Origin of the sequence: Mesobacillus sp. S13 (assembly GCF_020422885.1) — a bacterium.
Taxonomy (GTDB): Bacteria; Bacillota; Bacilli; order Bacillales; family Cytobacillaceae; genus Mesobacillus; species Mesobacillus selenatarsenatis_A.
Genome location: NZ_CP084622.1, coordinates 3,841,685 through 3,955,258, shown reverse-complemented (window position 1 = coordinate 3,955,258; position 113,574 = coordinate 3,841,685). Strand labels below are relative to the sequence as shown.

131 protein-coding genes and 4 riboswitches are annotated in these 113,574 nt (G+C 43.1%); of the genes, 113 read left to right on the top strand and 18 right to left on the bottom strand.

Annotation, left to right across the window (positions count from 1 at the left end):
* Positions 1-305: 305 nt before the first annotated feature.
* The 6 genes from LGO15_RS20270 (at position 306) to LGO15_RS20245 (ending at position 6,345) form a co-directional block, all read left to right on the top strand.
* Positions 306-785, top strand: coding sequence for a DsrE/DsrF/DrsH-like family protein (locus LGO15_RS20270; protein ID WP_167833954.1), 480 nt, complete (start codon positions 306-308; stop codon positions 783-785).
* A 27-nt stretch (positions 786-812) separates the two neighbouring features.
* On the top strand, positions 813-1,391 hold the full coding sequence (locus tag LGO15_RS20265; RefSeq protein ID WP_167833953.1) for a sulfurtransferase TusA family protein: 579 nt from the start codon (positions 813-815) through the stop codon (positions 1,389-1,391).
* A gap of 40 nt (positions 1,392-1,431) precedes the next feature.
* Entirely contained in the window at positions 1,432-2,553 is a 1,122-nt protein-coding gene (locus tag LGO15_RS20260; RefSeq protein WP_226085712.1) for an MBL fold metallo-hydrolase, read from the top strand.
* An 88-nt stretch (positions 2,554-2,641) separates the two neighbouring features.
* Positions 2,642-2,869 carry a sulfurtransferase TusA family protein gene (locus tag LGO15_RS20255; RefSeq protein WP_023626705.1) on the top strand — a complete coding sequence of 76 codons (228 nt, stop codon included), beginning with the start codon at positions 2,642-2,644 and terminating at the stop codon, positions 2,867-2,869.
* 101 nt (positions 2,870-2,970) lie between these two features.
* Entirely contained in the window at positions 2,971-3,747 is a 777-nt protein-coding gene (locus tag LGO15_RS20250) for a sulfite exporter TauE/SafE family protein (protein WP_167833951.1), read from the top strand.
* 771 nt (positions 3,748-4,518) lie between these two features.
* On the top strand, positions 4,519-6,345 hold the full coding sequence (locus LGO15_RS20245) for a M6 family metalloprotease domain-containing protein (RefSeq protein WP_226085711.1): 1,827 nt from the start codon (positions 4,519-4,521) through the stop codon (positions 6,343-6,345).
* Between the two features lie 30 nt (positions 6,346-6,375).
* Here LGO15_RS20245 and LGO15_RS20240 read toward each other — a convergent pair whose 3' ends face one another.
* On the bottom strand, positions 6,376-7,272 hold the full coding sequence (locus LGO15_RS20240) for a diacylglycerol/lipid kinase family protein (RefSeq protein ID WP_167833949.1): 897 nt from the start codon (positions 7,270-7,272) through the stop codon (positions 6,376-6,378).
* 305 nt (positions 7,273-7,577) lie between these two features.
* Positions 7,578-7,719: riboswitch (cyclic di-AMP (ydaO/yuaA leader) on the top strand.
* Between the two features lie 179 nt (positions 7,720-7,898).
* Between LGO15_RS20240 and LGO15_RS20235 the strand changes: the two genes are divergently transcribed.
* The 13 genes from LGO15_RS20235 to LGO15_RS20175 all read left to right on the top strand — a co-directional run bounded on the left by LGO15_RS20235 (position 7,899) and on the right by LGO15_RS20175 (position 19,695).
* Positions 7,899-9,239, top strand: a complete 1,341-nt coding sequence (locus LGO15_RS20235) for a TrkH family potassium uptake protein (RefSeq protein WP_226085710.1) — start codon at positions 7,899-7,901, stop codon at positions 9,237-9,239.
* Between the two features lie 12 nt (positions 9,240-9,251).
* Positions 9,252-9,908 carry a potassium channel family protein gene (locus LGO15_RS20230; protein ID WP_167833947.1) on the top strand — a complete coding sequence of 219 codons (657 nt, stop codon included), beginning with the start codon at positions 9,252-9,254 and terminating at the stop codon, positions 9,906-9,908.
* A 419-nt stretch (positions 9,909-10,327) separates the two neighbouring features.
* Positions 10,328-11,308: a BMP family lipoprotein gene (locus LGO15_RS20225; protein WP_167833946.1), complete on the top strand. Its 981-nt coding sequence runs from the start codon at positions 10,328-10,330 to the stop codon at positions 11,306-11,308.
* Positions 11,309-11,331: 23 nt separating this feature from the next.
* Positions 11,332-12,987, top strand: a complete 1,656-nt coding sequence (locus LGO15_RS20220; RefSeq protein WP_226085709.1) for a methyl-accepting chemotaxis protein — start codon at positions 11,332-11,334, stop codon at positions 12,985-12,987.
* Positions 12,988-13,056: 69 nt separating this feature from the next.
* The gene (locus LGO15_RS20215) at positions 13,057-13,242 is read left to right on the top strand and encodes a hypothetical protein (protein ID WP_226085708.1); all 186 of its coding nucleotides are present in this window, start codon (positions 13,057-13,059) and stop codon (positions 13,240-13,242) included.
* Between the two features lie 220 nt (positions 13,243-13,462).
* Positions 13,463-14,038, top strand: coding sequence for a chromate transporter (locus LGO15_RS20210; protein WP_226085707.1), 576 nt, complete (start codon positions 13,463-13,465; stop codon positions 14,036-14,038).
* Positions 14,035-14,565 carry a chromate transporter gene (locus tag LGO15_RS20205; protein ID WP_226085706.1) on the top strand — a complete coding sequence of 177 codons (531 nt, stop codon included), beginning with the start codon at positions 14,035-14,037 and terminating at the stop codon, positions 14,563-14,565. Before LGO15_RS20210 ends, LGO15_RS20205 begins: the two co-directional genes overlap by 4 nt.
* A 143-nt stretch (positions 14,566-14,708) precedes the next feature.
* Positions 14,709-14,813, top strand: a riboswitch (SAM riboswitch).
* A gap of 74 nt (positions 14,814-14,887) precedes the next feature.
* Positions 14,888-15,901 carry a methionine ABC transporter ATP-binding protein gene (locus LGO15_RS20200; RefSeq protein WP_226087947.1) on the top strand — a complete coding sequence of 338 codons (1,014 nt, stop codon included), beginning with the start codon at positions 14,888-14,890 and terminating at the stop codon, positions 15,899-15,901.
* Positions 15,891-16,556, top strand: coding sequence for a methionine ABC transporter permease (locus tag LGO15_RS20195; RefSeq protein ID WP_167833992.1), 666 nt, complete (start codon positions 15,891-15,893; stop codon positions 16,554-16,556). Before LGO15_RS20200 ends, LGO15_RS20195 begins: the two co-directional genes overlap by 11 nt.
* A gap of 21 nt (positions 16,557-16,577) precedes the next feature.
* On the top strand, positions 16,578-17,405 hold the full coding sequence (locus tag LGO15_RS20190; protein ID WP_226085705.1) for a MetQ/NlpA family ABC transporter substrate-binding protein: 828 nt from the start codon (positions 16,578-16,580) through the stop codon (positions 17,403-17,405).
* 206 nt (positions 17,406-17,611) lie between these two features.
* Positions 17,612-18,871, top strand: a complete 1,260-nt coding sequence (locus LGO15_RS20185; RefSeq protein ID WP_226085704.1) for a DUF445 domain-containing protein — start codon at positions 17,612-17,614, stop codon at positions 18,869-18,871.
* A gap of 81 nt (positions 18,872-18,952) precedes the next feature.
* Complete coding sequence (locus LGO15_RS20180; protein WP_226085703.1) at positions 18,953-19,321, top strand: hypothetical protein; 369 nt, start codon at positions 18,953-18,955, stop codon at positions 19,319-19,321.
* Positions 19,322-19,335: 14 nt separating this feature from the next.
* Entirely contained in the window at positions 19,336-19,695 is a 360-nt protein-coding gene (locus LGO15_RS20175; RefSeq protein WP_226085702.1) for a cupin domain-containing protein, read from the top strand.
* 137 nt (positions 19,696-19,832) lie between these two features.
* Here the strand turns inward: LGO15_RS20175 and LGO15_RS20170 are convergent, their stop codons facing one another.
* Together LGO15_RS20170 and LGO15_RS20165 are read right to left on the bottom strand one after the other, a co-directional pair.
* On the bottom strand, positions 19,833-20,336 hold the full coding sequence (locus LGO15_RS20170) for a DoxX family protein (protein ID WP_226085701.1): 504 nt from the start codon (positions 20,334-20,336) through the stop codon (positions 19,833-19,835).
* A 327-nt stretch (positions 20,337-20,663) separates the two neighbouring features.
* Positions 20,664-21,179: a DoxX family membrane protein gene (locus tag LGO15_RS20165; RefSeq protein ID WP_226085700.1), complete on the bottom strand. Its 516-nt coding sequence runs from the start codon at positions 21,177-21,179 to the stop codon at positions 20,664-20,666.
* A 201-nt stretch (positions 21,180-21,380) separates the two neighbouring features.
* On the opposite strand from LGO15_RS20165, the gene LGO15_RS20160 reads away from it, so the two are divergent.
* From LGO15_RS20160 to LGO15_RS20140, 5 genes are all read left to right on the top strand, one after another.
* Positions 21,381-22,568, top strand: a complete 1,188-nt coding sequence (locus tag LGO15_RS20160) for an MFS transporter (protein WP_226085699.1) — start codon at positions 21,381-21,383, stop codon at positions 22,566-22,568.
* 192 nt (positions 22,569-22,760) lie between these two features.
* Complete coding sequence (locus LGO15_RS20155) at positions 22,761-24,146, top strand: MBL fold metallo-hydrolase (protein WP_226085698.1); 1,386 nt, start codon at positions 22,761-22,763, stop codon at positions 24,144-24,146.
* An 861-nt stretch (positions 24,147-25,007) separates the two neighbouring features.
* Positions 25,008-25,700, top strand: a complete 693-nt coding sequence (locus tag LGO15_RS20150; RefSeq protein WP_226085697.1) for a response regulator transcription factor — start codon at positions 25,008-25,010, stop codon at positions 25,698-25,700.
* Complete coding sequence (locus LGO15_RS20145; RefSeq protein WP_226085696.1) at positions 25,697-27,118, top strand: sensor histidine kinase; 1,422 nt, start codon at positions 25,697-25,699, stop codon at positions 27,116-27,118. The genes LGO15_RS20150 and LGO15_RS20145 overlap by 4 nt, the downstream gene beginning before the upstream one ends.
* A gap of 79 nt (positions 27,119-27,197) precedes the next feature.
* Complete coding sequence (locus tag LGO15_RS20140) at positions 27,198-28,181, top strand: Gfo/Idh/MocA family protein (RefSeq protein ID WP_226085695.1); 984 nt, start codon at positions 27,198-27,200, stop codon at positions 28,179-28,181.
* A gap of 86 nt (positions 28,182-28,267) precedes the next feature.
* Here the strand turns inward: LGO15_RS20140 and LGO15_RS20135 are convergent, their stop codons facing one another.
* On the bottom strand, positions 28,268-29,323 hold the full coding sequence (locus LGO15_RS20135; RefSeq protein ID WP_226085694.1) for a lactonase family protein: 1,056 nt from the start codon (positions 29,321-29,323) through the stop codon (positions 28,268-28,270).
* 275 nt (positions 29,324-29,598) lie between these two features.
* On the opposite strand from LGO15_RS20135, the gene nadE reads away from it, so the two are divergent.
* Positions 29,599-30,420: an NAD(+) synthase gene (gene nadE, locus LGO15_RS20130; RefSeq protein ID WP_226085693.1), complete on the top strand. Its 822-nt coding sequence runs from the start codon at positions 29,599-29,601 to the stop codon at positions 30,418-30,420.
* Between the two features lie 51 nt (positions 30,421-30,471).
* Here the strand turns inward: nadE and LGO15_RS20125 are convergent, their stop codons facing one another.
* Positions 30,472-30,816, bottom strand: coding sequence for a hypothetical protein (locus LGO15_RS20125; protein WP_226085692.1), 345 nt, complete (start codon positions 30,814-30,816; stop codon positions 30,472-30,474).
* Positions 30,817-31,025: 209 nt separating this feature from the next.
* Positions 31,026-31,110: riboswitch (cyclic di-GMP riboswitch) on the top strand.
* Between the two features lie 268 nt (positions 31,111-31,378).
* On the opposite strand from LGO15_RS20125, the gene LGO15_RS20120 reads away from it, so the two are divergent.
* A complete protein-coding gene (locus LGO15_RS20120; RefSeq protein ID WP_226085691.1) occupies positions 31,379-31,603 on the top strand; it encodes a hypothetical protein in 225 nt (74 codons plus the stop codon).
* Positions 31,604-31,755: 152 nt separating this feature from the next.
* Complete coding sequence (locus LGO15_RS20115) at positions 31,756-32,091, top strand: nucleoside triphosphate pyrophosphohydrolase (RefSeq protein ID WP_167833928.1); 336 nt, start codon at positions 31,756-31,758, stop codon at positions 32,089-32,091.
* 43 nt (positions 32,092-32,134) lie between these two features.
* Here the strand turns inward: LGO15_RS20115 and LGO15_RS20110 are convergent, their stop codons facing one another.
* Positions 32,135-32,650, bottom strand: coding sequence for a DoxX family protein (locus LGO15_RS20110; protein ID WP_226085690.1), 516 nt, complete (start codon positions 32,648-32,650; stop codon positions 32,135-32,137).
* 255 nt (positions 32,651-32,905) lie between these two features.
* Here LGO15_RS20110 and LGO15_RS20105 point away from each other — a divergent pair, with 255 nt between their 5' ends.
* From LGO15_RS20105 to LGO15_RS20080, 6 genes are all read left to right on the top strand, one after another.
* Positions 32,906-33,355 carry a DinB family protein gene (locus LGO15_RS20105; RefSeq protein ID WP_226087946.1) on the top strand — a complete coding sequence of 150 codons (450 nt, stop codon included), beginning with the start codon at positions 32,906-32,908 and terminating at the stop codon, positions 33,353-33,355.
* A gap of 94 nt (positions 33,356-33,449) precedes the next feature.
* Positions 33,450-33,668 carry a hypothetical protein gene (locus LGO15_RS20100; protein ID WP_167833927.1) on the top strand — a complete coding sequence of 73 codons (219 nt, stop codon included), beginning with the start codon at positions 33,450-33,452 and terminating at the stop codon, positions 33,666-33,668.
* Between the two features lie 566 nt (positions 33,669-34,234).
* Positions 34,235-34,630, top strand: a complete 396-nt coding sequence (locus tag LGO15_RS20095) for an HIT family protein (RefSeq protein ID WP_167833926.1) — start codon at positions 34,235-34,237, stop codon at positions 34,628-34,630.
* 232 nt (positions 34,631-34,862) lie between these two features.
* The gene (locus LGO15_RS20090; RefSeq protein ID WP_226085689.1) at positions 34,863-36,557 is read left to right on the top strand and encodes a serine hydrolase domain-containing protein; all 1,695 of its coding nucleotides are present in this window, start codon (positions 34,863-34,865) and stop codon (positions 36,555-36,557) included.
* 52 nt (positions 36,558-36,609) lie between these two features.
* A complete protein-coding gene (locus tag LGO15_RS20085) occupies positions 36,610-38,730 on the top strand; it encodes a glycoside hydrolase family 3 protein (protein ID WP_413231357.1) in 2,121 nt (706 codons plus the stop codon).
* A 108-nt stretch (positions 38,731-38,838) separates the two neighbouring features.
* Positions 38,839-40,101, top strand: coding sequence for an exo-beta-N-acetylmuramidase NamZ family protein (locus tag LGO15_RS20080; protein ID WP_226085688.1), 1,263 nt, complete (start codon positions 38,839-38,841; stop codon positions 40,099-40,101).
* On the opposite strand, the gene LGO15_RS20075 is transcribed toward LGO15_RS20080, so the two are convergent.
* A complete protein-coding gene (locus tag LGO15_RS20075) occupies positions 40,098-40,250 on the bottom strand; it encodes a hypothetical protein (RefSeq protein WP_226085687.1) in 153 nt (50 codons plus the stop codon). The two genes, LGO15_RS20080 and LGO15_RS20075, sit on opposite strands and share 4 nt — an antisense overlap.
* Before the next feature lie 317 nt (positions 40,251-40,567).
* Here LGO15_RS20075 and LGO15_RS20070 point away from each other — a divergent pair, with 317 nt between their 5' ends.
* Complete coding sequence (locus LGO15_RS20070; RefSeq protein ID WP_226087944.1) at positions 40,568-41,008, top strand: Dps family protein; 441 nt, start codon at positions 40,568-40,570, stop codon at positions 41,006-41,008.
* Positions 41,009-41,132: 124 nt separating this feature from the next.
* Here LGO15_RS20070 and LGO15_RS20065 read toward each other — a convergent pair whose 3' ends face one another.
* On the bottom strand, positions 41,133-41,441 hold the full coding sequence (locus LGO15_RS20065) for a winged helix-turn-helix transcriptional regulator (protein ID WP_167833922.1): 309 nt from the start codon (positions 41,439-41,441) through the stop codon (positions 41,133-41,135).
* A gap of 155 nt (positions 41,442-41,596) precedes the next feature.
* Between LGO15_RS20065 and LGO15_RS20060 the strand changes: the two genes are divergently transcribed.
* From LGO15_RS20060 to LGO15_RS20045, 4 genes are all read left to right on the top strand, one after another.
* On the top strand, positions 41,597-42,004 hold the full coding sequence (locus tag LGO15_RS20060; RefSeq protein WP_167833921.1) for a DoxX family protein: 408 nt from the start codon (positions 41,597-41,599) through the stop codon (positions 42,002-42,004).
* Positions 42,005-42,018: 14 nt separating this feature from the next.
* A complete protein-coding gene (locus LGO15_RS20055; RefSeq protein ID WP_226085686.1) occupies positions 42,019-42,876 on the top strand; it encodes a VOC family protein in 858 nt (285 codons plus the stop codon).
* Positions 42,877-42,900: 24 nt separating this feature from the next.
* Complete coding sequence (locus LGO15_RS20050; protein ID WP_226085685.1) at positions 42,901-43,497, top strand: NADPH-dependent FMN reductase; 597 nt, start codon at positions 42,901-42,903, stop codon at positions 43,495-43,497.
* Positions 43,498-43,617: 120 nt separating this feature from the next.
* Positions 43,618-44,253: an FMN-dependent NADH-azoreductase gene (locus LGO15_RS20045; protein ID WP_226085684.1), complete on the top strand. Its 636-nt coding sequence runs from the start codon at positions 43,618-43,620 to the stop codon at positions 44,251-44,253.
* Between the two features lie 626 nt (positions 44,254-44,879).
* Here the strand turns inward: LGO15_RS20045 and katA are convergent.
* A complete protein-coding gene (gene katA, locus LGO15_RS20040; protein ID WP_226087943.1) occupies positions 44,880-46,340 on the bottom strand; it encodes a catalase KatA in 1,461 nt (486 codons plus the stop codon).
* A 381-nt stretch (positions 46,341-46,721) separates the two neighbouring features.
* Here katA and LGO15_RS20035 point away from each other — a divergent pair, with 381 nt between their 5' ends.
* Both LGO15_RS20035 and LGO15_RS20030 read left to right on the top strand, forming a co-directional pair.
* A complete protein-coding gene (locus tag LGO15_RS20035) occupies positions 46,722-47,312 on the top strand; it encodes a cell wall hydrolase (protein ID WP_226087942.1) in 591 nt (196 codons plus the stop codon).
* 228 nt (positions 47,313-47,540) lie between these two features.
* Positions 47,541-48,455 (top strand): nuclease-related domain-containing protein, encoded by a 915-nt coding sequence (locus LGO15_RS20030; protein WP_226085683.1) that lies wholly within the window; start codon positions 47,541-47,543, stop codon positions 48,453-48,455.
* Between the two features lie 339 nt (positions 48,456-48,794).
* On the opposite strand, the gene LGO15_RS20025 is transcribed toward LGO15_RS20030, so the two are convergent.
* Positions 48,795-49,970 (bottom strand): IS256 family transposase, encoded by a 1,176-nt coding sequence (locus LGO15_RS20025; protein ID WP_226085015.1) that lies wholly within the window; start codon positions 49,968-49,970, stop codon positions 48,795-48,797.
* A 288-nt stretch (positions 49,971-50,258) separates the two neighbouring features.
* Positions 50,259-51,749 (bottom strand): D-alanyl-D-alanine carboxypeptidase/D-alanyl-D-alanine endopeptidase, encoded by a 1,491-nt coding sequence (gene dacB / locus LGO15_RS20020; RefSeq protein WP_413231356.1) that lies wholly within the window; start codon positions 51,747-51,749, stop codon positions 50,259-50,261.
* A gap of 102 nt (positions 51,750-51,851) precedes the next feature.
* On the opposite strand from dacB, the gene LGO15_RS20015 reads away from it, so the two are divergent.
* Together LGO15_RS20015 and LGO15_RS20010 are read left to right on the top strand one after the other, a co-directional pair.
* Positions 51,852-52,046, top strand: coding sequence for a hypothetical protein (locus LGO15_RS20015; RefSeq protein WP_167834632.1), 195 nt, complete (start codon positions 51,852-51,854; stop codon positions 52,044-52,046).
* 126 nt (positions 52,047-52,172) lie between these two features.
* Positions 52,173-52,514: a metal-sensitive transcriptional regulator gene (locus LGO15_RS20010; protein ID WP_167834633.1), complete on the top strand. Its 342-nt coding sequence runs from the start codon at positions 52,173-52,175 to the stop codon at positions 52,512-52,514.
* 128 nt (positions 52,515-52,642) lie between these two features.
* On the opposite strand, the gene LGO15_RS20005 is transcribed toward LGO15_RS20010, so the two are convergent.
* Together LGO15_RS20005 and LGO15_RS20000 are read right to left on the bottom strand one after the other, a co-directional pair.
* On the bottom strand, positions 52,643-54,061 hold the full coding sequence (locus LGO15_RS20005; protein ID WP_226085681.1) for a recombinase family protein: 1,419 nt from the start codon (positions 54,059-54,061) through the stop codon (positions 52,643-52,645).
* A gap of 377 nt (positions 54,062-54,438) precedes the next feature.
* A complete protein-coding gene (locus LGO15_RS20000; RefSeq protein ID WP_226085680.1) occupies positions 54,439-54,768 on the bottom strand; it encodes a helix-turn-helix domain-containing protein in 330 nt (109 codons plus the stop codon).
* A 172-nt stretch (positions 54,769-54,940) separates the two neighbouring features.
* Between LGO15_RS20000 and LGO15_RS19995 the strand changes: the two genes are divergently transcribed.
* The 49 genes from LGO15_RS19995 (at position 54,941) to LGO15_RS19760 (ending at position 87,033) form a co-directional block, all read left to right on the top strand.
* Positions 54,941-55,141: a helix-turn-helix transcriptional regulator gene (locus tag LGO15_RS19995; RefSeq protein WP_226085679.1), complete on the top strand. Its 201-nt coding sequence runs from the start codon at positions 54,941-54,943 to the stop codon at positions 55,139-55,141.
* Between the two features lie 442 nt (positions 55,142-55,583).
* Entirely contained in the window at positions 55,584-55,745 is a 162-nt protein-coding gene (locus tag LGO15_RS19990) for a hypothetical protein (RefSeq protein ID WP_226085678.1), read from the top strand.
* Positions 55,746-55,754: 9 nt separating this feature from the next.
* Entirely contained in the window at positions 55,755-55,973 is a 219-nt protein-coding gene (locus tag LGO15_RS19985) for a YqaI family protein (RefSeq protein WP_318999798.1), read from the top strand.
* A gap of 86 nt (positions 55,974-56,059) precedes the next feature.
* On the top strand, positions 56,060-56,338 hold the full coding sequence (locus LGO15_RS19980) for a hypothetical protein (RefSeq protein WP_226085677.1): 279 nt from the start codon (positions 56,060-56,062) through the stop codon (positions 56,336-56,338).
* Entirely contained in the window at positions 56,335-56,517 is a 183-nt protein-coding gene (locus tag LGO15_RS19975) for a hypothetical protein (RefSeq protein WP_226085676.1), read from the top strand. Before LGO15_RS19980 ends, LGO15_RS19975 begins: the two co-directional genes overlap by 4 nt.
* 23 nt (positions 56,518-56,540) lie before the next feature.
* Positions 56,541-56,960, top strand: a complete 420-nt coding sequence (locus LGO15_RS19970; RefSeq protein WP_226085675.1) for an ERF family protein — start codon at positions 56,541-56,543, stop codon at positions 56,958-56,960.
* A gap of 15 nt (positions 56,961-56,975) precedes the next feature.
* Positions 56,976-57,401, top strand: a complete 426-nt coding sequence (locus tag LGO15_RS19965) for a DUF669 domain-containing protein (RefSeq protein ID WP_226085674.1) — start codon at positions 56,976-56,978, stop codon at positions 57,399-57,401.
* 67 nt (positions 57,402-57,468) lie between these two features.
* Complete coding sequence (locus LGO15_RS19960; RefSeq protein ID WP_226085673.1) at positions 57,469-59,865, top strand: phage/plasmid primase, P4 family; 2,397 nt, start codon at positions 57,469-57,471, stop codon at positions 59,863-59,865.
* Between the two features lie 269 nt (positions 59,866-60,134).
* Complete coding sequence (locus LGO15_RS19955; protein WP_226085672.1) at positions 60,135-60,572, top strand: hypothetical protein; 438 nt, start codon at positions 60,135-60,137, stop codon at positions 60,570-60,572.
* A gap of 32 nt (positions 60,573-60,604) precedes the next feature.
* Positions 60,605-61,099 (top strand): ERCC4 domain-containing protein, encoded by a 495-nt coding sequence (locus tag LGO15_RS19950; protein ID WP_413231412.1) that lies wholly within the window; start codon positions 60,605-60,607, stop codon positions 61,097-61,099.
* A 12-nt stretch (positions 61,100-61,111) separates the two neighbouring features.
* Positions 61,112-62,374 (top strand): DNA cytosine methyltransferase, encoded by a 1,263-nt coding sequence (locus LGO15_RS19945; RefSeq protein WP_226085670.1) that lies wholly within the window; start codon positions 61,112-61,114, stop codon positions 62,372-62,374.
* 11 nt (positions 62,375-62,385) lie between these two features.
* A complete protein-coding gene (locus tag LGO15_RS19940; protein WP_226085669.1) occupies positions 62,386-62,598 on the top strand; it encodes a hypothetical protein in 213 nt (70 codons plus the stop codon).
* Positions 62,599-62,731: 133 nt separating this feature from the next.
* Entirely contained in the window at positions 62,732-62,932 is a 201-nt protein-coding gene (locus LGO15_RS19935; protein ID WP_226085668.1) for a hypothetical protein, read from the top strand.
* Positions 62,933-63,064: 132 nt separating this feature from the next.
* Complete coding sequence (locus tag LGO15_RS19930; protein WP_226085667.1) at positions 63,065-63,259, top strand: hypothetical protein; 195 nt, start codon at positions 63,065-63,067, stop codon at positions 63,257-63,259.
* 12 nt (positions 63,260-63,271) lie between these two features.
* On the top strand, positions 63,272-63,466 hold the full coding sequence (locus LGO15_RS19925; protein WP_226085666.1) for a hypothetical protein: 195 nt from the start codon (positions 63,272-63,274) through the stop codon (positions 63,464-63,466).
* 11 nt (positions 63,467-63,477) lie between these two features.
* Positions 63,478-63,900: a hypothetical protein gene (locus LGO15_RS19920; protein ID WP_226085665.1), complete on the top strand. Its 423-nt coding sequence runs from the start codon at positions 63,478-63,480 to the stop codon at positions 63,898-63,900.
* Positions 63,897-64,139 carry a hypothetical protein gene (locus LGO15_RS19915; RefSeq protein ID WP_226085664.1) on the top strand — a complete coding sequence of 81 codons (243 nt, stop codon included), beginning with the start codon at positions 63,897-63,899 and terminating at the stop codon, positions 64,137-64,139. The genes LGO15_RS19920 and LGO15_RS19915 overlap by 4 nt, the downstream gene beginning before the upstream one ends.
* A gap of 2 nt (positions 64,140-64,141) precedes the next feature.
* Entirely contained in the window at positions 64,142-64,411 is a 270-nt protein-coding gene (locus tag LGO15_RS19910) for a nucleoside triphosphate pyrophosphohydrolase family protein (protein WP_226085663.1), read from the top strand.
* A gap of 3 nt (positions 64,412-64,414) precedes the next feature.
* Positions 64,415-65,236, top strand: a complete 822-nt coding sequence (locus LGO15_RS19905; RefSeq protein ID WP_226085662.1) for a hypothetical protein — start codon at positions 64,415-64,417, stop codon at positions 65,234-65,236.
* Positions 65,233-65,367, top strand: coding sequence for a hypothetical protein (locus tag LGO15_RS24245; protein ID WP_264163788.1), 135 nt, complete (start codon positions 65,233-65,235; stop codon positions 65,365-65,367). Before LGO15_RS19905 ends, LGO15_RS24245 begins: the two co-directional genes overlap by 4 nt.
* Before the next feature lie 42 nt (positions 65,368-65,409).
* Complete coding sequence (locus LGO15_RS19900) at positions 65,410-65,580, top strand: hypothetical protein (RefSeq protein ID WP_226085661.1); 171 nt, start codon at positions 65,410-65,412, stop codon at positions 65,578-65,580.
* Positions 65,581-65,624: 44 nt separating this feature from the next.
* Entirely contained in the window at positions 65,625-65,771 is a 147-nt protein-coding gene (locus LGO15_RS19895) for a hypothetical protein (RefSeq protein WP_226085660.1), read from the top strand.
* A 17-nt stretch (positions 65,772-65,788) separates the two neighbouring features.
* Complete coding sequence (locus LGO15_RS19890) at positions 65,789-65,965, top strand: hypothetical protein (protein WP_226085659.1); 177 nt, start codon at positions 65,789-65,791, stop codon at positions 65,963-65,965.
* Positions 65,966-66,029: 64 nt separating this feature from the next.
* Positions 66,030-66,212 (top strand): hypothetical protein, encoded by a 183-nt coding sequence (locus tag LGO15_RS19885; protein ID WP_226085658.1) that lies wholly within the window; start codon positions 66,030-66,032, stop codon positions 66,210-66,212.
* Positions 66,213-66,236: 24 nt separating this feature from the next.
* Entirely contained in the window at positions 66,237-66,740 is a 504-nt protein-coding gene (locus tag LGO15_RS19880) for a sigma factor-like helix-turn-helix DNA-binding protein (protein WP_226085657.1), read from the top strand.
* A 200-nt stretch (positions 66,741-66,940) separates the two neighbouring features.
* Positions 66,941-67,243, top strand: coding sequence for an HNH endonuclease (locus LGO15_RS19875; protein WP_226085656.1), 303 nt, complete (start codon positions 66,941-66,943; stop codon positions 67,241-67,243).
* A 78-nt stretch (positions 67,244-67,321) separates the two neighbouring features.
* Positions 67,322-67,702 (top strand): P27 family phage terminase small subunit, encoded by a 381-nt coding sequence (locus LGO15_RS19870; RefSeq protein WP_226085655.1) that lies wholly within the window; start codon positions 67,322-67,324, stop codon positions 67,700-67,702.
* 34 nt (positions 67,703-67,736) lie between these two features.
* A complete protein-coding gene (locus LGO15_RS19865; protein ID WP_226087940.1) occupies positions 67,737-69,434 on the top strand; it encodes a terminase large subunit in 1,698 nt (565 codons plus the stop codon).
* Positions 69,435-70,634, top strand: a complete 1,200-nt coding sequence (locus tag LGO15_RS19860; protein WP_226085654.1) for a phage portal protein — start codon at positions 69,435-69,437, stop codon at positions 70,632-70,634. It abuts the gene before it with no gap.
* Complete coding sequence (locus tag LGO15_RS19855) at positions 70,627-71,229, top strand: HK97 family phage prohead protease (RefSeq protein WP_226085653.1); 603 nt, start codon at positions 70,627-70,629, stop codon at positions 71,227-71,229. Before LGO15_RS19860 ends, LGO15_RS19855 begins: the two co-directional genes overlap by 8 nt.
* Positions 71,201-72,478: a phage major capsid protein gene (locus LGO15_RS19850; RefSeq protein ID WP_226085652.1), complete on the top strand. Its 1,278-nt coding sequence runs from the start codon at positions 71,201-71,203 to the stop codon at positions 72,476-72,478. Before LGO15_RS19855 ends, LGO15_RS19850 begins: the two co-directional genes overlap by 29 nt.
* A gap of 26 nt (positions 72,479-72,504) precedes the next feature.
* Positions 72,505-72,699 (top strand): hypothetical protein, encoded by a 195-nt coding sequence (locus LGO15_RS19845; RefSeq protein WP_226085651.1) that lies wholly within the window; start codon positions 72,505-72,507, stop codon positions 72,697-72,699.
* Complete coding sequence (locus LGO15_RS19840; RefSeq protein WP_226085650.1) at positions 72,699-72,998, top strand: hypothetical protein; 300 nt, start codon at positions 72,699-72,701, stop codon at positions 72,996-72,998. Before LGO15_RS19845 ends, LGO15_RS19840 begins: the two co-directional genes overlap by 1 nt.
* Positions 72,995-73,315, top strand: a complete 321-nt coding sequence (locus tag LGO15_RS19835; protein ID WP_226085649.1) for a phage head-tail adapter protein — start codon at positions 72,995-72,997, stop codon at positions 73,313-73,315. The genes LGO15_RS19840 and LGO15_RS19835 overlap by 4 nt, the downstream gene beginning before the upstream one ends.
* On the top strand, positions 73,315-73,764 hold the full coding sequence (locus tag LGO15_RS19830) for an HK97-gp10 family putative phage morphogenesis protein (RefSeq protein ID WP_226085648.1): 450 nt from the start codon (positions 73,315-73,317) through the stop codon (positions 73,762-73,764). Before LGO15_RS19835 ends, LGO15_RS19830 begins: the two co-directional genes overlap by 1 nt.
* Positions 73,751-74,110 carry a hypothetical protein gene (locus LGO15_RS19825; protein ID WP_226085647.1) on the top strand — a complete coding sequence of 120 codons (360 nt, stop codon included), beginning with the start codon at positions 73,751-73,753 and terminating at the stop codon, positions 74,108-74,110. The genes LGO15_RS19830 and LGO15_RS19825 overlap by 14 nt, the downstream gene beginning before the upstream one ends.
* A gap of 9 nt (positions 74,111-74,119) precedes the next feature.
* Positions 74,120-74,698, top strand: coding sequence for a hypothetical protein (locus tag LGO15_RS19820; protein WP_226085646.1), 579 nt, complete (start codon positions 74,120-74,122; stop codon positions 74,696-74,698).
* Positions 74,698-75,033 (top strand): hypothetical protein, encoded by a 336-nt coding sequence (locus LGO15_RS19815; RefSeq protein WP_226085645.1) that lies wholly within the window; start codon positions 74,698-74,700, stop codon positions 75,031-75,033. Before LGO15_RS19820 ends, LGO15_RS19815 begins: the two co-directional genes overlap by 1 nt.
* A 2-nt stretch (positions 75,034-75,035) precedes the next feature.
* Positions 75,036-75,323 carry a hypothetical protein gene (locus LGO15_RS19810; protein ID WP_226085644.1) on the top strand — a complete coding sequence of 96 codons (288 nt, stop codon included), beginning with the start codon at positions 75,036-75,038 and terminating at the stop codon, positions 75,321-75,323.
* Positions 75,324-75,363: 40 nt separating this feature from the next.
* Positions 75,364-77,505: a phage tail tape measure protein gene (locus LGO15_RS19805; protein WP_226085643.1), complete on the top strand. Its 2,142-nt coding sequence runs from the start codon at positions 75,364-75,366 to the stop codon at positions 77,503-77,505.
* A complete protein-coding gene (locus LGO15_RS19800) occupies positions 77,505-78,923 on the top strand; it encodes a distal tail protein Dit (protein ID WP_226085642.1) in 1,419 nt (472 codons plus the stop codon). The genes LGO15_RS19805 and LGO15_RS19800 overlap by 1 nt, the downstream gene beginning before the upstream one ends.
* The gene (locus tag LGO15_RS19795) at positions 78,914-81,652 is read left to right on the top strand and encodes a M14 family metallopeptidase (RefSeq protein ID WP_226085641.1); all 2,739 of its coding nucleotides are present in this window, start codon (positions 78,914-78,916) and stop codon (positions 81,650-81,652) included. The genes LGO15_RS19800 and LGO15_RS19795 overlap by 10 nt, the downstream gene beginning before the upstream one ends.
* Before the next feature lie 94 nt (positions 81,653-81,746).
* Positions 81,747-82,316, top strand: coding sequence for a serine acetyltransferase (locus tag LGO15_RS19790; RefSeq protein WP_226085640.1), 570 nt, complete (start codon positions 81,747-81,749; stop codon positions 82,314-82,316).
* Between the two features lie 108 nt (positions 82,317-82,424).
* On the top strand, positions 82,425-85,046 hold the full coding sequence (locus LGO15_RS19785) for a phage tail spike protein (protein ID WP_226085639.1): 2,622 nt from the start codon (positions 82,425-82,427) through the stop codon (positions 85,044-85,046).
* A gap of 10 nt (positions 85,047-85,056) precedes the next feature.
* Positions 85,057-85,356 (top strand): hypothetical protein, encoded by a 300-nt coding sequence (locus LGO15_RS19780; protein WP_226085638.1) that lies wholly within the window; start codon positions 85,057-85,059, stop codon positions 85,354-85,356.
* Positions 85,357-85,368: 12 nt separating this feature from the next.
* Positions 85,369-85,512 (top strand): hypothetical protein, encoded by a 144-nt coding sequence (locus LGO15_RS19775; RefSeq protein ID WP_226085637.1) that lies wholly within the window; start codon positions 85,369-85,371, stop codon positions 85,510-85,512.
* A 48-nt stretch (positions 85,513-85,560) separates the two neighbouring features.
* On the top strand, positions 85,561-85,860 hold the full coding sequence (locus tag LGO15_RS19770) for a hypothetical protein (RefSeq protein ID WP_226085636.1): 300 nt from the start codon (positions 85,561-85,563) through the stop codon (positions 85,858-85,860).
* 13 nt (positions 85,861-85,873) lie between these two features.
* Positions 85,874-86,140 (top strand): phage holin, encoded by a 267-nt coding sequence (locus tag LGO15_RS19765; RefSeq protein WP_226085635.1) that lies wholly within the window; start codon positions 85,874-85,876, stop codon positions 86,138-86,140.
* A gap of 11 nt (positions 86,141-86,151) precedes the next feature.
* A complete protein-coding gene (locus tag LGO15_RS19760) occupies positions 86,152-87,033 on the top strand; it encodes an N-acetylmuramoyl-L-alanine amidase family protein (protein WP_226085634.1) in 882 nt (293 codons plus the stop codon).
* A 15-nt stretch (positions 87,034-87,048) separates the two neighbouring features.
* Here LGO15_RS19760 and LGO15_RS19755 read toward each other — a convergent pair whose 3' ends face one another.
* From LGO15_RS19755 to LGO15_RS19745, 3 genes are all read right to left on the bottom strand, one after another.
* On the bottom strand, positions 87,049-87,267 hold the full coding sequence (locus LGO15_RS19755) for a hypothetical protein (RefSeq protein WP_226085633.1): 219 nt from the start codon (positions 87,265-87,267) through the stop codon (positions 87,049-87,051).
* On the bottom strand, positions 87,264-87,470 hold the full coding sequence (locus LGO15_RS19750; protein ID WP_226085632.1) for a YqaE/Pmp3 family membrane protein: 207 nt from the start codon (positions 87,468-87,470) through the stop codon (positions 87,264-87,266). The genes LGO15_RS19755 and LGO15_RS19750 overlap by 4 nt, the downstream gene beginning before the upstream one ends.
* An 83-nt stretch (positions 87,471-87,553) precedes the next feature.
* Complete coding sequence (locus tag LGO15_RS19745) at positions 87,554-87,742, bottom strand: helix-turn-helix transcriptional regulator (RefSeq protein WP_226085631.1); 189 nt, start codon at positions 87,740-87,742, stop codon at positions 87,554-87,556.
* Positions 87,743-88,043: 301 nt separating this feature from the next.
* Here LGO15_RS19745 and LGO15_RS19740 point away from each other — a divergent pair, with 301 nt between their 5' ends.
* The 12 genes from LGO15_RS19740 (at position 88,044) to LGO15_RS19685 (ending at position 99,960) form a co-directional block, all read left to right on the top strand.
* Positions 88,044-89,339, top strand: a complete 1,296-nt coding sequence (locus LGO15_RS19740; protein ID WP_226085630.1) for an FtsK/SpoIIIE domain-containing protein — start codon at positions 88,044-88,046, stop codon at positions 89,337-89,339.
* Positions 89,311-89,856 carry a replication-relaxation family protein gene (locus LGO15_RS19735; RefSeq protein WP_226085629.1) on the top strand — a complete coding sequence of 182 codons (546 nt, stop codon included), beginning with the start codon at positions 89,311-89,313 and terminating at the stop codon, positions 89,854-89,856. Before LGO15_RS19740 ends, LGO15_RS19735 begins: the two co-directional genes overlap by 29 nt.
* A 12-nt stretch (positions 89,857-89,868) precedes the next feature.
* A complete protein-coding gene (locus LGO15_RS19730; RefSeq protein WP_226085628.1) occupies positions 89,869-90,312 on the top strand; it encodes a hypothetical protein in 444 nt (147 codons plus the stop codon).
* A gap of 3 nt (positions 90,313-90,315) precedes the next feature.
* Positions 90,316-90,924 (top strand): M23 family metallopeptidase, encoded by a 609-nt coding sequence (locus LGO15_RS19725; protein ID WP_226085627.1) that lies wholly within the window; start codon positions 90,316-90,318, stop codon positions 90,922-90,924.
* Between the two features lie 248 nt (positions 90,925-91,172).
* A riboswitch (FMN riboswitch) is annotated at positions 91,173-91,317 on the top strand.
* 142 nt (positions 91,318-91,459) lie between these two features.
* On the top strand, positions 91,460-92,542 hold the full coding sequence (gene ribD, locus LGO15_RS19720) for a bifunctional diaminohydroxyphosphoribosylaminopyrimidine deaminase/5-amino-6-(5-phosphoribosylamino)uracil reductase RibD (RefSeq protein WP_226085626.1): 1,083 nt from the start codon (positions 91,460-91,462) through the stop codon (positions 92,540-92,542).
* Positions 92,543-92,554: 12 nt separating this feature from the next.
* Complete coding sequence (gene ribE / locus LGO15_RS19715; RefSeq protein ID WP_226085625.1) at positions 92,555-93,211, top strand: riboflavin synthase; 657 nt, start codon at positions 92,555-92,557, stop codon at positions 93,209-93,211.
* Between the two features lie 11 nt (positions 93,212-93,222).
* Positions 93,223-94,416 carry a bifunctional 3,4-dihydroxy-2-butanone-4-phosphate synthase/GTP cyclohydrolase II gene (locus LGO15_RS19710; protein ID WP_167834636.1) on the top strand — a complete coding sequence of 398 codons (1,194 nt, stop codon included), beginning with the start codon at positions 93,223-93,225 and terminating at the stop codon, positions 94,414-94,416.
* Between the two features lie 106 nt (positions 94,417-94,522).
* Positions 94,523-94,993, top strand: coding sequence for a 6,7-dimethyl-8-ribityllumazine synthase (ribE, locus tag LGO15_RS19705; protein WP_226085624.1), 471 nt, complete (start codon positions 94,523-94,525; stop codon positions 94,991-94,993).
* Positions 94,994-95,174: 181 nt separating this feature from the next.
* Positions 95,175-96,377 (top strand): S1C family serine protease, encoded by a 1,203-nt coding sequence (locus tag LGO15_RS19700; RefSeq protein WP_226085623.1) that lies wholly within the window; start codon positions 95,175-95,177, stop codon positions 96,375-96,377.
* Between the two features lie 9 nt (positions 96,378-96,386).
* Positions 96,387-97,268: a peptidylprolyl isomerase gene (locus LGO15_RS19695; protein ID WP_226085622.1), complete on the top strand. Its 882-nt coding sequence runs from the start codon at positions 96,387-96,389 to the stop codon at positions 97,266-97,268.
* Between the two features lie 380 nt (positions 97,269-97,648).
* The gene (gene zupT / locus LGO15_RS19690) at positions 97,649-98,458 is read left to right on the top strand and encodes a zinc transporter ZupT (RefSeq protein ID WP_226085621.1); all 810 of its coding nucleotides are present in this window, start codon (positions 97,649-97,651) and stop codon (positions 98,456-98,458) included.
* Between the two features lie 260 nt (positions 98,459-98,718).
* Entirely contained in the window at positions 98,719-99,960 is a 1,242-nt protein-coding gene (locus LGO15_RS19685; RefSeq protein WP_226085620.1) for a S8 family peptidase, read from the top strand.
* A gap of 549 nt (positions 99,961-100,509) precedes the next feature.
* Here the strand turns inward: LGO15_RS19685 and LGO15_RS19680 are convergent.
* On the bottom strand, positions 100,510-101,634 hold the full coding sequence (locus LGO15_RS19680; protein WP_226085619.1) for a CAP domain-containing protein: 1,125 nt from the start codon (positions 101,632-101,634) through the stop codon (positions 100,510-100,512).
* 227 nt (positions 101,635-101,861) lie between these two features.
* Between LGO15_RS19680 and LGO15_RS19675 the strand changes: the two genes are divergently transcribed.
* From LGO15_RS19675 to LGO15_RS19630, 10 genes are all read left to right on the top strand, one after another.
* A complete protein-coding gene (locus tag LGO15_RS19675; protein WP_167834641.1) occupies positions 101,862-102,857 on the top strand; it encodes a hypothetical protein in 996 nt (331 codons plus the stop codon).
* Between the two features lie 126 nt (positions 102,858-102,983).
* A complete protein-coding gene (kynU, locus tag LGO15_RS19670; RefSeq protein ID WP_226087939.1) occupies positions 102,984-104,270 on the top strand; it encodes a kynureninase in 1,287 nt (428 codons plus the stop codon).
* Between the two features lie 14 nt (positions 104,271-104,284).
* Positions 104,285-105,118 (top strand): tryptophan 2,3-dioxygenase, encoded by an 834-nt coding sequence (gene kynA / locus LGO15_RS19665; RefSeq protein WP_226085618.1) that lies wholly within the window; start codon positions 104,285-104,287, stop codon positions 105,116-105,118.
* A 164-nt stretch (positions 105,119-105,282) separates the two neighbouring features.
* The gene (kynB, locus tag LGO15_RS19660; protein WP_226085617.1) at positions 105,283-105,909 is read left to right on the top strand and encodes an arylformamidase; all 627 of its coding nucleotides are present in this window, start codon (positions 105,283-105,285) and stop codon (positions 105,907-105,909) included.
* Between the two features lie 398 nt (positions 105,910-106,307).
* Entirely contained in the window at positions 106,308-106,937 is a 630-nt protein-coding gene (locus LGO15_RS19655; RefSeq protein WP_167834644.1) for a TetR/AcrR family transcriptional regulator, read from the top strand.
* Between the two features lie 78 nt (positions 106,938-107,015).
* Complete coding sequence (locus tag LGO15_RS19650) at positions 107,016-107,900, top strand: ABC transporter ATP-binding protein (protein ID WP_167834645.1); 885 nt, start codon at positions 107,016-107,018, stop codon at positions 107,898-107,900.
* Between the two features lie 3 nt (positions 107,901-107,903).
* Entirely contained in the window at positions 107,904-108,701 is a 798-nt protein-coding gene (locus LGO15_RS19645) for an ABC transporter permease subunit (protein ID WP_167834646.1), read from the top strand.
* 15 nt (positions 108,702-108,716) lie between these two features.
* Entirely contained in the window at positions 108,717-109,514 is a 798-nt protein-coding gene (locus LGO15_RS19640) for a DUF2705 family protein (protein WP_167834647.1), read from the top strand.
* A gap of 444 nt (positions 109,515-109,958) precedes the next feature.
* Positions 109,959-111,368, top strand: a complete 1,410-nt coding sequence (hemY, locus tag LGO15_RS19635) for a protoporphyrinogen oxidase (protein ID WP_167834418.1) — start codon at positions 109,959-109,961, stop codon at positions 111,366-111,368.
* A 134-nt stretch (positions 111,369-111,502) separates the two neighbouring features.
* The gene (locus LGO15_RS19630) at positions 111,503-112,966 is read left to right on the top strand and encodes a PAS domain-containing sensor histidine kinase (RefSeq protein ID WP_167834417.1); all 1,464 of its coding nucleotides are present in this window, start codon (positions 111,503-111,505) and stop codon (positions 112,964-112,966) included.
* A 221-nt stretch (positions 112,967-113,187) separates the two neighbouring features.
* Here LGO15_RS19630 and LGO15_RS19625 read toward each other — a convergent pair whose 3' ends face one another.
* A complete protein-coding gene (locus LGO15_RS19625) occupies positions 113,188-113,571 on the bottom strand; it encodes an SET domain-containing protein (protein WP_167834416.1) in 384 nt (127 codons plus the stop codon).
* Positions 113,572-113,574 lie beyond the last annotated feature (3 nt).

The following is a 113,574-nucleotide window of genomic DNA, read 5'->3' as shown; positions in this document are numbered from 1 at the left end:
TCTTCAGCTAGATCTATTTATTGTCCAATAATAATTTCCTTCCAACTTAAATACCAATCAACAATACATCAAGGGCAACATATGATAATAATATCCGCGCGTTCAGAATGCGAATTTCCAAGGGGAAAATTCGTATTGAATAATAAAGTCATAAAAAATTCATAATTACGGTTGACAAAGTGGTTAATCTTTTATAATATATACCCTGTGAGGTATTTAATAACGTAATCACGTTAGAAAAGATATTATATTTTTTTGCAGTCATAAATACCCGTTACCGTAATTAAAGAGGGGGAAAAAAGATAATGGGAGAACAGAAAAAAACAACCATCATTTTATTCAGTGGGGATTATGATAAAGTCATGGCTGCATATATCATTGCTAATGGTGCTGCTGCCTATGATCATGAAGTGACAATTTTCCATACGTTCTGGGGTTTGAATGCTCTAAGAAAAGATGAGCCGATCCAGGCAGATAAAGGCTTCATTGAAAAGATGTTTGCCAAGATGATGCCAAGAGGCGCGAATAAATTAGGGTTGTCAAAAATGAACTATGCAGGATTTGGCCCTAAAATGATCAAGGATGTCATGAAGAAGCACAATGCAATGCCGCTTCCAGACTTGATTGAAATGGCTAAAGAACAGGATGTAAAACTTGTTGCCTGCCAGATGACAGTAGACTTATTTGGTCTTACTCAAGAAGAAATCATGGATGGCGTTGAGTTTGCCGGTGTAGCAGCTTACCTTGCTGATGCAGAAGACGGAAACGTCAACCTGTTCATCTAATAGATACTATTAATTGGAGGTCGACAAATGGAAACTGTTAAGACAAATGCTACAGTCGACGCAAAAGGGCTTGCATGCCCAATGCCGATTGTCAGAACGAAGAAAGCAATCAACAATTTAAATCCCGGCGAGGTTTTAGAGGTGCTTGCAACGGATAAAGGTTCTAGAGCAGATATCCAGGCGTGGTCAAAAAGCTCTGGCAACCAGTACCTTGGAACCATTGAAGAAGGAGATGTTCTAAAACACTATATCCGCAAAGGCGGCGCTGGTGAAGAACAAGAAGAAACAAAATATCCGAATGTTGTTTCAAACGACGATGTTGTCAAAAAGCTTGAAGCAAACGAGGATGTTGTTGTCCTTGATGTAAGGGAACCGGCTGAATATGCCTTTGGCCATATTCCAAATGCCGTTTCTATCCCATTTGGGGACCTTGAAAACAGACTCGAAGAACTTGATAAGTCCAAGACAATCCTGGTTGTTTGCCGCACAGGCAACAGAAGTGATATGGCTTCCCAGACACTTGCAGGCAAAGGCTTTGACAAGGTTTGGAACGTCGTACCAGGCATGTCTGAATGGAATGGCCCAACTGAAACGAAAGTTCAGTAATTATTTTTAGGAAAAAACATACCCAGGGAGGTAAAGTGTAATGAAAGCAATGACGTCTAAAGAAGTAACAAAAAAAGTATTCAATAAAGCACCACTATTCATCCTTGATGTCCGTAACGAGAGCGACTTTAATGATTGGAAAATCGAAGGCGAAAATTTCGAGTACTTTAACATCCCTTACTTCGATCTTCTTGATGGAGTAGAAGAAATCCTTGATAAAGTACCTACTGATAAAGAAGTTCTTGTTGTATGTGCAAAAGAAGGTTCTTCAGTAATGGTTGCAGAAATGCTGGAAGAAGCAGGCCGTGAAGTATCTTATCTTCAAGGTGGAATGAAAGCGTGGAGCGAACACCTTGAGCCAGTCAAGGTTGGCGACCTTAAGGATGGCGGAGCAATGTACCAGTTCGTACGTATCGGTAAAGGCTGCCTTTCTTACGCAGTCGTTTCAAACGGTGAAGCTGCTTTGATCGACGCGACAAGAATGACTGACGTTTATCTTGATTTCGCTAAAGAACTTGGCGTTGAAATCAAACATGTATTTGATACACACCTGCACGCAGACCACATTTCTGGCGGCAGAAAAATTGCTGAAGCAACAGGTGCAACTTACTGGCTGCCTCCGAAAGATGCTGATGAAGTTACATTCAACTACCAGCCTCTTGAAGATGGCAACCTTGTAAAAATCGGTGAGACAAACATCGACATCAATGCACTATACACGCCAGGACATACAATCGGTTCCACTTCATTTGTAGTAGATGAAAAGTATCTTCTATCTGGGGATATACTATTCATTGACTCAATTGGACGCCCTGATCTGGCTGGAAAAGCTGAAGACTGGGTAACGGACCTAAGAAACTCTCTATACAATCGCTACAAGCAGCTTTCTGATGAGCTTGTCGTTCTGCCTGCACACTTCATGATCATTGAAGAGTTGAACGAAAACGGCAGCGTTTCTGAAAAATTAGGTACTCTTTTTGCGAAGAACCACGGTTTGAATATCGAAGATGAGGCTGAATTCCGCAGACTTGTAACGGAGAACCTGCCTCCACAGCCAAATGCATATCAGGAAATCCGTGAAACAAACATGGGGAAAATCAACCCAGACGATGAGAAGCAAAGAGAAATGGAAATTGGACCAAACCGCTGTGCGGTAAGATAAATCTCTTATGAGGGGGCTTTGCTCCCCGGAGAATACTACTTTAAAAACAACCCTAAAAACTTTTTAAACAACCAAGGAGGATTTTTACATGAACGTAGCAAAAGTATTAGACGCAAAAGGACTAGCTTGTCCAATGCCAATCGTAAAAACAAAGAAGGCGATCACTGACCTTCAATCTGGAGAAGTACTAGAAATCCACACAACTGATAAAGGCGCTGTAAAAGATCTAGCAGCTTGGGCACAATCCACTGGAAACGAACTTCTGAAGCACGAAGAAGAGAACGGTGTGTTCAAGTTCTGGATGAAGAAGGCGTAATTGAACGAAAGGGGAGCTCGTCTCCTTTTTTGTTTTTTGAAAAAGGAGTGGCTTCACAGCTTTTTTAAGAAAGTAGCTTTGTAAAAAAAGGAGGAAGCCCGATGGATTTCACGTTTCTTATTGTCATCTTTCTAATTGGTTTTATCGGTTCTTATATTTCCGGAATGGTTGGAATTGGCGGTTCAATCATTAAATACCCTATGCTATTATACATTCCGCCATTGTTCGGCATTGCGGCATTCAGTGCCCACGAGGTTTCCGGAATCAGTGCGGTCCAGGTTTTCTTCGCTACAATTGGTGGCGTCTGGGCCTACCGTAAGGGTGGATACTTAAATAAGACATTGATCATTTATATGGGTTCGGCGATTCTTGTCGGTTCCTTGATCGGAAGCTATGGCTCTGGGTTCTTGTCCGAAGGCGGCATTAATCTCGTTTATGGTATCCTGGCATTAATTGCGGCAATCATGATGTTTGTACCGAAAAAAGGAGTAGATGATATCCCGCTTGACCAGGTTAGCTTCAATAAATGGCTGGCAGCATTCTTCGCATTTATCGTAGGGATTGGAGCAGGTATCGTAGGCGCAGCCGGAGCATTCTTGTTGGTTCCGATCATGCTGGTTGTGTTGAAGATTCCAACCAGAATGACAATTGCCACTTCATTGGCAATCACATTCATCTCTTCCATTGGATCTACAGTAGGTAAAATTGCCACGGGTCAGGTAGAATTTTGGCCAGCATTGATCATGGTTATCGCAAGTCTGATCGCATCACCACTTGGTGCAAACGCAGGTAAGAAAGTAAATACGAAAATCCTGCAATACATTCTTGCAGTGTTGATTTTAGGAACAGCCATCAAGATTTGGATGGATATCCTGTAACAGTCAGTTTGGAAAAAAGCTTCGCTTCGTGCGAGGCTTTTTTCTGTTTTAGGAAACATTCGTTATTATGACAGGATTCAGGTGGAGAGACTCAAAGCTGTCAAGAAAGCGTCGGTATTATGACAGGTTTCAGGTGGAGAGGGACGAAGCTGTCAAAAGATGATCTAACTTAAGACAGGTTTGAAGGAAAAGCGCGAAAAGCTGTCAGAAGATGATCCAACTTAAGACAGGTTTGAAGGAAAAGCGTGAAAAGCTGTCAGAAGATGATCCAACTTAAGACAGGTTTGAAGGAAAAGCGTGGAAAGCTGTCAAAAGATGATCCAACTTAAGACGGGTTTGAAGGAAAAGCGTGAAAAGCTGTCAGAAGATGATCCAACTTAAGACAGGTTTGAAGGAAAAGCGTGGAAAGCTGTCAAAAGATGATCCAACTTAAGACAGGTTTGAAGGAAAAGCGTGAAAAGCTGTCAGAAGATGATCCAACTTAAGACAGGTTTGAAGGAAAAGCATGTAAAGCTGTCAAAAGATGATCCAACTTAAGACAGGTTTGAAGGAGAAACGGGGAAAGTTGTCCGAACCTTACTAACAATTCTCATAAATAAAATACTATTTGGTTTATTATGGCAAAATAGTAAATATTTATAGCTGCTGTTGAAAGTTAAGTCTTTCGACTCACGAGAAATACTATCAAACGATACTTTTTCCCTATTTAGAATATACTGAATATTTTATACTATTTAGTTAATAGAAATATTCTAATAGGGAGTGGATAATGTGTTAAAAGTTCTTTCTACATCAGCACTTTCTCTAGCTTTGGCAGGAAGTGCGGTATTTGCTGGAGTCAGCTCAACTGATTCTGCTGTCAAACCGCAAAGTAAATATGAACTAAGCCTTGCTCACCATGTAGGTGCAGCTCCGGAGCTAGTTGATAGAGCAAAGGAATTAGGGATTGATCTTTCCAAAGCCGATCCTGCTGAGAAAATGGCTAAAACAGGTGCGAAGTTCCAGCAGCCAGGAGATAATCATGTCGATTATAAGAAAGCAACGGGCGATGTTCCTGTGCTTGTATTGTTAGCTAAATATCCTGATGGTGATGAGCCGGTTGGCGACATGCCAGGACAAGTACCTGCCAAGTATTATGAGGACCTGATTTTTGGCACTGAGTACAATCCGTATGAGCTAGAGCAATTCGAGCAATATGATGGTGCAGACGTTCCAAAGAACCGTACGATGCAAAATGCTTACAAGGAATCAAGTTATGGAAAGGTAAACCTTGTTCGTAAAGAAAATACCGATTTCGCCTGGGTAGAGATGCCTAGAGGTGCTTCATATTACCTTGACCAGGAAGGTACTTATGCAGAAGGTGGAGTATATAAGCTTGGTAACGTAAATGGAGATGCCCATACAGGCGAGTTCATTCGTGATCTGTTAAAAGCAGCGGATGACCAAGTTGACTTCTCACAGTATGCCATTGATGGTGAAGTTCCAAATATTTTCGTAATCCATGAAGGCACAGGCGCTGAATTCAGCCGTGATCCAGCTCAGTTCTGGTCACATAAGTGGAGTTTGCTAAGCGCGCTTTATTATGGGAAATACTATGAAACTGGCAAACCAGCTGACGCTCATGCTGGCATGTCCCAGGGTGAATGGATTAACAAAACAGTTGCAGAGGACATGACATACGATGAAGTAGTCGTAAACAACTACAACATCCAGCCGGGTATCGGCGGTAACGTATCTGGTTTTGATACAGCAACTAACTCATATAAAGAAGAGTTAAAAACGGGTCCTTTCCCTGCTCAAACAGGCGTTTACGCGCACGAGTTTGGACATGCACTTGGACTTCCTGATTTCTATGATACTGTTTACTCATCTGAAGGTGTTGGTAACTACTCGATGATGGCCGGCGGTTCTTGGATGCGCTATCCTAATAAATCGGCTTATTCCGGAAACTCTCCAACTCACTTCGATCCGTTCTCTAAGATTTTCTTAGGCTGGGCAGAGCCAATCGAAGTAACACCTGAGAGCGGCGTTCAGGAAATCACTCTACCGGCAGCTAATGCGGCCGATGCTGATAATGGCATCGTTAAAATGGAAGTTCCAGGTTCAAACGGAACTGAATACTTCCTGTTCGAAAATATGCAGCAAGAGGGCTTCAATAAAGGGATGGTACGCCAGGGTGAAGACGCTCATGGATTAGTGGCATGGCATGTTGATGAAAATGTCATCAATATTTACCAGACTGCTGGATTCCGTCCGAATAACGTCGAAAACTGGATGAACAAGCGCTTCCAGTTCAATCAGTCACAAACTGCTAGCAATGGTGAAGTGGTAACACACTATGGTCTATCTGTCCTTCAAGCGGATGGCAAGTATGATCTTGAAAGAAACCTAAACCGCGGTGACGCAACTGACTTCTTCAAGACTGGAAGCAAGCTGACTCCGGTAAGCGGTAAAGTCCACACTGGTTCTTACTACTTCTGGAAGGGCTATGGTGCTACACCAGCTGACTCCGGAATTCACGTAACGGATATCAAGGAAAATGAAGATGGCTCGATCTCAGCTAAGTTCTTCTATAACTTTAATTCTAGTGTGAAGTAAAAACAAAAACTGAGCGGGACTCGTTCTCGCTCAGTTTTTGTTATTTAAAAAAGGAACAAAAATATCCAAGTGTCCTGGAAGGACCTTCGCCTTAAATGGCAATGGCTCGCCTTCTTCACCGTCGATATTCACGACGTGCTCCTTGTCAGATGTAATATTGAGATAAGAAGTCCGTATATATTCGACATCTTCACTTTCTTCCAATTCTCCTTTTAGAAGCGAAGGAACAAGCGAAGCGATTTTCGGAACGGAAACCTTCTTGATAATAAAAGTATGAAATTTCCCATCATTCAACCTTGCTTCGGGCGCAAGGGATTCGAAGCCGCCAACAGAATTCGTCAGTGCAGCAAGCAGCAGGAAAGTATGACCTTCCCATTTTCCGCCTTCATGTTCGACGACTAAATCGATTGCCTCGCCTTTAAGGAATGATTTTGCTCCTTCCATAAAATAAGCGAGGGAACCAAATCTTGTCTTCAGTTCTGGACTCACATTGTAGGAAGCTTCTGCAATGGAACCTAATGCTATAACATTCGCGAAATAATGGTCATTGATTTTCCCGATATCCACAGGACGGAGGTTTTGCTCTTTCAATATATCGATGGCTTCATAAGGATCCAGCGGAATATTGAGTGCCCGCGCAAAATCATTGACCGTGCCAAGTGGAATGATTCCCAGAGAAGGCCGATGATTTTGTTCAGCCAGCCCATTTATGGCCTCATTGATGGTTCCGTCGCCTCCCATTGCAATGATTCCATCGTATAAAGAAATGCAGGCCTCAGTTGCAAATGCCGCAGCGTCGCCCTCTTTCTCGGTTCTTCGGATATCGATATCATCGTATCGGTCACGTAATGTTTCCTCTATTTTTTCAGCGTAGTCCGCTGCCTTTTCCTTTCCTGAAGATGGATTCAAAATAATCATGGCTTTCATCCACGATAACCTCCCGAACAATTTATTTAAGAAATGAGTAGCAACCCTTAATAATTGCCGTGTTTATTCAACCCTATTATTTACCTTTAAATGAACCGGTATAAACTCGGTTATCAGTAGTTATCCCCCAATATTTTCAGATGAAAAATAAAGAAAAACAGTGATTCAGTGAGAAAAGATATAATTTGTTATCATTTATGGTTGAAAATGAACGAAAAACGCCATTTTTGGCTTGCTTTTCATGTTTACAAGGGAATGGCAGAGGAGTATGATTACAGCAGTTTAAGATATTAAATGAGTTTCATATTTCTAAATCGCTGAATCTGAATAGAGCGGGGGAACCAACTTTGTGGAGTAATCCACTTGGGGTGAGGCCTGGATAACAGGCGGGGCTATTCTGAGCCCTAATCCGACAGCTAACTCCGTAAGCGTTGCAGAAGAGGAAGATGAAGCTTGTGTGACAGTATGTATAAAGTCCACAAGGCTGCTATCTTTTAGCCTCTGGGGGCTTTTTTGTTTTGCTGTATTTTAGATATGTCGACTATTCTAAATTCCAGATCGAGCAAAGTCCCTGCAAAGAAATATTAGACGCATAATTCCTCATACTAAGGAAAGAAGGAAGGATCATGCGCAGGAAATTGTTTTTTAGATTAGATCCACCGAAAGTACTTGTTTTTGGATTTGGAGGCATTATTCTTTTAGGGACATTATTGCTTTCATTGCCAGCATCCACAGTGGATGGTAGAGGACTTCCGATTTTGGATGCCTTGTTTACGGCAACTTCGGCCACTTGTGTAACAGGTCTTGTCGTCGTGGACACAGGTGATACCTTTACTCGTTTTGGGGAAATGGTCATCCTGTCGATGATCCAGGTTGGCGGACTGGGTTTCATGAGTTTTGCCACTTTGCTTGCATTTATTTTAGGTAAAAGGATTTCGTTCAAAGAAAGGCTGATCATCCAGGAGTCATTGAATAACGAGACTGTAGAAGGGATTGTCAGGCTTGTCAAACGAATTTTCCTTTTTACAGCAGTAGTCGAAATTACCGGCGGGATTATACTATCTCTTCGATTTTCACAAGAAATGGCTGCTGGAAAAGCGATATATTTTGGGTTTTTCCATGCTGTTTCGAACTTTAATAATGCCGGATTTGATTTGATGGGTGACTTCAAAGGGCTTACTGCATATGCTGAAGACCCTGTTGTCAATATCACCATGATCACTCTTATCAGTTTGGGCGGGATTGGGTTCATTGTCATGAATGAGCTATTTGACTATCGCAAGACAAGGAGACTTACCCTTCATTCAAAAATCGTTTTAGCACTATCGGCTGTTTTGGTGTTTGGAGGGGCGCTCCTGATTTTTATCCTGGAATTTAACAACCCTTCCACCTTGAAGCCAATGACGATGACTGGTAAAATATTCGGAGCGTTTTACCAGGCAGTCACACCGAGGACAGCAGGGTCGAATACATTGAATATCCCAGACTTGAAGCAGTCAACCTTGTTCTTGATCATCTTCCTTATGTTCATCGGTGCTTCGCCTGGGTCTACAGGGGGAGGAATCAAAACCACCACCTTCGCAGTCCTGGTTGGTGCTGTAAGGTCTCAAATTCGTGGCAGGGAGGATGTCACATTTTTTGGAAGAAGGGTGGATCACACTATCATTTCCAAATCATTGACAGTTACACTGATTTTCCTTTTTCTAATAGGTTTGGTTACAATGGTGTTGACCATTACCGAGCCTGGCAAAGAGTTTCTGGTGCTATTATTTGAGACGGTCTCAGCTTTTTCAACAGTCGGTCTGTCCATGGGCTTGACCCCTGAGCTGTCATTATACGGAAAAATATTAATAACGATAACGATGTTCGCGGGCCGGGTTGGTCCGTTAACACTGGCTTATGCAATTGCGAAAAAAAGAAAAGAGGATCATTATCGATATCCAGCTGGAAAAGTGATGATTGGGTAGGAGGATTTTATTATGGCAAAGCAGTACGCAGTAATTGGTATGGGACGTTTTGGGTCCAGTGTGGCGACCACATTATATCATGAAGGAAATGAAGTACTTGCGATTGATAAAAGTGAACAGCATATCGAAGACTATAAGGAGTTTGTGACCCATGCGGTCATCGGAGACTCAACCGATGAGCAAACCTTGAAAGCGGTAGGAATCAGGAACTTCGATACTGTCATTGTGGCAATTGGTGATGATATCCAGGCTAGTATTCTAACCGTCCTCATTCTAAAAGAGATGGGAGTCGCCAATGTTGTTGCCAAAGCTCTTAACAAACACCATGCACAAGTATTGTTCAAAGTTGGAGCGGATAAAGTCATTTTCCCGGAACGAGATATGGGAGAAAGAGTTGCCCACCAGCTAATGGCATCACCGAATGTATTGAACTTCATCGAGCTCTCGGATGACTATAGTATCGAGGAAATCAAACTTCCTTTGAGCATGGCTGGCAAGAACCTGATTGAAATCAATCTGCGTGCCAAATATAATATCACTGTAATCGGCGTGAAGACGGCCAACAAAGTCGACATCTCTCCAGATCCTGAGAAGACACTAAGAGCGGAGGATATCCTGATTGTCCTTGGTGAAAATGGCGATTTGAACAGGTTTACGAAAATAAAATAATCCAAATGAAAGCGGGCTGTTAAGACAGCCTGCTTTTTTCCTTTTAGCTGGGTTATAACTGAATATTGTTTTTACAGTGTTTGAAAAATAAACGGATAAATTCCGCTTAAAATTGAAACACCCCCTGGTTTTCATAAAAATAAGGGTCGCTATTCCGGTTATTTAATCCAAATTATCTAATTTTGTCTTATCTTTAGCAATTAACCGGAATATCTCCGCCTATTTCGGCTTCAAAAGCATTCTTTATATACAGTAGCCGGAAATACTCCGCTTATGAATTCTCAAACTTCCACGATAATCGACAGAGCCTTCTTTTTAGAAAATTACCAAAAGAAAGACTTTCTTTAAGTCCATTAAAAAATGATAAATATGGTCGATGAATTACATATAAATCTTTAATAAGGGAGCATTACATCAAGATGAAGCAAATTATAAATATACTTTTCATTTCATTTATCCTCGTTGGCAGCCTCAGCGGATGTGCAAGCACAGAGCTGAAAGCGAAGGAAAGGGTCAAGGTTGGCATTATGTTGTCTGACGTCGGACTTGGGGACCAATCCTTCAGTGATGCTGCTTTTGCTGGACTGACAAAGGCACGAGACGAACTGGATATTCTTTTTGATTATCGGGAGCTGAAGGAAGCAGGAAGCTACGAAAAAGGATTCACGGAGTTGGTGGAAGAGGGGAATGACCTTGTCATCGGATTGGGCTTCATGGTTCTTGAAGACCTTGAGAAGGTTGCGAAAAAATATCCTGAACAACAATTTGTGCTTGTCGACTCGGTATCAGAGTTGGACAATATCACATCGATTACTTTTAAGGAAGAGCAGGGAAGTTTCCTGGCTGGTGCCGTAGCAGGAATGGTATCAAAATCAAAGATCGTTGGATTTGTTGGCGGAGCTGATGTCCCATTAATCCACAAGTTTAAAGTGGGATTTGAGCAGGGAGTAAAATCTGTGAATTCAGAAGCCGAGGTTAAGGTTGCTTACGCAAATGACTTTGGCAATGCAGAGCTTGGAGGGAAGATTGCTTCCGGAATGATGGATGAGGGTGCGGATGTCCTCTATGCTGCGGCTGGTTTTACCGGAGTGGGTGTGTTGAAGGAAGCGCAGGCGAGGAAAAAATTCGCGATTGGTGTGGATAGCGACCAATACTTTTTTGCCGAAAAAGCAATCATTACCTCCATGCTGAAAAATGTGGATATCGCTTTATACGAAGTAGTAAAGGAATTCCAGTCAGAAAAGAAGCTCGAATCCAGGCAAATCGAGCTGGGCATAAATGAGAAAGGAATCGGGCTGGCGCCGATTCGTGTGATCAAGCTGACACCAGAACAGGACAAGAAATTAAAAGACCTGGAAGCACAATTATCAACAAATGAAGTTTCAATCCAGCTAGATTAACAGCTGCAACTGGGGGAACCAAGATGACAATCAAAAAGAAATTACTATTGAACTTATTGCTCGCCATTGGCTTATCGATCGTGATGATTTCTTTCATCATTTACAGAATGCTGATGGTCCAGGCATCTAATCAAGACTATGTCCAGGTATTGCTGACAGTCCAGAATCTCCAGGCTGAAACATCGGCCACGAAGCAATCGCTAAGCAATTTTTCCTTCAATCCAACAGAAGCAAATAAGCAGGATGCTTTGGTGAAAATGGAGAAGACTTCGCAGACTTTTGCGAAGGCAAAGGAAGTGATGCAACAGGATAACAGCAAGGTCGTGCTGGATAAGGCACTTGGAAAGTTTACCGCCCTGGAGTCTGAAGCTAAAAAAGCCCTTGAGGAAAAGGTAAGTGCTGAAGTTAAGCGCCAGTCACTGCGCAGTGAAGGTATCCTGAACGACTTGCATCTATTGAATATCCAGGTCAATGAATACTATGATTTTCTGCAGGAGGATTTAAAGAACCAAATTCAATTCATCATCTTGGCGGCCATCATCGGAAGCATCCTTCTAGTGGTCGTTGCCGGTGGTATTGGAATCAGGCTTACGAGCTCAATCACCAGGCCGTTGAAGAAGATTGCCTTAAATGCGCAAGAAATTGCCAAAGGGAATTTGATGATTGAAAAAGTTCCTTATAAACATGAAGATGAGCTAGGAACCTTAAATGAATCATTTGATTTAATGGCAGTCCAGTTGACTTCCTTGTTGCGAAAGGTGAATATGGCCAGCAGGGAAGTGGAGGAATTCGCAGGGGGAATCGAGCAAGAAAACATCGCACTGACGGAAATCTCAAATCAGGTAGCTGTATCAACGGATGAGCTTTCTGCAGGAGCCCAAACAGTATCGGAGGATTTACAGCAATCGGTCGAGCTGATTGATGATATGGATAAGGAAATCATGCTGAACCTTGATCACACTCAGGAATCCTCCTCGTATAGCAAAGAAGCGGTTGATGCAATCAGTGAAGGCAGAAAAGCGATCGAGGGGCAAAAGGTCTTAATCACTGAAAACAAAGAGGCATCATCATCAATTCAGGCAGCAACTGATCAATTTGCGGGCTATGCGGCAAAAATCCAGGATATGGCACAGACCGTTTCGGCCATCGCAGATCAAACCAACCTGTTGGCATTGAATGCGGCAATTGAAGCAGCAAGGGCAGGAGATGCAGGAAAAGGGTTTGCGGTCGTAGCCTCAGAGGTCAGGAAGCTGGCTGAAGAATCGAACAGAGCCACAACGCAAATCTTTGATATGGTCAACCTTCTAAAGACGGGACTCGATGAAATCGGAGAGGCCGTAAACAAAGGCGGGGAAATCGCAGAAGAACAGATGGAATCAATGAACCTGACAATGTCTGCTTTTGAAAATATCGAATTGAAGGTCAGCGGCATCTCAGAGAAAGTAACCCATCTTGTCAAAGGTATGGAAGCTTCGAAGGAATTGGGAGCCAGGGTACTGCATAATGTCGAATCCATCAGTGCGGTCGTAGAAGAAACAGCGGCTGGAAGTGAAGAAATCTCCGCATCCACAACGGAACAATTATCCGCTTTCGGCAACCTTTCTAAAAAGGTGACAGACCTGAGGAAGCTGACAAATGAATTGAATGAATCCGTTTCGGTTTTTAAGTTTGATAGATAATTAGTTGAGTACCACAGTCCTAGGACTGTGGTACTTTTTATTATACAAACGGAACTGCAGAATGCCTACTTGGTCGAAAAAGTCGTGGATGTGGTCGAAATAATTCAAGAAGTGGTCGAAATATGTGTAAAAGTGGACGAAATAATTCAAGAAGTGGTCGAAAAAGTCGTGGATGTGGTCGAAATAATTCAAGAAGTGGTCGAAATATGTGTGAAAGTGGTCGAAATAATCGTGAATGTGGACGAAATAATTTAAACAGAGGTCGGAAAAATTAAAAATTTGCCAATATCTTGTATTGCCCTGTGAATCTGAACCATTTACAATGCGAAAATTACGAAAAATGAGCCCCCCGACGGTAAATTAACGTGAATTTGACATGCAGTATCGATTATAGGAGTCTATAATAAGATAAAAGAAATAAGATTTATAGAAAGAGACTGCTTTTGGCACCAATTACAGAAGAGAAGGTGAAGTTTTGAAACAGAGGGATTTATTCTTAGCGTTTTTTCGCGTCGGAATCCTGGGATATGGCGGTGGCCCGTCTTCGATTCCGCTTGTACATAAGGAAGTGGTAGAGAAATATAAATGGATGGATTCTGATGAATTCGGCGATATCCTCGCTTTAGGAAATGCGCTTCCGGGACCGATCGCCACAAAAATGGCTGGCTACATTGGCTATCGTGTAGGGGGATTTGTGGGGATGATCAATGCCCTGGCTGCCACAATGATTCCGGCGATTATCTTGATGATCCTCCTCCTGACCGGCTTGAACTCATATAAGGATGAGCCATGGGTGAGAGGGATGGCTGAGGCTGTTGTGCCAGTTGTTGCCGTCATGCTGGCTGTCCTGACATGGGACTTCATCAAGAAGTCAGGCAAATCAAAGCTTGGTTGGGGATGGACGGCCATAGCTCTTATTGGCAGTCTGCTTCTTCTTCAATTCCTGAATCTGCATCCGGCTATACTGATTTTTGTGTTGCTGCTCGGTGCCTTGCTGAAAAAAGATCCTGCTCCAGCAGAAAGTAAACAATCGGGAGGGGAGCAGCAATGATATATTTCCATATATTTTTAGCGTTTTTCATTCCCGGAATACTGGGATATGGCGGCGGTCCTGCCTCCATTCCGCTCATCGAAAATGAAGTTGTCGATCGTTATGAATGGATGACAGTCAGCGAATTCAGTGAAGTGCTAGCGATGGGCAATGCCCTGCCTGGCCCGATTGCAACCAAGATGGCTGGATACATCGGCTATGCAGAGGGTGGAATCCTTGGGGCAATCGTTGGGGTATTCGCCACAGTGGCACCATCCCTCATCTTAATGATCAGCTTGCTCGGATTGTTGATGAAGTATAAAGATTCCCCCCGTGTGAAAAGGCTGACGATCGTTGTCCGCCCTGTCATTGCCGTGCTATTAGGGGTCATGACCTATGATTTCTTTTTTTCATCGTACGAAGGAGTCGGCCTGACGCAAACGATCATGATTGGCGGAATCAGTTTTTTGCTGATGGAAAAATTTAAAGTACACCCCGCCTATGTCATCGCAGGTGCACTAGTATACGGAGCCCTTGTTTTATCGTAGACAAGGGTTTTACTTTTTTTAAAAAAAATTTCCTACTCTGCCAACGGTGTAAGCGATATCATGAAAAAAATACGAAAAAAACTTTATTGACAAATAAATCAGATAGTCTTAATATTTCAATTATCGAAATTAATTTAATAAGAAACTTATCAAGAGAGACTGAGGGATTAGGCCCAATGACGTCCGGCAACCTCCTTTATGGAAAGGTGCCACTTCCTACAGAATGTTTTCATTCTGAAAGATAAGTCGTATAGATGTTTACGATGCCTCTTTCTATGAATGAAAGAGGCATTTTTATTTTTAAAAATCGGGGGTGCTAATGATGATTGAAGTGAAAAACCTGGTCAAGGTTTATGAAACGAAGAAAGGCTCGGTAACTGGTGTTGACCATGTTTCATTAAAAGTGGAAAAGGGTGAGATTTACGGAATTGTCGGATACAGCGGGGCTGGGAAGAGCTCTTTGATCCGCTGCCTGAACCTCCTTGAAAAGCCGACATCCGGTGAGATACATATTGACGGTGTAGAGCTTACTTCTTTAAGCAAAAGTGAACTGAGAAAAGCTCGCCTGAAAATCGGGATGATCTTTCAGCATTTCCATCTTGTCAGCGCTAAAACAGTCAGTGAAAACATCGCGTTCGCGTTAAAAGCTGCCGGGCTGCCAAAGGCGAAAATCAATGATAGAGTGACAGAGCTTCTTGAAATGGTCGGACTTTCGGATAAAAAGGATGTCTATCCTGCACAATTGTCAGGCGGGCAGAAGCAGCGGGTGGGCATCGCCAGGGCGCTTGCGAATAACCCTTCGGTGCTCTTATGTGATGAAGCTACTTCGGCTCTTGATCCAAGCACTACAAAATCGATTCTCTCCTTACTTAAAAAGATTAATAGTGAACTAGGGATCACGATCGTCCTCATCACCCATGAGATGGAAGTCGTCAAGACGATTTGCGACAGGATGGCTGTCATGCAAGATGGGAAAATCATTGAAGAAGGAGATGTGTATGAAGTCTTCGCGAATCCAAAACAGTCGCTCACAAAAGACTTCGTCAATTCCATCCTTCAATTCGATTTGCCGGAAAGATTGCTGGAGGAACGGCAAGGAAAGCTCATCAAAATCTATTTCCAGGGTGAGATTGCCGAGCAGGGAGTCATATCTGATGTTTTCCAGACGTATAAGGTTCGCGGCAATATCCTGCACGGGAAGATCGAGTATATTCAGGATATTCCATTGGGGATTTTCATTATGGAGGTTTCGGGAGATCAGCTGGAGATTGACCGGGCGATTGCCTACATAGCGGCAAGGACGAAAAACTTGGAGGTGATGGATGATGCTGCTTGATAGCCTGATTGAACTGTTGCCGGAATTGAATAAAGCATTTTTTGAAACGATTTATATGGTCGGCATCTCCATCCTTGTCGCCATTATTGTTGGATTGCCAACAGGAGTGCTGCTGTTTGTCACCGACAAAGGTCTGTTCCTGGAGAACCAGCTTTTTAAAAATATTGCCGGCTTCATCGTCAATATGATCCGTTCGGTTCCGTTCATCATCTTATTGATCGCCTTGCTGCCGCTTGCGAATTTGATCGCTGGCACGACAATCGGCCCGACAGCGGCATCTGTTTCGTTATCGGTCGCCGCGATTCCATTTTTTGCGAGAATCGTAGAACAAAGCTTCCGGGAAATTGATAAAGGAGTCATTGAAGCTGCGGTTGCGACAGGTGCGACTCCATGGATGATCATCAAAGATGTCTTGATTCCCGAAGCAAAGCCTGGCATCGTCCAGGGTGTGACCATCACGATCATCAGCCTTGTTGCTTATTCGGCAATGGCGGGAATTGTCGGTGGAGGCGGAGTGGGTGACCTGGCGATTCGCTTCGGCTATTACCGTTACGACAATACGATCATGATCACAACAGTCATCATCCTTATCTGCCTCGTCCAGCTAATCCAGTTTGGCGGGGATAGGATTGCAAGAGTAGTAGACAAAAGATAAATATTAGGGGGTTCTTTTAAGATGAAAAAATTATTCTTTTCAGTAGTGTTGTTATTATCAATCGGGCTGCTTGCTGCATGCGGCAGCGACTCGGCTTCCAGCGGCGATGCGAAGGCAGACGCAAAAAAAGTGACATTCGGTGCGACATCCGGTCCATACAGTGACATGGTCTCAAAAGCTATCAAGCCGCTTCTTGAGAAAAAGGGCTATGAAGTGAAAGTGGTCGAATTCAGTGATTACATCCAGCCAAACCTGGCTTTGTCAAAAGGCGATCTGGACGCTAACTTGTTCCAGCACAAGGTCTATATGGAGAACTTCGCAAAAGAACACAAGCTTGAACTATCAGAAGTCATAGTCGTGCCAACTGCGCCAATGGGAATCTACTCCAATGAATTCAATTCACTGGATGAAATCGCAGAGAGTGCTGCCATCGCGATTCCAAATGACCCAACAAATGCAGCACGCGCTTTCTTGATCCTAGAAAATGCGGGATTAATCAAGCTAGACCCGAATGCAGACCCACTGACAGTATCTGAAAAAGATGTAAAAGACAATGTGAAAAACCTGCAGTTCAAGCCAATTGAAGCCGCACAGCTTCCTAGAGCAGTCGAAAGCGTCGATCTTTCAGCTGTACCAGGCAATTTCGCCCTGGCAGCAAAAATGGACCTGCTTGACGCACTTCAGCTTGAAAACATGCCAGACCAATACCGCAACCGTGTTGTCATCAATACAAAAGACAAGGATGCCCAATTTGCAAAGGACATCAAAGAAGTCGTAGAATCACCTGAGTTTGAGGAAATCATCGATGAAGAATTCAAAGGCTTTGGTAAGCCGGAGTGGATGAAATAGGAGAGATATAATATGAAGTCCCGAGAGCAACGACTCCCGGGACTTTTCCTTTTTAATAGCTTTCTCCCCTATAAATTGGTTAAAATATTGAAGAGACTCTATTTTAGGAAGCTCTTTTGTTTTTTTACATGACAAAAGGGAAACAAGCATTCAAAAGATGCTGTCAGCCTTTTACACATCATTCTAACAGTAACAGAGGGAGATATATGGAAAAAAGTGATAAGAGATCTAGACATCTAGCGGCAATTTCGCTGGCGATTATGGGTGTGGGGTTCCTCGCGATGATTCCGTTTCAGGATTCATTGATTGGAAAATTGCTGATGGGCGGGTTTGAAGCCGGTCTTGTCGGCGGTTTGGCTGACTGGTTTGCCGTAACGGCGCTCTTCAGGCACCCGATGGGAATCCCGATTCCCCACACCGCGCTTTTGCCGAAAAACCGTGATAAAGTAACGCGCGCATTAATCAACATGCTTGAAAATGATTGGCTCACGAAAGAGAGCATCATGGAAAAGTTCAAGCAGATTCATATTCTAGACAAAATTTTCGAAACGGTCGAAAAAGAGCTTCATTCAGAATCTGTGAAAAACAGCATCCAGGCATTCAGTCTTGATGTCGTAAAGAAAATAGATGTTGAACGATTTGCGCCGGCAATTGAACAGGAAATCAAAGGGTTCCTGCTTTCAGCGGATTCTTCCGAGTTTTTACAAAAAGCATCCAGCCATATACTTGCAAAAGAATATGATTCAGCTGCATTTGACTATGTCCTGCAAGAAACGGAAAAATGGGCGTCGCAGCCTGAAGCGAAAATGGTTCTTGGCAAGCTCGGAAAACAGGCAATTGATACGACCGAAGCTGACGGACTATTAAAGTTCGCGATTCAATCGTTCAGCAATATGATCACTGAGGAAAAGGTCGGCAATATTTTGCAATCATTCATTTTAAAAAGAATGAAAAACCTGCAGCAGGATGAAAATCGCTACCGCCATATGATCCTGGATAAGATCCGCAAAGAACTGGGGAATCTCAATGAGCGTGAAGCTCTGATGTCGGAAATCCAGACGTGGAAAAACAAGATGGTCGAAGAGATGGATTTAACTCGACAAATAAAAGATGTACTGGTTAAGGCGAAGGATCGTGGAATTGCTTTCATCGAAAAAGACAGCTTTGTGGATGATACGGTTACTCCAGTGGTGAAAAAATTCATTGAAGAAATCAAAGCAGACGATAAAAAGGTAACAGCAATCGAAAGCTGGCTCCATGCAAAGATCGCCGGTCTGATTGAAAGAAATCATTCCAAGATTGGAAAGCTTGTCAGGGAAAATCTCGATAAGCTGGATACCGAAACACTGATTGATATGATGGAAAACAATGTAGGAAAAGATCTGCAATGGATCAGGGTAAACGGCGCCGTCTGCGGCTTCCTGATTGGAATCGGTTTGACGATCTTTAAGCTCTTGGTCATGTAAAAAAGGAATATAAGGCCAATCCATTCGTGATTGGTCTTTTTTACCTTCTCAAATGGTAAAATGAAAATGGGAGGGGGAGGCATGGCTAAAATAAAAAGGCTTATAACAGTATTTTTGATTCTAGTGAGTGTCGTCCTTTTAACAGCATATTGGATTAATCAACATAAAATCCTATCGGGTGAATATGACAAATTGACAATCAGCGGGATGGAAGGCACAACCATCCAGGTAATAAATGACCCTCGCGAGATTGCCAAAATCATCTCAGCCATTAATGAAAGCCCAAGAACTTTTAAGTATGATAATGGATTTACATATGATTACTTACCGCACGGAATCTTAACCTTTGAAAATGAAACGGAAAAAGTGCAGATTGGGTTTATTTTAACAACGGGAAATGCAATCACTAAGTACTGGGAGATTCATACAGAGTTTCCTTACCGACAATAGGGGGAGTTGGCAAAATGGAAAAAGTAAATATAAATGAAAAGTTCTCACTTTTTAATGATCATTGGAGTCCGAAAATCGCCGGGGAAATAAATGATATGCATGTAAAGTTCGCCAAGCTGAAGGGTGAGTTTGTTTGGCATAAGCATGAACATGAGGATGAGATGTTCCTTGTCATGAAAGGGAAGCTGCTGCTTAAGTTCAGGGATCAAGATGTTCACCTGAACGAAGGGGAATTCATGATTGTTCCTAAAGGAGTGGAGCATCTCCCTATTGCTGAAGAAGAAGCGCATGTTATCTTTTTTGAACCGAAATCAACTGTGAATACTGGTGACGAATTGAATGAAAGAACGGTATCCGATCTTGAGACAATATAAACAGATGAAAAGGCCTCGTCAGTGACCAGGCCTTTTATTTATTGTTTCTCTTCATTCATTGAAGTCCAATTTTAGTCAAGATCGTTTTCCACCGATAAATTTTGAAAGCCTCCTGCAAAAACTCAGGAGGCTTTCATTCATTTTATGCTAGCTTTCTGTTTGAAAATGGTTTTTCGGATATATGGAATCACCCAATAGTCCAATCCATATTTTCCTGCGTTAAAGCCAGCGAAGAGGATGATGAATCCGAAGAAGATATCTGTTGGGTTATGGGAGACGGTTCCGGCGAGAAAGAAGCTGAAGTTCATGACTAAGCCGAAGAACATTGCAGCAGTTGTCAGGCAGCCAAGGATCAGGCCCAGACCGACGAGGAATTCACCGACCGGGACGATAAAGTTGAAAAGCTCAATGTTTGGCAGAGCGAAGTTTTCCAAAAACGAGACATACCAGCCATAAACCATATTGCCATCAGGACCTTTAACAGGATTCGCTACAGCGTTTTTCAGATATCCAGTTGCGTCAAATCCTTCCCCGGTCATTTTATGCCATCCGGCAACCATCCAGTTGTAACCCAGCCATAATCTTAAAACAGTCAACAGGCCAGCAGCATACTTGTTACCTCTTAACCAATCAGCAAACATATCAATCGCTTCCCTTCGAGAATGAAGTATTATTTGATTACACTACAATATATTAATCTGCTATTTTAAAATGCGAGCTGGGTGTCTTTGTTCACAAAATGGAAAAAACATATTGTCAGGATTTTGAACACTTTGCAGAGGTATTAACCCTGGAAACTCATGGGGGAGGAGATTGCGATGAAAGAGGAGGTAAAAAGCGTCAGCGGAAAGAAAAATCAGAGCTATCCTTAGAAGATAGGTATTTGGGAATGCATGAAGAGGGGACGGGAATAGGGGGTAATAGAACAAGAGCCAGGCATTTGCCTGGCTCTCGGTATAAGATTTCAGTTAAACTGCTTTATGGGCAGTTTCAGCTTCTCTTTTGAATACAGTCTTGCGGATGAAAGGAACCACCCAGAGGTCCAAGCCGTATTTGGCAGCATTGAAGCCAGAGAACAGGATGATGAAGCCAAAGAAGATGTCTGTTGGGTTATGAGAAACTGTTCCGGCAAGGAAGAAACTGAAGTTCATCACTAGTCCGAAGAACATGGCAGCAGTTGTCAAGCATCCAAGGATAAGTCCAAGTCCAATCAGGAATTCTCCAAGCGGAACGATGAAGTTGAAAAGATCGACATTCGGGATGGCAAAGCTTTCTAAGAAGTTAACATACCATCCATAAACCATGTTTCCGTCTGGACCTTTTACCGGGTTCGCAACAGCGTTTTTCAAATATCCAGAAGCGTCAAATCCTTCACCAGTCAATTTTCCCCAACCGGCAGTCATCCAGTTATATCCGAGCCATACCCTAATCACAGTCAACAGGCCAGCAGCAATATTGTTTTCTCTTAACCATTTAGCGAACATATAAATCGCTTCCCTTCAAAAATAAGTGATTAATGATTACACTTACAATATATCAGAATTCGAAATAAAAATGAGTTGAATGTGAAGATGTTCACATAATCGCAACAACAAATTGACGGAATATTGAACATGGATCTTTTTTACAGGATTATCTGGAGATAGTGGCTGAAAAAGTAGTGAAAATTGAAAGGATGAAAGCAGATGGATCACACAACAGGAGCAGCTCAACAACCACAGGGCACTGAAAAAATTTGGAGCAAGGACTTTGTGTTTATCTTCCTGGCGAATTTCTTCATCTTCCTGGGTTTCCAAATGACCTTGCCTACGATTCCGCTGTTTGTGGAGCACTTAGGCGGAAACGACCAATTAATTGGATTTGTCGTTGGGATTTTTACATTTTCGGCATTGCTTGTACGCCCTTTTGCAGGCCGGATGCTTGAAACGAAAGGAAGAGGGTTCATTTACCTGACAGGCTTGGCCGTTTTCGTGGTTTCTGTCGGTTCATTTGGATTTGCAACAGGCATTGCCTTTTTATTTTTAATGAGGATTATTCAGGGGGTTGGATGGGGTTTTTCCACGACAGCATCAGGTACGATTGCAACCGACTTAATCCCGCCGCGGCGCAGAGGAGAAGGTATGGGGTATTTCGGGCTTTCCGGGAACGTGGCGCTCGCGATGGGACCGACGCTGGGCCTTGCGCTTGCTGCGGCAATTACATTCAAGCAGTTATTTTTGATCAGTGCCTTCCTGGGCCTTGCTGCATTCCTGCTTGCATCACGGATTACCTATAAAAAAGCAGAGAAAACAGAAGAAACTACAGAGAAACGCAGATGGGACGTATATGAAAAATCCGCCTTGCAGCCGTCCCTGCTATTGTTGTTCATTACAACGACATTTGGAGGTATCGCCTCATTCCTGCCGCTTTACTCAGCGCAGAAGGGAATTGCAGGGATAGAATGGTATTTCTTTATTTTTGCAATGACCTTGATGCTTTCCCGGTCATTTGCGGGAAAACTCTATGATAAAAAAGGACATGGTGCCGTCTTCCTGCCCGGGACAGTTCTAATCATGATCGCCATGATTCTTTTAGCCTGGCTGCCGAACAGCCTGGTGATGTTCATCGCCGCCGGTCTGTACGGATTCGGCTTCGGTTCGGTCCAGCCGGCATTGCAGGCATGGGCCGTCCAGGATGCTCCGATGAACCGCAAAGGAATGGCGAATGCAACATTCTTCTCTTTTTTCGATTTGGGCGTCGGGGTCGGAGCGATGACTTTTGGCCAAATCGGTCACTGGCTTGGCTATGGAAGCATCTACATCGCTTCAGCCATCTCGGTTTCTGTTTCGATTCTGCTCTATATTTTTATGATGAAAAGGCCAGCAAGAACGTAGACCTGTTCCGATTTGGAGCAGGTTCTTTTTATTTGAAGAAGAATTTTTAACAGATTAAAATACAGATATAGGTATATATTGGAATCAAGGCAGCACCCGGCACAGGTATATTTTTTGCTTTAAAAAATATGGTGCGGGGTATAAGAGAGTATAGTCTTCGTAAACCTAATTAAAATTAGAGGAGGAGCTCATATGTATTTCAAGTCATTTTTTGATGATCAGCTTGCACATATGTCGTACTTGATTGGCTGCCAGAGGACGGGAGAGGCGATTGTCATCGACCCGGCAAGGAATATTCAGCCTTATCTGGATATCGCTAAAAAAGAAGGATTCAATATTTCAGCCGCAACTGAAACCCATATTCATGCAGATTATCTGTCAGGAGCAAGGGAGCTTGCCCATCACTATGGAGCAAAGCTGTATTTATCCGATGAAGGGGATAAAGATTGGAAGTATCAATATGTCGACCAGTATGAGCATGAATTGTTGACAGAAGGCTCGACATTCAATATCGGGAATGTTTATTTCGAAGTGCTCCATACGCCGGGGCATACACCGGAAAGCATTTCATTCCTTCTGACGGATAAGGGCGGCGGCGCCAATGAACCGATGGGCATTTTCACGGGAGACTTCCTGTTCGTTGGTGACGTCGGGCGTCCGGATCTGCTAGAAAAGGCGGCAGGCATCAAGGACACCTCCGAAGCAGGAGCACACCAGATGTTCGAATCGCTCCGGAAAGTGGAAAAGCTGTCTGACTTCCTGCAAGTATGGCCAGCACACGGAGCAGGAAGTGCCTGCGGAAAATCACTTGGCGCTGTCCCTATGTCCACTTTAGGCTATGAGAAAAAATTCAACTGGGCATTCCAGATCAAAGAAGAGGACAAATTCGTTGAGGAACTGCTTGCGGGTCAGCCGGAGCCTCCAAAATACTTCGCCCAGATGAAAAAGCTTAATAAAGTAGGTCCTGAATTGCTCAGGCGTGAGGAAACTCCAAAAGTATCATTGTCTGAAGCAGGGGATGCGGTGGTTGTCGACACCCGTCCGGCAAATGAGTTCGCCAGTGGACATGCTGAAGGCACGATCAACATCCCTTACAACAATTCCTTCACGAACTGGGCAGGCTGGCTATTAAGTTATGAGCAGGACATCGTATTGATCGTAGATCCGGAAAAATTGCCTGACGTGAAAAAATCACTGCAGTCAATCGGACTTGATCAGGTCACAGGGTATGTCGATCCGAAAGAGCTCGACGGCAGCCTGGAAGAGTATAAGAATGTCACCGCAAGTGAAGCAAAAGGAATGATGGTAGACGAAAACTACTTTGTCATCGACGTCCGCAATCAGAGTGAATGGAATAGCGGCCACATCCCCGGTGCCCATCATATGATGCTCGGAAACCTGACCGACAAGCTTGACGAAGTGCCAAAAGACAAGAAAATCATCGCCCATTGCCAGTCAGGCGCACGCTCCGCAATCGGAACAAGCCTGCTTTTGAAAAATGGCTTCAAGAATGTAGTCAACCTCGAGGGAGGCTACTCCGCATGGGAAAAAGAAGGACTCCCAGTTAAAAAGGGTTAATGCCAGAGCCAGCTCAATTGATGAGCTGGCTTTAATTATGGGGATAGAGCATATTAGTGCCCAGAAATTCAAGAATATGAGAAAAGGAGGTCACCGATCGAGAAAGTTGGAGTCTTGATTTGTAAGAAAATAGGAGAATGGTGTAACCAATAGAGCGTATTGGAGCAAGGATTTGTAAGGAAATAGGAGAATAGTGCAACCAATAGAGCGTATTGGAGCAAGGATTTGTAAGAAAACAGGAGAATGGTGTAACCAATAGAGCGTATTGGAGTAAGGTTTTGTAAGAAAACAGGAGAATAGAGTAACCAATAAAGCGTATTGGAGCAATGATTTGTAAGAAAACAGGAGAATAGTGTAACCAATAGAGCGTATTGGAGCAAGGATTTGTAAGAAAATAGGAGAATGGTGTAACCTATAGAGCGTGTTGGAGCATTTATTTGTAAGAAAATAGGAGAATAGTGTAACCAATAGTGCGTATTGGAGCAAGGATTTGTAAGAAATTAGGAGAATGGTGCAACCAATAGAGCGTATTGGAGCTTTGTTTTGTAAAAAACTAGGAGAATGATGTAACCAATAGAGCGTATTGAAGCCTTGCTTTGTAATAAATTAGGAGAATAGTGTAACCAATAGAGCGTATTGGGGTCTTGATTTGTAAGAAAATAGGAGAATGGTGTAACCAATAGAGCGTATTGCAGCCCATGTTTGATAGAATCTAATTAACAAAGCTCAACGGATCCCTTTTATTCATGAACAAACTATGACCAACATGTTAAATAATCTGTAACAGCAGGTGAAACAGTTGATTCTGTCTCCGTTGCGCTATACTTTATATATAACAGAGTCGGAATAGAGGGGATTACTGTGAAAATATTAGTGATTGAGGATAATGAAAGTGTCTGCGAGATGATTGAGATGTTCTTTTTAAAAGAGGGCATTGAAGGCAGATTTGTGAATGATGGCCTCCAAGGCTATGAGGCTTATAAGGACGAAGATTGGGATTTGCTGATTGTTGATTGGATGCTTCCTGGCATGGATGGTGTCATGCTGTGCAGGAAGATCAGGCAGGAGGGCAGTGATGTGCCGATTATCATGCTGACGGCCAAGGATAGTGAATCGGATCAGGTTCTTGGACTGGAAATGGGGGCCGATGATTATGTGACGAAGCCTTTCAGCCCGCTGGCTTTGATGGCGAGGATCAAGGCTGTGGCCCGGCGGTATCAAAAACAGAAGCCCGATGAGCACAGCGAGGTTGGGACGAGCGCACTGAAAATTAACAAAGAAACACGTGAAGTGAAGCTGGATGGGAAACCAGTCACCAACTTGACACCAAAGGAGTTCGACCTGCTTCTATTTTTCGCCCAGCACCCGCGTCAGGTATTCACGAGAGAGCAGTTGCTGGAGCGTGTCTGGGGATACCAATTTTACGGGGATGAACGAACGGTTGATGTCCACATTAAGCGCCTGAGGAAGAAAATCGGCACGTTTGAACAGCCATTCTTCCATACGGTTTGGGGAGTCGGCTATAAATTCGATGAAAGTTCGGATGGGGCATGAAGGTTAAATATATCTACCAGCAATTCATCAGCCATATCAGCATCATCATCGTCGCCTTTCTAATCCTGAGCCTGGTATTCACACAGTATGTGGAAACGCTTGTTTATAAAAATAAGACGGAGGAGCTGATTTCTTACGGTGAAAATATCCTCCGCGATCTTGACCGGGGCGGTGAACGTCCTGACCAGGTGATCAATCAATATGCCCGGGTGCTTTTCGGCCGGGATATCCAATTCAGTGTATTCGATGAGAATATCCAGCTGCTGAATCCAATTAGATGGAGAGGGCCGGCGATTGAGTTATCGGAAAAAGAGTGGAGTCAGCTTACAAGCGGGAAGCCAATTGTGAAAAATTATGACCTCGAACGGTATGACCGTGCCGTGACCCTAGTGGTTTTGCCGTATGTTGATCGCGGAAACTTCATTGGCGGCATTCTCCTGACATCCCCAATCAGCGGGACACGGGAAATGATTACGGAAATCAATAAGTATTTGATTTATACCATGCTGATTGCGCTGGGAGTTTCGTTCCTCCTAAGCTGGGTTCTGGCGCGAATCCATGTCAATAGAATCAAAAAGCTTCAGGAAGCCACATCCGCCGTATCAGCAGGGGACTATACGGTTAAAGTGCCCAAGTCGGATTTTGATGAAATCGGTGAATTGGCGAACGATTTTAACAGTATGGTGAGCAGGCTGAATGAATCGAAATCCGAAATCGAAAGCCTGGAAAACCGGCGCCGCCAGTTTATGTCAGATGTCTCTCATGAATTGAGGACGCCGCTTACGACGATCAGCGGAATTATCGAGGGCCTCAGGAACGATATGATTCCTGAGGAGGAAAAAGAGCGGGGCATCAAGCTGGTCAGCCAGGAAACGAAGCGGCTGATTCGACTGGTCAATGAGAACCTTGATTATGATAAAATCCGCTCAAACCAGGTGCAGCTTGTAAAAGAAGACATTGAATTAATCGAGGTATTCGAGATCATCCAGGATCAGCTTGGGTTTCAGGCAGAAGAACGCCATAACAGAATCGAAATTGAGGCAGATGAAAAAGCCATGGTCCATGCCGATTATGATCGTCTTCTGCAGATTTTAATCAATATTACGAAAAACAGTATCCAGTTCACTGAAAACGGCACAATCTGGCTTCGCGGCAGGATGGTTGGGCCAAAGACGATGATTGAAATCGAGGATACCGGTATTGGCATTGAACCGGCTGAAATCGAAAAAATCTGGCATCGCTTTTACAAAGCAGATATCTCGAGAACGAGCAATCCGTTTGGAGAATTCGGTCTCGGTTTATCCATTGTCAAACAGCTCGTACAGATGCATGACGGGAAAATTTCTGTGAAAAGCGAACAGGGAAAAGGCACAAAATTCATAATCGAAATACCAGTAGAAAAGGGACAAAGTTTGTGATTGACTTTCCTTTTCGTTAAGATGAAAAGAAGCTGCGGGCATAGACCACGGCTTTTGCTATTTGAAAGGGTGAAACAACATGGTGCGTTTCGGAGTGGTAGGAACAAATTGGATTACAGAAGCGTTTATTAAAGGTGCAAGCCACCATAAGGATTTTCAGCTTAGTGCAGTTTACTCACGTGCAGAGGACCGTGCTGCAGAATTTGCCAGCAAATTCGGAGTGGATACTATTTTTACAGACATGGAAGAGATGGCGAAAAGTGATGCCATTGATGCTGTCTATCTCGCCAGTCCCAATTCCATGCATGCCAGCCAGGCGATTACATTCATGGAAAATGGCAAGCATGTTCTTTGTGAAAAAGCGATTGCGTCTAACAGCCGTGAACTGGATGAGATGATCAAGAGTGCAAAGGATCACAAGGTTGTTTTGATGGAGGCGCTAAAATCAACCTTGATGCCGAACTTCAAGGCTGTCCAGGAGAATCTGGATAAAATCGGCACGATCAGAAGGTATTTCGCAAGCTATTGCCAGTACTCGTCCCGCTATGACAAATATAAAGAAGGTACCGTGCTGAACGCCTTCAACCCGGAGTTTTCGGCAGGTTCGCTTATGGATATCGGTATCTATTGCATCTATCCGCTCGTCGTACTGTTTGGAGAGCCAAAGTCGATTCAGGCAAATGGTTACGTACTAGAATCGGGAGTGGATGGGGAAGGCAGCCTGATCTTGAAATATGATGAAATGGATGCTGTCATCATGTTTTCAAAAATCACTGATTCGGCTCTTCCTTCCGAAATACACGGTGAGAACGGGAATATCAGGATTAATAAAATCAGCACGCCGGAAAAAGTGGAAATTCTTTATCGCAATGGGAAATCTGAAGATATATCGAGAGAACAACTGGATGATAATATGTTCTATGAAGCAGAGGAATTCATTACGCTGATTCAGCAAGGGAAACTGGAATCTAATAATAACTCACTTGAGAACTCGAGGATCACCATGAAGATTCTTGATGAAGCAAGGTCGCAAATGGGTGTCAGGTTCCCGAGCGACAGATAAAGAGAAGGGCAGGTGCACTTAATGGCACCTGCCCTGTTTTTGCTTAGTGGCTCTTTACGAAGAACAATCCGTAAATGAGTAGCTTTTTAGTAATTCAAAAATTTTACACAGACCGGATCTGGAACCTTCACATCAGACTGCAGCAAAGTCAATTTGCCTGTTTCTGCGTCACGGGCATAGAGTACGACATTGCTGGAATTCTGGTTCGTCGCAATCAGGAATTTCTCGCTCGGGTCGAGAACAAAATCCCTTGGCCAGTGTCCTTCTGTTGACGTATGCTCGACAAACTCAAGCTGGAAGCATTCTGGATCCACCTTGAAAATCGCAATACTGTCATGGCCTCGATTGGCTGCGTAGACGTATTTCCCATCAGAGGAAATATGGATGGCGCTTCCCTGGTTGTTTTCGGTAAAATCTGAAGGCAGGGTGGAAATTGCCTGTAGCTGTTCGAAGCTGCCGTCTTCTGAATTGTACTTTAAAACGAGAACCTCAGAGCTGAATTCTGTCATCAAAAAGGCAATCTTGTGGTTAGGGTGAAAAACAAGATGTCTTGGACCGCTTCCTGGTGCAATATGCAGTACACTCTTCTCAATCAGCTGGCCATTATCCAGGCTATAGGTTATCAACTGGTCGATGCCAAGGTCGACTACTGCTGCATAGTTGCCGTCCGGGGTGAAGCCCGCATAATGGGTGTGCGCTTTTTCCTGGCGCTCATCAGGTCCTGAGCCTTCATGCACCGCGCTGGATAAGACTTCTTCAATACTGCCAGTTTCTGAGTTCAACAGGTAGGAATCAGCAGATCCTTTATGGTAATTAGCAGATAAAAGCTGGCTGTTTTCCTTGTTCACGCTAACATGGCAGGGTGAAGCTCCTGGCGCAAGCTGCGAATTGATGTAAGATAGCTTTCCGGATTCCACGATACCGAAGGATGCCACACCTCCAGTGCCGCCTTCCTTTGCGACAGCATAAAGAAAGCGATTGTCGTCACTGACTGTCAGGTAAGTAGGGTTTTCCAGGGTTGCTGCTGGTTCTACGTCCAGAATCTTGCCACTCACTCTATCAAGGGTAAAAGAGTAGATGCCCTCGCTGTCCCCTTTTGTATATGTACCAAAATAGCCTTTGAATGTATCATGGGTTGCCATAATGAATGCCTCCAATTTGATTAGCATTTTTAGTCTAAGTTATAGTCTAGCAAAAAAATACTGGCGAACAAAATGTTACGTACAGAGAGTGAATGGGTAAAATAGTACATGTGGATTTCAACTTGTAAATTGGTATGTTAGATTCCCTGACCAAAATCTGGACTTTGGACTTTTTTAGGGATATGCTTTTTGATAATAGTGTTCTCGCAAAACCTTTTACCAAATTGAGTGAGCGAAGAGCATGGTGATTAGTAATAGTGTTTAGGAGGTTTAATATGAGCTTGCAAAAACAGATTATAGAAGCATTGGATGTTCGTCCCAATATTGATCCCCAAGAGGAAATCAAGAAAAGAAAGCAATTTTTAAAAGAATATTTGCTTGCTTCAAGGGCAAAAGGATACGTCTTAGGAATCAGTGGCGGCCAGGACTCCACTTTGGCTGGAAGGTTGGCGCAGCTGGCTGCAGAGGAATTGCGATCAGAAGGCAAGGACGCCAAATTCGTGGCTGTCAGACTTCCATATGCTGTACAAAAAGACGAGGAAGATGCACAGAAAGCACTGGACTTCATTAAGCCTGATCAAACCATCACCTTCAATATCCAGCCTGCGGTTGATACCTTCAATACACAGTTCGAGGAAGCGATTGGTGATCGAATGACGGACTTTAACAAGGGGAACGCGAAGGCAAGGATGAGGATGATTACTCAGTATGCCATTGCGGGACAGGATGGCTTGCTAGTGATCGGGACAGACCATGCTGCCGAGGCTGTGACTGGATTCTTTACAAAGTACGGAGATGGCGGTGCTGATTTGCTGCCGTTATCGGGTCTCAACAAGCGCCAGGGCAGGGAGCTGCTGAAGGCATTGAACGCAGAACCAAGACTGTACCTGAAGGAACCTACTGCCGATCTTCTTGACAATAAGCCGCTCCAATCAGATGAAACCGAGCTTGGAGTGAGTTATGAAGTAATTGATGACTATCTTGAAGGAAAGCAGATCGACGAAGCAGCTGCAGCCAAGATTGAGGGCAGATATCTTGCTTCAGAGCATAAACGGCATACGCCGGCATCCATGTTTGATTCATGGTGGAAGAAGTGAGCATAACAAAAGCCTGGCTGAGATTTCGATTAATCAGCCAGGCTTCTCTAATTAGTCCGATTGCGCAACTGCAAAAGGCGCTGTATCTTCTTTTTCCGTTACTTTGTCGATTTTATCGGTGAACATTTGGAAGACACGCTTTTTCTCTTCCAGTTCCTTGATATATTCTTTCAAATCATTAAATTTCTCTTCAAATGGCTGATGGTACAATTCGCGGATTTTTCTGTTCAAGTCGGGGTTCACTGTTGACTGGACAACCTGCTTGGTGATGTTGAATTTATATGTATACACTTTTAGTTCATTCTTTACTTCTTCATACTCCGCATCAATCTCTTTAAGAATTTCTTCAATTTCTGCTTTCCATTCATCTAGCGACTTCTTAACATGCTGTTCCATAAGGATCCTCCTGCCATTCGCCTGTAATAAAGCTTCTTCCCTTCATTCTAGCAATAGAATTTTACATAGAGATTGCGGAGATATTACAGTGTGAAAACAATCGAATTCTGCACACAAAATGAATATTTAATAGGAAAATAGACTCATCCTTGTAAAAAAATGGCGAAACTTGTTGAAATGATGGTTCTAAAGTTTTATATTTTAAGTAGAACTGAAAAAGGCAAACTTATCGAAAGGTGAGGACGCAAAGCCACGAGTCTAAGGCCATTTAGCTATGATCGTCGGGTTGCCAAAAAAGAACGGATGATAAAACCAATTGTAGGCAAATGGTTATGAAAGACTATTTGACGTATGAAATCCGCCGTCCTTTTGGAGGATTTTTTTATTTTGACTGTTGATAATGGCATAATAATGCAAAAAGGTGTCGATTTCACGTTTGCATCACGCGATAGAGGATAAATAATACTTAAGATACTTGACAGGACTAATAAAAATAATTCTTTTGGCAGGTTTGGTTTTTTGGTAAAGGTATTCAAAAAAAGAATGGAAGGTGGAGGAATCATTGACTGTTTTATTTGGGACGGTAGAGTATTTTGAACAGGAAATTGAATTTCACTTAACTGAAATCGAAAAACGCGAGAAATTCCGGGAAGAAATCCAGCAAATTCAAAGGAAGCTAGAAGAAGAGCTTCGGAACGATTTTATCTGCGACGAGAAACTAAGGATGGAATGTTTGCAAAATCTATCAAATGCTTGTAATAAATTAACTGAAGATTATGTAGTTTGAAAACTATTAAAATTAGAAAGCCTGTGGTAGGGACCACAGGCTTTTTCAATTTCCATTGTTACCCAGATGCACAATTCTATATTTTAAAAAGGTGTTTGAACCCGCAGTTTTAAGGATATGTTTAACAATAGGACAGCAAAAGGGGAGTAAACATGGAGAAAAAAGAATATAACAAACTTGTTAGAGATCTTTTTCCTGAGTTGATGAAAGGGAAGGGAAAGAAGGTTGAATTTGAGATCTTAGATGGCAGTCAATATAGTGCAAAGCTCATGGAGAAATTCAATGAGGAAGTGGAGAAGTTCCGGAATACTGGAACGGACAGGCTTCTAAGTGAAATCGTCGATTTGCTTGAAGTGGTGTATGCAATTGCTGAGCATCGAGGGATTACAGAATCTGAAGTGGAGTTCATGCGCCAGTTAAAGAAGAATCGCAGCGGCGGTTTCAGAAAAAAAATCCTGCTTAAAACAATAGAAGAAAGTTCCCAGTGAAAAAATGCCCTCAGCCTATTGGCGGAGGGCATTTCCTATATTGTTAAGCAGATTTATGTGCAGCTTCTGGTGTTTGTTTGAAGACAGTCTTGCGGATGAAAGGAACCACCCAGCGGTCCAAGCCGTATTTGGCAGCATTGAAGCCAGAGAACAGGATGATGAAGCCAAAGAAGATGTCTGTTGGGTTATGAGAAACTGTTCCGGCAAGGAAGAAACTGAAGTTCATCACTAGTCCGAAGAACATGGCAGCAGTTGTCAAGCATCCAAGGATAAGTCCAAGTCCAATCAGGAATTCTCCAAGCGGAACGATGAAGTTGAAAAGATCGACATTCGGGATGGCAAAGCTTTCTAGGAAGTTAACATACCATCCATAAACCATGTTTCCGTCTGGGCCTTTTACTGGGTTCGCAACAGCATTTTTTAAATATCCCGTAGCGTCAAAACCGTCACCAGTCAATTTGCCCCATCCAGCAGTCATCCAGTTGTAACCAAGCCAAACCCTAATTACAGTCAACAGGCCAGCAGCAATATTGTTTTCTCTTAACCATTTAGCGAACATCTAAATCGCTTCCTTTCAAAATATATAATGATTACACTCTTAAGATATCAAAGCAATTTATGGAAATCTGTGAATAATGTGTGAAGACACATATCAGCCATAATGTTTTGAACAAATTTTGTCAATGGATTTCCTTTAATGGAATTTAATACCTATAAGGGTATATTAGAGATTCCCCATTTCCCTTGCCGCATAAGTTGGGAATATATAGAATAAAAATATAAAGAAGTACAAGCTGGAAAGGGGAAGTTCATGATGAGCGAGCTTTTATTCAAGCAATTTGAATTAACGAGAGGTTCTTTTTTGAAAAGCATTGAGGGCATCACTGCGGAACAGGCAGGTGTTCAGCCAAAAGGCTTCAATAATACCATCCACTGGCACATCGGGCATGTGCTGACAGTTACAGAACAGTTCATGATGGGTTATCCGAAAAAATCTAGTCATTTGCCTGCCAACTACATAGAGTGCTTCGGAAACGGTACCCGTCCATCCGAGTGGACAGGGGATGTTCCATCTGTTGATGTTTTGCGTGACCAATTGAAAGTGCAGCTGGGAAGGATCAAAGAAGTACCGGCTTCCATGCTGGATGAAAAGCTTAAGAAGCCGTTCCTTGGGTTGGAGACTTTTGGAGAGCTTGCGAACATGGCATTATTCCATGAAGCCTATCATCTTGGGCAAATACACTCGATGAAAAAATTAGTTTAGTAATAGAATGGCAGGGTCCTATTTTGGGCCCTGTTTTTTGAAACCTGTTATCACTTATTACGTATTAGTAATATAAGGAAGGCAGGTGTAAGGAATGAGTAAGGATAAGGATTCATTGATTCTCAGAAGGTGGCTCTTCATATTCATTTCCTTTGCGATAACTGGAGCACTGTTCCTGTTGATTGATATCACGTGGGTCAGAAAGACACTTTCAGTCATCATGTTGTTGATGGGTTTTGTCGCTGCTGGATTTGTATACCAGTTTTATGAGACCTGGCTGAATAATTTAGGCAAGAAAAAGGATGGGAAATAAAATCGACGTTGGATCATCAAATGCAAATGATATAGGAAAAAAGTTGCTGTTATAGGTAGGTTGGGAAAGAAACAATAAATGAACTAGTTTTTTAGCTCAAGCTTGGAAGTTCCGTGAAAACGTTCTTCCTTGAATGACTGACAGGTTTCAGGCTGTAGGGCCCAAAGCTGTCAAGAAAACTAGTTTATTGTGACAGGTTTCAGGCAGTAGATCGCAAAGTTGTTAAGAAAGAGCAATTATTATGACAGGTTTCAGGCAGTAGAGCACAAAGCTGTCAAGAAAACGCGATTATTAAGACAGCTTTTAGGTTGCAGAGCATAAAGCTGTCAAGAAAACGCAATTATTATGACAGGCTTCAGGCGGTAGAGCGCAAAGCTGTCAAGAAAGAGCGTTTATTATGACAGGTTTCAGGCTGTAGGGCCGAAAGCTGTCAAGAAAGAGCGTTTATTATGACAGGTTTCAGACTGTAGGGTCCAAAGCTGTCAAGAAAACGCAATTATTAAGACAGGTTCAAGCCTGTAGGGCCCAAAGCTGTCAAGAATATCATGGAGCGGAGGCACTAAAATATGTACCAAGAGAACTGCCCATATTGCAATGTGCTTGCTGACGAAGAGCAGCAAATCACACTTGAGAATGAAACATGTTATTTTATCCAGAAGGAGTCGGAACAGCAGGTCCTGCAGGGGAGCGGACTGATCATCCCGAAACTTCATAAGCAGAATGTCTTTGAGTTGTCTGACCAGGAGTGGAATGATTCGCGGGAGTTGCTGATGGGTGCAAAAAGGATTCTTGACGAGAAGTATGCACCGGATGGATACAGTGTTGGATGGAATACGGGGAAAGCGGGAGGACAATCGATTTTTCATGCTCATTTGCATGTGATTCCGCGATTCGAGGATGAACCTCTTGCCGGCAAGGGGATCAGGTATTGGATTAAACAAAAGGAAAATATGAGGAAATAATTCACGAAAAACCATGTTGGGAAAATTCTCTCTAAATTATTTGAATATTTTTACAAAAATGATTCTAAAATCCCGGGAGAGCAGTCCCGGGATTTTTCTATTATACGAAGCGGTTGGGTCTATAGTGGTATAGACATCTATACTGTTATTTAGATAGTCTAAGATTACAACATGAAAGCCTTTTCAAAGTTTATGAGATTAAATGGAGCAAAAGCTCAGAAAAGGAGGAAACATGAAGAACAAATCACTATCTATTGCATTGGCCGCAGTTCTTGGTACGGGAGTGTTGATTCCGGTGACATTTGCGGAAGGCAATCAAGTGCCAGGGGCATCGATTGAACAAAGGGAGGGAAAAGCAGGATTCGATAAGGTGCATCCGGTTTTTTCATGGGACAAGCCTGGTCCATTATCCCCGATCCTACATAAAGGATCGGTTCGGGGAGCGGGCATGGTCCAACAGCCACTGGACGAAATTGACGGGCATATGGAGAGTATGATTTCTGATGGCGTGATGCCAGGAGCAGTCGCATTCGTTGCCCGCCGCGGACATATCGTGAAGCAGGAAGCCTACGGATATGCCTACAGATATGAAGATGACCAATTCACTGAGTCTAGTGAACCAATCGAGATGGAGGAAAATACAATCTTTGACCTTGCCTCTATCAGTAAAATTTTCACCACCACAGCAGCTATGATTCTTTATGACCAGGGAAGGTTCGAGCTCGATGACAAAGTTTCTAAGCATATTCCTGAATTCGCTGCCAATGGGAAGGGGGAAGTCACAATCAGGCAGCTCCTAACCCACACATCTGGTTTCACTGCATGGGTGCCATTATATACGAAAGGAGGCAGCCGTGAGGACAGGATGAATTTTGTATTAGAGCATCCACTGAACAATGAGCCGGGCAGTACTTATACATACAGCGACCTCAACATGATCACGCTTGGTTTGCTGATCGAAAGGCTCTCAGGACAGAGACAGGATGAGTTTGTTAAAGAATATATTACTGAGCCGCTCGGAATGACGGATACGATGTACAATCCGCCGGCTTCACTGAAAAAGCGGATCGCCGCGACCGAATACCAGCCATGGACGAACCGTGGAATAGTCTGGGGAGAAGTGCATGATGAAAACGCCTGGTCACTGGATGGTGTGGCCGGCCATGCTGGCGTGTTCTCGACAGCAGAGGACCTGGCAAAGCTCGCCCATATGTATTTGAATGATGGCCGATATGGCAGCGAAGTTATTTTAAAGCCGGAAACAGTTAACCTGATCGTTGAAAACCAGATTCCACAGTTCCCTGGTGATGACCATGGTTTAGGGTGGGAGCTTGCCCAGGGATGGTTCATGGATGCGTTATCCGAGGGCACTTCACTAGGACATACGGGTTATACCGGGACTTCCATTGTCGTGAACAGGAATAATGGCACAATTGCGATCCTGCTCACCAACAGAGTCCATCCTAGCCGGAGCACGGTTTCCACCAATGTCGCACGCAGACAACTGGCAAGGCAGGTTGCTGATTCCATACCTGTAAATATTCCAGACGGTTCAGCGTGGTTTTCGGGTTATGGCGATAAGCTGCAACGTAACATGACAACGGAAGTGAAACTGGACAAGCCTGCAACACTTTCATTTGACACCTGGTATCGGATTGAAGCGGATGCTGATTATGGGTATTTGGAAATCTCTGAGGATGGTGAAAGCTGGGAGCAAGCCGCTATTTTTACTGGAAGCAGTGTGGATTGGAATTCAGAGCAGGTTGAAATACCTGCAGGAACTAAGCACATCCGTTTCCGATATCAAACGGACAGTTATACAAATGGCCGTGGCTGGTATGTCGACAATATCAGTCTGCTAACCTCTGAAGGTAAAAAGGTTGCACCTGACTTCTCAGGAGAAGGCTGGCAGCAACGGAATTACTGATTTTACTAAATTTAAATGAATTGGATAAAATATGCAAAATGGAGGAGATACGATGAAACTTAGCAAGCTTATGCTCTTTTCATTAGTGTTTGTGCTGGCTTTTTCACAGATGCTGCCCGGGCTTTCTTTGAAGAAAGTGAACGCCAAGGAAAAGAACACAGTGGAAGATCTGGTGATTTATGAAAACATCCCTGAAGCGGATGCAGCTGTTAGTGATGGAAACATTCAATTAAAAGCACTTCATGTGTATTCAGAAGGGCATTTTATGCTAACATCTGAAAACCTTAAATGGGAGTCGGCGAATAAAAATGTAGCAACCATTGACCAGGATGGAAATGTGGAATTCACGGGACAGAATGGACGGACGTTCATTACAGTGACAGACGGTAGCTTCAAGGACCGCATTGCACTCGATTATAAAGTGAAACCATCTTCTAAAGAAGAAGGGGAAAAAGGAAAGCCTGAATCTGAAGCCGCTATCATCAAGCAGGAAGGCAAGCGCTATGATTTGATTGGCAATGCAATCAGCAAAATGAGCCTGGAGGAAAAAACAGGACAGATGCTGATGCCGGATTTCAGGACTTGGAAGGGTGAAAATGTAACCGAAATGCTGCCGGAAATCCAGCAGCTCGTGAAAAAATACCATTTAGGCGGAGTCATCCTTTTCCGCGAGAATGTGGTGACAACTGAACAGACAGCACGACTAGCTTCCGATTATCAGGACGCTGCTGAAAAATTCGGCCTGCTGCTGACGATCGACCAGGAAGGCGGAATTGTCACAAGGCTCCAATCTGGGACGGATATGCCGGGGAATATGGCATTGGGTGCAACACGCTCACCGGAAATCGCTTATAACGTAGGGAATGCAATCGGCGAGGAACTGGCTTCCTTGGGTATCAACATGAACTTTGCTCCGGTTATGGATGTCAACAATAATCCTGACAATCCGGTAATCGGTGTCCGTTCATTTGGTGAAGACCCGCAGCTAGTTGCTGACATGGGTGTCGCTTATACAAAAGGGCTCCAAGCAGCAGGTGTCGCGGCAACTGCCAAGCACTTCCCGGGTCATGGGGACACGGCTGTCGATTCCCATCTTGGACTTCCTGAAGTTCCACACGATAAAGAGCGCTTGATGGAAGTCGAACTGTATCCGTTCCAAAAAGGAATGGAAGCAGGCATTGATGCGATCATGACAGCGCATGTAACGTTCCCGAAAATTGACGGAACGAAAGCCATTTCAAAGAAAACAGGGGAAGAAATCGCTATTCCAGCAACTCTTTCCTACAAGGTTCTGACAGAACTGATGCGTAAAGAAATGGGCTATGAAGGAGTCATCACAACTGACGCGATGAACATGAAAGCCATCGCTGACCATTTTGGTGCAGTAGATGCCGCCATCCGCGCCGTAAAAGCAGGCACGGATATCGTCTTGATGCCGGTTGGCCTTGAAGAAGTAGCATCAGGCTTGCATGATGCAGTAAAGGCTGGCGAAATTTCCGAAGAACGCGTTGAGGAATCAGTCAGACGTATTTTAACATTGAAGGTTAAAAGAGGCGTAATTAAGGAAGAAACCCCTGTTTCGATCGATGAAAAAATCGCGAAGGCAGTGAAGGTAGTTGGCTCTGCTGAGCATAAGCAAATCGAAAAAGAAGCAGCAGAGAAATCAATCACTTTGGTTAAAAATAGCGCAGATTTACCTTTGAACCTGAATAGCGATGAAAAAATCGTCGTTGTGGGCAACACTTTTATCAGCAGCCTGGGTGATGCAATTAAAAAGCATCATGAAAATACAATCGTCATTTCATCTTCAACATATAAGCTGACAGAGGCACAGCTCGAACAGATTAGAAACGCCAGCACAGTGGTCGTCGGCACCTATACTTACAATGTATCTGGCCGGACGCCAACGAGCGCGCAAATGGCTATGGTCAACCAGATCATTGAATTGGCAGATGCTCCTGTTGTCGGTGTCGGTATCCGAAATCCATACGATATCATGGCCTACCCGGAAATTGACGCCTATCTGACCCAATACGGTTTCCGCCCAGCAAGCTTTGAAGCAGCAGCCGGGGCAATCTTTGGAGAATTCGCGCCAACAGGCAAGCTGCCAATCACCATCCCAGATTACAGCGGCGGCGTACTTTACGAATTCGGGCACGGCTTGACCTACTAGAAATTATATGGCGGGCTTCGTGAATGTTGCCCGCCTTAGATTTAGAAAAGTATATGTTCGAACAGAAAATTAGTAGTCTCAAAATCTAGTAAAACAGGAGTGATTATATTGAAAAAATGGCTGGCAGCAATATTGACAACCGTCCTCATTCTCTCCTCCTTGACCATCGCATTGGCAAACCATGACAGCGGACTGGGCAAAAGCCAGGATCTGAAGAAATTCAAGGTTGGTGCAGAAGCACTGCTAGAAGACCACAGGGACTTGATCGAAGGAAAGCGAGTCGGACTGATCACGAATCCTACCGGAGTAGACCAAAACCTGAACAGTGTCGTCGATCTGCTTTTCAATGACCCTGATGTCGAGCTGACGGCACTCTACGGCCCTGAGCATGGAGTAAGAGGAAGCGCTCAGGCTGGAGCATATGTCGAGTACTACATCGATGAAAAAACTCAGCTTCCTGTATACAGCCTTTACGGGAAAACGAAAAAACCTACACCAGATATGCTCGAAAATGTGGACGTCCTGCTGTTTGATATCCAGGATGTAGGCACAAGATTCTATACGTACATCTACACAATGGCCTATGCGATGGAAGCGGCAAAGGAAAACGATATTCCATTCATCGTGCTTGACCGTCCGAACCCGCTTGGCGGTGTGAAGGTTGAAGGACCTGTTCTTGAGTCAGAATACAAATCCTTTGTAGGAAACTATGAGATCCCGCTGCGTCACGGTATGACTGTTGGGGAGCTGGCCATGCTCTTCAACGAAGAATTCAATATTGGTGCAGACCTGACAGTCGTAGAGATGGACCGCTGGAAGCGCACCATGAATTATGATGAAACACCTCTTGAGTTCGTCATGCCATCACCAAACATGCCGACACTCGACACGGCCTTCGTCTATCCAGGAGCAGCGCTGATTGAAGGAACGAATGTATCAGAAGGAAGAGGCACGACAAAACCGTTTGAGCTGATTGGGGCGCCGTTCATCAATTCAGATGACTTGTCTGTCGAATTGAATTCTTTGAATCTCCCAGGAGTAAAGTTCCGGGCAGCATCGTTCACTCCTACATTCTCGAAGCATGCGGGCCAACTGTCCCATGGCATCCAGATTCATATCACCGACCATGAATCGTTTGAGCCGATTGTAACAGGGCTTCATATTGTAAAATCCATTCACGATATGTATCCAGAGGACTTCGAATTCCGTGCAGAAGACAGCAGGGGAATTTCCTTCTTCGACCTTCTGACAGGAAACGGCTGGATCAGGGAAGAGATTGAGGCTGGAACATCCGTGGAAGAAATCCAGTCTATGTGGGAAGATGATTTGAATGAGTTCAAGCAGGTGAGGGAAAAGTACCTTCTCTATTAATTGATTGCCACAGAAAAAATGGCCTCTGCACAAGCAGCGGCCATTTTACGTTGTACTGTTGCTCCAATCTGTATATAATCCACTGCCACTGCAGCCAGGACATTCGTACGGTGCCGCATAATATACAAACTCATTAGCTGAAAAAGCATAATATCCTCTTCCATGGCAGTCAGGGCATTTATTCTGGTCCTTCATATTCGACAGATGATTTTCATATCTTGCATTTCTCCATTGGTTGAGCGCATTAAATAATCCCACTCCCAAACACCTCCAGTTCTATGCATAGTTTGGAGAAATAATTGCTTTATTATGTATAGTTTATGGAGAATTTTGGTTTTTGACCCGGCAAAATGCACATGACTTGTCTACAAAGTTGACATTCCTGTGAACAATCCCGCCATTGAACCCAATGCTGGATAAACTTGGACTATAATGAATCCGTATCAATGATTAGGAGGGATTCATGATGAAAAACGAATTGACACAGGCAGTAAACAAGCAAATCGCTAACTGGACTGTACTCTACATCAAGCTCCACAACTACCACTGGTATGTGACAGGGCCGGAATTTTTCACCCTGCATGCTAAATTTGAAGAGCTGTATAACGAAGCTGCCTTACATATCGATGAACTTGCAGAAAGATTGCTGGCAATGGGCGACAAACCGGTTGCCACCATGTCCGGTGCACTGGAAATTGCTTCTGTAAAAGAAGCAACAGGAAGCGAAACCTCAGCTGACATGGTCGCAAGCATAGTAGGAGACTATTCCACGATGATTCAAGAACTAAAGAAAGGAATGGAGCTTGCAGGGGAAGTCAATGATGAAACAACAAGCGACCTGCTATTGTCCATTCACTCTAGCTTGGAAAAGCATGTATGGATGCTGAACTCTTTCCTGGGAAGATAACAAGTAGAGCAAAAACAAGACGTATGTAAAAATGCATACGTCTTTTTTTCGTTCTTTTCAGATTTACTGACTTGAAAAAATGCAAAAAGCACCCATCAACGGGTGCTTTAAATGAATCTATTATTTATGCCTCCAACCAATTCTGTGACCATTTTTCAATTTCTTTCATAAGTGGTTCCAGTGCCTTGCCTTTTTCCGTCAAGGAATATTCAATTCGAACCGGCGTTTCAGGATGGACTTCACGTCTTACAATCCCTTCGCTTTCCAAATCTTTTAATCGCTCTGAAAGCACCCTGCCACTAACTCCTATAGAGGATTCAATCGTACAAAAACGCTGAGGTCCGGACAGCAGCTGATATATGATCATTCCAGTCCAACGCTGGCTTAGGATTGTCATGGCTTTTTCAAATCTGGGACAAATCGACTTATCCATATCAATCACTCCTTACTATTATTATAAACATTACAACTGAAAAATAAATTACTTTTTATATAAAAGTTACTTGACGAAATTAAATTACAGTTATATAGTTACTTACATAAAGTAACTAACTTACTGCAGTTAAGTTTTCAAGGAGTGTAATGAATATGATAAAAAAGCATGAAGCAGCAGCAACTATTTTAAGGTTAGTACTAGGAGCAACCTTCTTAATCCATGGAGCTGCAAAGTTCCAGGGGGGAATTGAAAATACTGTCGGCTTTTTTGAAAGCCTTGGTTTCCCTGGATTCACGGCATACATTGTTGCCTTGATAGAACTTGTTGGTGGATTGGCGATGCTACTGGGTGTAGGAACAAGGGTTGTTTCCATTTTATTCGCGATCGTTTTGGCAGTAGCAGTAGTAAAGGTGAAGCTTGCCGGAGGATTTTTGGGAAATGGTCAAATGGCGGGCTTTGAACTTGATCTGGCCCTTCTGGCAATGTCCGTCTTTCTGGCCATTACAAACAAATCGCTTTTTGCCCTGGATAATGTTATTTTTCAATCAAAGAATGCTTAAAGGAGGAAATTAATATGAGTTTTCATCAACCGCCGGTTACTTTCGTGAGCAAGGTAAGTTTAAAGGTACAAAGCTTGGAACGCTCCCTTGCCTTTTATCAGGAAGTCATTGGTCTTAAGGTCTATGAAAAAACGGACAATTCTGCACTGTTAACTGCAGACGGAAAAACAGTGTTATTAAACATTGAGCAGCCATCTGACGTAATCCCAAAGAAGGGCAGAACTACAGGGTTATACCATTTTGCACTCTTGCTCCCTAATAGGTCTGACCTGGCAAAAATATTGAAGCATTTCTTGCAGACTGGTTATCCATTGCAGGGGGCATCTGACCATCTTGTAAGTGAAGCATTGTATTTAGCAGATCCGGATGGAAATGGAATCGAAATCTATACAGACCGTCCAGCGTCAGAATGGGAATGGAATGAGCAGCATGTGGTGATGGCCACTCAGGCTCTGGATGCAGAAGACCTTCTTGCAGAGGGAGCGGACCAATCCTGGAATGGGCTTCCTGAAGGAACTGTGATGGGGCATATCCATTTACATGTCGCAGAACTAGCGAAAACAGAAGAGTTTTACACAAAGGGACTTGGTTTTGAAGTGGTAAGCCGATACGGCCCACAGGCTCTATTCATTTCTTCAGGAAAATACCATCACCACATCGGGCTGAACACCTGGAATGGAGCAGGTGCGCCCAAACCGTCTGCCAATAGTGTTGGTCTCGAATCTTATACGCTGGTATTGGCGGATGAAGGTAATTTAAAAAATACAGTAAACCGTCTGAGAGGGATCGGGGCAGCTGTTGAAGAAGCAAAAGGCATTTTCATTACGGAGGATCCTTCTGGAAACCGCATTAGGCTGGAAACTGCTAAGTAAAAAGAAAAGGTGAAGGTGAAAATCATGAGTTTATTAAACAAACTTTTTGGAAGGAAGAAGGAGGAAACAAAGATGGCAACTGAAAAATTGAACATAGGGATTATTTTGGGCAGCACAAGACAGGGACGTGTTAGCCCTCAGGTTGGTGAATGGGTGAAAGGGATCGCTGACAAACGAGGAAATGTAATTTATGAAATCGTGGATATTGCTGATTTTGAATTGCCATTCCTGGGTACGACTGATGGTTCCGAGCCAGGGATTGCTGCCTGGAATAATAAGCTTGCAAGCCTTGATGGTTTCGTATTCATTGTCCAGGAGTACAATCACAGTATTACAGGAGCCTTGAAAAATGCGCTTGATTTTGCACGCGAAGCATGGAATAACAAGGCGGCTGGAATCGTGAGTTACGGATCGACAGGCGGAGCCAGGGCTGCTGAGCATTTAAGGGGGATCTGTGGAGAACTGAAAATTGCAGACGTCCGTACACATCCAACCTTATCTCTGTTTACTGACTTTGAGAACAGTACAGAATTCAAGCCGCAGGACCTGCACCTTAATAACGTAAACGCCATGTTGGATGAAGTAGAGGCCTGGAGCGGTGCACTGAAAACATTGAGATAAGCATTTCTTTTGACCTTTGATGAAAAACGGCTTAATATCTCGAAGTAAGCATTTTTTACTTCGAGATTTATTTTTGTAAGAATGCTTTTACAAACAAGATAGAAAAGGTGGAATAACATCATGGCTAAAGTTTTATACATCACAGCACATCCGCTTACTGAAGAACAATCTTTCAGTCTGGCAGCAGGAAAAGCGTTCATAGATACGTACAAAGACCAGAATCAGAATGATGAAATCATCCATCTGGATTTATTTAAGGAAAACATCCCCCATATTGACGCTGACGTATTAGGCGGCTGGGGCAAGCTGCAAAAAGGAACTGAGTTTACTGAACTGACAGCAGCAGAACAAGCAAAAGTAGGCCGACTTGCTGAACTGGTTGACGAGTTCACAGCAGCAGACAAATTTGTCTTCGTGACACCGCTTTGGAACTTCTCATTCCCGCCAGTCATGAAGGCATATCTGGATGCAGTTGCAGTAGCAGGCAAAACATTCAGATACACACAAGAAGGACCTGTCGGCTTAATGACAGACAAAAAAGCCCTTCATATCCAGGCCCGTGGCGGTTACTACTCAGAAGGACCAGCAGCAAACATGGAGATGGGAAATCGCTACATCGAAACAATCATGAACTTCTTCGGTGTACCTTCAATGGAATGCCTATACCTCGAAGGCCACAATGCGAACCCAGAAAAAGCACAGGAAATCAAAGAAAACGGAATCGCACGTGCCAAGGATTTGGCGCACACATTCTAATGAGCACAAACGTAGGCAGGCCGGGTTTTCACACCGGCCTGCCTTTATGCTATTTCAATGTAAGGACACTTTTTCGGAAAAATCATCGTGAAAATGGCCTATATCGGCGGGCTAATGGACACTTATATGAGATCATCCTGAGTTTGTCCAATAGAGGTCTTCTAACGGACACTTTCACAGGAAAACATCCTGGATTTGTCCGATAGAGCCCTTCTAATGGACACTTTTACGGGGAAGCGTCCTGAGTTTGTCCGATAGAGCGCTTCTAATGGACACTCTCACGGGAAATCGTTCTGAGTTTGTCCGATAGAGCCGTTCTAACGGACACTTTCACAGGAAAACATCCTGGATTTGTCCGATAGAGCCGTTCTAACGGACACTTTTGAAGGGAAACGTCCTGGGTTTGTCCGATAGAGCCGTTCTAATGGACACTCTCACAGGAAACCGTCCTGAGTTTGTCCGATAGAGCCCTTCTGATGGACACTTTCACAGGGAAACGTCCTGGATTTGTCGGATAGAGCTCTTCTAACGGACACTTTTTCAGGAAACCACCCTGAGTTTGTCCGATAAAATCATTCTATATAAAATAACGGATGCCCCCTATAGGGCATCCGTTTCTCGTAGTATTAAACTTCCTGTGGCACCTGCAGGCCCAATCCTTGGGCAATGCGTGTTCCGTATTCAGGATCTGCTTTGTAGAAGTGGCCGATCTGGCGAAGTTTGATATCGTCGCGCTGAACTGGCTTCATGGCAGCGACGATATTAGCGACTAAGCGCTCACGTTCTTCCTCTGTCATCAAGCGGTACAGGTCACCTGCTTGAGTGTAATGGTCGTTATGGTCATACCCAACATTTTCAGCAATGCCGCTGACAGGGAAGGATGCCTGCTTGTGCTCATTCACTTCGGTTGGTCCTCCGAAACTATTAGGCTCGTAATTTACTGATCTGCCTCCATTGCCGTCAAATCGCATCTGGCCGTCACGCTGGTAGGAGTTCACTTCGGATTTTGCTCTGTTGATTGGAAGATGCTGATGATTTGCTCCTACACGGTAACGGTGCGCATCAGCATAAGCGAACAGTCGGCCCTGAAGCATTTTGTCTGGTGATACATCTATACCAGGGACAAGCGTTCCAGGTGAGAAGGTTGCCTGCTCAACTTCAGCGAAGTAATTTTCCGGGTTGCGGTTCAATACCATGCGGCCAACTTCGATCAATGGGTAGTCTTTCTGTGACCAAACCTTTGTGACATCGAACGGATCGAAACGGTACGTATTCGCATCTTCCAACGGCATGATCTGGACATAAAGCTTCCAAGCAGGGAAGTCTCCCGCTTCAATCGCATTGAACAGGTCTTCTGTATGGTAGTCAGGATTTCCTCCTGCAATCTTTGCGGCCACATCTGGTGAAAGGTTTTTCACACCTTGCTCTGTCTTGAAGTGATACTTGATCCAGACGCCATCACCTTCCGCATTTGTCCATTTGAATGTATGGCTGCCAAATCCGTGCATATGGCGTAAGGTAGCAGGGATACCGCGATCAGACATCAGAATTGTTACCTGGTGCAATGATTCTGGTGAAAGAGACCAGAAATCCCAAACAGCATTTGGATCCTTTAGATGAGTCTGAGGGTTCCTTTTTTGTGTATGGATGAAATCAGGGAACTTAATGGCGTCGCGGATAAAGAATACCGGAGTATTGTTCCCGACGATATCATAGTTTCCTTCCTCTGTATAAAACTTCACTGCGAAGCCGCGTGGGTCACGAACAGTGTCGGCTGAACCAAGTTCACCGGCAACCGTTGAGAATCGGATGAACATGGGCGTCTTCTTGCCAACCTCGGATAGGAATGCAGCCTTTGTATATTGAGTCAGGTCATTTGTCACTTCAAAATAGCCGTGTGCTCCCGCACCTTTTGCATGCACAACACGCTCCGGTACACGCTCACGGTTAAAGTGCGCCAATTTTTCCAACAAGTGTACATCTTGCAGTAAAGTAGGACCTCTATGTCCTGCAGTCATGGAGTTCTGGTTGTCCCCAACCGGCGCTCCCCAGCTTGTAGTAAGTTGCTTATTTTGATTATTGCTCATCATGATCCCGCCTTTGTTTTAAAATTTGATTATAGCTAAATGATAACACTTTTCATTTGAAAATCAATACTTAATTATAATAATTTTAATTAAGGAATCAGTATAAGTTGCCAAACTACTAATGAATCCAAAAAAAGCCTTGGTTACAAACTTGTAACACGATGTAAAATTTGAACCGTTTACTTACATGTTTGGTTATTGAAGGAAGATCGGCGAACTCGGAATAAATTTCCACGTTTAAAAGAAATCAAGCGGTTTCACCGGATTATTGGCTTTTCTCCATAATGGTACTTATTGGGCCATGAATAACTATGTTACAACTGCTAGCCTTATTAGTAGAAAAAGAGACAGCATTACTGGGAGGTATGGAAAATGAGAAAAATGAAAAAAACATTGGCAGCGCTAACAGCAGCGGTATCTTTATCACTGTTTTCAACAGGGGCAGCAGCTGAAGCGGCATCTTACCAGGTAAAAACAGGAGATACAATGTGGGGAATCGCAAGCAAATATGGTGTGCCACTGACAGAATTGAAGAAAGCAAACAATCGAACTAGCAACAATCTACTATATCCAGGACAAAAGTTGACCATTCCGGCTGCAGCCGTGTCTGCGGCAGATCAGGACTTGCTTGCAAGGCTGGTCCACGCTGAGGCAAAAGGCGAGCCATATGCAGGGAAAGTAGCAGTAGCGACTGTTGTCTTGAATAGAGTAGCAAGCCCGGACTTCCCTAACTCAGTAAAGGGAGTTGTCTATGAAAAGTCAAACGGCTACTACGCCTTCACTCCTGTAAAAAATGGCGCAATCAACAAGCCGGCTGATGCAGAAGCAAAGAAGGCTGTAAAAGAAGCGCTAGCTTTCAGAGGACAGGGAAGCGGCTCATTATTCTTCTTTAACCCGAAGACAGCAGTGAGCAAGTGGGTTTTCTCAAGAGAAGTTACTGTGACAATTGGAAATCATAGATTCGCGAAGTAACTTTCACAATCGATCATCATAGATTAGCAAAGATATCATCAAAAATTGATAGTTTATCATTCGGAAACGAACCAGAAAAGCCATGCGGATTCTCATTCTGCATGGCTTTTTCTCAATTGGGAATGTTTCGTCTTCCGCTATACCCATAGGGGCAAATAAAAAGCTTGTTAAGTATTCGAAAAACACATACTATTTAATTGCAATACATATTGAATGGAGGAATGTTTTTTGATAGTAAAATCGCGTGTTGAAACCCTGGAACTGCAGATTCTGCGAATGCTGAATGCTCGAATGAACCTGTCTCCGAAAGACTACAGTAACTATTTATTCCTGGAAAAAGGGTATGAAGGAGAAGTGATTTTTGATCGTTGGATGGAGGAGGTAGAAAAAGGTTACCTGGTTGTGAATGATCTGCTCCTTGAATATGGAAATACAAAATTTCAAATCGATTCCCTATTCATCTCCAAGATCATCCATTTGTTCGAAGTGAAGTATTTCGAGGGCGATTATTTTATCGAAGGTGATCGGTGGTATACCAATAATGGAGTAGAGATTAAGAAACCCCTGCAACAAATGGAAAGAGCAGAATCTCTTCTGCGAAGAATGGTACGAGACCTTGGATTCAATATAAATATCGAATCAACTCTAGTCTTCGTGAACCCAAACTTTTACCTCTATCAAGCCCCACGCAATTTACCAATGATTTTTCCCAAACAGATTCCAAGACTTCTTAAAAACCTGCAAAAACAAACTGCCCCAATAAAAAATACCCACAATAACCTAGCAGAGCGGCTGCTTTCCCTGCATACCTTGGACTCACCGTATAAAAGGCTCCCTGAATATAGTTACGAAAGTTTAAAGAAGGGGATAGCATGTTCCCGTTGTCATACTGTGAATACTATCGTTACCAGAAAAACATTATTATGCACTAGTTGCGGGAAACGGGAAAACATCCAATTAGCCGTATTGAGAAGTGTTAGAGAGCTCCAATTGCTTTTTCCGGGAGAAGAGTTAACAGTGCATAAGGTTCATGAATGGTGCAATTCTATTAAAACGAAAAAGCCAATTAGAAAAACTCTTCTAGAAAACTATACATTGACCGGCTCTGGCCGTGCTACTCACTATATATCTAAAGGTGAATAAAGGAGTATCGCTAATAGGGTAAGATACAAGCCTTATGAAGTCCAAACCAGCAACAAAAGGGTACGGTACAAGCCCAATCGTATCCTTATGAAGTCCAAACTAGTTACATAAGGGTACGGTACAAGCCCAATCGTATCCTTATGAAGTCCAAACCAAGTCAAGTCCTGGTTATTGTGTAAAATTAACGGCAAGTAATCTCAACCAAACCCTTTCATTTTTTTGCGAAACTTCCATGGTTTCTTTTCTTCATCTTCGGGAAGGGATGTCAAATGGTTTTCAATTTGATATCCCTTCCCGGAGATGTAATCATCCATGATGGAAGTGGAGCTGAAAATGCGGCTAATATACCCGACCCTTTAAAGATTTCCTCTTTGAGTAGTCTGACACATGGTAATGCATCAGAACAGCGCCAACCAAACGATACGCAGATTGGGAATTAGGGAAAATACGAATCACTCTTTCTCTTCTACGAACCTCCTGGTTCAGCCGTTCCAATGAGTTGGTGCTTCGGATATGGATCCTGATAGCTTCTGGGAAATTCATATATTGTATGGTATCTTCGAAACCTTCATCTAATATAGCAAGCGCTTTTCCAAACCTTGACTCATTACTAAAACGGTTCATCAATTCATCCTTGAACCGGCGTACATCTTCAATCGTAACTGCTTCAAATACTCGCTTAATCATCATGCGGATTTCGGCTGAATCCTTTTTAGGCAATTTATCAATAATATTCCGTTTGAAATGGACATTGCATCTTTGCCAAGCAGTGCCAATAAATTCACGTTGGATGGCTTTCTGTAGTCCTTGGTGGGCATCTGAAATTATAAGTTTTGGTGATTGGAGTCCGCGTGATTTAAGCTGTTGAAAAAAACGGCTCCAGCTTTCAAAACTTTCCGTATGGTCAACACTAAGGCCAAGGATTTCACGTGTATGATTCTCTGTAATGGCTGTTGCAATATAAACAGCCTTAGATACGACACGATGGTGCTCTCGCACCTTTATATACATGGCATCTGCAAAAACGTAAGGGTAGTAGGTAGTATTCAAAGGTCGCCCAGCCCATTCATTTACAATGGGATCAAGCTTCTGTGTAAGGGATGAAACAAAGGACTTGGAAACATTCTTTCCACAAAGCTGTTCCACGATGTTGGTCACTTTCCGGGTCGAAACACCATTGACAACCATCTCCAACATGGAGAGGACCATAGCTTGATCACACCGGGCATACTTTTCGAAAACGGTGGTTGAAAATTCTCCATTACGCGTCCGTGGAACCTTTAGGGCTATATTTCCAATACTCATCAACAGCTCACGTTCATAGTAACCGTTCCGGTAGTCACGACGTTCGACAGCACGTTCATAAGGTGCAGCCTTTAAATAGTCGTCTCTTTCCTTTTCCATAAACTCATTTAATACCAACACAACGGCAGATTTAATCACCATATCAAGATTGGAATTTACAATAGCTTCTTTTAAAACATCAACATTCAGGTTAAACTGTACTTGAGTCATTTATATTCCTCTTTTCACTTGTTTATCGTGGTTGAAAACAGTGTTGCCAAGAGTGAATAAAATGACTCTTTATTTTTACACAATTATACGGACTTAATCCCAAACCAGCAACATAAGGGTACGATACAAGCCCAATCGTATCCTTATGAAGTCCAAACCGGCAACAAAAGGGTACGATACAAGCCCAATCGTATCCTTATGAAGTCCAAACCGGCAACATAAGGGTACGATACTTAATTGAGTGCAGTTCTATAAGTAAAAGGTGAGGAAACCCTAATTCTTAATTATTTACTTTGAAATTATCCTTACAATTTGATCCTCAACCTTCCTGCCTTCTCGGTCGTCGAGCAGGTTATTCAGCATAATAGTAAAAATAAGAGTATCCCCGCTGCCAGATTTCACGTAGCCTGCCAGGGTGCTTACGCCTGTCAGTGTGCCTGTTTTAGCGGCCACCCGATCTTTCAGTTGCTCTTCTTTCAGCCTGTTTCGCATCGTTCCGCCCACCATCCTGTCTTTCGATCCGGCTACTGGAAGGGCACGATAGAATGCAGGAAACCATTCCTCTTTTTGCACTAGATGTAGCAGTTTACTAACTTCATTCGCTGGTATAAGGTTTGCGTGAGAGATTCCTGAGCCGTCCCGCAACACAAGCCGGCTCGTGTCAATCCCGTAATCGCCAAGCGCAACACCCATGACTTCAAGTCCTTTTTCCCAGCTGCCTTCATCATGAACGACCTTTCCCATTTCCTTAACGAGCACTTCAGCATGTCCGTTATTGCTTAATTTCATGAAGGGTATCATCAGTTCCGCAAGCGGCATTGATTTATGGGAAATCATTCCGGTCATGGTGTCGGTTGCATACCCCGTTTTAATTTTCCCAACTACCTCTATCCCGTGTTCTTCTAGTGATTTTTTAAAAATACTCCCTGCATACAAGGAAGGCTCCCAGACGGCGACCCATTCTCTCAACTTGTTTGAATCAGCTGGAATGCACCCTGTTATCCTGATGATGTTCGTGCCATGTTCACGTTCAATATGAATATCTTGTTTACCTTTGGAATCTACCGTAACTGATTCATTGATGATGGTGACATAATCAGTAACAGGCTCAAGGGTAATATTCCCTGCTTTTCCTGTTTTGCCTGGTAAAATATTAACAATGACGGTGCCTGCATCAAAATCTTGATTGGGCGAAGCGGTCAGGGCGGAAACCTGTGCGCCATAATATTGATGCTCGTCATTCCAGGTCAGATCTTCTGAATAACGGATATCATCAAACCAGCTGTCATCAGCTACTATATCACCAGTGACCTTCTTGATTCCCCTATCCTTGAGTTCTTTTGCCATTGCATCAAAGTCGGCCGGGAGCAAGGTCGGGTCACCCATTCCTTTTAGAAAAAGGTCACCCTTAAGCGTCCCGCCATCAAGAGTTCCATCGGACAAAACTTCTGTTGTAAACCGATAATCTTCCCCTAAAACGGAAAGCGCCTCAGCAGCTGTGAACATTTTCAGCACGGAAGCAGGCTGCATTCGAGTGTCTGCATTATGCTCATACAAAAGCTTTCCATCATCTGCAGACCGGATGCTGATCCCCGCCAACGCTCCATCAAGAACGGGTTCATCTTCTATCAGTTTCCTTATTTCTGCTGATAGCTCCCCAGCAGGCTCGACAGCTTTGGCAGGTGGTTCCTCTGTATGAAAAAATGGAATGATGGCTAAGATGAGAACAAGCGGGAACAGTGTAATTATTGTAGTTTTTTGTTTCAATTTCTTGTTCATTCCTTTCATTTATCAACTGTATTCGACAGGAAATTTCCCAATTACCAATTAATAGAGTCTATGATAATGTTTTAATTAATATAAGGTTCAGGAGGGAAAAAAATGTACCGATACTTTTGGAATACCTTACTAATTCTAGCCATCGGAGCAGGATTTTACTTCTATGCCCAACTAATTTTTTCAAAGGTAACCGACCCTCTGTACGGAACATTGGCGCTTCTCGCAGGAAGCTTGTTTGCGGCAGGGATTTCGAGAGAGCTCCTATTGATTTCACAATCAAGGAGAGAAAATATTTAAAATGTGATTTCCTACACCCTGGCCCGCGGGGTGTATTTTTGTTTTTTCGAGAATAAATAGGTTTTATGTTAGGTACTATTAGGGGGTATGATAAAATAAGTTTAAAAGATAAAAGGGGGTTTTTAGATGGACGTTTTAGAGCCCGAAGTGAACGTTTCTGAATGTGGCGACAGCTGTTGCTCGTCAGAAAGAAAGAGCCATCACTCTGAAAAAACGAAAAAGAATCTCGTGACGAGATTAAATCGGATAGAAGGACAAATTCGCGGCATTAAAGGCTTAATTGAGAGAGATACGTACTGTGATGATGTGATCACGCAAATTTCCGCGACGCAGGCAGCTTTGAACAGCGTGGCGAAACTCCTCCTCGAAGGCCATATGAAATCCTGCATTGTTGAACGAATCCAGGAAGGCGACAATGAAGTAGTGGATGAACTATTGACTACGATTGAGAAGCTGATGAAAAAATAAAAAGCTGTTTTGTTTTTCATTAAACATAATGTTCTGTATAATGACACTAACTTAATATATTCCTTCGGGGTCCCGAGTTAGCCGTTACCCAACCGAACAAAAAGAGCCTACTTCCGAGTAGGCTTTTTTTACTTTAATTTCGCATCCACAATCTCAATGACAGGTCTTTCTCCAGCTCCACCTCTATGAGATTTCAGGCATTCAATTTTAATGTGCTCGAATAACTTGGTGAGGATTTCTTTTCTGTTCTCTGCCGATATATCTTTCCATCGATATTTCAGATTTTCAATGATTCCGTTAATTACTGCAGCTGTTGGTGTTTCTGTGGACACTTCGATTATCCTTCTTAATTCCGTTTCCTTCTCGTTTTCTTCGTCCATTTTTTCTTTGTATTCTTTCTTGGTTAAATCTCCATCCACAAATAACTCTTTCCATCTTGCTTTCCTGGACTCGATTTTCTTTAAATCCCTCTGGATCTGCAAACGGTCAATTTTCGTCTGTTCGGGTGCTTCGACTTCCACATGCACAAATTCGAGCGACTTCGCAAATTCTTGTTCAATCGTATCTTCAGCAATCACAGGCATATCACAAATTTTATACTGGAATCGGCCAGCGCATTTATAAAATCGGTATTCGCTGCCATCGGCTTTACTTCTCTTTTCACCATGCATGGAGTTACCACAGCGGGCGCATCTGAGTGTGGAAGAGAAAGGGTAGACGGTTCTCGACTTCCATCCGGTGTTTTTCCGTTCTTTCCTGGTCTTTCTAATTCCATCGAACGCTTCCTTGCTGATGATCGCAGGATGATTACCTTCCACAATCACTTCATCATAGGTGCGGTTCCCTTGTTTAGTGCGATAATTCCATCTTAGCGCACCATAATACACAGGGTTATTCACAACATAATCCACAGCCGATTGATTCCAGTAGGCTCCTGTTCGGGTACGTACACCGTTTTTATTCAGTTCTTCGGTTATGACTATCTTCCCTTTAGTGTGGAAGGACTCGAACATCCAGCGTACCCATTTCGCCTCTTCTTCATTGATGGTCAGGTTGCCTTCACTGTCGAGTTGATAACCGAAGGGTGCTCTGCCTCCATTGCGGGAGCCTTCCTGGTGCTTTCTTGCCATCCCCATATGAGTACGTTCTGCAAGCTGTTCGCGCTCAAATTGGGCGAGTGAGGCGAATATATTTATAAGAAGCTTACCCTGTGCTGTCGTGGTGTCATAAGGCTCTGTGACACTTTTAAAGGCAACATGGTTTTTCTCGAAAGTGTTTAATAGATAGTTAATGTCCGATACATTCCGGGAAAGCCTGTCCAGTTTATAAACGAGCACCACATCGAAGTTATTCATGTCAGCAAGTAGATGTTGCAGATGGGGACGTTCCATATCTTTCGCTGATCTTCCTTCTTCCACATATTCTTTGTGGATGGTCCAGCCTTGCGAAAAACAGAAGGCTCGCATTTTTTCAAGTTGTGCTGCAAGGGAATAACCTTCCTTGCTCTGTTCGTCTGTTGAGACACGAACGTAAAGAGAAACCTTCATGATGTTTCCTCCTAACAAAAAAACCGAGCTTATTCAGCCGGTTCTTCCTCTGGTGCTGGTTTTTTAGTCCCGATGATCATCACATTGTCGAAAATAACTTCAATTCCCTCTGGCAGCCCGTCAAAAAATACCACTTCCACGCACCCACGCACCTTTCGAAATACGAACAGTTGTTCTTATTTGTCATATTTTTATTATACCCTGAGTGGGTTTTTGTGTGAAGTGTCACCTAAACAAAGGAAACTTTTCCATATTCGACAAAATGCGCCATCATCATCCGACTATTTTCCCTATTTCTAGGCATTTTAACATGGCTAAATATATTAATTCGTGTCGCTAAATGTCGAACGAATATTTGTGACAAATTATAAAACTACTTAGATTTTGTTTAACTTTTCCAGAAAATCCAATGTTGCTTCTATTTCCTCCGGGGTTAAATTTCTCTTTTCCATTTTCTTTGCGAATTTGATCCATCCCTCTCCTAATTGTTTTAATTCCTCTGGTAGCTCTTGCGTCTCTCCGAAAAAGAAAGAAACTGGAACATCGTATATTTTTGCTATGTCTTCCAGTATTTCGAGAGTCGGCTTTCTGGCACCTCTTTCTATTTTGGATAAATTGGAGTAATTAAAATTCAGCTTGTTGCCTAATTCCTCTAGGGTGTGACCGTTTTTTGTCCGTAGATATCTTATCTTTTGTCCTATGTCCACATAATTCACCCCTTACCCTAAAAATGCACTAACTTATTCTCCTATATTTTATCGGAAATATACACAAAAAATATTTTCCAAAATGACCAAAAAAAGAGTTGACTTTGTTCAAATTGAACAGTAAACTCTAAATATAAGTTAGTCAATATGAACAAAAAAGCGAGGTGAAGAAATGGTCAAAAGGCGAAACAACCTCAAAGAGTTACGAAAAGCAGCGGGATTTTCGCAAGTTACGTTTGCTCAAATGCTTGGAGTTACTGCTTCTCATTTAAATCGAGTGGAAAATCATCTGGATCGCAACCTTAGTATGGATTTAGCAGTAAAGGCAGCAGAGATATTAAATGTTCCTTTGGACAAAATTTTTTTAAAGTAAATTTGTTCAATATGAACAAAAGGGAGAGGGGAACTTGAAAATCACACTAAATGAACAACAGTCCAGGACACTTATCGAAATTGCATTGCGTGACCTTCTTCCGCAGGAGCTGGAGAGGTTAAAAAAGGAGGCGAAAGCACAGTGAGAGCCATGAAGGATGAAAACGTCAACCACACATTTGAATGGATTTACACAGGCATCTTCTTCGGGATCATGACATTGGCGATTGTGTTTAGTTCGATGGTGGGGAACTAAGGACTCATATAACGAAGGAGTGTTGTCTATGTTTAAGTTGGAAATATGTGATAAATGCGGAAAGATTGACACTTACAAACAGTACAGGTATTGGAGTTTCTGTGATAAGTGCTATCAAGAGGTCAAGGAAAAGAAAGAAAAGAAGTAGCGAACAATTCGAAGATTATCTGCCAAAAGGGTGATGAAAATGCCTGTAAAAAAGAGGGAGAAAAACGAAAAATTCAGACCGGTGGTAGTTGTATTGAAGGAGAAAAAAGGGGTTCCTACAAAGGTTCAATTTAACGGTCAAGAGTACGCTCTGGTTCATACAAACTACATCAACGGCAATAAAAACAAATTCAGAAAGTAATTTGAGGAGGTGATTAAAATAGAACACCCGGCAATTACCCGCACTCTACGCACTGGATATCCTGAAAAAGTCGTTGATCAGCCGGAATGTGAAGGAACGGACTACTTCGGAGACGAGATTTTAACAGGCGATGATGTAGTCGTGGACGGAGAAGAAACGATTCTCCAGAACAATCTTGAAGAATACTTATCAGATGTCTACGGAATGAAATTCCTGACAATAAAATAGCCACTGCTGCGAACAGTGACTAGAACAAATCTTACCAACTCCATTTTAACGGTTTTCCGTTTGGGAGTAAATAGGAGGTCATCCACATGGATAAAGAAAGGCTTATGCAGTTTTTGTCCGATGCGATTGATTCAGGCGCGTTACTTTCAATCCACATGTCACAGTTTGAAGGGGAAGATTTCAGGCCTGTGTCACAGGAAGAAGCTGAGGATCGTGCGAAACGATTTGCCAGCATTGTTGGTCAGCCAATCGAGCAAGAGGATATCAGTAAAAAATGCGGTTCATTCTCTGTCGGCAGCACAGCTACTAATGGTATACGCGGGGATTTCATATATGTCTTGAAGAAGCCGGTGACGGTGAAATGAAGCATGTCATTGACGAGTTGCAAAAAAGCTTAAAGTACCACAAGCGGCAGCTGGAAGATAACCAGAACAAAATCCAGTTGAATGAAGAATCGGTTAAATCGCTGAAAGAGAAAAACCTCGACCACGAATCAGCGATCAACGAGATAGAAAGCCATTTGAATCAAATCAGAAACTCATAGGAGGTAAATGGAGGGGAGACACAGTGATAATCTCTGAATCAATCGTAAACATATCCAAAGCCATGCTTGCGGTCCAGGCGAATATGGTTCAACCGAAGAAAACAGCGGAAAATCCATTTTTTAAAAGTCGATATGTCAACCTGGATGGAACAGTCAACGCAATCAAAGAATTGTGTGCGGAGAATGGACTTTCTTACACACAGTCAATAGTTAGCTCAGAAGCCGGTATCGGTGTTCAAACCATGATAATGCACACCAGCGGTGAGTACATCATTCACGAGCCATTCTACTTACCAGTAGCACAGAAAACAGCTCAAAGCGGAGCCAGCAGTGCTACATATGCCAGACGATACGCATTAAGCGCAGCCTTCGGAATTGTCGCAGATGAAGATGACGATGGAAATGAAGCAAGTCAAAAATCCCAAAAAAACTTAGATTTCTAAAAGGAGACGATATACATGATCAAGCTAAATCTTAACAAGGACACTAACAAGGAATTTGAACAAATCACTGCTGGGGATTATGAAGTAACTGTTTTGAATTTTGAACCGAAAAAGGTTGGCGACAAAAATGTGATTTCCGTAGATTACGAGATTCGTTCTGATGTGGATCAGGAGTTCAAAGGCCAAAAAATCCGTTTCGACGACTTCTTCTGCACCGAGCGCGCATTGTGGAAAATTGAAAATGCTTCAATCGCTGCTGGATTCACTGAGGCCGAAGCAACATTCGAGAAATACTCTGAGTGGGGCAAGCGTTATGTCGGTAAGAATCTGTGTGTGAATGTTGTCATCAATGCCAAGGGTTATCCAGAAGTGAAAAAATACATGCCTACTGCTCACCCTGCCGGAGAAATTGAAGTCGATGATAGTGAAGTACCTTTCTAAGATAATCCATGAGTTTTGAAAAGACGGGAGCTGAAATATGCTCCCTTTTCTGAAAGGGAGTCAGCTAATGAATGTAAACTTTAAAACCATACCACAAGAACTAGCAGCTGCCCCGCAATGGATTCTCTGGAGGTCAGAGGAAAGGGGCGGCAAAAAAACCAAAGTGCCATATCAGGTAAATGGCACATTGGCGCAATCGAACAACAAACGCACCTGGTCCACATTCTCAGGAGTGCTCCACGCATTTGAAACAAGCGGAGAATATGACGGAATCGGATTCATGTTCTCGAAAGATGATCCGTTCATCGGGATAGACATTGATGGCTGTGTAGTAGACGGAGAGCTTTCCACACTTGCTGAAGATGTAGCCGAACTGATTAGTAGTTATACGGAAATGTCACCAAGTGAAAAAGGTATCCACATCATTGTAAAAGGTGAACTGCCTGAATACATCGCAGGAACAGGAAAGAAAAACCCGGAGATTGGCTTGGAAGTGTACCGACATGGAAGATACTTCACCTTCACCGGAAACCACATTCCAGGCACAGATAGAAGTGTGGAAGAAAGAACCGAAGAACTGCAAATCCTTTTCGATAAATACTTTGCAGAAAAGAAAAAACGTACTGGAAAAATTGTAAAAGTTGACCGTTCATCTGAACTTTCGAACCTATCAAACTCTGAATTGTGGGTGAGGATGTTCAAGAGTAAGAATGGCGGAAGCATTCAAGATTTATACAATGGCCAATTAATCAATGGCGATCACTCATCCTCAGACCTTGCCTTATGTAACCACTTAGCCTTCTGGACAGATAAAGACCCTTCAAAGATGGACAGCCTATTCAGGGAATCAGCTTTATATCGTGAAAAATGGGACAAGCGGCATTCATCCGATGGCCGGACATATGGAGAAATGACCATATACAACGCCATCGATTCTACTTCAACCACAATCTCTGAATTTCAACCAGAAAAACCTTTTGAGGTTTACATATCAAAGGAGACAGAAGAAGAAGTCGAAGATGAAGAAGCAAAGGATCCAGAGACACCATTTTTCCATCTAACTGAACTTGGGAATGCTGAGCGCATTATCTTTTATCATGGTCAGAATTTGCGTTACTGCAACGAGCTAGAATGGCTCATATGGAACGGTAAGCGGTGGGAAGAGGATAACACAAGGGAGATAGAACAAATCGCGGCAAAGACCTTCAGGGCGTTATATCAGGAGTCCAGAACTGTGGACGATGAAGCAAAGAAGAACCAACTATATGCCTGGGCGAAAAAGTGTGAGCGAAGGTCCGTCAGGATGAATAGCATTCTGGATGCCCGGCCTATGGTGTCGGTGAAGAAAACTGAGTTCGATGCCCACAAGTATTTGTTCAACTGCGAAAACGGAATCATCGACTTAAAATCAGGGAAGCTGCTCCCTCACGACAGAGAGCTGCTTCTCACTAAGATATCCCGGATTTCCTACGATCCAGAGGCTGAGTGTCCGAATTGGACAACCTTCCTTAACAGTATATTCAAAGATGCTGACGGAAATACCAACTTTGAATTAATTAATTTTCTCCAGAAAGCGGTAGGTTATACGCTCACTGGTGATATATCAGAGCAAGTCATGTTCTTCCTTTATGGTACAGGACGAAACGGAAAGTCCACATTTATTAATACCATTCAAACACTGCTCGGTGATTATGGCCGGCAGACGAACAGCGACACGTTCATTAAAAAGAAAAACGACAACAACATCAACAACGATATAGCCAGGCTAGACGGTGCCAGATTCGTCTCAGCTGTGGAGAGTGAGGAAGGTCAACAATTATCCGAATCACTGGTAAAGCAAATTACAGGTGGAGAGAAAATGTCGGCCCGATTCCTCAGACAAGAGTTTTTCGAGTTTACACCGGAGTTTAAAGTATTCTTCACAACCAACCACAAGCCGATCATCAAGAACAATGATGAAGGGATTTGGCGCAGGATCCGTTTGGTGCCTTTCACAGTGACGATACCGAAGGAACAAATCGACAAACACCTTCCAGAGAAGATTGAAGCTGAAATGCCTGGAATACTTCGCTGGGCGGTAGAAGGTTGCCTAAAGTGGCAGTCCGAAGGTTTAGGAGAACCTGCAGCAGTCGTGGAAGCCACAGAAAGCTACAGACAGGATATGGACATTCTCGGCCCATACTTTGAAGAAAACTGCATCATGCACGTTAATGCTAACACTGAAGCAAAGAAGCTTTACGAGGATTACAAACGCTGGTGCTTCGAAAATGACGAAATGGAATTGAAAAATCGGCAGTTTTATAGACAACTAGAAACCCGAGGATTTAAAAAGTTTCGCGGTGTAGCTAACAAAGTTTTCTTCGATGGAATCGGTTTGAAGTCGGAGAAGTCGTATCTGAAAAATGATTCAGTAACTTTCAGTAACTCCGACAACGTTACTCGGATTAATAGAAAAAGGCTCTGAAACGTTGATATTTCAATGGTTTGAAGTACTTGTTAAATATTGTAAAAGTTACTTAGTTACTGAGAGTTACTGAAAATCCCTGTTCCATTCTCATGAAAGATATTCATATAAAAATACACGTAAAGCGTTTATTACGCTGGTAATGCAAAAATGAGTAACTTTCAGTAACTAAATCGCTGAAACCGTTGGGAGAGTAAGGATAGAGCGATTTTCATTCAGTAACTATTCAGTAACTATTCAGTAACTAACTGGAAATTGGAGGGAATAAGGTGCATCCAAAACAAATAGTTTCCGATTTTAAAAGCCTTGGAGCTTCATTCTCTGTGGAAGATGGTGAACTTTACATCAACAATCCATCGAACATCTACCCAGAGCTTGAAGAACTGGCCAAAGGAAATAAATCACGTATCATCACGTATCTGAATGGTGGTTATACCGACAGGATTCACAGCGTGAAGCAGACGATTGATAAGATATTCGATTTCTACAGGGAAGGTTGCCGAAGGGAAACGAAAATCAATGAATGGCTGCAGCATGATCAGGAAGCGTTGACCAAGGTAATGGAGCTGGCTGTCTTATTCTCGAAAAACGGATGGACATTCAATGAGTTCCTGGCCAATTACGAGGATGAACAAACGGAAAAGCTTTCACAGGAGATATATGAAATGGCTATGGCTTACTTCAAGAAGGGAGCTGCAGCAGGGTGAACGCACTCTCCTATAAATTCACAGATACAGAAATGAAGAAGATACTGGCCACACTCACAATCACTGTGGACACTCGTGAAAGAGTGAATACTCATGTGCTCGATTACTTCCGGAAGAAAGATGTTCCTTTCAAACTCCAGACGATGAAAACAGCCGATTACTCAGCGATGATTCCGAAAAATGAAGAGTTTGGGATTTCCAGAGACTTATACCTGGCTGCGTTGATTGAGCGGAAAAACGGAGTCGATGAATTGGTTGAATCGATTAAGGACAGAAGCAGATTCGAGAATGAGTTGATCAGAGCTTCCCGCCATCCATTCGTGCTCATTGTGGAAGATGTGAATGGCTACGAAAAGATATTGCAAGGAAAGTACCGGAGCAAGTACAAGCCTGAGTCACTGCTGGGGAGTTTGAAAACGTTTGAGACACGATATAACTTCTCAACGGTTTTCCTTCCTCCGCACTTGACAGGAAATTACGTCCTACATCACATGCTCTATTATGCCCGCGAGTTTTTGAAACATTAAGGGGGAGAAAAAGTGCAACTGGATTTATTCAGAGAAATCATTGTAGATAATTTTGCTGGAGGCGGTGGAGCTTCCACAGGAATTGAAATGGCTACAGGCCTTTCAGTGGATATCGCTATCAATCATGATCCAGCAGCCATTGCCATGCACAGAGTCAACCATCCAGATACCGAGCATTATTGTGAATCTGTATGGGAAGTGGACCCGGTTAAAGCAGTCAAAGGTAGAAAAGTAGGTTTAGCCTGGTTCTCCCCGGACTGCAAGCATTTTTCAAAAGCTAAAGGCGGTAAACCGGTCAATAAGGAAATTAGAGGTCTTGCATGGGTTGCTGTAAAATGGGCAGCTGCAGTTCGGCCGAGAGTGATCATGCTCGAGAATGTGGAAGAATTTAAAACTTGGGGGCCAATCGGGAAAGACGGTCAACCAATTAAGAAAAAACAAGGTGTCACATTCAACAGTTTTGTAAAAGCTTTGGAGAAACTTGGCTATGAAGTTGATTTTCGTGAATTGAGGGCTTGCGATTATGGAGCACCTACTATCCGGAAAAGATTCTTCATGGTAGCTCGCAGGGATGGCCGGCCGATAGTTTGGCCTGAACCTACTCATGGAGATCCGAACAGCTTGGGTGTAAAAGTCGGAAAATTAAAACCTTGGAGAACAGCTTCAGAAATTATCGATTGGAGTATTGGAACACCCTCGATTTTTCAAAGGAAAAAACCTTTGGCAGCTAACACAATGAGGAGAATTTCATTAGGTATTCAGAAGTTTATTTTAAAAGAAAACGAACCATTTGAAGCTCCAGATGGTGCGCTATCATTCTTGACTCAATATTATACGGAAACAAACCCTGGAGAAGTCAGAGGCCAAACATTAAGAGAACCTATTTACACAATTCCTACTGCAAATCGATTTGGATTAGTAAAAGCCTTTCTTGTAGCTTATTACGGTGCCAGCGTTGGACAAGACTTATCCGAACCATTACACACGATAACCACTCGGGATAGATTCGGACTTGTTACCGTGAATGGTCAAGATTACAAAATCGCTGATATTGGAATGAGGATGCTGCAGCCACATGAATTATATGCAGGACAAGGATTTCCTGAAAACTATATCATTGATCGGGATTTTGCAGGCAAGCCTTATCCGAAAACAGAGCAAGTAGCCAGGTGTGGCAATGCGGTACCGCCACCATTTGCAGATGCACTCGTAAGAGCTAATCTTCCAGAAATGTGCGTGAAAAGTAATCGATATAAAAAGGCGGCTGCCAATTAGGGGGAGTTTACATGAACGACCTATCAGACCTAGACAGATTATTCGATGAAAACGAAACATTACGCTGGGAACTGTTTCATGCGAAGAAGAGAATTAATTCCCTCGAAAAAAGAGCGAAGAATTATGCCTACACGATCAGGAAGCTGAATGACCGATTAAGGAAGCTCGACCCGAAGGATAGATATTACAACTCAAACGGAAAGAGGAAGGCGGGGAAACGATGAGTGGAATAAGAGTGCTGATGGCTTTAATGCTCGCGGTGCCGGTGATAGTGTACTCAGATGAATTGTGGATGATGGCATGTGTCCTAGGACTCCAAGCATTAGCCAGTTTGGATTTCCGTTGGGGTGATGACGAATGATCACCACAGTAAAGTCATACGCGGAATTGTGCCTGGAGATTCAAAAGTTGAGGGAAGAAAACAAAAAGCTGAAGGAGACGAATCGAAGGAAACTGCTCATGGAAGTCTTGGAGGAAAACTTAGAGTTACATGAACAACTTGAATCTCAAAGAGTGTGGATAGCCTACCTGGAAGCGAGGGTGAACCGGAATGTATAAAGCTTACTGCCCAAAGTGCAAGTATCAGATTTATACGCTTAAAAAAGCCAGTGGAATCGGCAGAGTGAAATTCAATTGTTCCTGTGGATGTAATTTCGTTCTGAAAACGGATTATGCAGAGAAGGTAAGCTGATGATCTACGAAGCTATCCGGAATGGCGAAGTCGTGAAAGTAAAGAAATGTCCACATTGTTTAAAATACAAAGCTTTATCAGCATATGGAATGAGGACAGGCGGAGAGTACGTGCGGTCATGGTGCAAGAAATGCGAAATCGATAAAGATGTGCGGTATAAGCGGAAAATGAGGGCCTTGCGAAAGAACAATTAGGAGCTGGGGAAAATGGGGATTTTGTACGATAGGTCAATCGAACGGATCACGGCTATCCTCATCAAAGATTTAGCAGAAATGAACGTTTATCGAACAGTCCAGGATAAAAGCATTTATGAAGCGGATTATGAAGACTTGAAGGAAACACTGACACTGGCAGTTTTGAAGCGTGTGGATATTGGATGTGAAGAAGCGAAATTTTTCTAGGAGGTGCCTTCTTGGAATATCTAACAGATGAAGATTATGAAATAGCGGAAAAGAACGGAATCAACAGAAGGCTTGCTTATCAGCGATTTTATATGCAGAACTTCTCGAAAAGGAGAGCCATCACACAACCTGTAAAAAAGAGTTATCCTGAGTTGCAGAAATTCAGGAAGATCGCCTTAGAAAATGGTATCAAACACACGACCTTCATTTCTCGTATAAAAGACGGATGGACACCAGAAGAGGCGTGCGTGAGACCACTTGGTTACAAAAGACCGAAGCCAAAGAAATATACGGATGAACATTTAGCGATAGCTGCTAAGAACGGAATTAAAGCGACGACTGTTAAGAATCGAGTCGGCAATCTGCGTTGGCCTATAGAAAAAGCCATCACTTATCCAGTCAATGAAAAATTCAACTGGAGGGAAAAGGCATGAATTGGGAATCGGCCAATAAGCAGCAACTTTTGCAGATTGCACTGTCTGAAGATTGCGATTTTAGTTATAAATACGAAGCGTTGAGGGAATTACAGTCCAGATGGACACAGGATATGCTCACAGACGTTGTGGTGATGTACGGAAAGGGATACATGCCGAGAGAGATTGCGGAGTATCTGGGTGTCAAAGCGGAGCAAATAGGCGGGATTATCAGCAAGTATGGATTAAGGAGAGTGTGAGCGTGAGTATATCTCAAAACGTATGCAGTGAAGTCTTGCTCGAAAGATTCCGCCAGAACAAATTGTGGGGCCATCAGAGGCACGATTACGGCACATGGCTGACAATCCTTGTGGAAGAAGTCGGGGAAGTTGCACAGGCGATGCAGGCGAAAAGAGGATGGGGCAAGGAAAGTGATGCAAATAACCTCTATACCGAATTGATTCACGTTGCAGCAGTGGCCGTAGCAATCGCGGAACAGGTGAAAGAAGAAACTGAATTATCTAGGCGGTGAGCCATGAAACAGGTGCGGATTAAAATAAACGATTTGATTGACCGACACGGCGGCACTTTCATTACTTGCGAGGGCTGTTCCATTTGCACAGAAATCGACGGCCTTCAATCCTCTTTGGTTAGAGATCCTCTTGAACAGTTCCAACCCATCTTAGATAAAGGACAGGATATGACCAGGAGTGATATAGAGCTTTTGCTAGAACATCAGGTGCAGAGAAGAGTGATCAAGAAACATTTAGGGATGGGTGACCAACACTTTTTTGAATTATTGCGGAATTTCGGTTTGTTGAAGAAGAAACCAAAAGGGGATGACGAAATGGCGAGAGGGAAACTCAATCTAACTGTGGACGAATTTATCCAGTTAAAACATATTGAGAAACTGTCCATCATGAAAATTGCAGAAATGAAAGGTGTATCTGATCCGACTATCCATCACTGGATGAAGAAGCATAAAGCGGAAATAGGGAACGCTTTGAACGGTCTTAAAAACGCACCACAGGTTCACAGTGAAGCGAAAGAAGTTTCCGAGAGTGCTAGGAAGGTAGAAGCTGACGCAGGAGAATCGCTGGCTTTAAAAGCGGAATTGGAAAGCAAGGATTCACGCATTGAGGAATTGGAAGGGTTGCTGGCTGAGGCAGAAAGCAAAATTGACCATCTAACAGGATGCTGCGATGACCTGGAATCGGAGATTGGGCAACTAAGAAACGCGCCTTCGTTAAGTGTGGATTATGTACAGGCATTACAAGAACGAGTGGCTGATTTAGAAACTCAGCTGGCACCTATTCGCCAGTTAGCCTATCTGAAGCTGAAACAGGACTTAGCATGAGAAGAAACATCCACCGCGAATGGGTGATGTTGGTCAGGGAGGATGACGGACTCGCAACCTGGGTGTTTGAACCGCTTAGAAGGAAAGAGATCAGCGTGAGGTTGAAGCGTGGATGGAAGATGATTGGGTGATGAAGTAAAGACCAAAATAGCGACACAGAAAGGAGAGTAAAAATGTACTTTATTATTCGCACTAATGTCGATGAGTACTTGTTTGAATATGATTTAGCAAATAAAGAAATATCAGTCACTTCAATGGATATAGAAGCTAGACAATTCAATTCAAAGTCGCAGGCAGATTGGGTAGCTGATAGAGTTGGCGGAACTGTTTTAGAAGTCAATTAATGCACAAACCGAAGAGTAAAAAGGTTCACTAAGGAGGAATCGTTGTGAAGTATGAAATCGGGGAAGAAATAGAGCGTTTTTGTTCGATTGACGGAATGAACACAGTTCAAAGGGTTATTGAATCAACCTATACAGATACAAATGCTTTTGTTTGTGTAGATTGCGGTCAAGAGGATGAAGAATTAGCGTAAAAGGTAGGTGAATGGACTTGAAAAAGCGAGAAACCGTTGTTTATGAATTGTCATCTGGTGAATTTAATTTGATTACAAAAGCCATTTACAAGGTACGGAAATATCACGATGCAGATGGAGCAGAAAGTCCAGATTTATTAGAAGAAGCACTTACAGACCTTGAAGTTATTTTCGATGATGTGGAAAAAATTTAGTGAACTATTCGATGATTTAGCGTAACCAATCTAACATTCTACAAATTAGACAGGAGGGGCGAAGGTGAAGGAATTCATTATAGACTCATTTAAATGGATGCTCGAAGGAGTTTATCTGGTATTCATACTAATTGCTTCATTGCTATGGATTATCTTCCTTGCTGTATTGGTGCTTGTACCATCTGTTTTTATAACAATAGGAATAATCTATGCAGCAGTTAAGCTTTCAGCATACTTATTTACTTAAACCACCTAAAAGGGGGAGGTCGAATTGCAAGACCTAATCGAGGAATACAAGCAAGCCTTAAAAAGCATTCGCCTTCTCCAACAATCTGCATCTGTAGAGGACAATAAACTGCTCGGGGGCATGGCATCGGATATCAGTTATGCTCTCGAATGGATGCAGACAGGGAGAAGGCCGGGGAATAAGCGGGGGATTGAGAGAAGGGCAGCGTATGAGCGTGAGAGACCATTTGACCCGCTGCTTATGCAAAGATACTTCAGGAGCATGGATGATAATGTGTACAGCTGGGATGAACATAAGAAAGAGAGCACACTGTCAGCATACGATAAAGAGTTGATCGCTGATGCTCTATCCACATTGACCGAGAGAGAGAAGGAAATATACTTAATGTCCAGAGGTTACTGCTTCCCTGAAAGCCATATTGCATACATGCTGAACGTACACATAGGGACAGTGAGGAAAACCATTGCCAGGGCAGAAGATAAGATTAAGATACAGAAGAACAGAAGCCTCTTTTGCTTATACGCATGAGAGGTTTCTTTTTGCCATAGGAATGCCCATAAGTAGTAGGAATAACCATGACTTATAGTTTTATATACTACTTATTGAGGTGAGGGCAGAGTGAAGAAATGTCAAAGCTGTATCTGGGCAGTGAAGGAAGATGGCAGAGTAATCTTCTGTCCTTTCGCTAATTGCGTACAGAATAAGATACCAACAAAGGCTGAGAGCAAATGAACTTCTATAAGACAGACAAGTGGAAGAAGAAACGTGCAGCAGTACTCAGGCGCGACAAGTACCAATGCAGAGAGTGTGTAAGGTACGGCAAGGTAACAGCAGCGGCTATGGTGCATCACGTTAATCCTCTTGAGCTTTACCCTGAGAGGAAACTAGACAGCACAAACCTTATCAGCCTATGCAATCAATGTCACAACAGTATGCACGTTAGAGACTCACATGAATTAACGGAAAAAGGAATGGCATGGGTGGAGCGAATGAAAAAACTTTATCCCCCCCACTTTGAAAATAATTTTTGAGAGTCACAGGGACCGGAGGGGGGAACTTTTTCCAATAGAGCGACCGTCAAAAAACTTTTTTTGGAGGTGAGGCAGAGAATGGCGCGAAAGAAAGGCAGTAAAAAAGGTGAAGTGATTGAGTATCGGTCATTATCCATAAAAGAAAAAGTTGTTTCCGATATGAAGGGATTAGGCACATATAAACCAGAATACGATGCGATCATAACTATCTATTCAGATTTATTGGCTCAGTATGAACAAGCCAATCAGAAATTCATCGACAGCAACTACCAGTACGAAACCGAAACTGCAGCAGGAGGAACAAAGAAGTCAGCTATCGTTGCTACTCTGGAGAACCTGAGAAAAGACATAATTGCATACTCTGATAGATTATGTCTTAATCCAAAATCAGTTGAAACGGTTACAACAGACAATCCTAAAAAGTCAAAACTGGCAAGTGTGTTGAGCGCTCTTGAGTAGGAAAAAAACCCCTCAAAAAAACCACGATGTTGTTATGGAGTATGCAAACAGCATAGTGGAAGGCAGAAAAGTGGCTTGCGTGGAAACAATCCAAATGTGTGAAAGGTTTCTGCGAGACTTAAACAATGAAGCTTACGACTTCAATCCGAAAGATGCTGAGTTTGTCATCGGCATTATAGAAAGAACATTTGTTCATCAAAAAGGTGAAGATATGGATGGGCGGCCTTTAAGGGGCACGCCTTTTTATTTGCAGCCGTGGCAGAAATTTGTGATCTATAATCTTTTGGGTTTTTATCATAAAGGCACAATACTTAGGCGGTTTAAAGAAGCGTTTATCATGTTGGCAAGGAAGAATGGTAAAACTCCATTCAACACGGCTTTAGCGTGGGGGTTAGGGATATTAGAGAGAAAATCTGGAGCGGAAATTGTAATTGTGGGGGAAAAATTAAAACAAGCATTGCAAGGATTCAACTTCCTCAACTTCAATCTCAAGCAAATGGGCGAAGAAGACAATTTTCGGATTTTGGATAATAACCAAGAGCATAGCATTAGCGGTGACTTAGGCGATGGATACATGAGGATTGAAACCATTGCCGGAAACAGTGATCGCATGGATTCATTAAATACCTTAATACAGATTTTAGATGAGTTACACCTTTATAAAAGTGCCAGCCACTACAACACCATCAAGGAATCAGGAAAGGCTTACCGTAATAGTTTATGTATTGGCATAACGACAGCCGGGGACAACATGAATTCGTTCTGCTATAACCGAATGACTTACTGTCAAAAGGTTTTAAATGGCACGGTGGTAGATGAGCAATACTTTGTTTTCATCGCGAAAGCTGACCAGGACGAAAATGGTGATGTGGATTATACAAATCCATTAGAACATGAGAAAGCAAATCCAAATTATAATGTTTCCGTATCTGCCCAGGAATTGCTTAACGATGCCCGACAAGCTCAGAATGATCCACAGCAAAGAAAGTCGTTCCTCGCTAAATCACTCAATGTCTACACTTCAGCAATGAAAGCTTATTTTAATGTGGACGAATTTAAGGCAAGTAATAAAAAATATTCCTGGACGATAGATCAGCTTGCAAAACTTCCGATTGAATGGTTTGGCGGGGCTGACTTAGCAAAAGTTCATGACTTGAATGCTACAGCTTTATATGGAACTTACAAAGACGTGGATATTGCTATAACACATGGATTCTTTCCCATTACACAGGCATATATAAAGGCGGAGGAAGATAACATTCCGTTATTCGGCTGGAAAGAGGACAAGTGGCTTACGATGCCGAATGCACCAGTTGTTGATCAGGATGAGCTAGTAAAATGGTTCATTGCCATGCGAAATAAAGGATTCAAGATTAAGCAGGTTGGCTTTGACCGGAAATTTGCTCAGGAGTTCTTCTTGAACATGAAAAAGAACCGATTCAATATTGTGGACCAACCACAGTATTTCTACAAAAAATCTCAGGGATTCAGGAGAATTGAGGGTAAAGCCAAAGAAGGAAAATTTTATTACCTTGGTTCCCAAGCTTATGAATACTGTTTGCAAAATGTCCGGGCTATAGAGAAAACAGATGATATGATCCAATATGAAAAAGTTATGCCCGAACTGCGTATTGATTATTTTGATGCGAGTGTGTTCGGGGCTGTTCGTATGCTTGAAAGCATGGAAAAAGCACAATCAGCATCCAGATGGTTGAATGGGGGAGGTGAGTAAATGGGGAAAAAGAGAAACCGTAATAAAAGCCAGAAGCGAGCCGAAACAACACCAACTGATGCTATGGGATGGTTTCTATCCACTGAGGCTTACGACACTTTGGTTGTTCCTGGTTATACCCGGTTATCTGACAATCCAGAAGTGAAGATGGCGGTTCACAAAATAGCAGATCTCGTATCATCGATGACAATTCACCTGATGGAGAATACCGAAAATGGAGACATTCGTATTAAGAATGCGCTGTCCAGAAAAATTGACATCAATCCTTATTCATTGATGACAAGGAAAAACTGGATATATAACATCGTCAACACTTTGCTGCTGGAAGGCGAAGGGAATAGCGTTGTCTTTCCTAAGTTAAAAGATGGATTAATCGATGAATTAATTCCTCTCAGTCCATCCAAAGTACGTTTCAAGGATTTGTCTGATGCCTACCTGGTTGAATATGACAATAAGTCATACAGGCATGATGAATTATTACACTTTGTTATTAATCCTAACCCGGACAAGCCATATATAGGGCAAGGATACAGAGTTGTATTAAAAGACATTGCCCAAAACCTAAAGCAAGCCACAGCCACTAAAAAAAGTTTCATGAGCGGAAAATACATGCCTTCTCTTATCGTGAAGGTCGATGCCATGACAGCAGAGCTCGCAAGTGAAGAAGGTCGAGATAAAGTTTATGACAAATATCTGGCATCAAGTGAAGCAGGTAAGCCGTGGATTGTCCCAGCTGAACTACTTGAAGTTCAACAGGTAAAGCCATTGTCATTGAATGACCTGGCAATTAATGATGCAGTACAACTTGATAAACGGACAATAGCGGGAATCTTTGGTGTCCCGGCTTTTTTCTTGGGCGTCGGTGACTACAAAAAAGATGAATATAACAACTTCATCAATACTACGGTTCTACCAATTGCAAAAGGCCTTGAACAGGAAATGACTAGGAAGCTTTTAATTGCTGATACGTACTATTTCAAGTTTAATCCACGCAGCCTATACGCTTACGATCTTAAAGAGCTTGCTGATGTTGGTTCTAATTTATATACAAAAGGTTTGATGTGGGGGAACGAAGTCCGGGATTGGATTGGTATGTCACCTAAAGAAGGCCTTGATAAATTGGTTATTCTTGAAAACTTTATCCCAGCCGAAAAAATTGGCGAACAGGATAAATTGAAAGGCGGTGAGAACAATGACTAAAGGAACAGAGCGGCAAATAAGAAGCCTGCCGAGCGAACTGACCACACGAGCAGAACAAGAAACAGAAGAAAAAATCATTGAAGGTTATTTTGCTGTATTCAATTCTGAAACCGAATTGTGGCCAGGTGCTTATGAGGAAATTGATCCATCGGCTTTCAATGAAACTATGAGTAATGATGTAAGAGCCTTAATCAATCATGATACCAATCTAGTTCTCGGGAGGACTAAATCCGGCACACTGCAGCTGCGTGTGGACAATCGAGGGCTTTGGGGGAGTATCAAGGTCAATGAGAATGATACTGATGCTTTGAATCTTTACGAGCGTTTAAAGCGCGGAGATGTTGATCAGTGCAGTTTCGGCTTTAATATCCTCGAAGAAGAAACCGAGTTCCGGGATGATGGCAGCATTAAATGGCGATTAAAGAAAATTGATCTTCATGAAATATCCGTGGTAACTTTCCCGGCCTACGCTGATACTTCGGTCCAGGCAAGGAAGGCAGATTTTGAGCGCGATAAAAAGCGTATGATCGAATCAAAAAAAACACAGTTAAGGGAGAGATTGAAAAATGGCATTAAAACAACTAATGCTGGCTAAGAAAATTGCCCAGCGAAAAAGTTTGCTTGAGGAACTAACAGCACAGGAAGAATCATTTGTTACCAGGTCTGCCGAGCTTGAAAAGGCCATCGAGGAAGCAAATGAAGAAGAAGAAGTCACCACTGTGGAAAGCGAAATCGAGAAGCTGGAAGGCGAAAAGGCCGAGCACGATGCAAAGAAATCAAAGCTTGAGGGTGAAATCGCAGAGCTTGAAGGTGAGCTTGAGGAATTGAATCAACAGGCTCCTGATAATACTCAGCGATCTGCAGCACCGGCACCAAAAAAACAAACAAAATTTGAGGGGGAATCAAGAATGAAAGTAAACAAATACGAAACACGTTCTGAAATGCTAGATAGGTTAAATCAACCGGAGGTCCGTGAGTTCTACGGCAAACTTCGTGAAGCGGTTATGAATAAGCGAGCTCTTACTGGCACGGATTTAGTTGTTCCTGCTGTGGTAATGGACCGTGTACGTCCTATGCTTGGTGATTATTCTAACCTTTATAACGAGGTTGAAGTTGTGCCTCTAAATGGTACTGCTCGCGCAATCGTGGATGGCGCAATTCCAGAGGCAGTTTGGACTGAACAAACTGGAGCTTTATCTGAACTTGCTCTTGGCTTTGAAGCTGTTGAGCTTGATGGATGGAAAGTTGGCGGATTTATTCCAGTGGCCAATGCAATCATTGAAGATTCTATGATTGACCTTGCAAATTATATTGAAGATCGTATCGCTCGTGCAATCGGTAAAGCATTGGATAAAGCAATTCTTACTGGTACTGGTGCAGCTGGAAAGCAACCTGAAGGTGTAATCCCTGCTATTACTGCATCAGCTGTAACTTCTGATTTCTCATATGCTGACTTCCTACCACACTTGGGAGCTGTTGATGATGGAGAAGATACAGTGGGCGAAATCATTGCTGTCATGAAGCGCAGCACATATTACAGCCACTTCCTTGCTCAATCTATTGCCACAACTTCTGATGGCCGTACAGTAGCTCAGAACGTGGATAATCCACGCATTGCAGGATTGCGTGTAGTGTTCTCTCAATATGCTCCTGCTGATGCAGTCGTAATCGGTGACTTTAAACAGTACATGCTTGGAGAGCGTCGCGGTGTCCAATTAGCTGCATCTGATGAAGTTCGATTCATTGAAGATCAGACTGTATTCAAAGGAACTGCTCGTTACGATGGTAAGCCAGCTGATGCAGGCGCATTCCTACTTGTTAATTATGCAGCTCCAGTAGCTTAATAATAAAATCGAAAGGGTGAAGTGGAATGCCTAAATACAGAGTATTAAAGTCTTTCACGGATCTCCAGGATGATAATCACATGTACAGAGTGGGGGATAAATACCCTCGCTCTGGACGTGGGAAAAAGGAGCGTATCGAAGAACTTTCAGGCTCCGATAATCTCCAGAAGAGACCGTTAATTGCAGAAGTTGTGGAAGAGAAAAAAGAAGGCGATAAGTAATGTTAGACCAGGACCTTTCAACGGTGCTCAGCCTGGTAAAAGATAGGCTTGGCATTCGTTCAACCGTGCGCGACACGTATATTACAGCGATTATAAAAGGTATTGCGAAAGAGTTGGAAGTTGTTAAAGGCTTGACTCTTGATGTCGCTAATGAGGATCATCATCTTATGTTTGTTGTTGACCTGGCCACATGGCGATATCAAAACCGGGACAGTATGGAGGGAACTCCAAGGCATCTTCAATTCAGGCTTAATGAATTGTATGTGCAGGCTGTTCAAGCGGGGAGCGTGACTCCATGACCTTTGATGATGAACTAACTTTAATTAGCATCAATTACACAGAGAACGAGCTTGGGGATTTAACTGAATCCGAATTCAGGCTCGTTGTTTTGTGTGAGGAATTGTCCGTCACTCGCTCAGAGCATTATGCAGCGGCACAGGCTGGTATGAGGCCAGAGGTTGTATTTGCGGTCAATATGTATGACTATGACGGTCAGCAACGAGTGGAACATCATGGTGATGTTTACAGAGTCATTAGGCATTACAAGAAAAAGAAGTCGAAGGACATTAGCGATTTTGAAACGATCGAATTGGTATGCCAAGGGGTTGATTCTTGATGCCAATGCCTAGAAGCGTAATCAAAGTAAAAAAGAACGGTGTTGAGTTCACTTCCAATGTGGAGAGAGCGAAATATACCATTCAGGAACTTAGCCGGGCGGCTTTGAAAGATGTGGCTAAGTTGATTCGGAGAAGAATGCTCGACAAGGCCAGAAAAATGCCTGGTATGAGACGCGGTAAACGTATTCCTAACGCATTTCAATATTGGGTGAGAAAAAGGGAAACTGATTTGGTAGTAGGTGTTAAGCATGATACCTGGTACGCGGTTGAGCAGGAGCTCGGTACCAATAAGCAACCTAAACGCTCCATCATTCGCTCCACAGTTTACGAAAATATCGATGAAATCCGAATAATTCAAGGTAAATATCTTTCAGCCATCGAGAATGAAAATAGAGCACTAGGCTTAATAAGCGAAGAGGAAGAGGTGAGCGACGATGCTGGAAATTAGAAAACTATTAAACTCCCGGCTGAAATCCATCCATCCTCGTGCTTATTTCCTCAAGGCTCCAGAAACAGCCGTATTCCCTTATCTTGTTTACTCATTCGAAATCACATATCTGGAAGATGGTCTGAACCTTCTCACTCTCGATGTGGACGGATGGGACAACGCGGCGGATACAACAGCACTCGAAACGATGATGAATAATGTCCATGAGCAATTTGATGATGACAAAGTAATAACCGACACTCATGTGATTTCCTTCCACGCTGACAGAAGATTAGCTGTAGAAGATGATGATCCTAGCTTGAACAGAAGAACAAATATATATCTTGGAAGATTATTTGAAAGGTAGGGAAAACAAATGGAATTAAAGACTACCGGTTTAACATCTAATAGCCCACTGCATTACCTTCTTGATGCTGGAGCTGTGTATAAAAACTTAACGTATGATGAATTAGCTGAAGAGTTCATTAACGGTGAACTGATGGGAGCAACTGCCGGAGGTAATGAGTTTTCTTATGCGCCATCATTCAGAAAGATTGAAGTGGACGGAGCAAAAGGGAATTATAAAGGCGGCACGGTTCTAGATGAGGAAGAAGTGTCCTTGACCGTCAACCTAAAAGAATTAACGGCTCAGAATATTGCTACTGCAATCGCGGGGAGCACTGTGGATGACACTGCCACAAACTATACAAAGATTACTTCAAAGGGGAAAGTAGAGCTTACAGACTACACTGACAGCCTTGCATTTGTGGGCAGACTAGCCGGGACTGCTGACCCTGTGGTTATCATTCTGTATAACGTTCTGAGCCTTGAAGGACTAACGCTGAGCACACAGGATAAGAATGAAGCTGTTGTGCCTGTGAAATTTACAGCACATGATGACGGAGACCAAAAATCATTTGAGATTTACTGGCCTAAAGTGACGGTGACTCCTTAATGCGTAACCTGCAATTTCAAGACACCTTTAAAATGCTAAGGATTCTCAAAAAAGCCGGAGTCAGCCGACAAGCTCGGACAATGATGGCTCTGGCTGCGGAATCCAAGGATAAATTGAATATCAAAGAATTAGGCATGGATTTCATTTTCTCTGTTCTCGAAAGCCTCGGGGATGCAGAAGATGAGGTTTATGCTTTTTTTGCAGACTTGACAGGTAAAGAATTAAAAGCCGTTAAGGAAATGAGCCTCGATGAAATGGTAGGTATGTTCGAGGATTTTTTGTCACTCCCGGACTTAAAGAATTTCTTCTCCAAAGTTTTCAAATTGATGAAATAGAAATGTATGATACCCTTCTCCATCGGTACGGTGATATTGGTTTTATTATGGCCTTGCCGATGGATGAAGGATTGCAGATCTATACGAAAGCAATTGATAGAAATGTGGAGAAGTTTATCTGGGAGAAATGGCTTGTGGACTATCAGCGGATGACACCTGATAACTTCGTGCCATTCTCGGAATATCTGCGAAAAGCAAAAGAGCCACCAAAGCCAAAGGATAATCGCTCAGATGAAGAAATACTGGCAGATGCAGATGATATTTTAAAAATGATGAAGCGGTCTGAATAGATCGCTTTTTTTTATTTGCCTTGAAAGAAGGTGAGAATAGATGGAATTATTCAAGTTATTTGGCCGGATCTTGGTCGAGAATGGTGAAGCGAATGAAGCCCTAGACAATACCGATAAAAAAGCCGACAAAACATCAGGCACATTCGGAAAACTTGGCGGAGCAGCAACTATGGTAGGCGGTGTTCTGGCCGGAGCAGTGGCAGCGGGAGCGGCTTTAGCTGCGGCTGGGATTGGTGGTCTATTTGTGGCCAGCGACAACATGACCAAAGCTCTGAACGGATTACAAGCACAGACCGGATTGAATGCAGAAGCAATGGGCGATTTGGAAGGCTCAATAAAAAACATCTACAAAAGAAATTACGGTGAATCCTTCCAAGATATTGCTGATACAATGGCATTCGCAACTAACGCCACAAGTGCATGGGGCGAAGAATTGGAGTATCTTACTCAGGATGCCCTAATGTTGAGGGATACATTTGGTTACGAAACTACTGAATCCATTAGAGCGGCTGACCAACTCATGCAACAATTTGGCGTTAATGGAAGCACATCTATGGCTATGCTAGCGGAAGCAACGCAACTCGGATTAAACAAAAATGAGGATCTCATTGACACCATTGAAGAATATTCCGTTTACTTTAAAACTGCTGGACTTGATGCACAAGATATGTTCGGAATTTTTGAAAATGCAAGTGCGGCGGGTGTTAGAAACCTTGATTATGTCGGTGACGCATTTAAAGAAATGGTTATTCGTACAAAAGACGGTTCCAAAGCTACAACAGAAGCCTATGCAGCATTAGGGTTAAGCTCTAAACAAATGATGAACGACTTTGCTGCCGGTGGAGAAAAAGGTAAAGAAGCCTACCTTAGAATGATGGAAGCTCTCAACGCTATCGAAGATCCAGTGAAAAGGAATACGATTGGTGTACAACTTTTTGGTACCAAATTTGAAGATCTTGAAGCTGGAGCAGTAGAGGCAATGGCAAACTTGACAACGAGTGTAACAGGATCTGTGGACACTCTAAATGAAATTAACGAAATCAAGTATGACTCTTTCGGTGAAGCATTACAGGGGATAGGCAGAAACTTAATGATGGGTGTATTCGAGCCATTTCAGGCGCGGGTCATGCCAATTGTCAATGAGTTCGCTAACTGGATGACCGAGAAAATGCCTGTAGTTGAACAAATTGCCGGAGATACTTTTAATGGATTTCTCAACGTTATTACAGCGGTATATAACTTCTTTAAAGCGAATATTCTCCCTGTATTAAGTGAGTTATATAACTGGATTGAAGGAAATATGCCCACAATTAAAGCAACTGGTGAGAGTGCATTTAATGGGATTGTATCTGTAGCTAAAACTCTCTGGGGGTTTTTCAAAGACAACATAATACCGATATATCAGGATTTATACAGTTGGATTCAAGGACACATGCCAACGATAAGAGCGACAGCAGAGCAAGCATTCAATAAAATCACTGAAGTTGTCCGAAATGCTTGGGCTTTCTTCAAGGACAACCTCCTCCCTATTCTCGCATCTGTGTATGGTTGGGTACAGGCGAACATGCCAACGATTAAAAGAACCATTGAAACAGCCTTCACTGTCATCAAGAATGTAGTAGAAATAGCCTGGGGTATCTTTGAAAACCTCCTTCTCCCTGCACTGAAGAAATTGTGGGAATGGATAGAGCCACACATGCCGGAAATCAAAAAAGCGGTTAAAGACAACATGGATGGCATTGTAAAAGCAGTAGGTTTTGTGGTCGATGTGTTCGAAACTGTCACTGATGTAATTAAAAAAGCGGTTGATTGGCTAGGTCAGTGGAATAACAAAGAAGCCAAGAAAAAGACAGTCACTGTGGAAGAAAGACGAGTATCATCAGGTGGTGGAGACTACAACCTTCCCCGAAACTATACTGGCACGAACAATTTCCGAGGTGGAGCAACGTGGGTAGGAGAACACGGTCCTGAAATTGTTGAGCTTCCACAGGGAAGCAATATCCATTCTGCCAATGATTCAAGGCAAATGGTTCAAAGTGCAAATGAAAAAGTGAAACAACCTATTATCATTCAGATGGTTACACCGGATAAGCGTGTACTGGCTGAAATGATCCATGATGATTTGTTCGATTTAAACAATTTTAAAACTGGTAGAAAGAGCAGAATGGCGGGTGAGTATTAATGTCTTTTACATTCAGAGGAATACAAAAACCATATGTAACGATGACAAGGGGAAAAAAGATTCCGGCATTTGCTCCACTCACTCGCAATCTATTTGATGTGGAAGGAATGCCTGGGGCCTATCCTTCATCAACAAAAACGAATGTCAGGATGTTGGAAATACCAATCGCTATTATTGCTGACAGCATGATGGACTTGCAACAAATGAAAGAGGATATGGCTGAATGGCTTGTTACTGAAAATCCTGAGGAATTAATTTTCGATGCAGAACCAAATCGAAGTTATTATGCTTACATTGATGGCAGCATGGATTTAGATGAAATTGTAGAAGTAGGTGAAGGAGTTCTTACCTTCCTTTGCCCGGATCCTTACAAATTTGGTGTTGAGAAATCACTTGATTTTATTAACGCGGCATCTTTTCATATTGAGGGCACAGCAGAGACTTATCCAACCATTACAGCGGAAATCAAAGCGGATACTACCTTCGTAGCAGTCTCAGATGGTGCAGAAAGGCTCAATATGATTGGCATGCCTTTGAATGTAGATGAAGTCGCTTACGAACCTGAAACAAGGATATTAACCGATAATATGGCTTCCACAGTAGGCTGGACAGATACAACTTCCATTGAGGAAGGAACCAAAGCCGGTACTCTCAGGAGTAACGGTTATTCCTTTGTTCCGGACAGCTACGGAACAGGCACTAAATGGCATGGGCCAGCATTGAAAAGGTCATTGAGCGAGCCTTTACAAGATTTCAGACTTGAGGGCATTCTTGGTCAGATTGGCTCAGCTGGAGAAGTCGGATCAGTCGAAATTGCGGGTCTGGATGCAAGTAACAACTTTGTGTTTAAGCTGCTCATGACAAAACGCTCAGCCAACTCAAAAGCGGTATGGGCCAGAATCAGGGCAGGTAGTGCAGTGAATGGGCATGACATCATGAATGAGTTTGGAGCTTATGACTGGGTATGGCAGTACTTCTACGGTGTACTAGGCATCCAGCGCATCGGCAACAAGTGGGAAGCTTATGTCTCCAAGATTGATGAAAACGGAAAAAGGCACTCATCCTCTCGTAAACTGTGGACGGATTCCACAAGCATTGCCACTGCACCTGTAACTCAGATTCAAGTCCAGTTGTGGCAGCATAGCACCATTCCAGTTACTGAACAGTATGTAACGGATCTCAAAGCATGGAGAGTGAATCCAGAAACTGCTGGAGTGCCCATTATCGCAAAGGCCGGAGATATTGTTATCTTTGACCATCAGAACAACTTAATCACCAAGAACGGTGTGGATATAACGAAAGAAAAGGCTTTTATCGGTGAATATTTCCCACTAGAAAAAGGAATGAACGATATTGTCATTGAGCCTGTAGAAGCAATCGAAAAGTCAGAAGTGAGGTGGAAACCTAGATGGCTGTAGAAAACAGATATCAAATTGAAGTAAATATGAAGTCCAGGATGTTCCGGGAAGTCCCGGAAGTCGTGGCAAATGACAAAGTAATCTTTGAAATCACAGTGTATGATGGTCCAGATAAGTTTCCTTTGTCGGCAGCATATACCTATCATTTAACCTCTTTGAAGCTTGGTGGTAAATCCGTTATCCGAGAAGGTTCTATGTCAGGAGACGTGATTGTCTTTGAATTAGGCACATCCGAAATGACCGTGCCTGGTAAGGTGGAGGGAACGGTCCAGATTTTCGATGAAAACAATGACCGCATTTCATCTTCCAAGTTTGATTATTTTGTGAAGCGTGATCCAAGCTTGCAAGGTTCACTACCGGCAGACAATACGAGCCTGATAATCGCTAATGAATCACTGCTAACAAGTGCCGTTGAGAAGTCAGACACAGCAATTGCTGACTCTTCCACAGCGTTGACAAGGGCAGAAGGAGCTGAAACAAAAGCGACAGCTGCAGAGAACACAGCGAACCAGGTGAAGAGTGAATTTGATTTAGTGGTCGCAGAAGCCGGCAGTAACAATCCCGAAGTCGTTCAAGCTCGTGGACAATATGTGAATTTGAATGACAGATTGGCTCAAACTGATGCACAATTGGCGGATGTAGTTCAACAGAAAGCAGATAAAACAGAAATAGGTACTCTAACTTCAAGCAAGGCTGATATTGCCTATGTAGATACAAAAGTGGCAAGTGTAGCAAGCGGTTCACCAAAGGGAGTTTATGCTACTCTTGCAGACCTACAATCAGTTTACCCTACTGGAGCGACAGGTTCATATTTAGTTACTGCTGATGGTAAATGGTACTACTGGAACGGAACGGCATGGGCAGCAGGAGGGCAATATCAAAGTACTGGTATTTCTAAGAAATCTGTTGGTATTGATAAGGTAAACTTTGTTAAGGAATCAAGTAACTTATTCAACCATAACACAGTGACACAAGGAATATATTTGGCTTTGGATGGTACTGTTACATCTTCATCTTCGTATTCCATGACTGATTTTATTCCTGTTGAAGTAGGTAAGACATATTCAGCTTACGGATTTGTTCATTTCAGTCGGTTTGATTCCAATAAACAGTTCATTAATCGGTCGGATACAGGTGGTGCAACAGCGACATATACTCATACAATCACAAGCGGAGTAGCTTATATCCGATTAAGTTTTCAACACACCAGCTCATTATTACGACAGGTTAATGAAGGTTCTTCGTTGTTACCGTATGAGAAGTGGTTTACACCTTATATGGAAAAAGTCAATGCGACAAACCTAAATGATGGTGTTGTTGAAAACAAACACATTAAGGAAAAAGAAATTAGTTTCGAGAAAACAAACTTTATCAATAGATCATCTAATATCTTTGATATAAGTACAATTTCAAGAGGATACAACCTTTCGAGTGCTGATGGAAGTCTTGTTGTAAATAGTGCATACAACAGTTCTGATTATATTGTTGTAAACCCTTCGACAGACTACACGTATTATGGGTTCCTTAACGTTGCTTATTATGATGCGAATAAGCAATTTATAAGTAGACCTCTTTTGGATTATGCAGGGAAAACCCTGACTACACCATCAAATGCTAAGTATATAAGGGTGCATTATCAGCCAAACAACTCGAACAAACCGAGACAGATAAATAAAGGTAGTATCAAATTACCTTATGAAGAATTTTACAGCACCTTCAATAGCGATACGGGATTGTCAGGGTTGAATGTACTGCTGAAAAAGGGAGTCATAAACCCACCAGACCGTTATATCATAGACTTGCCTGTTGACGGAGTTTATACCACAAATGACACATTTGCAGATTATACAAACTTCGGAACGAGTACAGCCAGTGATGTTTACAGTATGTTTGATGGATTAATGACAGCGTATCCAGATTACATCACAAAAGAATTGCTGGGTAATGATTCGACAGGATTACCAATGTATGTGTATTATCTAAACCCATCTTTTCCGAATGCTGATGTAGAAACGAAGAAAGTGAAGGTATTTCTCACTTGCGGAGTTCATGGAAACGAAAAGGCTTCAACGTTATCCACTTATCTATTCGTGAAGCAGATGTGTGAGAAATGGGAAAATAACTCTTTACTAGAAGCGTTGCGTTTCAATGTGAAGTTTGTCATTATTCCAGTCGGTAATCCGAGTGGCTGGAATGCTTTTACCAGAACTAATGCAAATGGTGTGGATATTAACAGGAACTTCCCTTTTGAGTGGGTTCAAGGTACATCTGGAACTAGCACTTATGGCGGCTCTGCACCACTAAGTGAACTAGAAAGCCAGTACATCAAATCTGTATTTGACAATCATCCAGACATTAACATGATGTATGATTTCCACAATTTCCACACGGACAGCAATGGCACATATTTTATGTGGATTCCAACTGCTTCTGGATCGTATGTACAGCATATGGCTCAATCGTTGTTTAGTCGATTAACAAGAAAGTGGAAGAAAGAATATACTTTCATCCCTGAAAACTATCATGCTGGATATGCAAGCACAGCAGGAGAGGGCATGATTCAAAACTACGCTAATTCAATCGGGATTAAGTATTCTTCGACATTTGAAATTTGTTGGAAGTGGGTTTTGGATGCGAATTCTGTACCTTATGACCAAAACACATGTAAATCTGGCGTGGAAGCATTGGCTAACTGGTTATTGATTAACCTAAAAGAACTTACGAAGTAATAAGGGAATTGGTATAAAATTTTCCGGTTTTTATTGTAAATAAATATTAAAAATATAGAATAAAAGGAGGAATAAATAAAAAGGGGTGCCGTAAATGATTTTAAAATTGTTAATCAACAAGGCAGGGGGATTTTGGAGAATACGGGAAAAATGCATGCAATCAAAAATTCCGTTTATCCGATTGTTTTACAAAATTTTATACATGTTTTACGTTGAATCTTACAACTCTTATATCCCCCTGAGAGTTAAGTTTCTTTCCAGACCAAGCTTTCCTCATGGTATAGCAGGTATTTTCGTATCGAGTGATTCTGTTATAGGTAAGAATTGCGTTATTTTTCATCAAGTCACAATCGGTTCTAATCGTTTGCCAGATTCGAAAGGAACAGGATCACCTAACATCGGAGATAATTGCTATATTGGTGCTGGAGCGAAGATCATTGGAAATGTAAAAATTGGTGACAATGTACGAATTGGTGCAAATTGCATGGTATTTAAAGATATACCAAGTAATTCAGTAGTAGTGAGCCAACCACCAAGAATAATTGAAAAAGAGTCATTGAATAACAGGTTTTATATGAAAAGAAGTGGTTCGTGGGAATACTTCGAGGATAACAAATGGGTAGTCGAACAAGACAAAGAAATAATCGAATCATTGGAAAAATAAAACTAACGTCACAATAGGACACGATAGTTCAGTTAAAAGTTTGTGAAAAATTATGATCGAGAGGGCTGAATTTCAGCTCTCTTTTTTATTGGGAAGGCGGTGAAATCATTGCCAGAAAAAGAAACACTCATCCACATTCTGCACCGGCAGTCAGATGAAATCTTGGGCACATTGAGTACAAAGAAAGCAGAATTCAACAATGCCATACGAACTGATAGCTTGGAGAATATAAATACTTTTGACTTCATAGCCAATGCGAAAGTTGAAAAGGCAGCCTTGCTTGAAAAGCGAAACAGGATACTGCTGCAGGATGAAGATGGAGGATTTAGAGAGTATATCATTAATCGAACAGAACAATTTTCCCGGACTGAAAAGCTTGTTAGGACTGATGCAAGCTTTATTGATCTAGGAAAGGCGAAGGTCATTTATCCTCAAACGTTGACTGGTGCGACTTCTTCCACAGCGGTGCAGCTGGCACTGTCAGGCACTAAGTGGAAGCCTGGTGTCATCGATTTTACTTATATCCGTACCATTAACATTGAAACTCACACCAATCCTTTAGCCTTATTAAAGCTCATAGCGTCTGAATTTGGCTTAGAAATCCGTTATAGGGTGGAAGTTAAGGGCAACAGGATTGTGGGCAGATACGTGGATATGAGGGAACAGATAGCAGGTTTTGAAGGTAAGGAAATTGTGTTCGGCAAGGATTTAATCGGAGTAAAGCGAATAGAAGATAACAATGGTATCGTCACTGCATTGCTCGGACTTGGACCTGAGAAAGACGATGGCACAAGAATATCCGTCCTGGTGGAAGATGAAGAGGCTTTGCAACGATGGGGAGATGATAACGGAAACCACCTCATCGAGATCTATGAGCCTGAGTCATCCGATACCGATATGACGGTTGACCGATTGCGTACCTTGACCGAGAACGAACTGGAAAAGCGCATAGATGCCATCGTCACTTATGAATGTGAAGCGGCAAGTCTCGAGCATATCTTTGGTCGGGAACATGAAAAAATCCGTTTAGGTCGTACTGTTAGGATTAAGGATGATGGTTACAATCCACCTCTTTACCTGGAAGCGAGGATAAGGGAAACGGAAGTAGATCCTGCAGCTAAAAAAGTGCTATCTTTCAAGATTGGCAATTTCATTGAATACAAGAAATCAGACTTGGAGAAACAAATCAGCACGTTGAAGAACTTGATGGCGCAAAAAGTCTCGAGAGCATATGCTGCGGAAATTTTTGAGAAAAAGAAAGTCCTGTCAGATACTCCACCGACCGACACAGAAGCCATTTGGGTATATCCAGACCCAGCACTTGAGGTCAACATTGCCCATGTTTTCGACAATGATGTGGAGGATTGGGTACCAATCACGACCACAGATGCCGGGGATATCATAAAAGGTGTCATGCTCTTTGATCGATTGCAAGGCGGTACGATGACCCTGGGCGGTACGAACAATGGATATGGGAGAATGATGGTTCTCGATGCGAATGGTGAGGTCATCGCGGATTTAAATGCTGAAACAGGCGGCTTCTCTGATTTGTATGTAGCTAAACTGCAAAGTCCTTCTGTGGTCGGCTATAACGACCAGGATATCTCGCTCGTCGTGGATCCAATCAACGGCAATGACCTAAACAGTGGAATAGGTATTTCTAATGCAAAGAAAACCATACAAGCATGTATTGACTCTATTCCGAAGCATAATGATGGCAATATTTTAATCACGTTGCATTATGACAATGCCCGGGAGATTTACGAGAATGTCAGAATAGAAGGGTTTACAGGCAAAGGTAAAATCACTCTTGATGGGCAAATCGTCTTGAACTACATCACAGGAGATATTATCGTCACTGGCTGCACGAATGAAATCGATGTGAAGCTTTTGACATTGAAAACTACAAACGGAGTAGGCCTGGAAGTGTTTCGCTCACCATATGTCTACGCAAACAACGTTCGGGTACAAGGTCAAGGTAATGGGCGCGGTTTTTATGCAGGCGAAGGAGGCAATCTATGGCTCACAGAGTGCAATGTTGTGGGCGCGGCCCTTGGCATTTATGCCAGATACTTCGGCAATGTCTACGTTCGGAATTGTACTGGTTTAGGTGAAACATACGGAATGGCTGCTCAATCCGGTGGAGTAATTAGGGGGTTAGGAACGGCACCTGGAGGCAAGACAAGCAATACTTATGTCGAGGCTGACAGTACCATTCAAGGTTCATTTACCTATCCATCTGCACCTGCTCCAGAGGCACCGGCCACAGAAACAACAAAGACCTGGGCAGCATCCTCAGGAGATAACTGGAGCACCTCTGGATATTGGGGCGGTGATGGTGTAAAGCAAGGTAACTGGGGATACGGCAGACGAACAGGATTGTGGTTATTTGGTTCTGCACCTTCCACAGCGGTTACTGGCAAGACGATTAAGAATATCCGGGTTAAAATAACAAGAAGCAGCAGTGGTGGCTATTCTGGCAAAGTGCCAATCTTTGTAGGCTATCATGGTTATACAAGCAAGCCAGGAAGCTCACCAACAGTCTCAGGTGCCTATCATGCAGTAAGCCTTGGCTATGGAGAGTCCGCATGGGTGACGTTACCTGCTTCATTTAGAACAGCATTTGCAAATGGTACAGCTAAAGGCATCGGTGTTTATGTGGCTTCTGACAGCCGGTCATATTATGCGGCACTTAGTGCAGCTGCCACACTAGAAATCACCTACGCATAGGAGGGAGATTATGAAACTCGTTATCTACGATCAGGAACATAACATTAAAGAAATACGAGAAAACATTCTCTCTCCAGTTGTGGAAGGGAATGATGTGAGATGGGAGGGTGGTTCTTTAACAGGAATCAAATTCCCTTTTATTTTGCTCGATGATGAACTGGAAGTCGGAGAAACCTTAACCGATGAAATCATCCAACTTGACAAAAAGGAAGAATATCCTGCCCACGATCTTGTGGAAGAGAACCTAGATTTGAGGACCAGGTTGGAAAGCGCAGAAGCTGCCATTTTAACACTGATGGACATTGTATAAGGAGTGGTGAAAATGTACGGATTTTTACTTAATATGTGGATCATGGGAAGAGTGACAGAAACCCAGATTAATAACTATGTCGGCAAAGGATTTATCACACAGGAAGAGGCTGATATGATCCTGGCCACACCTCAGAAAGATAGTACTGAAGCATGATATTGACCATCAGTTATAAAGGGTAAATAGGTGAGAGGGGGTACCACATTGGAGGAGATGACAGTGCCAGAACGATTAGACAATCATGAAGAGCGAATAAAAAGCCTGGAAGAATATCGATTGCAGCAAGAAAAGATTAACATGGAGATCAAAGCGCAGCTAACAGCCACCGAAATGACGGTACTCAAAGAGTCAGGGAAACAACAGGAAATGACACAAAAGCTTTTAGATCATGTGTTAAACGGAAAGGCATTTACCCAACAGCAGTTTTGGAAAGTAACAGGAGCTGCCCTTGGAGCTGGAGGGTTTTTATATTTAATTCTTGAAGCCGTTGCAAACAAGCAATAGGGAGGAAAAGCAAATGATTAACTGGAAAGTAAGATTTAAAAACCCAGTATTCTTGGCGCAAATGGGATTAGCATTTTTCATGCCAATTCTCGCATATTTCGGACTGACAGCGCAGGACCTCACTACTTGGGGTTCTGTTTTTAATTTAATTGGAGATGCAATCCAGAATCCTTATGTAGTGTTAACGATTGCGGCTAGTATGTGGAATGCGGTCAATGATCCGACCACAGCTGGTATAGAAGATAGTGCACGGGCGAAACGATATCAGGAACCACAATAGGAGGGAGAAATATGCCTTACAATGTGTTAAGAAAACCTATTTTGATAATTGACCCCGGACATGGTGGTAAAGACCCTGGAGCTGTTTCAAAATATGGCAGAGAAGAAGATTGGACATTGAAAATTTCACTGTATCAATACGAACGATTCCAAGCGCTAGGTGTTCCGGTAGTCATCAGTCGTACCAAAGATGTTGATTTGGAAGAAAACGAACGTGTTTCAACTGTTAAAAACAGCGGTGCAACGTATTGTTTTTCCAACCACCTAAATGCTGGCGGAGGTGATCGGGCAGAGGTCATACACAGTATTTATGATGACGGTGAATTAGCTAATCTAATTAAAGAAGAATTGGAAGCAGTCGGTCAAGAAACAGTAAAGGTCTACACTCGCAAAGGTTCGAATGGTGCAGATTATTACTACATGAATAGAAGAACCGGAGCGGTAAAAACCAATATCATTGAGTACTGTTTCTTAGATAATGAGGCGGATTTCAAACATTTTAGTGAGAACTGGAAAGCCTACGCTGAAGCACCTATAAAAGCTTTCTGTAAGCATATTAAACACCCTTATAAACCTCTTGAACAGAAGGAAGGCTGGAAGAAGGAAAATGGCAAGTGGTTCTTCTACGAAAAAGGCAAAAAGGAAACCGGCTGGGTGAAGTGGAAGAATAAATGGTATTTCCTCAATGATCAAGGGGAAATGCAAAATGGTTGGATAAAGGATAAAGGAAAGTGGTATTATCTTAATCCAGATCCAGACAAAGGCGAAATGATGACTGGCACCGTTACTTACAAGGGAAAGCTTTATTACCTGAATCCAGACGGTTCTATGGCTGAAAACACACCTGTTAATGTTACATTAAAAGCCGGTAAAGACGGAGCACTTGCTCCATAAAAAGAAGCCTCACTCCTAATCGAGTGGGGCTTTCATCATTTCTATGACCTTTTCAGTTAAATCCTCTTTTCCATCCACAATTACTTCAAGCAATTCCTCAAAGTATACTTCTTTCCTGATCTGCTTAATCCAATCTAAAGCGACTTTTTCCGGTTTACGGCCTTTCAGTGTGAAAGATCCTCTTTGTTCAACTCGGCCAGCTGGAGAAAGGTACTTTATTTTTAAAGTGATCACTGCTGCTTATTTGCTTGAGCAATAATCTTCGCTTGTTCCCTCATTCGCTTATCTGCATTTGCTCCATTAATGACGATCCATGCGTGAATGACTCCCGGCAGCCAGAAAAAAATTGTAAGTACCAGATTAAGTAATGCCTGAAATGGCTTTCCTTTCAATAACACGGCAACAGGGGGCAGAATAACAGCTAATAAATACATCATTTTAATTTCCTCCTAATAATTCAATTTTTACTAATATGTATTCCACAGATGAATATTATTTCCTCTTTTCACCAATTTAATTTCTAACGTTCATAAAGATCATCGACCTTCACGCCCAATATATCGGCAAGAATGAAAGATTTCTTAAGGGAAATATCACTGTGTTCAGTTTCATAATTCCTTAGCTGCTTCACACTGATCCCCAGCTTTTTAGCCACGAATGACTTCTGGAGTCCTCTTGCTTTTATCAATTCTTCTATCCTACACCTCATATTCATCACCTGTCTATATATTCAACAGACAAGCATTTATTCCCTTTTTCGAATTTTCTTTCCGAGGACAGGCAATTTAATTTCGTTTGGGCATACGATTTACTATACCTTAAAAAGTTCGCAGATAGGGAGCACTCGAAAAATCGTTTAGATCATACGGTTTCCCCCTTCTTCCACTATGACGGAGGGCGAACAATAAAACGACATAAAGAATCGCTCTAAGTCAGTCACTGAAACTTGTATCTATTATTCGTTTGGTTTGGGACTATACTTCGTATTCTTAAAGGTGGTGGTGCCATTTATGATATTCGAGATTACTAGCAGCATTTTAGCGGGAGGTTTGATGGGATTTTCTTATTTACAAAAGAAAAATGTGAACAGTGACGCGGCAAAAATTCAGAAAATATGTGCTCAGAATGGCCTGGACTTCAAAGACGATAACATGCAGCTACTCAGGAAGTCCAAAATTAAGGACGGTGAAAAGGTAGTAGGGATTGAATACGCATATCGAATCCCATTGGGTAAAAGCTTCCACGATTACGAGTTGAAGAAAGAGCATATCCAGGATGGCTTGAATAACAAACAATCACTTGTGGACATATCGCTGGATGACCTCAGAAGTCTTAAATTGAACAGGAACATCACGAAGGATATAAAAGCATTATTGGAGAAGAAAAAAGATGTCAGGAAGGAAATAGAGCTTTCTTATGACGGTGTTTTGAAGATTAAAGTATTCAATGAACCATTACCAACTAAATTCAACTTTGAAACTGGAATATCAAAGGGATGGAAGGTGCCAGTGGGCAAAAGCAGAGGCGGGATGATTCTTTACGACTTCGAAAAGAAAGCTCATATCATTGTGGCCGGCACAACGGACTTCGGAAAATCTAACTGGGTAAACTGCACGATCAACACGTTGCTGCATAACCAAGGCGAAAATGTTTCTTTTACCCTTATCGACTTAAAAGGCGGTCTGGAATTTAATCGGTACCGAAATTTAAAACAAGTGAAGGCCTATGCAACGAATGTGGAAGAAGCAGTTAAAGCACTTGAAGCAGCAGTAGAAGAAATGGATAGCATGACGGAATATTTGCTGGAAAATGGATTTTCTAATGTAAAAGATGCAGGAGTAAAGGAAAGACATTTTATCGTCATCGATGAAGCGGCTGATATGGCTGATGACAAAGAGTGCCAGGCTTTATTGAAGGACATAGCCAGGAAAGGCAGAGCAAGCGGTCTCAGGCTTATATACACAACTCAATACCCGACAGCCGAGACTGTTAGCTCACAGGTGAAAAGAAACTGCATAGGGCGGTTGTGCTTCGTCCTCGATACTGCCACTGCAAGTCAGGTGGTACTCGATCAGCCAGGAGCGGAGAAACTGCCAGCGGTTCAAGGAAGGGCATTATATAAGGATTTAGGATTGATTGAAGTCCAAACACCATATATCTCGAATGATGCGATAAATAAAGTCATTCAACCACACATAAATATCAGACCTCGGAAGGAAAGGGTTGAAATGAATGAAGAAGGAAATCGAAAGGCAGCAAAGGGAGGAAGCCATACTCTTGTCATTGAAGAGACTAGATTATCTTAGCCGGTCACAGATCCAGAAGCTTCACAGGTTGAAAAGTGACAGGAACGCTCAAAGGGTATTGAAGAACATGGGCGATTTTCTAAACAGCTTCAAAGATGGCGAGAACATTTACTATCTCAATGAAGAAGGTCGAGAGCGGGTAGGAGCAACCAAAGTGATGAAGAAAACCACGCAAGCCAGGCACTATATCATGAGGAATACACTTTTCATCGGCTACGGCTGCCCTTCCACATGGAAGAATGAAGTGAAGCTGGAAGTGAAGGGGAAAGTAACAGTCGTGGCCGATGCTATTTTTAAAAATAACAATCAATTTTATATTATTGAAGTTGATCACACTCAGAAGATGGTGAAGAACAAAGGGAAAATTGAGCGATATAAGAAGCTTATGGAATTGAATGTGTTCGAGAAGCAGCCGAAATTCATCTGGATCACGACAACAGAGCTAAGAAGGAAACAACTGCAGACAGCATCTGAAGGTTTAGATGTTCGAGTATATACAGTGAAAGACTTTATTTGAGGGGGAGACAGCATGTTCAGACAAAAGCAAGAAGTGATCAGCTTTAAGGATTTCATGAACAAAGGGAAGGACATCATCAGTGTGGAAGAAATGGAAGTGATGAAGAAAGGGAGTACAGCAGGCTTAGCTTTTGGATTATCCATGCTGCCACTTGCATTCTCTCCAATCACAAAAGCCACTCCAGCTTCAGCGCATGAAGTTATTACTGTAACGACTCAGCAGGCAGATATGTCAGCAAAAATCATGACTGCCTTTGACCCATTGATTGAATTGGTGCAAGTGCTGGCCTATCCTGTGGCAATGGTTGTGGCTCTTGGGGGTGTCATCATGGTGATGATTCGAAATCCTGAGAAGGGATATTCCATGATGATGTCGGCAGGTTTAGGAATTATCCTGATCAACATTGTTCCAATGGTTCTGGATATTCTAATCGAAGTCATGAAAAGCGCGGTGTAAATCATGATTGTACGAATAACTTCTAAATTCGGAGAAGTCAGCCAGGTTCATCCGACTCCACACACAGGGATAGACATTGGATTTCCAGAAGGGAGCCAGTTGCACTCCATAGGGGAAGCAGTCGTGGAGCGGGTAGTCGATTATGGAAGCCAGAACATCGGAAAAGGTGTCATCCTTCGATTAGCTGATGGCAGAGAAGCCATATATGGGCATATGAGCGATATAAAAGTTAAGTCAGGGCAAACACTCCATGAGGGGGATATAATCGGTCTAAGCGGAAACACAGGTCATTCTACAGGACCGCACTTACACTTTGGAATGAAAGATAACGGACAGTTTGTAGATCCGACTAGCACATGGGAAAAATTCATAGCGAATGGGAAGGTTGGGGATGGAATTGGAGACATACCAGAGGTCAATGGTTGGAAGTGGATCGGTGAAAAGGTACTTGGTGACGGCTTGCAGCATTGGATTGCGGATTACATTGTGGCATTACCTCTCCTGGTGGGGATTAGCATTGGTGTATGGGGTCTACTTAATATGGTTCATTCTCGGCTTGCAACATGGGGCGTGATGGGGGTGTTTATACTTGGAGGGTTGGCGGTGATATAAAAAAGAGCCGGGAAAATCTCGGCTCCTTTTGCTGCTCGCAATGATATATGGCGTATAAGTAAATTATACAAGATGTCCGAATATTTCGCAACAAGGAAATAAGAGCCAGGAATATCCCCGACTCCATTTATATCAAGAAGAATGCTGGCTAAGCACCATTAATTATATACCCAGATTGCAACATGACGAAAACTGCGATACCATAGGATTATCAACTAAATATAAAACGACTTTGTCCGTTGGGATAGAGTCGCCTTCGGGGTCGGGTGAAATTCCCAACCGGCGGTGATGAAGCGATGCTTCTTAGTCCGTGACCCGGTTAACATTTGTTAAACGGTGGATCTGGTGAAACTCCAGGGCCGACAGTTAAAGTCTGGATGGGAGAAGGAAAAAAACGAGGATTAAGAGAATGGGACCAGTATGCCCTTTTTTAACCCTCTATTTTGGCATAACTTTTTTTAGGACCCCGAAGCAATTTTGTTTCGGGGTCCTTTTATTTTCGTGAATTATTTTTAAAAAGGAAGGAGGAAGCTAGATGAACGGTCAGGATTATATGGCATTAGCCATCAATCTTGCGAGGGCGACAGTGGGCCAAACATCCCCCAACCCGCGAGTTGGCGCTGTTCTTGTAAAAGACGGCCAGATCATTGGGATGGGTGCCCATTTGAAGGCGGGCGAGCCGCACGCTGAGGTTCATGCGGTAAAAATGGCAGGGGAAAAAGCTGAAGGAGCCACATTGTATGTGACTCTTGAGCCATGCAGTCATTTCGGGAAGACGCCGCCATGCTCGAATCTGGTCATTGAGTCGGGCATCAAGAAAGTGTTTGTTGCTTGTGTTGACCCGAATCCGCTTGTTGGCGGAGCGGGAATCAGGAAGATGCGGGACGCTGGCATTGAGGTTGAAGTTGGCCTAATGGAGGAAGAAGCAAAGACGTTGAATAAAGTGTTTTTTCATTACATAAGCACTGGCTTACCCTATGTTACGTTAAAATCCGCCACCAGCCTGGACGGTAAAATCGCTACGGTGACCGGCGAGAGTAAATGGATCACCGGGGAAGAAGCAAGAGAGGATGTCCATCATTTCCGCCATGAACATGATGCCATTCTTGTGGGTGTCAACACTGTCATTAAAGATAATCCCAGCCTTACTACAAGACTTGATTCCGGCGGGAAAAACCCAATCCGCGTGATTTTGGATACAACTCTCAGAACACCTTTGGATTCGAGAATTGTCAATGACCATGCTGCTGATACCATCATTGTGACTGGGACAGACGCCGATCCTGAAAGAGTAAGGCAATTTTCAGAACGGGGCATTGAAATCATCAAGTTGGAAACGGAGAAAATAGGAATAGTGGACATGCTGAAGAAACTGGGAGACAGGAGCATCACTTCTGTCTATGTAGAAGGCGGGGCCGAGGTTCATGGCAGCTTCTTAAAAGATAAGGCCTTCCAGCAAGTAATCACCTATATCGCTCCAAAGCTGCTCGGCGGGAAAACAGCCCCAACTGCATACGGAGGCAAAGGTATTGCCCGGCTTGAGGATACAGTTCCTTTGAGAATCATAGATGTAAAACAAATTGGCCAGGATATACGGATCATAGCTGAGCCGGAGTAGAAGGAGGATTATATGTTTACGGGGATTATAGAAGAAATCGGGACCGTAGCCAATATTCAGCATAGCGGCGAGTCTTTTGTCCTGACGATTGACGCGAAAAAAGTGCTGACCGATGTTCACCTCGGAGACAGCATTGCTGTAAACGGGGTATGCTTGACCGTTACCTCATTCAACGAAAACAGGTTTACCGTCGATGTTATGCCGGAAACGGTCAAAGCTTCCAGTTTGAAAAGTGTTAAAAGAGGTTCAAAGGTCAACCTGGAAAGAGCGATGGCAGCGGGCGGCCGGTTCGGCGGGCACTTTGTCGCCGGCCATGTGGATGGAGTTGGCACCATCAAAGGGAAAAAGCAAATAGAGAACGCGGTTTACTATGAAATTCAAGTGGACCCTGAATTGCTGAAATATGTCATCATGAAAGGCTCTGTTGCTGTAGATGGGACGAGTCTAACTGTTTTCGGAGTATCAGAAGACAGTTTGACTCTATCGCTTATACCGCTCACTTTAAAAGATACAGTACTAGGATTCAAGGATACAGGAGATATCGTCAACATCGAATGTGACATGATTGGCAAGTATGTGGGGCACTTTTTGAGCAACCAGTTTCCGTCAGCACCAAAACGAGGCAACAATATTACAGCCCAGTTCTTAGAGGATAACGGGTTTATGTGAGGGTGATGTAAATGTTTGATCCAATTGAAGAGGCTATATATGAACTCATGCAGGGGAATGTAGTCATTGTTTGTGACGATGAAGACCGTGAGAATGAAGGAGATTTCATCGCTCTGGCAGAAAAGGCGACACCTGATGTCATCAATTTCATGGCGACGCATGGCAGGGGATTGATTTGCGTACCGATTGAACAGGAATTAGCACAGAAGCTGGACTTAATGCCGATGGTTTCCCGGAATACGGACCCTCATGGCACAGCTTTTACCGTGAGCATTGACCATAAGTATTCAACCACCGGAATTTCTGCTTTTGAACGTTCGGCAACTGTATTGAGCATGCTTGACCCAGAATCAAAGGCCGCTGATTTTAAAAGACCTGGCCACATCTTTCCGCTTGTCGCCAAGAAGGGGGGAGTATTACGGAGGGCCGGCCATACAGAGGCGGCAGTCGATCTGGCAAAGCTAAGCGGTGCTAAGCCGGCAGGAGTCATCTGTGAAATCATGAATGAAGATGGCACAATGGCTCGAGTCCCGGAACTCCGCAAGATTGCCGACCAGTTCGATTTGAAAATGATCACGATAAAAGACCTTATCCAATATCGCAATCGGAAGGACCAGTTGATCAAGAGAGAGGTTGAGATCAATCTTCCTACTGAATTTGGTATTTTCAAGGCCGTGGGTTATTCAAATGTAGTAGATGATAAAGAACATATTGCACTTGTAAAAGGTGAAATCAATCCGGATGAGCCGGTTCTTGTCAGAGTCCACTCCGAATGTTTGACTGGCGATGTATTCGGTTCCTTCCGCTGTGATTGCGGCCCGCAGCTCCATGCAGCATTGAGCCAGATTAATAAAGAAGGTCGAGGTGTCCTTCTGTACATGCGCCAGGAAGGCAGAGGCATCGGACTGATGAACAAGCTTCGCGCGTATAAGCTACAGGAAGAAGGTTACGACACCGTTGAGGCCAATGAAAAGCTCGGCTTCGGAGCAGACCTGCGTGAATACGGAATTGGAGCTCAAATCTTAAAAGACCTTGGCATCAAGCAAATCAAGTTGCTGACCAACAATCCAAGGAAAATCAAAGGGCTTAAGGGGTATGACCTGGAAGTAGTCGACCGGGTGCCAATCCAGATGCCAACAAGGGAAGAAAACGAAAATTATTTAAAAACAAAACATAGCAAATTAGGGCATTTACTTAATTTTTAAGTAGATTGAATGGTGCATTAAGCCATAAAATGTACCCTTTTATGAAAGTTAATGGATTTTTTTCTAATTAAACAAACTTAAACCATCTCATTGGAGGAATTAAGACATGAACAGAACTTTTGAAGGTAATTTAGTCGGAACAGGCCTGAAGGTCGGAATCGTAGTTGGGCGCTTCAATGAATTCATCACAAGCAAGCTTCTGGGCGGGGCACAGGACGCGCTGAAAAGACATGGTGTCGGAGAAGGCAATGTTGATGTTGCCTGGGTACCGGGAGCATTCGAGATTCCATTGGTCGCGCAAAAAATGGCGAAAAGCAATAAGTATGACGCGGTCATCACATTGGGTACAGTCATCCGCGGATCCACTCCACATTTCGATTACGTTTCAAACGAAACAGCAAAAGGTGTATCAGCCGCTGCCATGAATTCAGGGGTTCCGGTCATCTTCGGAGTACTGACTACAGATACAATTGAGCAGGCGATTGAACGCGCTGGCACAAAAGCTGGCAACAAAGGCTGGGACGCTGCAATGTCGGCGATTGAAATGGCGAATTTGATGAAGAATATTGAAATGTAATAACTTTTGAAGCTGCAGGCAAAGTCGCCTGCAGTTTTTTTATCTGAAAAATCATGGCACTTCTGCGAAAATAACACAAAAACTTCCCAATCTTTTAAAATACTCGCCTCAGTTTGTTAATAATTTGTTCATAATTTCTGGTTAAGATGAAGACAAGTTAGAAGCGAGGAGGAAAAAATCAATGAATGAATTTGAGCAGAGTTCCCGTTATCAAGAGCAGGAGCCCGTCAAAAAATCATATAGATTCAAAAGTATCCTATCTACTGTCATGGCAGGGGTGGTCGGTTCAGCGATTACACTGGCGGCGGTGAATTTTACAGACGCTGACGCTGGAAATCAGCTTCAGCCAAAAACGGAGTCAGCCGCGGAAAGCAACAGAAACATAGTAACGACTCCGACATCAAATAAGAATTCTGGGTCGATAGCGGACATTATTGAATCATCTTCACAATCGATTGTTGGCATCACCAATATCCAGTCACAGAACAATCCTTTTTCACAAAGTCAGGGCAGCGTAGAAAGCGGATCTGGGTCTGGGGTCATTTTTAAGAAGGAAGGAACTAGCGCCTTCATAGTGACCAACAACCATGTCATTGAGGGAGCATCAAAGGTGGAAGTCAGCTTATACAATGGCGAAAAGGTGGCAGCAGAGGTTGTCGGTGCCGACGCATTGACTGATTTAGCGGTTGTTAAAATCGATGCAGCAAAAGCAGGGAAGATCATCGAGTTTGGTGATTCATCTGTCTTGAGGGCAGGTGACCAGGTGCTGGCGATTGGTAACCCGCTTGGCCTTGATTTATCGAGGACGGTAACACAGGGAATTGTCAGTGCGGTAGACCGCTCCATTTCAGTACCGACTTCTGCCGGAGAATGGGAAATGAACGTCATCCAGACGGACGCGGCAATCAACCCTGGAAATAGTGGCGGAGCATTGATCAATACGGATGGAAAAGTGATTGGCATCAATAGCCTGAAAATCTCGCAAAATGGGGTGGAAGGCCTTGGCTTTGCGATTCCAAGCAATGAGGCTTTGCCAATCGTCAACCAGCTGATCGAAAAAGGGAAAGTGGAGCGTCCCTATCTGGGAGTAAGTCTTGCTGATCTGGCACAAATTCCTGATATGTATCTGGAGAACCTTCCTGACAGTGTGGATTCTGGTACGATGGTCACTTATGTAGACCAAAATTCTGCGGCAGCTAATGCTGGTCTTCAGGAGAAGGATATCATCGTGGGCATCAATGATGAAAAAGTGGAACAGGCAAGTGATCTGAGAAGATATATGTATACAGAGCTTCAAGCTGGAGACAGTGCTCAGCTGAAAATTTACCGTGACGGCAAGCAGCAAACCTTGAAGGTAGATTTGTTTGCTTCGAGCGCTGAATAATGGAGGGAAATGATGATTGCTTTTATGAAAAATAATAAACTGCCGATGATATTTGGAGTGATCGTTTTAGGGCTTCTCTTAATCTTTGCGACAGCTTTTACAAGAACAGAAACAGCCGCAAGCGTCAATGGAGAAAAGATCACAAAAGAAGAATTGAACACAAAATTAACAGATATGTATGGCGATGATATTTTGGATTCACTGATCACGAACAAAGTAATTGAGATGGAAGCGACGAAAGAAAAGGTGAAGGTAACCGGAATTGAGATAGATGAAGAGCTGACGAAACTGCAGGAATCTTACGGCGGTGAAGAAGCCTTTGCCGCTGCACTTGAGCAAAACCAGGTGTCGATGGACAAAATCAGGGAGGACATCGAAATTTATCTGCTCGCAGAAAAAATGATCGGTGCTTCCATAGATGTGAGCGAAGAGGAAATGAAGACATACTTCGAGGAAAATAAAGAGTCTTTTGACCAAAAAGAACAGGTGAAGGCGAGCCATATTTTGGTGGAAGATGAGGCGACCGCAAAGAAGGTCAAGGAAGAGCTTGATAATGGAAAGGACTTTGCTGAACTGGCAAAAGAGTATTCGACGGATTCAAGTAATGCGGCTAACGGCGGGGACCTCGGCTACTTTGGTAAAGGAGAGATGGCTGAGGAATTTGAAAAGACAGCATTCGCGTTAGAAGCCGGAGCGATCAGTGAGCCGGTTAAAACAGAATTCGGCTACCATATCATCAAGCTGGTCGATAAAAAAGCTGAGAAGGCTGCAGAATTTGAGGAGCATAAGGAAGAAATCAAAGAAATGCTATTTGACCAGAAAGTCCAGGCAGAATACACAAACTGGATGGAGGAGAAAAAAGCAGAATATGAAATAAAGAGTTACCTATAGTTAGTTCACGCCCCTGCAAGGTTTGCAGGGGTTTTTTGCGTCAAGTATTCCTGCGAGTGACTTGGTTAAAAGGTCTGAGGTGAGCTGATGAGAAGCTTAATTATAAAAATTCTTAAACAATTTAGTTGCAGGCCAAGTTTCCTTTGCGATAAAATGTTGACCAAAGGAAACTTTTTGATATACACGCATATATTATTTTTACCAATGGAATCCTGTACCCGCAAAGTTGACCAAAGGAAACATTTTAGAGCGAGTCCATCAATTGAGGCTTATACCTAAAAATGAAACTTTTTCGAGCTGTTGCATAAACTAAGAATTATTCTTTTCATTCTTTAAACTTAAGGGTCAGGGTAAATATTCATATTCAAAGGAGAATAAAAATGACAGAGGAGATTTTATTTGCTTTCGGTTTGACTTTATTCGCAGGTCTTGCCACCGGAATCGGAAGTGTTCTTGCCTTCTTCACATCCCGAACCAATACAAAGTTTCTTTCAATCGCGCTAGGATTTTCAGCTGGTGTGATGATCTATGTGTCAATGATCGAAATCTTCGTCAAAGCGAAGGATTCCCTCGTTTCTGCGATGGGGGTGCAGTTAGGGAACTGGGCAACTGTTGGCGGATTCTTCGCTGGAATTGTGTTGATTGCGGTAATTGATAAGTTCATACCCAAGCAGGGAAATCCACATGAACTGAAAAAGGTCGAGGATATGAATTCACCCTCGAATGCTGCTCATGATGCGGCCCTCTTGAAAATGGGTACATTTACTGCGCTGGCAATTGGGATTCATAATTTCCCTGAAGGAATCGCTACCTTCACCTCTGCTATCCAGGACCCTGCATTGGGTGTGGCAATTGCCATTGCGATCGCCATTCACAATATTCCTGAAGGAATCGCTGTTTCTGTACCAGTTTATTTCGCGACTGGCGATCGAAAGAAAGCTTTTAAACTATCATTTCTTTCAGGTCTTTCGGAACCGATTGGCGCACTTGCAGCATACCTATTCTTAATGCCATTCCTGAACGATATCATGTTTGGCGTCATTTTCGCAGCCGTCGCCGGTATCATGGTATTCATCTCACTCGATGAACTATTGCCGGCCGCAAAAAAATATGACGAATCCCATCTTGCTATATATGGTTTGGTTGCCGGTATGGCTGTCATGGCGATCAGTTTGCTTCTATTTATCTAAAAATCAAGTGCTTAAAATACTATAATTTTCCAACGCAAAAGAGTGACCTTTATAAAATGGTCACTCTTTTTAGTGCTTTCGATATTGGGAAAATTCAAAAATAGTCTAAAATACATGTGACTTTTGTATAAACGTGCATTTTTACCTGATTCAAAAGGCTTAAAAATGAACAGATTAGCTCATTGTCATTATCAGAAAATTTTAAATATAATAGAGTCTGTAAAACCGGCAACACCATAAAAATGCAGAGGAGTGGTTGGATGAAAAAAAGGAAAGCGTTAGGAGCAGCACTACTAAGCATGACAATGGGCTTATCGATGTTCACGGCTGGGGCATTTGGCCAGGCACCAGAGGCACAGGATACATACCGGGTTTTGGTTCAGGGTCCTGCAGCTGAAAAGGCAAAGGCAAAAGATCAGTTCGGCAAGAGATGGGATTTCGGGGCGAAAGGTTTTACAACAGAAGTCAATGCGAAGCAATACCAGGCTCTATTGAAAAATAAAAATCTGCAAGTGGAAACCGTTTCACAGGTACAGGTGAATGCGAAGCCGGGTGCAGGCGCCCAGGCAGCGCCAACCGATCAAACACCGTGGGGAATGGAAGCAATCTATAATGATAGCAATCTTCAAGCAACTTCTGGCGGATCTGGCGTTAAGGTAGCTGTCCTCGATACCGGCGTCAATGTGAACCACGCTGATTTAGCAGGAAGCGATGAACAGTGTAAGGATTTCACACAAAGGAAATCACCTCTAGTCAATAATTCATGTTCGGATAAAAATGGCCATGGAACTCATGTTGCAGGAACCGTCCTTGCTCATGGAGGAACAGGGTTGGGAATTTACGGAGTTGCTCCGGATGCCGACCTTTGGGCATATAAAGTATTGAATGACAGAGGATCAGGCTATTCGGATGATATCGCAGGAGCAATCAGGCATGCTGCAGACGAAGCAGTACGTACAGGTTCAAAAGTAGTCATTTCCATGTCACTCGGATCCAGCAGCAAGAGCACGATGATTGCTGATGCTGTCAATTATGCATATGGAAAAGGTGTTCTTGTTGTTGCCGCGGCAGGTAACAGCGGGCCGAATGCTAACACGATTGGTTACCCGGGAGCCCTTCCGAATGCAGTAGCTGTAGCCGCTTTAGAAGATGTGCAGGAAAACGGTACATACCGTGTTGCGGACTTCTCTTCTCGCGGAAACCCGCTTACTGACGGTGATTATGTAATCGGTGAGCTCGATGTGGAAGTGTCCGCACCTGGAAGAGCGATCGAATCCACCTGGTATGATGGTTCTTATAACACCATCAGCGGTACATCAATGGCAACTCCGCACGTATCAGGACTTGCCGCGAAAATCTGGGCTGCAAATCCAAACATGAGCCACACACAACTTCGTGCAGAACTTCAAAACCGCGCGAAAGCGAACGATATCCTTGGCGGATCAGGTGCAGCATCAGGCGATGACTATGCATCAGGCTTCGGATTCCCGCGCGTGAAGTAAATATAGTTTGATCAGCCGCTTGATCGTTTAAATTGAAGTGCACCAATTATTAGACTATCTAATAGTTGGAAGTGCAGTTCAATAGACGATTGAGCGGTTTTTCACTATATTCTGGGTGGTGCCAACTGGAAAAAAACGCTCAGAATTTCCAGTTCGCCAATAAAATTTGATTTTCGCCAATAAGTAAGTGGAAATCGCCAATAAATTTAGTTTTTCGCCAATAAAAATTGAAAATCGCCAATAAAGTTGTGAACTTCGCCAATAAAATAATTCGAAAAGAAAACTTTGCTAAGAAAAACGGTCTTGATCATGCCGTATTTAAAGCATCGTCGCGAAATTATAGCGAAACCATAGTTTTTTTAACGGGAAATTTGCTATTTTTATATCCAACTCCATTTTTTATAGTGCGTTTATTTTTTATATAGCGACTTTTAAATTTATATAGCGAGTTTTCCTATTATATAGCGACTTTTCATTTTATATAGCGAATTGGAAATTCAACGCGGTTTTTTCCAGCAATAAAAAAGGAACCGAGCCAATGGACTCGGTTTAGAATTTCCTTTTTGAATAAAAATTCTCCGTAAAATATGGTTCATGCTTCGGGCCGAATGCTACACCGACGCCTAGCAATTTGAATTCTGCTTTCAGGATATTTTCGCGATGGCCGAGTGAGTTCATCAAACCTTCATGGGCAAAAATGCTGCTGAATTGTCCATATGCGAGATTTTCCCCGGCAACGGAGAATGCAATATCGTCTTCAGCCATCCGATCAAAAGGCGACTGACCTTCAGGATTGGTGTGGCTAAAATATGAATTTTCAGCCATATCGGCACTGTGTTTGCGAGCAGTTACCCTTACCTGATCATCCCAGGTAAGGATGCCTAACCCATGAACTACCCTCGATGCATTAGTCAAATCGAATAGCTGATATTCAAATCCTTCTTTCAAAGCCTCACTAGCTTCGGTATAAAAACCTGCCTTGCTCTGCTCCAATTTTTCACTGACAATCTGGATTGCCGTAACAGTATTATTTCTGTGTTTATCATAAAAAGCCGTCACATAGCTGTCGTCTAAATTATATACGTCATAGTCCTGGTCTTTCTGGAACTGGTAATAGACAAGCCCTTTTCTGATCTCGCCAAGTGGTTCGCCAAGTGTCTGACGGACAGTTTCTTTTGGTACCCCATATTTAATACCGTTTTTGGCGGCAATCAAATCTTGATTTGAATACATCGCATTCACTGAACCATCTTTACCATAGGAAATCATGATAAAGTTCTGGAAATTCTCATGATAGGCATGCCACTCTGTTCCGTATTCATTCACGGACACACGTTTCGCGGTGCCAAGCTGTTTTTCCACTTCACCCTTTTGATCGCCAATGGCAACATTATGGATTGTGAATGTCTTTTCAGAAGGTGTTTCCAGTTCAGGTTTTGCTACCTCTGGCAAAAGCTTTTCATTCTGTGTCAATTCTTCTTTTTTCTCATTGACCTGCCATAGGAGCTGATTGATGCCGTTATTGAACTTCTCCAGCGCAGACGCAAGTTCTGGATTCTCTTTTACATTCACTATTTCGTTTTTTATATTTTGAAAGTCTTTATTTTCTGTAAGGTATGGCCATGAAAAATAAGCCAAAGCGCCAATAATCAGAAGTAAAAATAGTTGTCTCAAAGCTGGTGGTCACCATCCTTTTATTCCATATCCCCAATATACCCATTAAAAGACAATAAAAAGCATAGCGTCGACGGGAAATGTAAAACCTAAGTAGCAAACTGCATGATTTGACTGATTGTGAATAATTTCACAAAAATTTCATAACTCTGCTGATCATTTCTATAAATCAAATTGTATTATTACTATATCGATAGTGTTTACATTGCCACAGGGAGGTTTTACTCATGAAAAAACTGTTACAAATCCTCATCGGGTTAGGATTCATTCTAACACCTTTTTATACAAATGCTCACGTAAAATGGTTCACTGAGGTGGCACCAGAGAAAGAAACCATTGAAAATATTTTGTCCCCATTATTCATGGGACTGGCCTTACTGGCAGCAGTCGTTCTTGCTACATTGACTTTGGTCATTCCTAAAATCGCCCAATGGCCTTTAATCAAAAAGTGGGATGATTTCCTTTCAGGTTTCAGGAAGTATTCAAGATATTTATTAAAATACGGGACAGCGGCGGCATTGATAATCCAGGTCACAAATGGCACTCTGTTCGCACCTGAATTCCATATTGAAAGCACGTTAATGACGGTTTTAGCATGGGTGGCAATCGGCCTGCTACTAGTGCCTCATCATTTCGCAACAAAGTTTGGAGCATCACTCTTACTCATTTTATTCATCATGGTCACTGTTAATCATGGCGTCTTCTATATGCTGGATTACGGATTTTATGTAGCGATTATTGGGGTGCTGCTTGTTGGCAAAACAAATCTGGAAAAAGTAGGTTTCCCGTTTTTGTATTTAGGCACAGGACTCTCCCTTTGCTGGGTCGCTGTTGAAAAATGGGTGTACCCTACAATGTCGCTTGATATCGTCGCGAACCACCAAGTGCCTACTTTCGGATTCGAACCAGCAGCCTTCATTGTAATGGCGGCTTTTGTAGAATTTGTCGTCGGCTATTTGCTTGTCGTGGGAATCCTGAACCGGGTGCTGGGGTTTGTAGTCACCACCATCTTTATCCTGACGACCATGCTATTCGGCTTTACCGAAGTCATCGGTCATTTCATGATTCATATTGTGTTAATCATTTTCATCATTGAAGGCGTATCCTTCTACAATCCGCCAATCAAATTGCATAAGACAAAGGTGGATCAATTCGTATTCATCTTCTTGAACTTCATTTTTGTTTTATCAGCATTTGTGTTGATCTATTATCGATTTGCTTAAAACATGTAAAACAGCCTCTGAACATGGGGCTGTTTTTCTTTTTGGGAATTATCAGACCATTTGTTGACGCTTGCTTCTGTTCTTGTTACGATTTCTCTAGTTGCAAATGGGATGGGAGAGATGATGATGAAGTCTTATTCGTTTGAACCTGGTGCGGAATTTGCTGCACAGCTTGACAGTGGTGATTTATTGGTGCGTTTTCGGGATGAGTTTTACCTGAAGCCGGATTCCATTTATCTTGACGGAAACTCGCTTGGTCTTCTTTCGAAGCGGGCTGAACAAACTTTACTAGAATCATTGGCTGACTGGCGTGAGCTCGGCATCGACGGCTGGATGGATGGCAAGCATCCGTGGTTCTATTTATCTGAAAAACTAGGAGAGTTGACTGCTCCGCTCGTCGGTGCTTCATCAGAAGAGGTAATTGTAAGCGGATCCACAACGGTCAATCTGCATCAGCTGGTGGCTACTTTTTACAAGCCGGAAGGAAAAAGGACCAAAATCCTTGCAGATGAATTGAATTTCCCTTCTGATATCTACGCGCTGCAGAGTCAGCTGCGGATTCATGGCTATGACCCTGACTCCCATCTGATCAGGGTAAAAAGCAGGGATGGTAGATTCCTTGATGAGGATGATATCATCGAGGCGATGACAGATGAAGTGGCGCTTGTCGTACTGCCGACCGTTTTGTACCGCAGCGGGCAAATCCTTGATATGGAACGGTTGACAAGAGCTGCCCACGAACGTGGGATCCTGATCGGGTTCGATGGCTGCCATTCCATCGGCGCAATTCCGCATTCTTTCTCTGACTGGGGAGTGGACTTTGCTTACTGGTGCAATTACAAGCATCTGAACGGCGGACCGGGAGCGGTCGCAGGACTTTATGTTAATTCGAAGCATTTCGGTGCGAAGCCAGGCCTCGCAGGCTGGTTCGGTTCAAGAAAAGACAAACAGTTTGATATGGAGCATATCCTGACACCTGCTGAGAATGCGGGCGCTTACCAGATTGGGACGCCACATGTACTGAGCCTGGCACCTTTGCTCGGTTCATTGGAAATGTTCGCAGAGGCTGGCATCCAGAATATCCGCGAAAAATCATTGAGAATCAATCAATATCTAATGGATTTGATTCAGCATGAGCTTGGCGATGCCGGCTTTAAAATTGGCAGTCCAACTGAGGATGTTAAACGCGGGGGCCATGTGAGCCTGGAGCATAAAGAAGCAGCGAGAATCTGCAAGGCTTTGAAGGAAAAAGGAATCATTCCTGATTTCCGAGCTCCGAACATTGTCCGCCTGGCACCTGTGGCACTTTACACTTCTTACACAGATGTGTGGAATGCGGTACAGGTATTGAAAGAAATCATGGTCAATAAATCATATGAGAAGTTCAGCAATGAACGCGGAGTTGTAGCATAAGGGGGAGCATAGCAATGAGAGAAGAACAGAAAACGGAACACGAAATCCATACCGATTTTTCAAAAGAACTGTCTTATGGAAGCTATCTGCAATTGGATAAAATCCTGTCCAGTCAGCAGCGGCTCTCTGACCATCACGATGAAATGCTGTTCATCATCATTCATCAGGCAAGCGAGCTGTGGATGAAACTGATTTTACATGAAGTGAATGCGGCAATTGACTGCATCCGTAAAAATGATCTGGAACCGTCTTTCAAGATGCTGTCGAGGGTGTCGAGGATTCAGGAGCAGCTGATTCAGTCATGGAGCGTGCTGTCGACGCTTACTCCCGCAGAGTATATGGAGTTCCGTGATAAGCTTGGCCATTCCTCCGGATTTCAGTCTTATCAAAATCGCCTGATTGAATTCGCCTTAGGGCAAAAACAGGCACATGTCCTATCCGTGTACAAGCACGATGCTGAGCTTTTTAAAACGATGGAGGGCGCACTGCATGAACGCTCAATTTATGATGCTGCCATTCAGGCACTGTCCATGCGGGGACTACCGATCGATGATGCCGCGCTTAATCGTGACTGGTCGAAGCCATACGAACCAAATACCAGCGTCGAGGAAGCATGGTTGACTGTTTACCGCAATGTCGACCAGTATTGGGACCTTTATGAGCTTGCGGAAAAGCTGGTCGATATCGGCAGCAAGCAGCAGCACTGGCGCTTCAACCATATGAGCACCGTTGAACGAATCATCGGGCATAAGATGGGAACAGGCGGTTCTGCTGGAGTATCGTATTTGAAAAAGGTCGTCGATCACCGATTTTTCCCTGAGCTATGGAGTTTGAGGACCAAGCTATAATATGGAGAAGGAAAATTCTGTGAGCGCGGAGCTTGAGGCGAAGTTGTAACCAGAAAAGTAGGGGAATTCCGTGAGCTCGGGAGCTTAATACGAAGTTGTAACTGAGAAGTAGCTGGAGCTATGGTGTGAGAGAACGGATCTATAACAAGAAAGAAGGAAACTGTATGGGAAACTGGATGGATATTTCACAGGTTTTAAATGATAAAATTCCTGTATGGCCTGGCGACACGCCGTTTGAATATAAAGTGAGCTGGGGCATGGAAGAGAGCGGTTCGGTGAATGTTGGGCAGGTGACGATGAGCACTCATACGGGAACACATATTGATGCCCCTTATCATTTCGAGAGCGATGGTAAAAAGGTCATTGACCTTGACTTCAATCTTTACATAGGTCCGTCGCTGGTCATTCATGTCCCAGAGCCAGCGAGTATTGGAATCAAGGATCTGGAAGGGATTGAGTTGCAGGGAGTCAAGCGCCTGCTGATCCGTACCGACTCATGGACGGATAAAACAGTTTTTCCGGAATCAATTCCGCACATCGAACCGGAATTAGCAGCTTATCTTGCCGAAAAGGGAGTTCAGCTGCTCGGATTGGATTTGCCATCGGTCGATCCTCTGGACAGCAAGGAACTGCCCGCGCATCATGAATTGAACAGCCGTGGCATTCATATTCTTGAAGGATTGGTACTGAATAAAATCGAGCCGGGAGAATACGAGCTTGCCGCCCTGCCGCTGCCGCTGGAACAGGCTGACGGAAGTCCTGTCAGAGCCGTGATCCGGAAAGTTAAATAATAGTACACGAAAGAGGCTTCCTTAAGGCAGCCTCTTTTTTTATTGGAAAGTATAAATATTTCCACTTAGATTAGTGTCTAGCTCCAGCGCCTAGCCAGTTTTCATCCATGAAATAGCTTCCTCGAGTATCTTGCGAGAAGTGATAGCTTTGAGCTGCTCGAGACGTTTGTCTACTTGCGGCTCCTAACTCCTCGAGTCGCTTGTCCAGTGTCGCCTCCTAGAAACTCCAAAACTTCAACTCCGCCGGTCCGCCCTCCAACGCTTGTCGGGGCTGACCAAGGCGCTTGCGCTTTTCTTTTTTTGTCGAAAATTTTGCCATGATTGTTGTTGACCAGATTGGTCAATGAGGAATATAATGGTGTTGACCATGTTGGTCAATAAACTTTAAGGAGGGCACGATGACATCAAAATTTTCAAGTATCAATCCTGAAAAGCAGGAAAGAATCCTGAACGCTGCTCTCAAGGAGTTTGCCCAAAAAGGTTATGAAAATGCCTCTACGAATGAAATCGTTAAATCAGCAGGAATTTCAAAAGGTTTGCTTTTCCATTATTTTAATAACAAGAAAGAACTCTATTTATTCCTTTATAACCACTTTGCGGATGTGATGGTAGAAGAGTTCTTCAATGAGTTGGACCTGAGCGAACGAGACATTTTCGAACGGATGAAAACGCTGATGATCCTGAAGAGCAAACTGATGGCAAAGCATCCCGAAGTATTCGATTTCATTGTGGCAGCATCAATGGAAACCGCGGAAGAAGTAAAGGAAATATTGAATAACACAAAAACTGAACTGATCCAGGCTAGCTACAGCCGATTATTCGAGAATATCGACATGACGATGTTCAGGGAAGGAGTTGACATCCAAAGAACGATCAACATTATCATGTGGACACTCCAGGGATTCAGTAACCAGGAGCTGGAAAAAGCCAAAAAACTGAACAAAGGGCATCACGACTTCGATGAAGCCTTCAAGGAAGCAGAAGTGTATATCGATATGATGAAGAAGGCTTTTTACAAGAGTGTCTAATGTACATCGATATTTATTAGCTTGGCTAAGTGAAATCGAATGAAAAGATAAATAGAAAAGAATCTGGGAGGGTCTGGCATGAACGTGATTGAGATTAAAAATCTGACGAAAATGTACGGCAAGGCCAGGGGAATTGAGAATGTCAGCTTTAATGTAGAAGAGGGAGAAATTTTCGGCTTCATAGGGCCGAATGGTGCGGGGAAATCGACGACGATCAGGACGCTGTTGTCGCTGATCTATCCGACGAGCGGCAGTGCGACGATTTTCGGTAAAGACATCATCACCGCTGCGCCGGAAATTAAAAAGGATATCGGCTATCTGCCGTCGGAAGTATTTTACTATGACAATATGAAGGTTATGGACCTGCTTAAGTATTCAGCAAGCTTTTACAAAAAGGATTGCACCAACCGGATCAAAGAGCTTGCAGACATCATGGAACTGGACTTGACCAAGAAAATCGATGACCTTTCACTTGGGAACAAGAAGAAGGTGGGTATCGTCCAGGGACTGCTGCATGAACCGAAGCTGATCATCCTCGATGAGCCGACAAGCGGCCTGGATCCGCTTATGCAGCAGAAGTTTTTCGAACTTCTGGAAAAAGAAAATAAGAAAGGCGCGACCATCCTGTTTTCTTCCCATATCCTCAGTGAGGTGCAAAGGCTGTGTGACAGGGTGGCCATCATCAAGGACGGCCGGATTGTCACGGTCGAGAAAATCAGCACGCTAAAAGAAAACACGTACAAGAAATTCAAAATCGAATCTCATTCAATCATCGATAAGAGCCTTTTTGATATCGAAGGCGTGAACCAAATAGAGCAGGATGGCAACACAATCAGCTTTTTGTTTAGAGGAAATCTCAACTTGATCATGAAAAAAATCGCTGAAATCGAGGTATCGAACCTCTGGGTGGAGGAGCCGGACCTTGAAGAAATCTTCATGCATTACTATGAAAAGGAGGAATAAATCATGAATATGTTCCTTCATGAGCTGAAGGCGTACCGGAAGTCGACGATGATATGGACTCTGTCATTGGTGGCGCTGGTGGTGTTGTTTTTATCAATGTTTCCTTCTTTTTCACAAGATGCCGAAGAGTTCAAAAAGCTGCTAGAAGGTTTCCCCGTAGAGTTGCGGAAAGCAATTGGGCTGTCGGTTGACAGCATTGCGACATTGATTGGGTTCTTCTCGTATGCATTCCTGTATCTTAAGCTTGCGGGCGCCATCCAGGCGATGAACCTGGGCACCTCGATTTTATCCAAGGAAACACGAGAGAAGACAGCCGATTTCCTGCTGACCAAGCCGGTGACGAGAGCGCAAGTTGTTACTTCCAAGCTGTTGGCTGCGCTCGTTTCCCTTGCCTTGACCAATATCGTTTTTATCGCAGCGACCTTTATGATGGCCTCCATCGTGGCTGGGGACGATTTTAACAAAGAAGCCTTATTCTTGATTGCGGCTTCCCTGTTCTTCCTTCAGCTTATATTCATGGCGCTTGGAATCGTGATCTCCGTGATTTTTCCTAGGATTAAATCGGTGATTTCGGTCTCGCTCGGTACTGTGTTCGGATTTTTCATGCTCGGGATGATCAGTTCGACAACAGATGATGAAGCATTGCGTTATTTGACGCCATTCAATTACTTTGACTCGACATATATCACGGAGCATGCCAGCTATGAAGCTGCTTTTCTTGTGACTGGGGCGCTGTTTATCGTGGCAGCGGTGATTGCCAGTTACTATTTATACGGAAAAAAAGATGTCCATTCCGTTTAGGGAGGAGGGAAAATCGTGAATCTTTTTAAAAGAGAAATGAAAGCAAACAGAAAATCGCTAATCATCTGGTGCATTGGCGTGGTATTCATGGTCGCGTCGGGGATGGCAAAATACTCGAGCCTCGAGGGAACCGGCCAATCGATGAACGCACTGATGGCGGATATGCCTAAATCTCTTCAGGCAATCATGGGGACAGGATCGCTGGATTTGTCGACACCAATCGGTTATTTCGGAGTCCTGTTTTTTTACCTTGCCGTGATGGCAGCCATCCATGCAGCAATGCTCGGATCGAACATCCTCGCCAAGGAAGAGAGAGACAAAACGGTAGAGTTCCTGCTAGTCAAACCGATTTCGAGAACAAAGATGATTACATCTAAACTATTGGCCGCCCTCGTGAATATAATTGTTTTTAATCTAGTCACCTTGGCCTCCTCCGTTGGAATGGTTCAGAAATATGCGGAAGGGGAGGATATAATGGGGGACATCATCCTGCTGATGGTTGGGATGTTCATCCTTCAATTGATCTTCCTTGTCATCGGAACGGCAATCGCTGCTGTCTTGAAGAACGCGAAAAAAGCAACATCCCTGGCCACAGGAATCCTGCTCCTCCTTTTCATTCTCTCAGTCGCAGTCGACCTGAATGAAAAGCTGAGAGGTTTAAAATTCCTGACTCCATTCAAGTATTATGACGCGAAGCTGGTTTTGGAGGAAGGCGGATTCGAACCACTGTATCTTGCGTTGTCATTCTTGCTGCTAGCCGGGCTCACGATTGTCACCTTTGTGTTTTATCGAAAAAGAGATATGAATATATGATTTTTGGGATAAATTACCCTTATGCGAGGGTTTCGTCTGTGATAAGGGTACATTTAAGAGGTAGACGTACCCTTATGTGAGGCACCAGGCAACGATAAGGGTACGTTTAAGAACAAAATGTACCCTTATCCAGCGTTCCCACACTCTATAAGGGTACATTTCATTCAAGATTGATTGATCATCTTGATTCAACAAAGAAAAAACGCTTCATTCAGCGAATGCCACCAGTTTCGATGAAATACGCATCCGATTCCGCCCAATTCCCCGACGTGGCAATCATCCAATACTTTCTCAAACTCCTCGTTCACATTTTAGTAAAAAAACAGCCATCTTCCTTTTCGGGTGGGGTGCTATACTTAGATATGTTAAAAACTTCACATACCTACTTAATCCATAAATAGGATAATCAAAATACATTACATTACTAAAGAATAGGTGAGCGGAATGGACGAAAAGAAGGTTATTGTTGTTGGCGGCGGGATTACAGGGTTGGCGACAGCGTTTTATCTGCAAAAGGAAGCCAGGGAAAAGCAACTGCCCATTAAAGTGAAATTGATTGAAGCAAGTGACCGTCTCGGTGGTGTCATCAGTACTGAGAAGCGTGACGGATTCGTTATTGAGAGAGGGCCGGATTCGATCATAGCGAGAAAGAAAAGTGCTATGAGATTGATAGAAGAAGTTGGCCTCAAGGATAAAATCATTTCCAACACAGCCGGTAAATCCTATATTTATGCTAGAGGCAAGCTTCACACGATGCCTGAGGGATCTTTCATGGGCATTCCCACAAAGGTAACCCCATTTGCATTATCGGGTTTATTTTCGCCGCTGGGGAAATTGCGGGCAGCGGGGGATTTTATTTTACCAAAAGGAGCACCGAAAGCAGATCAGTCACTTGGGGCCTTTTTCCGTCATCGGCTGGGTGATGAGGTGGTTGACAATCTGATTGATCCGTTATTATCAGGAATATATGCGGGCGATATTGATGAACTGAGCCTGATGGCCTTGTTCCCAAATTTTTACGATATCGAACAACAGCATCGCAGTCTCGTCGTAGGACTGAATAAATCAATGCCAAAGCCGCCAAAAACAGTCAAACAAACTGGTTCTAAAAAAGGTATGTTCATCTCATTGTCAACAGGCCTTGAGGAGTTGATCCACCGGGTTGAAAGCCGCCTGGAAGAGGGAACGGTCATAAAGAAGATGGCTGTAAAAAAGGTAGTAAAGACAGGCAGTACCTACCAGGTCCTGCTTGAAACGGGAGATGTAGAAGCTGCAGACAATGTTGTCATCACGACCGATCATTTCCATGCACAGCAGATGCTTTCCGAATACGCATTTATGGATGACTTCAAAAATATGCCATCCAATTCTGTGGCAAATGTGGCGATGGCATTCCCAAAATCGGCAATTGAGAAAGATATCGACGGAACTGGTTTCCTCGTTTCAAGGAACAGCGATTTCAGGATCACAGCATGTACCTGGACGCATAAGAAGTGGCCAGGTACCTCACCGGAAGATATGGCGCTGCTCCGTTGCTATGTCGGGAAGCCGGATGATCAGGAAGCGGTGGATTTGGCAGATGATGAAATCGTCGACCTCGTTCTAAGAGATTTGAATAAGACGATGAACATCACGGCAAAGCCAATTTTTCATGTAATCACAAGGTGGAGAAAGTCGATGCCGCAATATACGGTCGGCCACCTTGAAAGGATTGCACAGGTGAAAAAACAGCTGGGCCATGAGCTCCCGGGTGTCTACCTTGCCGGCGGTTCATTTGAAGGGGTCGGCATCCCTGGGTGCATCGATCAGGCAGAGGCAGCAGTGGGAAAAGTCATCAGCCATCTTTCTGAATAATTTCAGCCGCTATCTTTCAAAAAAGATAGCGGTTTTTTACTTTTTAATAGAAAGATAGAGAAATACTTCTTTTGAAAAATCTAAACCTTCTGTAAAATAGGCATATAATGCTAAAACAGTTTGGAGAGATCTCTATGCGTAATAGTTTCCCAATATTCGGTACAGATGATGAAACAATCTATAATCCTAATGAACTGCTAAGTTTATTTTTGGATTGCACAGCTGATGGATTTGCTATTGTCGATATGGAGAATCGATTTTTAAGAATCAACCATAAGTACACGGAAATTTTCGGCTATACAGAAGAAGACTTGATTGGGCGAACTTTCTATGAGTTTTCAAATCCTGATTTTGTTCCAGGGATCATTTCAGAAGTACAGAAGGGAAAAGCCTTTACCAACATGATAACGCAGCGTTTCCATAAAGACGGGTCCCTGCTGGATATTGCGGTCTCATACTCTCCTTTCCGGAATAAAAGCGGGAAAATAATTGCGATCATTGCGATTTATCGTGACATCACCCAGATAGTGAGCATGGAGCGCGAACTAAATAGGACAAGGGAATTGTATGAACTGATCACCGAGAATACGACTGACCTGATCAAGGTGATTGATAAGAATAAAGTGATCGTGTATGCATCACCTTCACATGAAAAAGTAATCAATCTGAAGCCAGAGGAAATTGTCGGTAAAAGTCTAAGTGAATTTTTGTCGCAAGAGGAAGAGTCTGTCCTTGATAAAAAGCTGGAGGAAATTATCGAAACAGGTGAGCCGCAGATTTTACGGAAGAAGTTCATGACCTGTAATCAAAATACGGTTTACACAGAATATAATTTTTCGCCGATTTACAATGAGAAAAAAGAGATAGAGTCCTTTGTCAGTGTTGGCCGGAATATTACCGACCGGGTCAAACAGGACGCCACCATCAGGAACCTGGACAGGCTTTCGGTCACCGGACAGCTGGCAGCAGGAGTGGCACATGAAATCCGCAACCCGTTGACTTCATTGAAAGGCTTTTCGAAACTATTGCAAACTTGTCTTGATAAAGAGAAGCAAGCAGATTATCTGGCCATCATCATGAATGAACTCGACAGGATCGATACAATTGTCAATGAGTTTATGTCACTGGCGAAGCCTCAGGCCGTTAAGTTTGTACAAGAAGACCTGAAATCAATCCTTGATAGCACGATCAATATCATCCATCCGCAGGCCTTGCTGCATAATGTCCAGATTATTAGAAATTACCCGGAACAGCTGGTCATGCTTTCTTGCAATTCACACCAGCTAAAACAGGTATTTTTAAACTTCCTGAAAAACGCCATTGAATCCATGCCTGAAGGCGGAAAAATCATTATTGATCTTCAGCCGAATGGTCAGGGGAAAGTGATTGTGAGTATTTCTGACGAGGGAACAGGCATCGAATCAGACCGCCTTAGATATCTCGGAACGCCTTTTTATACAACAAAAGATAAAGGAATCGGACTTGGCTTGACTGTCAGCAATAAAATCATTCAGGAGCATAATGGTACGATGAGAATCATCAGTGAAGAAGGGCAAGGGACGACAGTCGTAGTTGAACTGGAGTGCCTGGCGACATAGGAAAATGAAAAGCGGCTTCCTGAATTGGAAGCCGCTTTGTTGTTTCTTAGGAAATTATATAATTATTTAGTTATGGATAACTACATATGGTATTCCTAATCCAGCTCCAGCGCCTAGCCCCTCGAGTCACTTCGGTCCGCCCAATGAAGTCAAAGAACGACTTCACCGGTCGGCCCTCCAGCGCTTGTCGGGGCTGTTCGAGGCGCTTGCGCTTTTTGTTTTTATTCATCTTCTTTGTTGAACCATAATGGATCGTTATTATCTTCTTCCCCATTATAATTAATGAAAATTTCTTCCCCAGCATTGATATCACGATAGGCATAGAAATCAAATGTGTGATTGTCGAAATTGATTTCATACGTTGCATTAGGCTCGTATGAGTGATTGAATAACATACCATATCCCAGAAGGATAGCAGAATGATTAATGCCATATTCAAAGGCATAATCCGCCAGCGCCGTTTTCTCGATATGAACATGCTGATCGTTCGGATAGGATAGCACGGGAGCCTCATGAATCAATTCGCCTTTTGCAATATCACGAGTTGCGAATACTCCTCTATTGAATTCCCCATCGCTAATTTCAGAAGTTTTAACTTGAATCATTTT

What these genes read in the sequence shown, in the direction of transcription:
- LGO15_RS20270 (WP_167833954.1), top strand. Translation starts at nt 306, where the DNA reads ATGGGAGAACAGAAAAAAACAACCATCATTTTATTCAGTGGGGATTAT.
- LGO15_RS20265 (WP_167833953.1), top strand. Translation starts at nt 813, where the DNA reads ATGGAAACTGTTAAGACAAATGCTACAGTCGACGCAAAAGGGCTTGCA.
- LGO15_RS20260 (WP_226085712.1), top strand. Translation starts at nt 1,432, where the DNA reads ATGAAAGCAATGACGTCTAAAGAAGTAACAAAAAAAGTATTCAATAAA.
- LGO15_RS20255 (WP_023626705.1), top strand. Translation starts at nt 2,642, where the DNA reads ATGAACGTAGCAAAAGTATTAGACGCAAAAGGACTAGCTTGTCCAATG.
- LGO15_RS20250 (WP_167833951.1), top strand. Translation starts at nt 2,971, where the DNA reads ATGGATTTCACGTTTCTTATTGTCATCTTTCTAATTGGTTTTATCGGT.
- LGO15_RS20240 (WP_167833949.1), bottom strand. Translation starts at nt 7,272, where the DNA reads ATGAAAGCCATGATTATTTTGAATCCATCTTCAGGAAAGGAAAAGGCA.
- LGO15_RS20235 (WP_226085710.1), top strand. Translation starts at nt 7,899, where the DNA reads ATGCGCAGGAAATTGTTTTTTAGATTAGATCCACCGAAAGTACTTGTT.
- LGO15_RS20230 (WP_167833947.1), top strand. Translation starts at nt 9,252, where the DNA reads ATGGCAAAGCAGTACGCAGTAATTGGTATGGGACGTTTTGGGTCCAGT.
- LGO15_RS20225 (WP_167833946.1), top strand. Translation starts at nt 10,328, where the DNA reads ATGAAGCAAATTATAAATATACTTTTCATTTCATTTATCCTCGTTGGC.
- LGO15_RS20220 (WP_226085709.1), top strand. Translation starts at nt 11,332, where the DNA reads ATGACAATCAAAAAGAAATTACTATTGAACTTATTGCTCGCCATTGGC.
- LGO15_RS20205 (WP_226085706.1), top strand. Translation starts at nt 14,035, where the DNA reads ATGATATATTTCCATATATTTTTAGCGTTTTTCATTCCCGGAATACTG.
- LGO15_RS20200 (WP_226087947.1), top strand. Translation starts at nt 14,888, where the DNA reads ATGATTGAAGTGAAAAACCTGGTCAAGGTTTATGAAACGAAGAAAGGC.
- LGO15_RS20195 (WP_167833992.1), top strand. Translation starts at nt 15,891, where the DNA reads ATGCTGCTTGATAGCCTGATTGAACTGTTGCCGGAATTGAATAAAGCA.
- LGO15_RS20190 (WP_226085705.1), top strand. Translation starts at nt 16,578, where the DNA reads ATGAAAAAATTATTCTTTTCAGTAGTGTTGTTATTATCAATCGGGCTG.
- LGO15_RS20185 (WP_226085704.1), top strand. Translation starts at nt 17,612, where the DNA reads ATGGAAAAAAGTGATAAGAGATCTAGACATCTAGCGGCAATTTCGCTG.
- LGO15_RS20180 (WP_226085703.1), top strand. Translation starts at nt 18,953, where the DNA reads ATGGCTAAAATAAAAAGGCTTATAACAGTATTTTTGATTCTAGTGAGT.
- LGO15_RS20175 (WP_226085702.1), top strand. Translation starts at nt 19,336, where the DNA reads ATGGAAAAAGTAAATATAAATGAAAAGTTCTCACTTTTTAATGATCAT.
- LGO15_RS20170 (WP_226085701.1), bottom strand. Translation starts at nt 20,336, where the DNA reads ATGTTTGCTGATTGGTTAAGAGGTAACAAGTATGCTGCTGGCCTGTTG.
- LGO15_RS20165 (WP_226085700.1), bottom strand. Translation starts at nt 21,179, where the DNA reads ATGTTCGCTAAATGGTTAAGAGAAAACAATATTGCTGCTGGCCTGTTG.
- LGO15_RS20160 (WP_226085699.1), top strand. Translation starts at nt 21,381, where the DNA reads ATGGATCACACAACAGGAGCAGCTCAACAACCACAGGGCACTGAAAAA.
- LGO15_RS20155 (WP_226085698.1), top strand. Translation starts at nt 22,761, where the DNA reads ATGTATTTCAAGTCATTTTTTGATGATCAGCTTGCACATATGTCGTAC.
- LGO15_RS20145 (WP_226085696.1), top strand. Translation starts at nt 25,697, where the DNA reads ATGAAGGTTAAATATATCTACCAGCAATTCATCAGCCATATCAGCATC.
- LGO15_RS20140 (WP_226085695.1), top strand. Translation starts at nt 27,198, where the DNA reads ATGGTGCGTTTCGGAGTGGTAGGAACAAATTGGATTACAGAAGCGTTT.
- LGO15_RS20135 (WP_226085694.1), bottom strand. Translation starts at nt 29,323, where the DNA reads ATGGCAACCCATGATACATTCAAAGGCTATTTTGGTACATATACAAAA.
- nadE (WP_226085693.1), top strand. Translation starts at nt 29,599, where the DNA reads ATGAGCTTGCAAAAACAGATTATAGAAGCATTGGATGTTCGTCCCAAT.
- LGO15_RS20125 (WP_226085692.1), bottom strand. Translation starts at nt 30,816, where the DNA reads ATGGAACAGCATGTTAAGAAGTCGCTAGATGAATGGAAAGCAGAAATT.
- LGO15_RS20115 (WP_167833928.1), top strand. Translation starts at nt 31,756, where the DNA reads ATGGAGAAAAAAGAATATAACAAACTTGTTAGAGATCTTTTTCCTGAG.
- LGO15_RS20110 (WP_226085690.1), bottom strand. Translation starts at nt 32,650, where the DNA reads ATGTTCGCTAAATGGTTAAGAGAAAACAATATTGCTGCTGGCCTGTTG.
- LGO15_RS20105 (WP_226087946.1), top strand. Translation starts at nt 32,906, where the DNA reads ATGAGCGAGCTTTTATTCAAGCAATTTGAATTAACGAGAGGTTCTTTT.
- LGO15_RS20100 (WP_167833927.1), top strand. Translation starts at nt 33,450, where the DNA reads ATGAGTAAGGATAAGGATTCATTGATTCTCAGAAGGTGGCTCTTCATA.
- LGO15_RS20095 (WP_167833926.1), top strand. Translation starts at nt 34,235, where the DNA reads ATGTACCAAGAGAACTGCCCATATTGCAATGTGCTTGCTGACGAAGAG.
- LGO15_RS20090 (WP_226085689.1), top strand. Translation starts at nt 34,863, where the DNA reads ATGAAGAACAAATCACTATCTATTGCATTGGCCGCAGTTCTTGGTACG.
- LGO15_RS20085 (WP_413231357.1), top strand. Translation starts at nt 36,610, where the DNA reads ATGAAACTTAGCAAGCTTATGCTCTTTTCATTAGTGTTTGTGCTGGCT.
- LGO15_RS20075 (WP_226085687.1), bottom strand. Translation starts at nt 40,250, where the DNA reads ATGCTTTTTCAGCTAATGAGTTTGTATATTATGCGGCACCGTACGAAT.
- LGO15_RS20070 (WP_226087944.1), top strand. Translation starts at nt 40,568, where the DNA reads ATGAAAAACGAATTGACACAGGCAGTAAACAAGCAAATCGCTAACTGG.
- LGO15_RS20065 (WP_167833922.1), bottom strand. Translation starts at nt 41,441, where the DNA reads ATGGATAAGTCGATTTGTCCCAGATTTGAAAAAGCCATGACAATCCTA.
- LGO15_RS20060 (WP_167833921.1), top strand. Translation starts at nt 41,597, where the DNA reads ATGATAAAAAAGCATGAAGCAGCAGCAACTATTTTAAGGTTAGTACTA.
- LGO15_RS20055 (WP_226085686.1), top strand. Translation starts at nt 42,019, where the DNA reads ATGAGTTTTCATCAACCGCCGGTTACTTTCGTGAGCAAGGTAAGTTTA.
- LGO15_RS20050 (WP_226085685.1), top strand. Translation starts at nt 42,901, where the DNA reads ATGAGTTTATTAAACAAACTTTTTGGAAGGAAGAAGGAGGAAACAAAG.
- LGO15_RS20045 (WP_226085684.1), top strand. Translation starts at nt 43,618, where the DNA reads ATGGCTAAAGTTTTATACATCACAGCACATCCGCTTACTGAAGAACAA.
- katA (WP_226087943.1), bottom strand. Translation starts at nt 46,340, where the DNA reads ATGAGCAATAATCAAAATAAGCAACTTACTACAAGCTGGGGAGCGCCG.
- LGO15_RS20035 (WP_226087942.1), top strand. Translation starts at nt 46,722, where the DNA reads ATGAAAAAAACATTGGCAGCGCTAACAGCAGCGGTATCTTTATCACTG.
- LGO15_RS20025 (WP_226085015.1), bottom strand. Translation starts at nt 49,970, where the DNA reads ATGACTCAAGTACAGTTTAACCTGAATGTTGATGTTTTAAAAGAAGCT.
- dacB (WP_413231356.1), bottom strand. Translation starts at nt 51,749, where the DNA reads ATGAACAAGAAATTGAAACAAAAAACTACAATAATTACACTGTTCCCG.
- LGO15_RS20015 (WP_167834632.1), top strand. Translation starts at nt 51,852, where the DNA reads ATGTACCGATACTTTTGGAATACCTTACTAATTCTAGCCATCGGAGCA.
- LGO15_RS20010 (WP_167834633.1), top strand. Translation starts at nt 52,173, where the DNA reads ATGGACGTTTTAGAGCCCGAAGTGAACGTTTCTGAATGTGGCGACAGC.
- LGO15_RS20005 (WP_226085681.1), bottom strand. Translation starts at nt 54,061, where the DNA reads ATGAAGGTTTCTCTTTACGTTCGTGTCTCAACAGACGAACAGAGCAAG.
- LGO15_RS19995 (WP_226085679.1), top strand. Translation starts at nt 54,941, where the DNA reads ATGGTCAAAAGGCGAAACAACCTCAAAGAGTTACGAAAAGCAGCGGGA.
- LGO15_RS19990 (WP_226085678.1), top strand. Translation starts at nt 55,584, where the DNA reads ATGCCTGTAAAAAAGAGGGAGAAAAACGAAAAATTCAGACCGGTGGTA.
- LGO15_RS19980 (WP_226085677.1), top strand. Translation starts at nt 56,060, where the DNA reads ATGGATAAAGAAAGGCTTATGCAGTTTTTGTCCGATGCGATTGATTCA.
- LGO15_RS19975 (WP_226085676.1), top strand. Translation starts at nt 56,335, where the DNA reads ATGAAGCATGTCATTGACGAGTTGCAAAAAAGCTTAAAGTACCACAAG.
- LGO15_RS19965 (WP_226085674.1), top strand. Translation starts at nt 56,976, where the DNA reads ATGATCAAGCTAAATCTTAACAAGGACACTAACAAGGAATTTGAACAA.
- LGO15_RS19960 (WP_226085673.1), top strand. Translation starts at nt 57,469, where the DNA reads ATGAATGTAAACTTTAAAACCATACCACAAGAACTAGCAGCTGCCCCG.
- LGO15_RS19950 (WP_413231412.1), top strand. Translation starts at nt 60,605, where the DNA reads ATGAAGAAGATACTGGCCACACTCACAATCACTGTGGACACTCGTGAA.
- LGO15_RS19940 (WP_226085669.1), top strand. Translation starts at nt 62,386, where the DNA reads ATGAACGACCTATCAGACCTAGACAGATTATTCGATGAAAACGAAACA.
- LGO15_RS19935 (WP_226085668.1), top strand. Translation starts at nt 62,732, where the DNA reads ATGATCACCACAGTAAAGTCATACGCGGAATTGTGCCTGGAGATTCAA.
- LGO15_RS19930 (WP_226085667.1), top strand. Translation starts at nt 63,065, where the DNA reads ATGATCTACGAAGCTATCCGGAATGGCGAAGTCGTGAAAGTAAAGAAA.
- LGO15_RS19925 (WP_226085666.1), top strand. Translation starts at nt 63,272, where the DNA reads ATGGGGATTTTGTACGATAGGTCAATCGAACGGATCACGGCTATCCTC.
- LGO15_RS19915 (WP_226085664.1), top strand. Translation starts at nt 63,897, where the DNA reads ATGAATTGGGAATCGGCCAATAAGCAGCAACTTTTGCAGATTGCACTG.
- LGO15_RS19905 (WP_226085662.1), top strand. Translation starts at nt 64,415, where the DNA reads ATGAAACAGGTGCGGATTAAAATAAACGATTTGATTGACCGACACGGC.
- LGO15_RS24245 (WP_264163788.1), top strand. Translation starts at nt 65,233, where the DNA reads ATGAGAAGAAACATCCACCGCGAATGGGTGATGTTGGTCAGGGAGGAT.
- LGO15_RS19900 (WP_226085661.1), top strand. Translation starts at nt 65,410, where the DNA reads ATGTACTTTATTATTCGCACTAATGTCGATGAGTACTTGTTTGAATAT.
- LGO15_RS19875 (WP_226085656.1), top strand. Translation starts at nt 66,941, where the DNA reads ATGAACTTCTATAAGACAGACAAGTGGAAGAAGAAACGTGCAGCAGTA.
- LGO15_RS19870 (WP_226085655.1), top strand. Translation starts at nt 67,322, where the DNA reads ATGGCGCGAAAGAAAGGCAGTAAAAAAGGTGAAGTGATTGAGTATCGG.
- LGO15_RS19865 (WP_226087940.1), top strand. Translation starts at nt 67,737, where the DNA reads ATGGAGTATGCAAACAGCATAGTGGAAGGCAGAAAAGTGGCTTGCGTG.
- LGO15_RS19860 (WP_226085654.1), top strand. Translation starts at nt 69,435, where the DNA reads ATGGGGAAAAAGAGAAACCGTAATAAAAGCCAGAAGCGAGCCGAAACA.
- LGO15_RS19855 (WP_226085653.1), top strand. Translation starts at nt 70,627, where the DNA reads ATGACTAAAGGAACAGAGCGGCAAATAAGAAGCCTGCCGAGCGAACTG.
- LGO15_RS19850 (WP_226085652.1), top strand. Translation starts at nt 71,201, where the DNA reads ATGGCATTAAAACAACTAATGCTGGCTAAGAAAATTGCCCAGCGAAAA.
- LGO15_RS19845 (WP_226085651.1), top strand. Translation starts at nt 72,505, where the DNA reads ATGCCTAAATACAGAGTATTAAAGTCTTTCACGGATCTCCAGGATGAT.
- LGO15_RS19840 (WP_226085650.1), top strand. Translation starts at nt 72,699, where the DNA reads ATGTTAGACCAGGACCTTTCAACGGTGCTCAGCCTGGTAAAAGATAGG.
- LGO15_RS19835 (WP_226085649.1), top strand. Translation starts at nt 72,995, where the DNA reads ATGACCTTTGATGATGAACTAACTTTAATTAGCATCAATTACACAGAG.
- LGO15_RS19830 (WP_226085648.1), top strand. Translation starts at nt 73,315, where the DNA reads ATGCCAATGCCTAGAAGCGTAATCAAAGTAAAAAAGAACGGTGTTGAG.
- LGO15_RS19825 (WP_226085647.1), top strand. Translation starts at nt 73,751, where the DNA reads ATGCTGGAAATTAGAAAACTATTAAACTCCCGGCTGAAATCCATCCAT.
- LGO15_RS19820 (WP_226085646.1), top strand. Translation starts at nt 74,120, where the DNA reads ATGGAATTAAAGACTACCGGTTTAACATCTAATAGCCCACTGCATTAC.
- LGO15_RS19815 (WP_226085645.1), top strand. Translation starts at nt 74,698, where the DNA reads ATGCGTAACCTGCAATTTCAAGACACCTTTAAAATGCTAAGGATTCTC.
- LGO15_RS19810 (WP_226085644.1), top strand. Translation starts at nt 75,036, where the DNA reads ATGTATGATACCCTTCTCCATCGGTACGGTGATATTGGTTTTATTATG.
- LGO15_RS19805 (WP_226085643.1), top strand. Translation starts at nt 75,364, where the DNA reads ATGGAATTATTCAAGTTATTTGGCCGGATCTTGGTCGAGAATGGTGAA.
- LGO15_RS19800 (WP_226085642.1), top strand. Translation starts at nt 77,505, where the DNA reads ATGTCTTTTACATTCAGAGGAATACAAAAACCATATGTAACGATGACA.
- LGO15_RS19795 (WP_226085641.1), top strand. Translation starts at nt 78,914, where the DNA reads ATGGCTGTAGAAAACAGATATCAAATTGAAGTAAATATGAAGTCCAGG.
- LGO15_RS19790 (WP_226085640.1), top strand. Translation starts at nt 81,747, where the DNA reads ATGATTTTAAAATTGTTAATCAACAAGGCAGGGGGATTTTGGAGAATA.
- LGO15_RS19780 (WP_226085638.1), top strand. Translation starts at nt 85,057, where the DNA reads ATGAAACTCGTTATCTACGATCAGGAACATAACATTAAAGAAATACGA.
- LGO15_RS19775 (WP_226085637.1), top strand. Translation starts at nt 85,369, where the DNA reads ATGTACGGATTTTTACTTAATATGTGGATCATGGGAAGAGTGACAGAA.
- LGO15_RS19765 (WP_226085635.1), top strand. Translation starts at nt 85,874, where the DNA reads ATGATTAACTGGAAAGTAAGATTTAAAAACCCAGTATTCTTGGCGCAA.
- LGO15_RS19760 (WP_226085634.1), top strand. Translation starts at nt 86,152, where the DNA reads ATGCCTTACAATGTGTTAAGAAAACCTATTTTGATAATTGACCCCGGA.
- LGO15_RS19750 (WP_226085632.1), bottom strand. Translation starts at nt 87,470, where the DNA reads ATGATGTATTTATTAGCTGTTATTCTGCCCCCTGTTGCCGTGTTATTG.
- LGO15_RS19745 (WP_226085631.1), bottom strand. Translation starts at nt 87,742, where the DNA reads ATGAGGTGTAGGATAGAAGAATTGATAAAAGCAAGAGGACTCCAGAAG.
- LGO15_RS19740 (WP_226085630.1), top strand. Translation starts at nt 88,044, where the DNA reads ATGATATTCGAGATTACTAGCAGCATTTTAGCGGGAGGTTTGATGGGA.
- LGO15_RS19730 (WP_226085628.1), top strand. Translation starts at nt 89,869, where the DNA reads ATGTTCAGACAAAAGCAAGAAGTGATCAGCTTTAAGGATTTCATGAAC.
- LGO15_RS19725 (WP_226085627.1), top strand. Translation starts at nt 90,316, where the DNA reads ATGATTGTACGAATAACTTCTAAATTCGGAGAAGTCAGCCAGGTTCAT.
- ribD (WP_226085626.1), top strand. Translation starts at nt 91,460, where the DNA reads ATGAACGGTCAGGATTATATGGCATTAGCCATCAATCTTGCGAGGGCG.
- ribE (WP_226085625.1), top strand. Translation starts at nt 92,555, where the DNA reads ATGTTTACGGGGATTATAGAAGAAATCGGGACCGTAGCCAATATTCAG.
- LGO15_RS19710 (WP_167834636.1), top strand. Translation starts at nt 93,223, where the DNA reads ATGTTTGATCCAATTGAAGAGGCTATATATGAACTCATGCAGGGGAAT.
- ribE (WP_226085624.1), top strand. Translation starts at nt 94,523, where the DNA reads ATGAACAGAACTTTTGAAGGTAATTTAGTCGGAACAGGCCTGAAGGTC.
- LGO15_RS19700 (WP_226085623.1), top strand. Translation starts at nt 95,175, where the DNA reads ATGAATGAATTTGAGCAGAGTTCCCGTTATCAAGAGCAGGAGCCCGTC.
- LGO15_RS19695 (WP_226085622.1), top strand. Translation starts at nt 96,387, where the DNA reads ATGATGATTGCTTTTATGAAAAATAATAAACTGCCGATGATATTTGGA.
- zupT (WP_226085621.1), top strand. Translation starts at nt 97,649, where the DNA reads ATGACAGAGGAGATTTTATTTGCTTTCGGTTTGACTTTATTCGCAGGT.
- LGO15_RS19685 (WP_226085620.1), top strand. Translation starts at nt 98,719, where the DNA reads ATGAAAAAAAGGAAAGCGTTAGGAGCAGCACTACTAAGCATGACAATG.
- LGO15_RS19675 (WP_167834641.1), top strand. Translation starts at nt 101,862, where the DNA reads ATGAAAAAACTGTTACAAATCCTCATCGGGTTAGGATTCATTCTAACA.
- kynU (WP_226087939.1), top strand. Translation starts at nt 102,984, where the DNA reads ATGAAGTCTTATTCGTTTGAACCTGGTGCGGAATTTGCTGCACAGCTT.
- kynA (WP_226085618.1), top strand. Translation starts at nt 104,285, where the DNA reads ATGAGAGAAGAACAGAAAACGGAACACGAAATCCATACCGATTTTTCA.
- kynB (WP_226085617.1), top strand. Translation starts at nt 105,283, where the DNA reads ATGGGAAACTGGATGGATATTTCACAGGTTTTAAATGATAAAATTCCT.
- LGO15_RS19655 (WP_167834644.1), top strand. Translation starts at nt 106,308, where the DNA reads ATGACATCAAAATTTTCAAGTATCAATCCTGAAAAGCAGGAAAGAATC.
- LGO15_RS19650 (WP_167834645.1), top strand. Translation starts at nt 107,016, where the DNA reads ATGAACGTGATTGAGATTAAAAATCTGACGAAAATGTACGGCAAGGCC.
- LGO15_RS19645 (WP_167834646.1), top strand. Translation starts at nt 107,904, where the DNA reads ATGAATATGTTCCTTCATGAGCTGAAGGCGTACCGGAAGTCGACGATG.
- hemY (WP_167834418.1), top strand. Translation starts at nt 109,959, where the DNA reads ATGGACGAAAAGAAGGTTATTGTTGTTGGCGGCGGGATTACAGGGTTG.
- LGO15_RS19630 (WP_167834417.1), top strand. Translation starts at nt 111,503, where the DNA reads ATGCGTAATAGTTTCCCAATATTCGGTACAGATGATGAAACAATCTAT.
- LGO15_RS19625 (WP_167834416.1), bottom strand. Translation starts at nt 113,571, where the DNA reads ATGATTCAAGTTAAAACTTCTGAAATTAGCGATGGGGAATTCAATAGA.